Source organism: Exiguobacterium sp. QJM3NY_9 (assembly GCF_056173545.1).
The window spans coordinates 1130980-1245883 of record NZ_CM149679.1 but is presented as its reverse complement, the minus strand read 5'-3'; the positions used below and the strand labels follow the sequence as shown (position 1 = coordinate 1245883).

At 46.8% G+C, this 114904-nt stretch carries 114 protein-coding genes and 1 other annotated feature (1 of these 115 cut by a window edge); of the genes, 37 read left to right on the top strand and 77 right to left on the bottom strand.

The annotated features are described in order from the left end of the window. Positions 1–148: 148 nt before the first annotated feature. Both AC0VYQ_RS06185 and AC0VYQ_RS06180 read right to left on the bottom strand, forming a co-directional pair. Positions 149–856 (bottom strand): AAA family ATPase, encoded by a 708-nt coding sequence (locus AC0VYQ_RS06185; RefSeq protein ID WP_475404474.1) that lies wholly within the window; start codon positions 854–856, stop codon positions 149–151. Positions 857–873: 17 nt separating this feature from the next. Then, positions 874–1614, bottom strand: a complete 741-nt coding sequence (locus tag AC0VYQ_RS06180; protein ID WP_214845460.1) for a hypothetical protein — start codon at positions 1612–1614, stop codon at positions 874–876. Between the two features lie 149 nt (positions 1615–1763). Here AC0VYQ_RS06180 and AC0VYQ_RS06175 point away from each other — a divergent pair, with 149 nt between their 5' ends. After that, positions 1764–2708 carry a DUF2268 domain-containing putative Zn-dependent protease gene (locus AC0VYQ_RS06175; protein WP_475404473.1) on the top strand — a complete coding sequence of 315 codons (945 nt, stop codon included), beginning with the start codon at positions 1764–1766 and terminating at the stop codon, positions 2706–2708. A 158-nt stretch (positions 2709–2866) separates the two neighbouring features. Here the strand turns inward: AC0VYQ_RS06175 and AC0VYQ_RS06170 are convergent, their stop codons facing one another. From AC0VYQ_RS06170 to AC0VYQ_RS06160, 3 genes are read right to left on the bottom strand one after another with little or no spacing between them, the layout of a single operon-like run. Beyond that, positions 2867–3682 carry a MetQ/NlpA family ABC transporter substrate-binding protein gene (locus AC0VYQ_RS06170; RefSeq protein ID WP_214767473.1) on the bottom strand — a complete coding sequence of 272 codons (816 nt, stop codon included), beginning with the start codon at positions 3680–3682 and terminating at the stop codon, positions 2867–2869. A gap of 18 nt (positions 3683–3700) precedes the next feature. After that, positions 3701–4363 (bottom strand): methionine ABC transporter permease, encoded by a 663-nt coding sequence (locus AC0VYQ_RS06165; RefSeq protein ID WP_475404472.1) that lies wholly within the window; start codon positions 4361–4363, stop codon positions 3701–3703. Then, on the bottom strand, positions 4356–5102 hold the full coding sequence (locus AC0VYQ_RS06160; protein WP_475404471.1) for a methionine ABC transporter ATP-binding protein: 747 nt from the start codon (positions 5100–5102) through the stop codon (positions 4356–4358). Before AC0VYQ_RS06160 ends, AC0VYQ_RS06165 begins: the two co-directional genes overlap by 8 nt. Before the next feature lie 287 nt (positions 5103–5389). Here AC0VYQ_RS06160 and AC0VYQ_RS06155 point away from each other — a divergent pair, with 287 nt between their 5' ends. The 3 genes from AC0VYQ_RS06155 (at position 5390) to AC0VYQ_RS06145 (ending at position 7160) form a co-directional block, all read left to right on the top strand. Then, entirely contained in the window at positions 5390–6502 is a 1113-nt protein-coding gene (locus AC0VYQ_RS06155; protein WP_475404470.1) for a GGDEF domain-containing protein, read from the top strand. A gap of 64 nt (positions 6503–6566) precedes the next feature. Next, positions 6567–6743 (top strand): hypothetical protein, encoded by a 177-nt coding sequence (locus AC0VYQ_RS06150; RefSeq protein ID WP_167331096.1) that lies wholly within the window; start codon positions 6567–6569, stop codon positions 6741–6743. A gap of 12 nt (positions 6744–6755) precedes the next feature. After that, a complete protein-coding gene (locus AC0VYQ_RS06145) occupies positions 6756–7160 on the top strand; it encodes a DUF350 domain-containing protein (protein ID WP_029333388.1) in 405 nt (134 codons plus the stop codon). Positions 7161–7202: 42 nt separating this feature from the next. On the opposite strand, the gene AC0VYQ_RS06140 is transcribed toward AC0VYQ_RS06145, so the two are convergent. From AC0VYQ_RS06140 to trhA, 3 genes are all read right to left on the bottom strand, one after another. Continuing rightward, the gene (locus tag AC0VYQ_RS06140) at positions 7203–7460 is read right to left on the bottom strand and encodes a hypothetical protein (protein ID WP_159173701.1); all 258 of its coding nucleotides are present in this window, start codon (positions 7458–7460) and stop codon (positions 7203–7205) included. A 68-nt stretch (positions 7461–7528) separates the two neighbouring features. Beyond that, on the bottom strand, positions 7529–8227 hold the full coding sequence (gene rpiA / locus AC0VYQ_RS06135; protein ID WP_475404469.1) for a ribose-5-phosphate isomerase RpiA: 699 nt from the start codon (positions 8225–8227) through the stop codon (positions 7529–7531). 109 nt (positions 8228–8336) lie between these two features. Further along, positions 8337–8984, bottom strand: a complete 648-nt coding sequence (trhA, locus tag AC0VYQ_RS06130; RefSeq protein WP_088836805.1) for a PAQR family membrane homeostasis protein TrhA — start codon at positions 8982–8984, stop codon at positions 8337–8339. Positions 8985–9099: 115 nt separating this feature from the next. Between trhA and AC0VYQ_RS06125 the strand changes: the two genes are divergently transcribed. From AC0VYQ_RS06125 to AC0VYQ_RS06115, 3 genes are read left to right on the top strand one after another with little or no spacing between them, the layout of a single operon-like run. After that, complete coding sequence (locus AC0VYQ_RS06125; protein WP_475404468.1) at positions 9100–9621, top strand: DUF1836 domain-containing protein; 522 nt, start codon at positions 9100–9102, stop codon at positions 9619–9621. A 55-nt stretch (positions 9622–9676) separates the two neighbouring features. Beyond that, the gene (locus AC0VYQ_RS06120; RefSeq protein ID WP_475404467.1) at positions 9677–10651 is read left to right on the top strand and encodes a DUF4003 family protein; all 975 of its coding nucleotides are present in this window, start codon (positions 9677–9679) and stop codon (positions 10649–10651) included. 24 nt (positions 10652–10675) lie between these two features. Beyond that, positions 10676–11029 (top strand): class I SAM-dependent methyltransferase, encoded by a 354-nt coding sequence (locus AC0VYQ_RS06115; RefSeq protein WP_475404466.1) that lies wholly within the window; start codon positions 10676–10678, stop codon positions 11027–11029. Positions 11030–12198: 1169 nt separating this feature from the next. On the opposite strand, the gene AC0VYQ_RS06110 is transcribed toward AC0VYQ_RS06115, so the two are convergent. From AC0VYQ_RS06110 to AC0VYQ_RS06095, 4 genes are all read right to left on the bottom strand, one after another. After that, positions 12199–12444, bottom strand: a complete 246-nt coding sequence (locus tag AC0VYQ_RS06110) for a hypothetical protein (protein ID WP_214845452.1) — start codon at positions 12442–12444, stop codon at positions 12199–12201. A gap of 59 nt (positions 12445–12503) precedes the next feature. Then, on the bottom strand, positions 12504–14258 hold the full coding sequence (locus AC0VYQ_RS06105; RefSeq protein WP_475404465.1) for an EAL domain-containing protein: 1755 nt from the start codon (positions 14256–14258) through the stop codon (positions 12504–12506). A gap of 19 nt (positions 14259–14277) precedes the next feature. Further along, the gene (locus AC0VYQ_RS06100) at positions 14278–15927 is read right to left on the bottom strand and encodes a sensor histidine kinase (protein ID WP_251132542.1); all 1650 of its coding nucleotides are present in this window, start codon (positions 15925–15927) and stop codon (positions 14278–14280) included. Positions 15928–15997: 70 nt separating this feature from the next. Then, positions 15998–16435, bottom strand: a complete 438-nt coding sequence (locus AC0VYQ_RS06095; protein ID WP_088836799.1) for a YaiI/YqxD family protein — start codon at positions 16433–16435, stop codon at positions 15998–16000. Positions 16436–16565: 130 nt separating this feature from the next. Between AC0VYQ_RS06095 and AC0VYQ_RS06090 the strand changes: the two genes are divergently transcribed. Then, positions 16566–18314 carry an ABC transporter ATP-binding protein gene (locus AC0VYQ_RS06090; RefSeq protein ID WP_475404464.1) on the top strand — a complete coding sequence of 583 codons (1749 nt, stop codon included), beginning with the start codon at positions 16566–16568 and terminating at the stop codon, positions 18312–18314. Continuing rightward, entirely contained in the window at positions 18311–19192 is an 882-nt protein-coding gene (locus AC0VYQ_RS06085) for an NAD(P)-dependent oxidoreductase (RefSeq protein ID WP_475404463.1), read from the top strand. Before AC0VYQ_RS06090 ends, AC0VYQ_RS06085 begins: the two co-directional genes overlap by 4 nt. Positions 19193–20624: 1432 nt before the next feature. Here AC0VYQ_RS06085 and AC0VYQ_RS06080 read toward each other — a convergent pair. The 10 genes from AC0VYQ_RS06080 to acnA form a co-directional block, all read right to left on the bottom strand. Beyond that, the gene (locus tag AC0VYQ_RS06080) at positions 20625–21257 is read right to left on the bottom strand and encodes a DUF975 family protein (protein WP_475404462.1); all 633 of its coding nucleotides are present in this window, start codon (positions 21255–21257) and stop codon (positions 20625–20627) included. 190 nt (positions 21258–21447) lie between these two features. Further along, on the bottom strand, positions 21448–22107 hold the full coding sequence (locus tag AC0VYQ_RS06075) for a copper homeostasis protein CutC (protein ID WP_088836795.1): 660 nt from the start codon (positions 22105–22107) through the stop codon (positions 21448–21450). A gap of 24 nt (positions 22108–22131) precedes the next feature. Continuing rightward, the gene (locus tag AC0VYQ_RS06070) at positions 22132–22896 is read right to left on the bottom strand and encodes a DeoR/GlpR family DNA-binding transcription regulator (RefSeq protein WP_029333368.1); all 765 of its coding nucleotides are present in this window, start codon (positions 22894–22896) and stop codon (positions 22132–22134) included. 205 nt (positions 22897–23101) lie between these two features. Next, a complete protein-coding gene (gene plsY / locus AC0VYQ_RS06065) occupies positions 23102–23713 on the bottom strand; it encodes a glycerol-3-phosphate 1-O-acyltransferase PlsY (RefSeq protein WP_214767442.1) in 612 nt (203 codons plus the stop codon). A 17-nt stretch (positions 23714–23730) separates the two neighbouring features. Then, complete coding sequence (locus AC0VYQ_RS06060) at positions 23731–24759, bottom strand: M15 family metallopeptidase (protein ID WP_475404461.1); 1029 nt, start codon at positions 24757–24759, stop codon at positions 23731–23733. Between the two features lie 95 nt (positions 24760–24854). Then, complete coding sequence (locus AC0VYQ_RS06055; protein WP_034801290.1) at positions 24855–25289, bottom strand: acyl-CoA thioesterase; 435 nt, start codon at positions 25287–25289, stop codon at positions 24855–24857. 12 nt (positions 25290–25301) lie between these two features. Continuing rightward, positions 25302–27545 (bottom strand): AAA family ATPase, encoded by a 2244-nt coding sequence (locus AC0VYQ_RS06050; protein ID WP_475404460.1) that lies wholly within the window; start codon positions 27543–27545, stop codon positions 25302–25304. Between the two features lie 76 nt (positions 27546–27621). Further along, positions 27622–28329: a hypothetical protein gene (locus AC0VYQ_RS06045; protein ID WP_475404459.1), complete on the bottom strand. Its 708-nt coding sequence runs from the start codon at positions 28327–28329 to the stop codon at positions 27622–27624. 198 nt (positions 28330–28527) lie between these two features. Next, complete coding sequence (locus AC0VYQ_RS06040) at positions 28528–28992, bottom strand: DUF3939 domain-containing protein (protein ID WP_475404458.1); 465 nt, start codon at positions 28990–28992, stop codon at positions 28528–28530. Between the two features lie 65 nt (positions 28993–29057). Then, entirely contained in the window at positions 29058–31781 is a 2724-nt protein-coding gene (acnA, locus tag AC0VYQ_RS06035) for an aconitate hydratase AcnA (RefSeq protein ID WP_475404457.1), read from the bottom strand. Between the two features lie 255 nt (positions 31782–32036). On the opposite strand from acnA, the gene AC0VYQ_RS06030 reads away from it, so the two are divergent. Beyond that, positions 32037–32531, top strand: a complete 495-nt coding sequence (locus AC0VYQ_RS06030) for a hypothetical protein (protein ID WP_159173715.1) — start codon at positions 32037–32039, stop codon at positions 32529–32531. Between the two features lie 481 nt (positions 32532–33012). Here AC0VYQ_RS06030 and AC0VYQ_RS06025 read toward each other — a convergent pair whose 3' ends face one another. The 6 genes from AC0VYQ_RS06025 to AC0VYQ_RS06000 form a co-directional block, all read right to left on the bottom strand. Beyond that, entirely contained in the window at positions 33013–33672 is a 660-nt protein-coding gene (locus tag AC0VYQ_RS06025; protein WP_475404456.1) for a hypothetical protein, read from the bottom strand. A 1135-nt stretch (positions 33673–34807) separates the two neighbouring features. Continuing rightward, the gene (locus AC0VYQ_RS06020) at positions 34808–34999 is read right to left on the bottom strand and encodes a DUF4304 domain-containing protein (protein WP_353048423.1); all 192 of its coding nucleotides are present in this window, start codon (positions 34997–34999) and stop codon (positions 34808–34810) included. A 94-nt stretch (positions 35000–35093) separates the two neighbouring features. Continuing rightward, positions 35094–35417 (bottom strand): type II toxin-antitoxin system HicB family antitoxin, encoded by a 324-nt coding sequence (locus tag AC0VYQ_RS06015; protein ID WP_475404455.1) that lies wholly within the window; start codon positions 35415–35417, stop codon positions 35094–35096. 535 nt (positions 35418–35952) lie between these two features. Further along, complete coding sequence (locus AC0VYQ_RS06010; protein WP_475404454.1) at positions 35953–36435, bottom strand: hypothetical protein; 483 nt, start codon at positions 36433–36435, stop codon at positions 35953–35955. Beyond that, positions 36432–37193, bottom strand: coding sequence for a hypothetical protein (locus AC0VYQ_RS06005; protein ID WP_475404453.1), 762 nt, complete (start codon positions 37191–37193; stop codon positions 36432–36434). The genes AC0VYQ_RS06010 and AC0VYQ_RS06005 overlap by 4 nt, the downstream gene beginning before the upstream one ends. Positions 37194–37216: 23 nt before the next feature. Next, entirely contained in the window at positions 37217–37714 is a 498-nt protein-coding gene (locus AC0VYQ_RS06000) for a cysteine hydrolase family protein (protein WP_475404452.1), read from the bottom strand. A gap of 113 nt (positions 37715–37827) precedes the next feature. Here AC0VYQ_RS06000 and AC0VYQ_RS05995 point away from each other — a divergent pair, with 113 nt between their 5' ends. Together AC0VYQ_RS05995 and AC0VYQ_RS05990 are read left to right on the top strand one after the other, a co-directional pair. Beyond that, positions 37828–38319 carry a GNAT family N-acetyltransferase gene (locus AC0VYQ_RS05995; RefSeq protein WP_475404451.1) on the top strand — a complete coding sequence of 164 codons (492 nt, stop codon included), beginning with the start codon at positions 37828–37830 and terminating at the stop codon, positions 38317–38319. 101 nt (positions 38320–38420) lie between these two features. Continuing rightward, the gene (locus AC0VYQ_RS05990) at positions 38421–38954 is read left to right on the top strand and encodes a DM13 domain-containing protein (protein ID WP_475404450.1); all 534 of its coding nucleotides are present in this window, start codon (positions 38421–38423) and stop codon (positions 38952–38954) included. A 91-nt stretch (positions 38955–39045) separates the two neighbouring features. Here the strand turns inward: AC0VYQ_RS05990 and AC0VYQ_RS05985 are convergent, their stop codons facing one another. Both AC0VYQ_RS05985 and AC0VYQ_RS05980 read right to left on the bottom strand, forming a co-directional pair. Then, a complete protein-coding gene (locus tag AC0VYQ_RS05985) occupies positions 39046–40236 on the bottom strand; it encodes an RtcB family protein (RefSeq protein ID WP_475404449.1) in 1191 nt (396 codons plus the stop codon). Positions 40237–40307: 71 nt separating this feature from the next. After that, positions 40308–41120: a LysR family transcriptional regulator gene (locus tag AC0VYQ_RS05980; RefSeq protein ID WP_475404448.1), complete on the bottom strand. Its 813-nt coding sequence runs from the start codon at positions 41118–41120 to the stop codon at positions 40308–40310. Positions 41121–41226: 106 nt separating this feature from the next. Between AC0VYQ_RS05980 and AC0VYQ_RS05975 the strand changes: the two genes are divergently transcribed. After that, positions 41227–42465: a purine/pyrimidine permease gene (locus AC0VYQ_RS05975; RefSeq protein ID WP_475404447.1), complete on the top strand. Its 1239-nt coding sequence runs from the start codon at positions 41227–41229 to the stop codon at positions 42463–42465. A gap of 237 nt (positions 42466–42702) precedes the next feature. Here the strand turns inward: AC0VYQ_RS05975 and AC0VYQ_RS05970 are convergent, their stop codons facing one another. The 3 genes from AC0VYQ_RS05970 to AC0VYQ_RS05960 form a co-directional block, all read right to left on the bottom strand. Next, positions 42703–43794, bottom strand: a complete 1092-nt coding sequence (locus AC0VYQ_RS05970; RefSeq protein WP_475404446.1) for an MBL fold metallo-hydrolase — start codon at positions 43792–43794, stop codon at positions 42703–42705. Positions 43795–43914: 120 nt separating this feature from the next. After that, positions 43915–44382 carry a hypothetical protein gene (locus AC0VYQ_RS05965; protein WP_475404445.1) on the bottom strand — a complete coding sequence of 156 codons (468 nt, stop codon included), beginning with the start codon at positions 44380–44382 and terminating at the stop codon, positions 43915–43917. A 134-nt stretch (positions 44383–44516) separates the two neighbouring features. Next, positions 44517–46100, bottom strand: a complete 1584-nt coding sequence (locus AC0VYQ_RS05960) for a peptide chain release factor 3 (RefSeq protein WP_088836773.1) — start codon at positions 46098–46100, stop codon at positions 44517–44519. A 410-nt stretch (positions 46101–46510) separates the two neighbouring features. Here AC0VYQ_RS05960 and AC0VYQ_RS05955 point away from each other — a divergent pair, with 410 nt between their 5' ends. Then, positions 46511–47758, top strand: coding sequence for an MDR family MFS transporter (locus AC0VYQ_RS05955; protein ID WP_029333326.1), 1248 nt, complete (start codon positions 46511–46513; stop codon positions 47756–47758). Between the two features lie 230 nt (positions 47759–47988). On the opposite strand, the gene AC0VYQ_RS05950 is transcribed toward AC0VYQ_RS05955, so the two are convergent. Both AC0VYQ_RS05950 and AC0VYQ_RS05945 read right to left on the bottom strand, forming a co-directional pair. Continuing rightward, a complete protein-coding gene (locus AC0VYQ_RS05950; RefSeq protein ID WP_475404444.1) occupies positions 47989–48795 on the bottom strand; it encodes an ABC transporter permease subunit in 807 nt (268 codons plus the stop codon). Then, positions 48792–49679 carry an ABC transporter ATP-binding protein gene (locus tag AC0VYQ_RS05945; protein ID WP_475404443.1) on the bottom strand — a complete coding sequence of 296 codons (888 nt, stop codon included), beginning with the start codon at positions 49677–49679 and terminating at the stop codon, positions 48792–48794. Before AC0VYQ_RS05945 ends, AC0VYQ_RS05950 begins: the two co-directional genes overlap by 4 nt. 140 nt (positions 49680–49819) lie before the next feature. Between AC0VYQ_RS05945 and AC0VYQ_RS05940 the strand changes: the two genes are divergently transcribed. Then, positions 49820–50416, top strand: a complete 597-nt coding sequence (locus tag AC0VYQ_RS05940) for a TetR/AcrR family transcriptional regulator (RefSeq protein ID WP_475404442.1) — start codon at positions 49820–49822, stop codon at positions 50414–50416. 86 nt (positions 50417–50502) lie between these two features. On the opposite strand, the gene AC0VYQ_RS05935 is transcribed toward AC0VYQ_RS05940, so the two are convergent. Further along, positions 50503–51303, bottom strand: a complete 801-nt coding sequence (locus AC0VYQ_RS05935) for a hypothetical protein (protein WP_475404441.1) — start codon at positions 51301–51303, stop codon at positions 50503–50505. Positions 51304–51454: 151 nt separating this feature from the next. Between AC0VYQ_RS05935 and AC0VYQ_RS05930 the strand changes: the two genes are divergently transcribed. From AC0VYQ_RS05930 to AC0VYQ_RS05920, 3 genes are all read left to right on the top strand, one after another. Beyond that, positions 51455–51895 (top strand): RrF2 family transcriptional regulator, encoded by a 441-nt coding sequence (locus tag AC0VYQ_RS05930; RefSeq protein ID WP_159173733.1) that lies wholly within the window; start codon positions 51455–51457, stop codon positions 51893–51895. 91 nt (positions 51896–51986) lie between these two features. Then, positions 51987–53000 carry a hypothetical protein gene (locus AC0VYQ_RS05925; RefSeq protein ID WP_029333318.1) on the top strand — a complete coding sequence of 338 codons (1014 nt, stop codon included), beginning with the start codon at positions 51987–51989 and terminating at the stop codon, positions 52998–53000. A gap of 24 nt (positions 53001–53024) precedes the next feature. After that, entirely contained in the window at positions 53025–54329 is a 1305-nt protein-coding gene (locus AC0VYQ_RS05920) for a VOC family protein (RefSeq protein WP_475404440.1), read from the top strand. A gap of 38 nt (positions 54330–54367) precedes the next feature. Here AC0VYQ_RS05920 and AC0VYQ_RS05915 read toward each other — a convergent pair whose 3' ends face one another. Then, positions 54368–54691 carry a hypothetical protein gene (locus AC0VYQ_RS05915; RefSeq protein WP_029333315.1) on the bottom strand — a complete coding sequence of 108 codons (324 nt, stop codon included), beginning with the start codon at positions 54689–54691 and terminating at the stop codon, positions 54368–54370. A 92-nt stretch (positions 54692–54783) separates the two neighbouring features. On the opposite strand from AC0VYQ_RS05915, the gene AC0VYQ_RS05910 reads away from it, so the two are divergent. Then, positions 54784–55209, top strand: coding sequence for a DUF2621 family protein (locus tag AC0VYQ_RS05910; RefSeq protein WP_214893682.1), 426 nt, complete (start codon positions 54784–54786; stop codon positions 55207–55209). Positions 55210–55307: 98 nt separating this feature from the next. Here the strand turns inward: AC0VYQ_RS05910 and AC0VYQ_RS05905 are convergent, their stop codons facing one another. Both AC0VYQ_RS05905 and AC0VYQ_RS05900 read right to left on the bottom strand, forming a co-directional pair. After that, a complete protein-coding gene (locus tag AC0VYQ_RS05905) occupies positions 55308–55790 on the bottom strand; it encodes a CcdC family protein (RefSeq protein WP_029333313.1) in 483 nt (160 codons plus the stop codon). 16 nt (positions 55791–55806) lie between these two features. Next, positions 55807–56505 carry a cytochrome c biogenesis CcdA family protein gene (locus tag AC0VYQ_RS05900; protein ID WP_214801146.1) on the bottom strand — a complete coding sequence of 233 codons (699 nt, stop codon included), beginning with the start codon at positions 56503–56505 and terminating at the stop codon, positions 55807–55809. 211 nt (positions 56506–56716) lie between these two features. On the opposite strand from AC0VYQ_RS05900, the gene AC0VYQ_RS05895 reads away from it, so the two are divergent. Together AC0VYQ_RS05895 and AC0VYQ_RS05890 are read left to right on the top strand one after the other, a co-directional pair. Continuing rightward, positions 56717–56911, top strand: coding sequence for an aspartyl-phosphate phosphatase Spo0E family protein (locus AC0VYQ_RS05895; protein ID WP_029333310.1), 195 nt, complete (start codon positions 56717–56719; stop codon positions 56909–56911). Positions 56912–57359: 448 nt separating this feature from the next. After that, positions 57360–58262, top strand: coding sequence for an SH3 domain-containing protein (locus AC0VYQ_RS05890; protein ID WP_088836764.1), 903 nt, complete (start codon positions 57360–57362; stop codon positions 58260–58262). A gap of 62 nt (positions 58263–58324) precedes the next feature. Here the strand turns inward: AC0VYQ_RS05890 and AC0VYQ_RS05885 are convergent, their stop codons facing one another. The 7 genes from AC0VYQ_RS05885 to yneA form a co-directional block, all read right to left on the bottom strand. Further along, complete coding sequence (locus AC0VYQ_RS05885) at positions 58325–60091, bottom strand: ABC transporter ATP-binding protein (RefSeq protein ID WP_475404439.1); 1767 nt, start codon at positions 60089–60091, stop codon at positions 58325–58327. Beyond that, positions 60081–61838 carry an ABC transporter transmembrane domain-containing protein gene (locus AC0VYQ_RS05880; protein WP_029333305.1) on the bottom strand — a complete coding sequence of 586 codons (1758 nt, stop codon included), beginning with the start codon at positions 61836–61838 and terminating at the stop codon, positions 60081–60083. Before AC0VYQ_RS05880 ends, AC0VYQ_RS05885 begins: the two co-directional genes overlap by 11 nt. A 123-nt stretch (positions 61839–61961) precedes the next feature. Then, positions 61962–62192, bottom strand: a complete 231-nt coding sequence (locus AC0VYQ_RS05875; protein ID WP_012370001.1) for a YneF family protein — start codon at positions 62190–62192, stop codon at positions 61962–61964. 108 nt (positions 62193–62300) lie between these two features. Beyond that, positions 62301–64289 (bottom strand): transketolase, encoded by a 1989-nt coding sequence (gene tkt, locus AC0VYQ_RS05870; RefSeq protein ID WP_475404438.1) that lies wholly within the window; start codon positions 64287–64289, stop codon positions 62301–62303. Positions 64290–64496: 207 nt separating this feature from the next. Then, positions 64497–64733, bottom strand: coding sequence for a DUF896 domain-containing protein (locus tag AC0VYQ_RS05865; RefSeq protein ID WP_029333302.1), 237 nt, complete (start codon positions 64731–64733; stop codon positions 64497–64499). 113 nt (positions 64734–64846) lie between these two features. Beyond that, on the bottom strand, positions 64847–65500 hold the full coding sequence (locus AC0VYQ_RS05860) for a YneB family resolvase-like protein (RefSeq protein WP_214807759.1): 654 nt from the start codon (positions 65498–65500) through the stop codon (positions 64847–64849). A 46-nt stretch (positions 65501–65546) separates the two neighbouring features. Continuing rightward, positions 65547–65834 carry a cell division suppressor protein YneA gene (gene yneA / locus AC0VYQ_RS05855; protein ID WP_029333299.1) on the bottom strand — a complete coding sequence of 96 codons (288 nt, stop codon included), beginning with the start codon at positions 65832–65834 and terminating at the stop codon, positions 65547–65549. 206 nt (positions 65835–66040) lie between these two features. Here yneA and lexA point away from each other — a divergent pair, with 206 nt between their 5' ends. From lexA to glpK, 4 genes are all read left to right on the top strand, one after another. After that, positions 66041–66655, top strand: a complete 615-nt coding sequence (lexA, locus tag AC0VYQ_RS05850; RefSeq protein ID WP_029333297.1) for a transcriptional repressor LexA — start codon at positions 66041–66043, stop codon at positions 66653–66655. A 30-nt stretch (positions 66656–66685) separates the two neighbouring features. Further along, complete coding sequence (locus AC0VYQ_RS05845) at positions 66686–67159, top strand: metal-binding protein (protein WP_088836760.1); 474 nt, start codon at positions 66686–66688, stop codon at positions 67157–67159. 178 nt (positions 67160–67337) lie between these two features. Beyond that, the gene (locus AC0VYQ_RS05840; RefSeq protein WP_088836759.1) at positions 67338–68039 is read left to right on the top strand and encodes an MIP/aquaporin family protein; all 702 of its coding nucleotides are present in this window, start codon (positions 67338–67340) and stop codon (positions 68037–68039) included. Between the two features lie 41 nt (positions 68040–68080). Next, entirely contained in the window at positions 68081–69604 is a 1524-nt protein-coding gene (glpK, locus tag AC0VYQ_RS05835) for a glycerol kinase GlpK (protein ID WP_088836758.1), read from the top strand. Between the two features lie 186 nt (positions 69605–69790). Here the strand turns inward: glpK and dhaM are convergent, their stop codons facing one another. From dhaM to dhaK, 3 genes are read right to left on the bottom strand one after another with little or no spacing between them, the layout of a single operon-like run. Continuing rightward, on the bottom strand, positions 69791–70156 hold the full coding sequence (gene dhaM / locus AC0VYQ_RS05830) for a dihydroxyacetone kinase phosphoryl donor subunit DhaM (protein ID WP_475404437.1): 366 nt from the start codon (positions 70154–70156) through the stop codon (positions 69791–69793). Next, on the bottom strand, positions 70149–70751 hold the full coding sequence (gene dhaL, locus AC0VYQ_RS05825) for a dihydroxyacetone kinase subunit DhaL (RefSeq protein WP_475404436.1): 603 nt from the start codon (positions 70749–70751) through the stop codon (positions 70149–70151). The genes dhaM and dhaL overlap by 8 nt, the downstream gene beginning before the upstream one ends. Positions 70752–70794: 43 nt before the next feature. After that, positions 70795–71763: a dihydroxyacetone kinase subunit DhaK gene (gene dhaK, locus AC0VYQ_RS05820; RefSeq protein WP_029333284.1), complete on the bottom strand. Its 969-nt coding sequence runs from the start codon at positions 71761–71763 to the stop codon at positions 70795–70797. Between the two features lie 167 nt (positions 71764–71930). On the opposite strand from dhaK, the gene AC0VYQ_RS05815 reads away from it, so the two are divergent. Next, entirely contained in the window at positions 71931–72632 is a 702-nt protein-coding gene (locus tag AC0VYQ_RS05815; protein WP_475404435.1) for an AzlC family ABC transporter permease, read from the top strand. Further along, the gene (locus AC0VYQ_RS05810; protein WP_088836755.1) at positions 72611–72937 is read left to right on the top strand and encodes an AzlD domain-containing protein; all 327 of its coding nucleotides are present in this window, start codon (positions 72611–72613) and stop codon (positions 72935–72937) included. Before AC0VYQ_RS05815 ends, AC0VYQ_RS05810 begins: the two co-directional genes overlap by 22 nt. 313 nt (positions 72938–73250) lie before the next feature. Here AC0VYQ_RS05810 and AC0VYQ_RS05805 read toward each other — a convergent pair whose 3' ends face one another. From AC0VYQ_RS05805 to hflX, 8 genes are all read right to left on the bottom strand, one after another. After that, positions 73251–73526, bottom strand: a complete 276-nt coding sequence (locus AC0VYQ_RS05805) for a GNAT family N-acetyltransferase (protein WP_475404434.1) — start codon at positions 73524–73526, stop codon at positions 73251–73253. Then, positions 73501–73737 (bottom strand): (4Fe-4S)-binding protein, encoded by a 237-nt coding sequence (locus AC0VYQ_RS05800; protein ID WP_475404433.1) that lies wholly within the window; start codon positions 73735–73737, stop codon positions 73501–73503. The genes AC0VYQ_RS05805 and AC0VYQ_RS05800 overlap by 26 nt, the downstream gene beginning before the upstream one ends. A 105-nt stretch (positions 73738–73842) precedes the next feature. Next, positions 73843–75642 (bottom strand): nuclease domain-containing protein, encoded by a 1800-nt coding sequence (locus AC0VYQ_RS05795; RefSeq protein WP_475404432.1) that lies wholly within the window; start codon positions 75640–75642, stop codon positions 73843–73845. Beyond that, positions 75626–77527, bottom strand: coding sequence for an McrB family protein (locus AC0VYQ_RS05790; protein ID WP_475404431.1), 1902 nt, complete (start codon positions 77525–77527; stop codon positions 75626–75628). Before AC0VYQ_RS05790 ends, AC0VYQ_RS05795 begins: the two co-directional genes overlap by 17 nt. Before the next feature lie 128 nt (positions 77528–77655). Beyond that, a complete protein-coding gene (gene glnA / locus AC0VYQ_RS05785) occupies positions 77656–79002 on the bottom strand; it encodes a type I glutamate--ammonia ligase (RefSeq protein WP_088836751.1) in 1347 nt (448 codons plus the stop codon). A gap of 49 nt (positions 79003–79051) precedes the next feature. Then, positions 79052–79450: a MerR family transcriptional regulator gene (locus tag AC0VYQ_RS05780; RefSeq protein ID WP_029333272.1), complete on the bottom strand. Its 399-nt coding sequence runs from the start codon at positions 79448–79450 to the stop codon at positions 79052–79054. Positions 79451–79589: 139 nt separating this feature from the next. Beyond that, positions 79590–80867 carry a methionine gamma-lyase family protein gene (locus AC0VYQ_RS05775; protein WP_475404430.1) on the bottom strand — a complete coding sequence of 426 codons (1278 nt, stop codon included), beginning with the start codon at positions 80865–80867 and terminating at the stop codon, positions 79590–79592. Between the two features lie 2 nt (positions 80868–80869). After that, the gene (gene hflX, locus AC0VYQ_RS05770; RefSeq protein ID WP_214767374.1) at positions 80870–82111 is read right to left on the bottom strand and encodes a GTPase HflX; all 1242 of its coding nucleotides are present in this window, start codon (positions 82109–82111) and stop codon (positions 80870–80872) included. Between the two features lie 134 nt (positions 82112–82245). Between hflX and AC0VYQ_RS05765 the strand changes: the two genes are divergently transcribed. Further along, positions 82246–83220 carry a tyrosine-type recombinase/integrase gene (locus AC0VYQ_RS05765; RefSeq protein WP_475404429.1) on the top strand — a complete coding sequence of 325 codons (975 nt, stop codon included), beginning with the start codon at positions 82246–82248 and terminating at the stop codon, positions 83218–83220. 157 nt (positions 83221–83377) lie between these two features. On the opposite strand, the gene hfq is transcribed toward AC0VYQ_RS05765, so the two are convergent. From hfq to AC0VYQ_RS05745, 4 genes are all read right to left on the bottom strand, one after another. After that, positions 83378–83626, bottom strand: a complete 249-nt coding sequence (gene hfq / locus AC0VYQ_RS05760; RefSeq protein ID WP_029333264.1) for an RNA chaperone Hfq — start codon at positions 83624–83626, stop codon at positions 83378–83380. A 22-nt stretch (positions 83627–83648) separates the two neighbouring features. Next, positions 83649–84602 carry a tRNA (adenosine(37)-N6)-dimethylallyltransferase MiaA gene (gene miaA / locus AC0VYQ_RS05755; RefSeq protein WP_214771797.1) on the bottom strand — a complete coding sequence of 318 codons (954 nt, stop codon included), beginning with the start codon at positions 84600–84602 and terminating at the stop codon, positions 83649–83651. Positions 84603–85071: 469 nt separating this feature from the next. After that, positions 85072–86070 (bottom strand): ABC transporter permease, encoded by a 999-nt coding sequence (locus AC0VYQ_RS05750; RefSeq protein ID WP_034801277.1) that lies wholly within the window; start codon positions 86068–86070, stop codon positions 85072–85074. After that, positions 86063–86983: an ABC transporter ATP-binding protein gene (locus tag AC0VYQ_RS05745; protein WP_029333260.1), complete on the bottom strand. Its 921-nt coding sequence runs from the start codon at positions 86981–86983 to the stop codon at positions 86063–86065. The genes AC0VYQ_RS05750 and AC0VYQ_RS05745 overlap by 8 nt, the downstream gene beginning before the upstream one ends. Positions 86984–87109: 126 nt before the next feature. Here AC0VYQ_RS05745 and AC0VYQ_RS05740 point away from each other — a divergent pair, with 126 nt between their 5' ends. After that, a complete protein-coding gene (locus tag AC0VYQ_RS05740) occupies positions 87110–87874 on the top strand; it encodes an SGNH/GDSL hydrolase family protein (RefSeq protein ID WP_088836746.1) in 765 nt (254 codons plus the stop codon). Between the two features lie 43 nt (positions 87875–87917). On the opposite strand, the gene AC0VYQ_RS05735 is transcribed toward AC0VYQ_RS05740, so the two are convergent. Further along, positions 87918–88274: a DoxX family protein gene (locus tag AC0VYQ_RS05735; RefSeq protein ID WP_214801127.1), complete on the bottom strand. Its 357-nt coding sequence runs from the start codon at positions 88272–88274 to the stop codon at positions 87918–87920. Between the two features lie 102 nt (positions 88275–88376). Between AC0VYQ_RS05735 and AC0VYQ_RS05730 the strand changes: the two genes are divergently transcribed. Beyond that, positions 88377–89600: a S1C family serine protease gene (locus AC0VYQ_RS05730; RefSeq protein WP_235195225.1), complete on the top strand. Its 1224-nt coding sequence runs from the start codon at positions 88377–88379 to the stop codon at positions 89598–89600. 77 nt (positions 89601–89677) lie between these two features. Next, complete coding sequence (locus AC0VYQ_RS05725) at positions 89678–90925, top strand: lysine N(6)-hydroxylase/L-ornithine N(5)-oxygenase family protein (RefSeq protein ID WP_475404428.1); 1248 nt, start codon at positions 89678–89680, stop codon at positions 90923–90925. 38 nt (positions 90926–90963) lie between these two features. Here AC0VYQ_RS05725 and AC0VYQ_RS05720 read toward each other — a convergent pair whose 3' ends face one another. Together AC0VYQ_RS05720 and AC0VYQ_RS05715 are read right to left on the bottom strand one after the other, a co-directional pair. After that, positions 90964–91824: a DUF4003 family protein gene (locus AC0VYQ_RS05720; RefSeq protein ID WP_475404427.1), complete on the bottom strand. Its 861-nt coding sequence runs from the start codon at positions 91822–91824 to the stop codon at positions 90964–90966. A gap of 152 nt (positions 91825–91976) precedes the next feature. After that, positions 91977–93689, bottom strand: a complete 1713-nt coding sequence (locus tag AC0VYQ_RS05715; protein WP_475404426.1) for an ABC transporter ATP-binding protein — start codon at positions 93687–93689, stop codon at positions 91977–91979. A 202-nt stretch (positions 93690–93891) separates the two neighbouring features. On the opposite strand from AC0VYQ_RS05715, the gene AC0VYQ_RS05710 reads away from it, so the two are divergent. Then, positions 93892–95328, top strand: a complete 1437-nt coding sequence (locus AC0VYQ_RS05710) for a C40 family peptidase (RefSeq protein ID WP_088836741.1) — start codon at positions 93892–93894, stop codon at positions 95326–95328. A gap of 323 nt (positions 95329–95651) precedes the next feature. On the opposite strand, the gene AC0VYQ_RS05705 is transcribed toward AC0VYQ_RS05710, so the two are convergent. Then, positions 95652–96839, bottom strand: coding sequence for a helix-turn-helix domain-containing protein (locus AC0VYQ_RS05705; protein ID WP_475404425.1), 1188 nt, complete (start codon positions 96837–96839; stop codon positions 95652–95654). A 121-nt stretch (positions 96840–96960) separates the two neighbouring features. Here AC0VYQ_RS05705 and AC0VYQ_RS05700 point away from each other — a divergent pair, with 121 nt between their 5' ends. Next, a complete protein-coding gene (locus AC0VYQ_RS05700; RefSeq protein WP_475404424.1) occupies positions 96961–98232 on the top strand; it encodes an MFS transporter in 1272 nt (423 codons plus the stop codon). Positions 98233–98251: 19 nt separating this feature from the next. Here the strand turns inward: AC0VYQ_RS05700 and AC0VYQ_RS05695 are convergent, their stop codons facing one another. Beyond that, entirely contained in the window at positions 98252–99262 is a 1011-nt protein-coding gene (locus AC0VYQ_RS05695; RefSeq protein WP_214767356.1) for an LLM class flavin-dependent oxidoreductase, read from the bottom strand. A gap of 165 nt (positions 99263–99427) precedes the next feature. On the opposite strand from AC0VYQ_RS05695, the gene AC0VYQ_RS05690 reads away from it, so the two are divergent. The 3 genes from AC0VYQ_RS05690 to AC0VYQ_RS05680 all read left to right on the top strand — a co-directional run bounded on the left by AC0VYQ_RS05690 (position 99428) and on the right by AC0VYQ_RS05680 (position 101271). Further along, positions 99428–99904 carry a pyridoxamine 5'-phosphate oxidase family protein gene (locus tag AC0VYQ_RS05690; RefSeq protein WP_088836736.1) on the top strand — a complete coding sequence of 159 codons (477 nt, stop codon included), beginning with the start codon at positions 99428–99430 and terminating at the stop codon, positions 99902–99904. 114 nt (positions 99905–100018) lie between these two features. After that, positions 100019–100990 carry a cation diffusion facilitator family transporter gene (locus tag AC0VYQ_RS05685; RefSeq protein ID WP_214801111.1) on the top strand — a complete coding sequence of 324 codons (972 nt, stop codon included), beginning with the start codon at positions 100019–100021 and terminating at the stop codon, positions 100988–100990. Further along, the gene (locus AC0VYQ_RS05680) at positions 100987–101271 is read left to right on the top strand and encodes an MGMT family protein (protein WP_214845385.1); all 285 of its coding nucleotides are present in this window, start codon (positions 100987–100989) and stop codon (positions 101269–101271) included. The genes AC0VYQ_RS05685 and AC0VYQ_RS05680 overlap by 4 nt, the downstream gene beginning before the upstream one ends. Before the next feature lie 97 nt (positions 101272–101368). Here the strand turns inward: AC0VYQ_RS05680 and AC0VYQ_RS05675 are convergent, their stop codons facing one another. The 9 genes from AC0VYQ_RS05675 to AC0VYQ_RS05635 form a co-directional block, all read right to left on the bottom strand. Beyond that, positions 101369–101881, bottom strand: coding sequence for a pyrophosphohydrolase domain-containing protein (locus AC0VYQ_RS05675; RefSeq protein ID WP_353048375.1), 513 nt, complete (start codon positions 101879–101881; stop codon positions 101369–101371). 83 nt (positions 101882–101964) lie between these two features. Further along, on the bottom strand, positions 101965–103614 hold the full coding sequence (locus AC0VYQ_RS05670) for an aromatic amino acid hydroxylase (protein ID WP_214807743.1): 1650 nt from the start codon (positions 103612–103614) through the stop codon (positions 101965–101967). Positions 103615–103673: 59 nt separating this feature from the next. Then, positions 103674–103877: a binding site (T-box leader), on the bottom strand. Between the two features lie 63 nt (positions 103878–103940). After that, the gene (locus AC0VYQ_RS05665) at positions 103941–105086 is read right to left on the bottom strand and encodes an FUSC family protein (RefSeq protein ID WP_088836731.1); all 1146 of its coding nucleotides are present in this window, start codon (positions 105084–105086) and stop codon (positions 103941–103943) included. Positions 105087–105194: 108 nt separating this feature from the next. After that, entirely contained in the window at positions 105195–107129 is a 1935-nt protein-coding gene (locus tag AC0VYQ_RS05660) for a PTS fructose transporter subunit IIABC (protein WP_214767344.1), read from the bottom strand. 19 nt (positions 107130–107148) lie between these two features. Then, positions 107149–108069, bottom strand: coding sequence for a 1-phosphofructokinase (pfkB, locus tag AC0VYQ_RS05655; RefSeq protein WP_475404423.1), 921 nt, complete (start codon positions 108067–108069; stop codon positions 107149–107151). Beyond that, on the bottom strand, positions 108066–108812 hold the full coding sequence (locus tag AC0VYQ_RS05650) for a DeoR/GlpR family DNA-binding transcription regulator (protein ID WP_029333224.1): 747 nt from the start codon (positions 108810–108812) through the stop codon (positions 108066–108068). The genes pfkB and AC0VYQ_RS05650 overlap by 4 nt, the downstream gene beginning before the upstream one ends. Positions 108813–109059: 247 nt before the next feature. After that, the gene (locus AC0VYQ_RS05645; protein WP_088836728.1) at positions 109060–109887 is read right to left on the bottom strand and encodes a fumarylacetoacetate hydrolase family protein; all 828 of its coding nucleotides are present in this window, start codon (positions 109885–109887) and stop codon (positions 109060–109062) included. A gap of 87 nt (positions 109888–109974) precedes the next feature. Beyond that, a complete protein-coding gene (locus AC0VYQ_RS05640) occupies positions 109975–111420 on the bottom strand; it encodes a SulP family inorganic anion transporter (protein ID WP_029333221.1) in 1446 nt (481 codons plus the stop codon). Between the two features lie 71 nt (positions 111421–111491). Then, positions 111492–112394, bottom strand: a complete 903-nt coding sequence (locus AC0VYQ_RS05635) for a TetR/AcrR family transcriptional regulator (protein ID WP_475404422.1) — start codon at positions 112392–112394, stop codon at positions 111492–111494. A gap of 179 nt (positions 112395–112573) precedes the next feature. Between AC0VYQ_RS05635 and AC0VYQ_RS05630 the strand changes: the two genes are divergently transcribed. Then, a complete protein-coding gene (locus tag AC0VYQ_RS05630; protein ID WP_475404421.1) occupies positions 112574–114046 on the top strand; it encodes an MDR family MFS transporter in 1473 nt (490 codons plus the stop codon). Between the two features lie 112 nt (positions 114047–114158). Here the strand turns inward: AC0VYQ_RS05630 and nrdG are convergent, their stop codons facing one another. Beyond that, positions 114159–114629 (bottom strand): anaerobic ribonucleoside-triphosphate reductase activating protein, encoded by a 471-nt coding sequence (gene nrdG, locus AC0VYQ_RS05625; protein ID WP_475404420.1) that lies wholly within the window; start codon positions 114627–114629, stop codon positions 114159–114161. Next, positions 114601–114904, bottom strand: the 3' end of a protein-coding gene (locus tag AC0VYQ_RS05620) for an anaerobic ribonucleoside triphosphate reductase (RefSeq protein ID WP_475404419.1). 1532 nt of this gene lie beyond the right edge of the window; only the last 304 of its 1836 coding nucleotides appear in the window; the start codon falls outside the window, past its right edge — the gene reads right to left on this strand; it ends in the stop codon at positions 114601–114603. The genes nrdG and AC0VYQ_RS05620 overlap by 29 nt, the downstream gene beginning before the upstream one ends.

Here is a 114904-nt window from a genome sequence, read left to right as displayed (position 1 = left end):
ATGAATCTCATTTTCATTATCAATATAGCATTATACTCCTTAAAATTGTCAATCCCGTACTAAAATTTATTTCATTTTTTTGAAATTCGAGTAATTCAACGCAAAAAAAAGATACACTCGCGTTCGAATGCATCTTGAACAGGTTAGTTTAGGCGGTTGGTTGCTCCGACAAGAAACGCTCAAACGCGATGTCCGGATTATCGGTTTCATAACGCGCGACGAAGGCATGATAGGAGCCGCTATAGACGATTTTTCCGTGATGGAGAAAATGCATCTTGCACGGCAGGTGGGCGACTTCATGCAATATGTGCGTCGACAATAATACGATTTTTTGACGGTCGAGTAACGCACCGATCGCCTCGACGACGAAACGCCGTGACTCCGGGTCAAGCCCGACCGTCGGCTCGTCAAAGATGTAGAGTGTACGATCGAGATGACAGACCGTCCGGATGACCAGCCACCGTTTTTCACCGGCTGACATCTGACCGAGCCGTAAGTCTTGCAGACGCTCTAACCGGCTTCGCTCCTGTTCGCGTAACGAGGCGACATATGTATCCCATAACGTACGGAACGGCTCCGTCCGGTCACTTTTCAAAATCAACCGGACCAAATCTTTTCCTTTCAGCATCGGCGGAAGCGGTGCCTGCTGCAATTGATAAAGAATCTCCGCCCGTTCAAACGGTGGTTGAAATCCGTCAGCCGGGAGCGCCCCGGCGACGACGTCAAACAACGTCGATTTACCTGAACCGTTTAAACCAATCACGACGTTCAACCGTTCCGGATCGAGCTCAAGATCCGCTTTATCTAAAATCATCCGTTTTTCATCATAGCTGTACTCGATTGTCCCGAGTTGCATTTGTCCGTCCCCTTCCGTTAACGATTTGTTTTTGACGTAATCGACAACCGCTGATAGGCAACGTAGCCGACTACTAAATAAACCATGATACCTGTCAGAATCGACAAGCCCATCATCCCGTCACTGACACTGCCTGTCAGGAAGCGGGCTTCATTCAAGATTAAATTCGCCGGATTCAGGAATGAAAAATACGCAAGCAATCGATTATCCGTCAGTTCAAATACATCGATGAAAATGAAGACGGCAAAAATTAAAATCGTCCCGAGCGGTGTCATCGTCTCCGGCTTCAATGGGAGCGCTGCAATCAGCAGGCTACAGGCAAAGACCGGCAGTGGGACAATCAGCGCAAGCAATCCGGTCATCAGCACGGTCTTCAGCAACGGTTGATGAAACAAAACCGCCATCATCAGGCTGGCAGCGAACATGTTCAACGTGAGGAAAAACCATTGCGATATGAGACGTCCGAAGATGACCGGGAATTTTTGCCCGGACAAAAACGTATACATCTTCAAAAAGCCGCTCTCCCGTTGGTTGAGTAATGATATGCCAATTCCATTGATTGCAGTCAACACAATCATGATTGCAAAGAATTGAATCATCGCCGACTGAAAGACCGTCCACGTCGGGGAATCCTTGAACCAGTCGAAGTGATTGAGGAGAATGATGACGAGGGGTACGGCGAGCGTATAGAGGTAAGCAAACTTATTGAAGAACATTTCTTTGTTGTAAAGCAAAAAGAATTCATAACTTTTCCGCACGCGGTTCCCTCCTAGTGTGTAATCCAATAAAATCCATAATCAAATTGATTCTTACATTATCTTACTATACGCTAACAAAAGAAGAAATGTTTCAAAAAATGGTTTATTCGAACGTTCTCCCACAGACCAAAAGAAAGGATGTGATCGGAATGAAACGATTGATCGTGAGTGCCGTCTTGGCCAGCTTACTCGCCGGGTGCTCCGAGGAACCGGAAGCACAAAAAACCAAGCCGACGGGTATTACCTTCACGCAAGATGATAAAACAATTAAGATCATCCCACTGTATGATGCCTATCAGTCATATGTCGACGCAGCACTGAAAGCTCCGACGGAAAATGGAGCGCTGTTCGAAAGCTATGTATTAAAAGAAAATCACCGGATACGTGAGCAGGAGCAGGTTTCGGAACAGCTTGGCGTCTATAATCCGCTCGACCGACCGATGAACGACCTCAAACACTTAAAAGAAAACGTCACCTACTTACAGCAACATCAAACCGAGATACAGCAACAAATCAAACAATCGTTACAAAAAGCATTGAAACAGTTACCCCGCCAAAACGATTTAGTCGTACTAGTCGCTCCGATCAACGCGGATAATCCCGTGAATAATAAACGAATGGGTGGTGTGACAGGAATTGCACTCGCTAAAAATCTGTTAGTGCTTTATATCGATCGTGATGTCGATCAATCGATGCTTGCCTATACAGTTGCCCATGAATACCATCACACCGTTTTACTCGAAAAGCTTGGAATTTCATCGATTGCCGATAATATCATTTCGGAAGGAAAAGCGGACTTATTTGCGAAAGGTCTTTATCCAGATGTCAATCCACCTTGGACAGAACCGCTGCTCGACCATTCCTTTAAGCATGTTCTGCATGAAATAAATTCGTATCACGCCAAATTCTCAGACTTACAGAACGGCAATTCTGATTTGCAGATCCCCGGTTGGTCGAATTATGCAATCGGAAATACGATTATGACCGACTTCATTCAGAAAAATCCCGACACTTCCGTTGAAAAATGGACGCATCTACCGACAGGCGATATTTTAGAGCAAAGCGGTTATGCAAAACAATTGACGGCACAATAAAGCGGTTTTGAGTTGATCAGGCAGACCGTCCACTTTGCTTTAATCAACAATCGTTTAAAAAAATCACCCGCTTTACACGACGCCAAGCGGACGTGTGAAGCGGGTGATTTTTTAAACTGAGTTCTAGCGATTGTCGACAAGTCACTTTTGTTTGAGTATCAGTTGAAAGCCGGTATCGCCGTTTCATCATAATTTTCTTCTAAGAACTTTTTGACTTCCGGACTCGTCATCGCTTTCGCAAGCTTCTGAATCGCTTCCGCATCCTGATTGTCCTTCCGGGCAACGAGGGTAATCGCAAAGTCATTCTCGATGCCTTCCGTGACGAGTGCATCCTGTTTCGGCGTCAGACCGAGCGGTGCTGCATAAGCCGGTGTCATGACGACCGCGTCAGCATCATCATAAAGACGCGCGAGCATCAATAAGTCCACTTCCTTGAATTTGTAATCTTGTTTATTCTCAACGATGTCCTTCATCGTATAGTAAGATCCTGTCTTCTTTTTCAATTTAATCGCGTCATGCTGGGCGAGTAACGACAGCGAACGGTCGATGTTCGAGACGTCGTTCGCCATCGCGATGACGGCCCCCTTCGGTAGTTGATCGATTGATTTATATTCTTTCGAGTAGACACCGTAATTGGCAAAATAGATTGGTTCGATCGGAACGAGGTTCGCATCGTTATTCCGATTGAATTCCTCCATATACGGAACGTGTTGGAAGAAGTTTGCATCGACCTCTTTCGCTGCCAGCGCACTGTTTGGCTGAACGTTATCGCTCAGAACGACGACTTCCAGGTTGATCCCGTCTTCCTTTAACTGTGGTTTCACGAGATCAAGAATTTCCGTCATCGGTTTAATCAGTGACGCGACCTTCAAAGTTTTTGTCTCTTCCGTAGAACCGGTATCGCTGTCATCACTATTTCCGCAACCTGCTAAGGCCAGGACAACTATTGTCAACATCATCATCAGTTTTTTCATTTCATTTCCTACTTTCTTTTAACGTTTGTCAATCAATCGTGCTACTGTCGTACCTATGAATTGAATCAATTGAACGAGGATGACCATAATCAGGATCATGTACATCATCAACTCAGTCTGGAATTGCTGATACCCGTACCGTACGGCAAAATCTCCGATGCCCCCTCCACCGACCACTCCCATGATCGTCGAGTAGGAGATAAAACTGACGATCGATGTCGTCAGACCGAGAACGAGTCCGGACCGGGCCTCAACGAATAAAAATTTCACGACAACTTCTCGTGTCGACGCGCCCATTGAGATCGCTGCTTCGATGACGCCTTTTGGTACATCAAGTAACGATTGTTCGACGAGCCGGGAATAATGGGCGATCGCGATAATCGCAAGTGGAACGGTCGCTGCTGCCGTCCCGATGGCTGTACCGATAATCAACCGTGTAAACGGAATCAAAAAGACGACAAGTAACAAAAACGGAAAGGAGCGGACCGTGTTGACTAGCAGATTCAAACCGGAGAACAGGAAGCGATTTTCGAGTAACTGATTTTTCCGCGATAAAAACAGCAACGTTCCGACCGGCAGTCCGATCAGCACTGCAGCAAGAATCGAGACCCCTACCATCACGAACGTTTGTCCGATGGCAAGTCTGACTTCCCCTGCGTACTCGATTAATATGTCAGGCATCCGCGTTCCCCCGTTCGGTCAGCTGCGTTAAGAACCAACCCGCATCACTCGTGATTTCGGCAACACCTGTAGGTTCAGTCGCGACCGTATCACGAATCTGACCGTTCTCCATAATCGTGACGCGATTGCAAATACTCTGAATCACGTTCATTTCGTGGCTGACGAGCACGATGGTGACACCAAGCGTCCGATTAATGTTTTGAAGAACCCGTAAGATCTCCGACGTCGTGCTTGGGTCGAGGGAAGACGTTGGTTCGTCACATAAGAGTACACGTGGCCGATTGGCAAGCGCACGGGCAATTGCAACACGTTGCATCTGACCGCCACTCAGTTCGGCTGGGTACTTGTCAGAAAAGGATTCCAATCCGACGAACCGGAGGCAGTCCTGAACCCGCGCGGAACGCTCCTGCTTCTGCACGCGCGCGAGTTCGAGGGATACCAAAATATTCTGTTCGACCGTCTTATTCGCGACCAGATTAAAGTTTTGAAAAATCATCCCGATGTCTTGGCGAACACCCCGCAATTTATGGTGCGGTAAAGCAAGCAAATCGATGCCATCAAACTCAATGTCGCCTTCATCCGGTCGTTCGAGCAGGTTCATCAGCCGAAGCAGTGTCGATTTACCTGCTCCGCTCGCACCGATGATGCCATGTATCTCACCCTGTTCAATCATTAAGGATACTGATTGAATAACGGGTTGTTTGGAAAATGCTTTACTGACCGTATGTAATGTAATCATGTGCCCTCCCCCTTTACCATTTTCCATTCTATCGTAAGCTCCCATTCCTTGTCATGCTGAATGCTTTTTTTCTTTCCCGCGTTATCTCGCTAATTAAATAAACCGTCCAATCTAATAAACACACACATCTCATGTTTATCGTTGAGGTCACCTGTATTTTTTTGAAGTCATGAGAGAATATGCCCACTTCTCAACGATCAGACGAAGCACTAATGATATTTTTTTGAAAATCGATGTCGGCATTATAGTACAATAGACATAATCGGTTTAAAAGGAGTCCGCGACATATGAAAGCAATCATCTATGATGTTCTTCACAATATCACTTTTTTGATGAGTGGATTTTACTTACTCGGAAAATTATCTTCTCAACCGATTACACAGGATTCTAAACAGTCACTGCGTATTTTGTATGGTCTATGTTTGAGTGTCCTCGCGATTGTGTTGATGCAGATGACGATTGAACCGGCCCCTGGAATTTTAGTCGACTTACGGCATATCCCGGTCATTGTCGCCGCCTATTTCGCTGGCCCATTGCCGACGTTCATCGTGACTGTCGCCATCATCGTTTACCGCTTTACCATCAGTACGAATTTTGCAGCTTATGCGGCATGTTTTTTCATCATCAGTCTCGCTGTCGGCATCTCCCTGATTGTCAAACTGATGCCTTTGTATTCAAAAAAGACCTTCATGACGGTGACGCTTTATGCGACGCTTCTGCACGCTGTCATTTTAGGCATCGTCTTACGCGATACCGGTCAAATCGTCGAAATCCTGTCAGTCATCACCCCTGCGTCTTTCGTCAGTAGCTGGTTGACTTTGCTCATCATCCAAGACATCCGGATGACGAAGCTTGCGTTACGGACGTTTCAACATAAAGCGCAAATCGACTTTTTGACGGGTCTTCACAACTCGCGTGCTTTTTCAGATTACTTAACGGACATTAAACGGCAAAGTATCTTCAATGAGCAGCAGGTCGCCCTCGTCATGATTGACATCGATCACTTTAAGTCGGTCAATGATACGTACGGGCATGAGGCTGGTGACGACGTGTTACGTCAATTCTCAAAACGGTTACGTGATGGAGTCGGAGATACTGGCTACCTGTCACGAAATGGCGGTGAAGAATTTTCACTCATCATCACAAATCTTGCGTTAACGCGCGTCTTGGCCCTCGCTGAAGAATTGCGTGAGCGCATTGAAACTGCCCCTTTCACGACGCAGACCGGGCAAACACTCCGCGTGACGGCATCCTTTGGTGTCGCAAGCTTTGAAGAGACGACTGCAAATATTGATCATTTAGTCCGCCATGCCGATCAAGCACTGTATGCTTCTAAACAATCCGGTCGAAACCAAGTCACGCTCCATTCCGTACAAGAAGAGATCGCGACGACGACGTGATTCAATTAAGGATGGACGTAATCAAAAAAATCAGCTACGTTTGATAGTAAGGCAGGTGAAGAATATGAAGTTAACAAAAGGACCGTACATTTTCATTGGTCTTCTCCTCGGTTTATTGTTTGGATTTATCGGAGATAATTTTTATCTGTATGTATCCGCCGGGATTTTAGTAGGTGCCTTACTTGAGCTCTATGTCGCGATTCAGCAAAAAAAAGACCGCAACAACAAGAAACGTTCTTAAGGGGGAAATGGTATGGCATTCAGTGACTTGTTTTTATCAACACTCGCCTATATCGGTGTAGCGACGCTCTTGCTCGCAATCGGTGTTGTCCTGTTTGAAGTGACGACAAAATCAAAGGAAATGGAATTGATTCGTCAAGGTAAAAAAGCAGCCGTTTATGCATTCGGCGGACGGATTCTCGGACTTGCGATCGTGCTCTATTCAAGTATCGCAAACTCTGTCAGTATCCTCGACATGGTTTTGTGGGGGGCTCTCGCAATCGTTTTCCAAATCGTCCTGTTTTATCTTGCCGATCTGCTCATTCCGCGTCTCAGCATGACGAAGGAAATCGATGCCAACAACGAAGCCGTTGGTTTATTGTTATTGTTCCTCTCGTTATCAATCGGCTTAATCATCGCCGGGTCTCTTACATACTAAAAAAAATGACAGAAATCCGGGAAGCGGACTTCTGTCATCTTTTTATTTATCTAATTCATCGAGTTCTTGTTGCGAACGCGGGAATCCGTTCGCTTGCCACTCTGACCGGTACATCGAATCAAGCTTCGTCAATCCTACTTCATCCTCGTCTTTATCCGCATCTTGACTCTCATCTTGATCGAGGTGGTCCAAATACTCCTTCAAATGACTCGGGGGGCGACGTGATTTCATTTTTTTCATGACAAGTCCTGTACCTGCCAATACACCGGCTCCAAATAAAAATCGCTTCCGTAGCTTCATGACTGTTCCTCCTTAAAAAAACGAGTAATGATGCACTACTTATCTATCCCGACTACGTTGAGTCAAGTTCAAACGATTCCGCCACCGCTGCGCAGCGTCGGGTGGGCAAGCAGTTTGATATTTCCGTGTTCTAGAGTCAACACATGATCCGGTTGCCGCTCAAAATAACCGGTTTCGATGACACCACTCCATGACTTCAATTCCCTTACGAAATGGGCGACGTCCGGGACACGATTTAGGGCGACATCCAAAATCAAATGGCCTCCATCCGTCACGAATGCTTGTCCCGCCGTTTGGCGGTGTGTATAGGAAATTCCTTTGTCCGCAAGAAGTCGTTCGACGTGTGTCTGTCCGAACGGTTCGACTTCGACCGGTAAAGGTCCCGTCAACTGGCGGACGAACTTCGAGCTGTCTGCGAGATACAACACTTCGCGTGCTTGCAGCGCGACGAGCTTTTCCCGGAACAATGCGCCGCCGCCACCTTTGATGACTTGGAACTGTTCATCAATCTGGTCAATCCCGTCGATGACGAGATCAAGCTGTTCGACATCACGTAACTGACGCATCGGTATTCCGAGCCGCTTGCCCTGTTCTTCCGTCTCAATCGACGTCGCGATCGCTTCGATTTTTAATCCTTCGTCCACTGCTTTTCCTACAGCATCAATAAAATAGCGTGTCGTCGAACCCGTACCGAGACCTAGTGTCATGCCGGGTTTTACATATGCGAGTGCAGCTTGCGCAATCAATGCTTTATCCTGTTCTTGCATCGTTCACCCTCCATTCTCTAATTCCAGTTCACTGATAGTTTTCCCGAATCCTGCGCCTTTTAATCAAAAAACCGGGTGCGACGTCTCCGTCGTACCCGGTTCATGAACGTTAAATGACGAAGAAATAGACGCAACAGAAGTGCGCGAGACTTCCAAGTAAGACAAAGACGTGGAAAATTTCGTGGAAACCAAGGTGCTTGAACGATAATGCGCTTGGCTTCAACCCGTAAATGACTCCACCAACAGTATAAAAGATTCCGCCGAGGAACAGTAAGCCGATTCCGACTGGCGACAGAACTGCGGCAAGCGGCGTGATCGCGAAGACCATGATCCAGCCCATTCCGATATAAAGCGTCGTCGATAACCAACGCGGACTGTTGAACCAGACTAACTTAAATGTGATTCCGAAGACGGCAATCAACATGACGATCGAGAACAATACCCAACCGGTCGGTCCGTTCAAACTGATGAGACAAAACGGTGCGTAGGATCCGGCAATCAATAAATAAATCATCGAGTGATCAAGGCGGCGCCAAATCGCGATCGCCCGGTCACTTGCAAGTACCATATGATAAGTTGCCGAGACGGAATACAGGGCGATCATACTGACTCCGAAAATGATGGCCGCGACAATGGCGATGGCCGCGCCCCGTTCAAGTGAGGCCTTGATGACTAGAGCAAGAAGACCGACAAAGGCAAAGACGGCTCCCCCGAGATGAGTCAATCCATTAATCGGTTCGCGCATATACGTTTTCATAAGTTACCCTCCAAAAGTTATGTAGTTTTCAATACTACATGGCGTTATATAGATATCTTATCATATAGTAGAGAAATAGAAAGCATTACCTGTAAATTTCATGGAGGTTTTTTTAATGACACACGATGACGACAAATCGCGACCGCTCGATCGCCAACTCCAGTTAGACGATATTCCGAACATCGACTTATATATGGATCAAGTCATTCAACTGTTCGAACGTACATTTGAAGCAACGACGCGGACAGAAGGCGAAACGATTTTGACGAAGACGATGATTAACAATTACGCGAAAAAGAAACTCTTTTTCCCCGTCACGAATAAAAAGTATACGAAGAATCATCTCATTCTAATCAGCTTGATTTATCAACTGAAAGGAACCGTCTCAATCAATGACATCAAAGCAACATTGACTGAATTGAATCAAGGTGTCGCAAACGAGACGCTCAATCTGGAAGCCTTCTATGCAAGCTACCTGGAAAACACGGTACGGAATCTCGAGACATTCGAAGCCGAGCAAGCGTCGGCTGATGAAAACGAACCAATCGATCAGCTGCAACAAATCCTTTCACTTGCACATATGAGCAATCTCTATCGACGTGCCGCCGAACGGATGATTGATCAACTCGACGGTTAACTTCTACCGGGTGCTCATGGTAAAATAGGGAAAATGAAGATGGGGGTGGGCTGTGATGGAGGAAAGCACACGCTTTTTGCATCAGCTCGAAGACGTAGGACAGTATTTTGTTAGCTACCAAGACAATATCTTGATCGAACTTGCTTTTGATCAAACGATTGGCCATTATGCGACAGAATTTTCGACGCTCGAACAGACTGCTGATTACATCGAACTTCACTTACATTCGCACCAGACCCAGGCACTGCTCCTCGCATCGAAAATCCACGCTTTTGATGCGTCTCCGTTTGAGCGCATCACGGAAATGATGTCGATTCAAAGTTTTTTTGCGACGCATCGCATGACGCATCCTGCAAATGCCTTCTCGACCGCTCTGCTGATCAGCCGGCTTAATCCATCAGATGCTCACTTACATCGGACGTTATCCCTTTACCGACTCGCCAAAAAACAACACCGTTTCATCGTCTCCCCTTTACTCGGCTCACTCTTCTTTTTCCAATGTTACAAGCGCGGTGAAGTCGAGCATCTTCTTGCACGAGTGGAAGATGCTTACGATCTGTTGAAGAAACGGTTTGGTCGCGCCCAACAGACCTATATCGTCGCTCTTCTATTTTCACTTTTACCTGAAGACGATTTCGAGGCGTATGTCGACCAATTACGGGCGTCGCGCGCACGTTATCGTAAATCTCACATCCCACTTGCATTCCACGGTCTGCTCGCCTTACTCGGTGATCCTGCCGAACATGCTTCAAAACTCGACCAAATCGTCGAGCAACTCCGCTCGGATGTCCACTTCAAGCATCGAAAGGACTTACTTTTTTTAACGGCTGTCCGGCTCTATCTCGCGAATCATCCGACACTGCAACAACTGTTTGCTCAACTCGCTCCGACGATCGACGACATTGCGACGGAAACAGTCCCCTTTTTACTGTTTCCAATCGATATTACTGACACGTCGCATGCGACAGATGGCGGAATGGTCGACGGCGGATTTGACGGCGATGCGGGGAGTAGCAGTAGCGATGCTTGACGATGATCCTACAGGAGGTTTCCTATGAAAAAAGTTGCGTACGATACGTATTATTTAGATGAAAATTATTTTGGGCAGCCTTATCCGGGACTCGTCTCTTTTTTCAGTGAATATCAACCGAAGGGACACGTGCTCGATTTAGGATGTGGTCAAGGACGGGACGCCTTGTTACTCGGACAGTTAGGTTATACCGTGACGGGTGTCGATCATTCCGTAGTCGGTATCACCCAGCTCAACCAACACGCTTCAGTAAAGGGCTATGCTGTCGAAGGCATTGTCGGCAACGCTTATGCCTTTCCGATTTCCGAACAGATTGATGTCGTATTGTTAGACTCGATGCTGCACTTCATTGAACTACCTCCACCTACGCTTTGCTAAGAGGTGGAGGATTCCTGAGTTATTCGATCTAATGCTCGAAACTTTATCAGGCTAACCCCGTCGTCCCGACGGTTGAACGTTAATCTTGTCCGTTTCTTTTACGCGGATACCTACTCTGCTTGGTTTTCGCTACTTCGGTCATCCGCAAGGTGAACGTTGAAGATTTTACGTGACAGACGAACTTCCTGTCACAACCCTATATCTTCAGTTTCCAAAGAACATGACATTGATTTTATTCCTGATTTTGAGTGTTTTTAAACCAAGAATGTCGTGCAATTGACGTGTCTCAAGACACGTCTTGCCCGAAGGCGATTCATCTCCCACCTACGCTGGGCTTCGCCCCAATACGCTTAGAGGTGGGCGTATTCTCGCCTGATTTTTGATAAAATTGATTTAAAGAACGAAACGACGTTCGTAAACAACATCTTGAACCAGTTGCGCGAAGGCGCAGTCTTCGTCAATTGTATGTTGCAAGGGACAAACCGCGAACAGACATTAAAAAATATTCTTTCTGATTCCCCTTATGAATGGGAAACGCTCGCTGACACATATACCGAATATGCAGAAGCAAATGCAACATTCCATCTGCTCGCCGTAAAAAGGTGAGGTCCCGTTCAGCCCGATTGAACGAAAAAGAAGTGTTTGCCAGACAACCTCTTTATTTGCATTCAAAAAGGCATCGACTCATCTGAAAGAGTCGATGCCTCAGGCTGTAGACAACGTGCTATCGAGAAATCAAGCGTCTTTTTTCGTTGCATTCCTCGGGCGAGGCGCAAGCCGTTGCTCCTTGGATCCTAGCGGACAACGAGCAGGGTCTTGCCTGCCTCTAAAAGTGCATTGAAAACGCACTTTCCCCCGTAGGAGTCAATGAAACGTGACGCTTTTTAGGTAATGCCGTGACAGAATTTCAGTCATGCAGACGGTTTAGAGCGCAATCCGTCTTGAATCGCTTGTAAAGCGAAAAGCAATCGGTCGCGACCCTGCAGCTTTGCTGTAGCGGCGCGGAAGATTGCCGCTTTGAAGACGAGGCAAGATAGGGAAGCGCGAACAGATGGCCTCTCGTTATAACATGTTCACGCTTTATAAGCGTTTGTCTACACGCTAAGACATCGACTCATCTGAAAGAGTCGATGCCTTTTAAGTGCGTGGAACGAATACGATTCGCTCACTTAGTTATCTTGATTCGTTTCCTCGTTCGCTTCGACGTCAGAGTCATCGTCTGCTTCATGCGAAAGATCCGGTTGTTCATCGGACGCATCGTCTGATTTCTCAGCATCCGCTTTTTGGTTTTTTGCTTGATCGTGCTTATCGCGAGTATCCGGTGCCGCGTCTTTATCACGTCCCGCAATTTCATCATTCGTCATCTGATTACCTGATGTAATCGGATCTGTTTCTTTATCGTGTTGTTCATTCATGAGAAATCCCCCTTAACTGAATTAAGCTACAGTTAAGAGTATTCCCTGAACGATTTCCGTTAAACATCAAGAGGTTGAATTTTCTTCGCAAAGTCCGTAATCAACTTATCGAGCGGTTGCGGATGATGCAGATAGTGCCCCTGGACATATAAACGTTCGCCTAGCATTTCTACCTGCTTGTATTGCGATAATGTCTCGACCTCTTGAATGACGAGCGAAACACCGAGCGCCTCCGTCAAGGCATAGACCGACCGGATCATCGACTGTTCGAGCTGATTTTGAGCCAAACGTCGGGTGAAGATGGGATCGAGTTTGACCGCCTGGACCGGTAGATGAAGCAATGAATTGAGCGATGCATAATGGCTACCGAAATGATCGACCGTCAAGCGGTATCCCGCGCTTCGTAACAGTTCAAGGCGCTCAATTGCTTTTTTCCGTCCTGTCTGCAATACTTCTTCCCGAATCTCGAGGACGACACGATCTTGTTTAAAGTTTGCTTGCTTCGAAAAAGACAAGAGTTCTTCTAACAGTTGATTCGACTGAAATTGACTCGCGGAAAGATTGACCGCAACCGAAACGGGTAAGTCGAATTCTGCTTCGAACCGTTCGCGATCGGCAATCGCTTGGCGAATCGTAAATCGACCGATGTCGCCAAAGACCCCCATACGTTCTGCAATTGGAATGAAGTCAGTCGGGCTGACGAATCCGAGCACCGGATGGTTCCAGCGTAATAAGGCTTCGACCGCAACGGTCATCCCTCGCTTCATATCAAGAATCCGCTGGTAATACAGTTCGAATTGCCCGCGTTCTAACGCATGCGTCAACTCTTCTTCAAGAACGGAAGCGAACGGATGCTGTTCGAACTCCCGCTGTTGATTGACGAACAGCATCCCATTTTTCCCATCGAGCTTCACTTGTTGCATCAAGGCCTCTGCCGCATAGACTTGCGTCTGTCGGTTCGTATAATCCCCCGTCAACAAACTGACACCGGACGACGCCGTCAAATGAATCGGTTCAAATCCGATGTCCGCAATCGGCGCCTCGATTGCTGCCATGATGTAATCGGCATACATCGCACCCGTTTGTTCAAACTCTCGTTCATCAAGCGGCGCAAGAATGATGAATTCATTGCCGTCCTTCCGTCCGACGACATGATTCGGAATCGGAACATATTTCAGCCGGTCGGCGAGGACTTGTAAAACCCGGTTGCCGACACGGTATCCGAATTTGGCATTGACAGCGTGAAAGTTATCCAGGTTCAAGACCATTAAAAATGCCGGATGAATCGTCACACTTGAAATCAAACGGTTCATGTACCGTTCATTGTACACATCCGTCAAGGCATCTTTAATGACGTATGTTTCGACACTGATCGATTTGCTGATGATATCAGCGTAATGTTCAATCAATGCTAAATCGCTCGCCGAGAAGTCATATGGTCGATCGTCAAAGGCACAAAGCGTCCCGATTTTCTCATTGTCGGCGTTTTTGATCGCGACGCCAAGAAAGCTCCCGTTTCCTAATGCCTTCGTGACGGGATGGTCGACCGTCAACGGACTCGTCAACAACTCATTGATTTGAAGTTTCCCTGCATTTTCATCGATGACCAGTTTACAAAGGACGTGGTTGAACACATGCGTCGATCCTTCTTCAATCAATTCTTGATTTTGATTGATTGCTTTGACGATGAAGTTGCTACTTGAATCATTCAGTGCGAAAAATAACGAATTGACGCCAATTTTTTCACTGAGTTTCCCTAAAATCTCTTCGACGAGCGGATGTAAGGCTTCGTAGCGGCTTTGAGCATTTTTCATCTTGCTGCCTCCTTTCGTATCATGACATCGGATGAATTGGGAACTCGACGATGAAGCGACTTCCGACACCAACTTCTGACTGAACAGAAATCGAACCCCCATGGTCCATGACGATCATTTTACAAATCGCAAGTCCGAGACCTGTTCCGCCAATTTTCCGGGTATCCGAGTTATCGGCCCGGTAGAATTTATCAAAAATGAACGGTAACGCCTTATCCGGAATTCCAATTCCTTCATCTTCGACTTCAATTCGGACGTCCTGCGCTGTCACTTCAGTACGTATCTCGATGTTTCCACCATTCGGTGAGTATTTGATTGCATTCATGATTAAGTTCGTAAACAATTGCTTCATTTTTTCTTCGCTTGCCATCAAGAGATGCGCCCCTGAACCGAACGCCATTCGAACTGTATGTTCACTGCTCGCTAACTCGAACATCGTTTTCATTTCAATCAGCAGTTTCTTTAAATCAATCGTTCTTTTCGTTGCCCCTTGCGTCAAATCTTCACCCTTTTGAATTTCGAGGATGTCGTGGATCAGCTCAGACAAACGGACGGTCTCGGAATAAATCGTCTCGAGGTATTTCTTTTGACGGGGCCCGTCGAGGGAACGCTTCATCAACAATTCTGTGAATCCCATGATTGAAGAGAGCGGCGTCCGCAGTTCGTGAGAGACGATGGACACGAATTCAGCTTGCTTCAAGTCGAGTTCTTTATCTTTCGTCACATCGCGCAAGACGAGCATCATGCCCCACTCGACGTTCGCAATCGCAATCCGCTCCGCATAGGCACTGAGCAAGAGATTGCCTCGAAATGCTGACAGTTCAATCGTTTCACCCGGTATATCACCGTTCATCAGCTGACCAATATAATCGTGCAACGCATCCGGTTGGTCGACGTGCTCAAACAGCGATGTCGCCCGCTCGTAGGCATGCCGAAATCCTTGTGCTTGATTCAACAGTTTTGGCGGGAACATATCGAGCAACGCTTGGTTGGCATAGATTTGTTCGCCACTACTCTCGATGTAGAGGACTGCTTCGCGAATCGAATCGAGTAACTGGTACGTCTTGATTTTTTCATGCTCCATCTGATGGAACAAGAGGTGTCGCTCTAACGTCATCCCGAGCTTGCGTGACAAGTCTAAGATGTCTCCGACTTGTTCTAAATTAAATTGCTCGAACTCATGCTTTAAATAAATCAACCCGACGACATTGTTGTTACTCGGTGACTGGATTGGAATCGCGGACTCATATCCTCCTGTTTCAATCGGCAGTTGGACGGACTTTCGCATCACGAATGCACGGCGCAAAACGGAATATTGATCTAAGTCCTTTTCAATCAATTCCATCTCTTCCACCGCCTCTGTCACGACATGACTGAGTTGTTCGCGCCGGTAGAGAATGATTGCACCACGCGTCAATCCGATGAGCGGAAGCAGCTTCAACAGAAGCGTCTCGCACGCAGATTCGACGTTTTGTGTCGCGAGTGTTTCCATGATTTCATTTCGGTGTTTTAATTTATCTTCGGCTGCGAGCAAGTCGTGTTTCAGCTGACCGATTTGTTGCTGATCCGTCGTGACGTCCGCACTTTGCTCGATCGAAGGAAACGATCCACTCTTCAAACGATATGGTCGTGTTTTTTTAGTTGGACGGTACCGCATGACTTTTTTCAATGAATTTCTTCCTCCTAGCTGAAAAATCGTTTCTAAAATTATACCACGCGTATGAGAAGGCGGGCATACATCATTTGAATTCTTCTTGCTTCAGTAAGGAGCGGAAGGACACTTCAAATTGCTCGTTTTCTAGGCGCGTCCGCTTTTTCGGTCCCTTCGTCCGTCCGCCGGCCCGACGAATTTGTTGGCCGACATGCCGCGTATGCAAGAGAAAATCAATATTGTCATCTGTAAAGATTCGTCCATTTTGGTCAATCGGCCGTCCTTTACGCGCTAAGGCAAGTGCCGCCAGTCCATAATCTTGTGTGACGATGATATCACCCGGTGAAATCCGGTTGACGATTGCATAATCGACCGCATCCGGACCTTGTCCAATTGTAATCGTCGTCGCCCCCGCCCGGTTAAATTCATGCGCTGTATCACAGACTAAAAACACGTCCACTCCGGCGCTTAACCGGATTGTCAAATCAACGACCGGACACCCATCGGCATCGACTAATACTTTCATTTCCCTCTTCCTCTCTGTTTACCTATCTGTCCTAAGTGTCCGCGAGAAACAGAAACACTGTCAAGCGAATCGCTATAAGTTGACCCGAGTCCGATTTCGCAAGACAATAGATAGGAAAGGAAGTGCCCGTATGGAGCAAGCTACATTCAAATCATTTTTACATCTTCTCAAAAAAAGTAATCCCCCGGTCGGTCTGCTATCAGCAGCCGTCGCCGTCTCGGTCATCCAGGCATTAGCGGCACTGATGATTCCGTGGTTTTTGAAATCACTGATTGATAATTTCTCGGTCGATCGGCTGACACCCGGACTGATTTCCTTATTCATCGTCGTTTTTCTCGTCCAACTCGTCAGTAACGCCTTTTCGATTTACTGGCTCCAGATTGCCGGGCAACGCATCGTCGCCAACTTGCGGACATTACTGTGGAAACATCTCCTCGGTCTACCGGTTCCGTTTTACGATGAAACAAAATCAGGGGAGCTCGTCTCCCGTCTCAACAATGACGCGACGACGTTACAACAGTTGTTGTCGGAGCAGCTCGTCCGCCTGTTGACATCCGTCGTTTCCATCATCGGGGCCATCACGATTTTATTTTTCCTCGATTGGCAGATGACGCTTGTCATGGTGATTGCCGTTCCGTTGACGTTACTGATCATCATCCCGCTCGTCCGGAAACTGCATGAGATTTCCCGGGCGACACAAAAAGAACTCGCCGGATTATCCGGCTTCTTCGCCGAGATGTTGAGCGAAGTCCGGCTCATCAAATCGCAAGCAACCGAGTCTTACGAAATGGACCGTGGAAACGAAAAGATTGAGAATCTCTTCGGCTTCGGCGTCAAAGAAGGTCGGATTCAAGCGATTCTGTTACCGCTGTTCAACGTGACGCTGACATCGATGCTGATCATCATCATCGGCTTCGGTGCTTACCGGGTCTCGACGAACCAAATTTCTGCCGGTGAGCTCGTCGCCTTTTCACTCTACTTGTTCCAAATCATGACCCCGCTCGTGACGATGACGGAATTCATTTCGAAGCTCCAGAAAGCACGCGGAGCGACAGAACGAATTTCCGAACTGCTCGAAGAACAGCCGGAGCAACAAGGAACGCGTGACGTCACCCGTCCGTTCGGAGCGGTTCAATTCAATCAGCTCTCGTTCGGCTATGATGAGACGACGTTACTGCATGACGTGTCCTTTTCTTTGCCGCACGGCCAGACGACGGCGATCGTCGGACCAAGCGGTTCTGGAAAATCGACGTTGTTTGCGTTACTCGAACGGTTTTATCAACCGACGTCAGGTGATATTTCACTCGGACCGGACGGCATCGATACGTTCCGACTTGAAAGCTGGCGCCGGGCAATCGGCTACGTCGCGCAGGATTCACCCGTCTTGTCGGGAACGATTCGTGATAATTTACTGTACGGACTCGTCCGTGACGTGACGGAACAGGAAATCCGCGATGCTGCAGAAATGGCGAATGCCGATGCCTTCATCGAGTCGTTCCCGCACGGCTACATGACGGAAATCGGCGAACGCGGGGTCAAACTGTCGGGTGGACAACGGCAACGAATTGCAATCGCCCGTGCCTTGCTGCGTGATCCCGAACTCTTACTGCTCGACGAAGCGACGTCAAGCCTTGACTCAGAATCGGAACGTGTCGTCCAGGAAGCACTCGAACGTCTGATGCGCGGACGGACGACGTTCGTCATCGCTCACCGCCTGGCGACAGTCCGTCACGCGGATCAAATTATCGTTCTCGAAGACGGACGGGTTTCCGGAATCGGAACACATGACTCCCTCGTCGAGACGAATGTTTTGTATAATAAGCTCGTAACGCAACAATTCATCGGTCAGACCGATACAATCAGGGGGAATCGTGGATGACGAAAACAATAGGATTTATTGGACTCGGTGTCATGGGGCAAGGAATGGTGCGAAACTTACTGAAAGCCGGTTTTGCCGTCAAAGGCTATAACCGGACAAAAGAAAAAGGCTTACCGCTCGAACAGGACGGGGCGACGATCGTCGACACGATTAAAGAAGCCGTCACCGGCGCAGACGTCGTCATTTCAATCGTCGGATACCCGGAAGACGTCGAACAGATTTACTTCAGTGAAGACGGAATTTTAGCGAATGCTGCGCCCGGGACGATCGTCATTGACATGACGACATCAAGCCCGGCGCTCGCCGTCAAAATCGCGGAGCAGGCACAAGCAAACGGGCTCGTTTCACTCGATGCACCTGTCACAGGTGGTGACCTTGGTGCGAAAAACGGGACACTCGCGATTCTTGTCGGTGGTCAAGAACAGGCTTTCGCTGACGTCAAACCATTGTTTGAGGCGATGGGACGCTCGATTTCCTTATTCGGCGGTCCCGGAAAAGGACAATCGGCGAAACTCGCAAACCAGATTGCAATTGCCGGTTCGATGATCGGGACAGCTGAGATGTTATTGTTCGTCACGCGCTCCGGCATCGACCCGACCCAGTTCGTCGAGACGATTAAAAGTGGTTCTGCCGGCAGCTGGTCACTCGAGAACTTGATTCCGCGTGTCATCGCGGAGAATTATTCACCAGGATTTTTCGTCAAACATTTCATCAAAGACATGCGCCTCGCACTTGAACGGGCGGATGAGATGGGAATTTCGACACCGGGTCTCGCGCTCGTCAAATCACTGTATGACGAGCTCGCAGCGATGGGGCACGGTGAGTCTGGTACACAAGCACTCTATTTATTACTCGCTGAAAAGTCACCGCAACAATAACCGTAACAAAAAGGTCCGCCCGATTCATTTGGGTGGACCTTTTTTGATTACTTGATATCGGTTAATGAGAAATCGTATGTGGCAACCGCTTCTTGCTTCTCGTGCTTTTCATGCAGGAATCATAAGAAGAGAGTGCCTTCGTTGTGGCAATTACTTCTTGTTTCCCGTGCTTTCCACGTAGAAATCATAAAGGGCAAAGTCCGTTTGTTGCGGCAATCGCTTCTTGCTTCTCGTGCTTTCCTCGGGCGAGCCGCAAGCCGTTGCTCCTTGCTTCTGACGAACAAGGAGCAGGGTCTCGCCTGGCTCTGCCAGCGCAAGGTGACCTTGCGCTTTTTCCCGTAGGAGTCACGAAAAGCGAAGCGATTCTGAACATATTATCTTTGGCTTCTTGAAAATAGAACAATTCAACCGAGCCGTCCGTCTTGAATCGCTCCCTAGCGAATAGCAGTGCATTTGTGACCCTGCAGCGCAGCGAAGCGGCACAAATCACTGCCGCTTGGGAGACGAGGCAAGGCAGGAAGGCACGAACGGTCGGTTTACTCCGAATTTACCATTACATGACTCACAAACAACATACCTCTGAGCATATTATCTTTGGCTTCTTGAAAACAAAATGATTCGACCGAGCCGTCCGTCTTGAATCGCTCCCTGGCGAATGGCAGTGCATTTGTGACCCTGCAGCGCAGCGAAGCGGCACAAATCACTGCCGCTTGGGAGACGAGGCAAGACCGGAAGGCGCGAACGGTCGGTTTACTCCGAATTTACCATTACATGACCCACAAACAGCATACCTCTGAGCATATTATCTTTGGCTTCTTGAAAACAAAATGATTCGACCGAGCCGTCCGTCTTGAATCGCTCCCTAGCGAATAGCAGTGCATTTGTGACCCTGCAACGCAACGAAGCGGCACAAATCACTGCCGCTCGGGAGACGAGGCAAGACCGGAAGGCGCGAACGGTCGGTTTACTCCGAATTTACCATTACATGACTCACAAACAGCATACCTCTGAGCATATTATCTTTGCCTTCTTGAAAAACAGAACGATTCAACCGAGCCGTCCGTCTTGAATCGCTCCCTAGCGAATAGCAGTGCATTTGTGACCCTGCAGCGCAGCGAAGCGGCACAAATCACTGCCGCTTGGGAGACGAGACAAGGGAGGGGGGCGCGAACGGTCGGTTTACTCCGAATTTAAGCCTATTTCCACACATGACTCGTAAACCATACTCCTCTGAGCATACTATTCTTCAGCTTCTTGAAAACAAAACGATTCAACCGAGCCGTCCGTCTTGAATCGCTCCCTGGCGAATAGCAGTACATTTGTACCACTTTGGGAGACGAGGCAAGGCAGGAAGGCACGACCGGTCGGTTTACTCCGAATCCAGTCCAACTCAAAAGGTCCTCCGATTTCTCAGAGGACCCATCCGTGCCAATCATTCGACCGCTGTCGGCCGTTCTGCTTTTAATTTCTCATAAAAATGTGCCATCGTCGTATCGAAATACGGCGTCAGGAAGATGACACCGACCGTACTCAACAAGGCGAGAATTCCCCAACCGATGAAGCTGATGTAGAGTTTGATTAAACGTCGTTTCTGTCCACGCATCATCCGTCGGCTCTCTCCTAATACTTGAATAAACGACAGTTCCGGACGATCGACGAGAATATACGGGACGAGTCGGTAAACAAGATAGAAATAGATCGCCGGTAAAATCAAAAATGATCCTGCATAGACGAGCAGTGTTACGACCGTGTACGAAAGAATCGTCCGGACATATGATTTCAACGAAGCGAATCCTTCGAACAACGTTCCGATGCCGGCTTTTTCACCTCGAACGAACCGTAAGTAGGAAATCGTCCGTCCGACCGTGACCGGTGCCAAAATAATCGTGACGACGATGTTCAAGCCAACGAACTTCATCATACTTCCGATGTCTTCTTGATCAAACGACATTCGACTGGCCGCTAAGGCAAAAATCGCAAAATAGACGATTGAAATGCTTAGCCCAACAAACCAGTTGCCTTTTAATGTCGCGAGTGCTGTTTTTTTGTACGCTGAATTTGTCATCATAAACCCCTTCTCACTTCACTTTCCCATTTGATTTTAACGTAGTCCCGCTTGAAAAAATAGGGACGTGCTTCGATTTCAGAGAAAGTTGTGACAAACTACTGAAAGATGGACGGACGACAGCAGCAAACAAAAGGAGAGGCCCACCCTCCCACTCAGGGAAGATGCACCTCTCGTTACCGATGCTTTTTTAAAGAAGTGATTTCAAGGCCGATACTCTTGATGCATCGACTTTTCCGTTAACGAGAACTGCTGAACCGACGTGGAGTTCAGTCGCTTTCGTCGTTTCCAACAACTCTTTTGCTGCTTCGACGGTAATGCCGGAGCCCGGTAAAATCGTCAATTCCTCGTGTCGTTCGACGAGTTCCGCGATGACCGCTTGTCCTTCGAGCGCCGTTGCTTTGGCACCCGACGTCAAAATGCGGTCGACTTCCGGGAAGTCGGCTAAGACCTCTGCTGCTTCGTGGATATCACGGCTGCTGTCGATTGCCCGGTGGAACGTCAGCGACAGCTCCCCTTTGTGTTTGATGACGCGACCGAGGAATCCTTCATCAATCCGTCCATCCGCTGTCAACGAACCGACGACGATGCCGGCAGCCCCTAATTCACGAATCAAGTCGATATCGGTGATGATCGTTTCCTGATCCGCTTCTGAATAGACAAAGGACTTACTATGTGGCCGGACAAGGACATGGACCGGGATTTCGACCGCCGAAAGAACTTGACGAATCAATCCGTAACTTGGTGTCAGTCCACCTTCCGATAAGGCAGATACGAGCTCGAGTCGATCTGCGCCTGCTTGTTCTGCAGCCGTCGCCTCTTCGACGGTTGCTGCGATTACTTCTAACATGTACATCCCTCCCGCATCAGTGTATCACGAGACGACGGTCCAGTTCACCCGTTCGTTAAACAACTTCATCTCCCATGATGGTGGATAGGTCGAAGGACTGAGGACGATTTTAGCCCGTCGGAACTCGGCGACTTTATACTTGCGGTTCCCCTCAAACTCGTCACATGCTAAAAAGGCATAGACGTCTTTCGTACAACCGATGACGGCTTTTTGAATCAAGGATGACTCGATGTCGTCACTAACGAAGCCTCGTTCGATTTCTGCGCCGTCAAATGCAAGGAAACAGGCATCAAACGCATAGGAATCAAGTGCTTGCAACACTTCGACACCGACCGTTTGACCATAGGTGTCGACAGTTCCGCCAAGTAAGCGGATTTCACCGCTGAACGGTCCATTCTTACGACATTGTTCCAGATGGTTTGCGATCGACAGCGAGTTCGTCACAATCGTCGCCGTTCCCGTTAAGTACGGCAATAAGTGCTCGACGGGTTCCCCTTTCCCTAAAAAAATACAGGAGTATTCACTGAGCCAGCCTTTCGCGTAACGCGCAAGACGACGTGACAATTGATCCGTCCGACGAGAAATCGGCGATTCCGGTTTCCCGCCTTGATAGATCGCCCCCCCATAAACACGTTTGAGTTGGCGGTCCCGCTCGAGTTCCTCCAGGTAGCGACGGACGGTCTCCCCTGAAACATCCAATCGATCAATTAAATCTTTCGTCATGACTTTCCCTTCTTCTTCAAGCCATTTCATGATTTGTCCTTTTCGTTCTTCTCCGAGTAACGACACACGACCTTCCCCCTTCATTAACGAGTACTAGTTCTAGTGTACCGAACGTCTGTAAAGGTCTTGTAAATCCGGTGTAAAAAAACGTGTGCTTCCTATGAATTGTTGTTGAATTCCTCATTTTTTCAGAATTAACACGTCCCTCATACAAAAAAAGTCCACCTTTATTCACGGATGACATGAATAAAGGTGGACTAAAGTCAGACTGTTATTGCTTTTCTTTATCGAACAACGGAATCTTCGACTCTGTCCCTTGACGAATCCGACCGATGTTATCGCGGTGTTTGAAGATGACGAACAAAGCAAGTACGGTAAAGAACGTCGGAACGATCCAGTCGTGTTGTACGATGCCGATCGACACGGCAGCAACGATTCCGATGCTTGCCGCGACAATCGAGCTGAGCGACACCATTCGACTAAAACGAAGCGTCGTTAAGAACGAGACGAGCAAAATCAAGAATAAGAGTGGACTCGTCACGAGCAACATCCCACCTGATGTCGCGACAGCTTTTCCACCTTTGAACTTTGCGAAGATCGGATAAATATGTCCGATGACTGCCGCAATACCGGCAAAGAGTGGATGGAGTTCTGACGCGAGCAGAATTGGGACGAGACTCGCGACCGCCCCCTTACCGAGATCCCCAATCAAGACGATGATCCCGGCTTTTTTACCTAAGACACGAAACGTATTCGTCGTTCCTAAGTTACCGCTCCCGTGCTGGCGGATATCTATCCCGTGTCCCCATTTTCCGACAAGTAACGCAAATGGTATCGATCCAAGCAGATAGCCGAGAATCAAAATCCCAATGATTTCAATCATGGTCAACCTCCAAAGTATTAATGACCGACCTTCATATATTCTTCGAGAGTCTGTCCATTATTTTTGATTTGTGTTGCAGGACCGACACCGACGTAACGAATATGCCATGGTTCATACGTATACCCTGTCCGCGCTTGGAACCCTTTATCATAACGAACGATGAAACCATACTTCGCCGCATTGTTCGCAATCCACTTACCTTCTTTTGTGTTGCCGAGTTCAGCTGTCAAGCCGTTTCCGACGCTCGGTGCTGAAATATCGAAGACGAGCCCTGTCTGGTGTTCACTGTGACCAGGACGTGCCGAATATTGATCGGCTGCTGCTTTCCCGTCTCGTGCGACATAGTTATTGTAGAGGACCGTCTGGCGTTGACCGGACCGGAAACCACTGACCGCATTCAATGTCACGCCGTCTTTTTTAGCGGCTGCGAACATCTTCTCAATTTGTTTTGCGGCAGGTGCGCGCATGTAACTTTGTTCGAGCACACCCGAATAAGAGAAGCTGATGTCTGGAACGACGAGATCAGACGGTTTGTAGTCGATTGGCAGACTGTATTTCTTGTTGACGACGACGAGTTCATTGAGTCCTAAATCGGCTTTCGTATCCGATTTATCGACGTCCGGTGTCTCTGATTCCGGTTCAGACTTTTTATCCGGCTCAGGATCTTGCGACGATGTTGTTTTACCATCATCCTTTTTATCCTCAGTTGCTTTATCTTCCGTCGCTTTATCGTCTGCGGCTTTTTTATCAGCAGCGGCTTTCTCTTCTGCTGCCTTCTTGTCTGCTGCTGCCTTATCTTCTGCTGCTTTCTCTTCCGCAGCCTTCTTGTCAGCAGCTGCTTTCGCGTCCGCTTCTTTTTTTGCTTCTTCTGCTTCTTTTTCTTTCGCTACTTCTGCGTCTGTCTTCTTATCTTCCTTGGCGACGGTATCATCCGTTTTTTCTTTTGTCGTATCTTCTGTTTTAGTGGCATCTTCTGCGCCTTGATCCCCAGGATTACATCCTGCAAGGAGGAGCGCTAACGTACTGACTGCTACGATTTTCTTCATCGTGTATTCCCCTCTTCCTTCGTGCTATTCTATGTTACCTCTAATTGACACAATAGAAAAGCCCTCCAGCAAGAAATCCTGCTGAGGGCTTAGGCTTAGTTCGAGACGAGTCGTGCATCCTCAGCACTCATCTGTTCATAGATGGCATGCCAGTTCGGAAAGACCTTTGGTAAACGAATCGGTCGGAAATTCTCTTTTTTGACGACGACATGGGTCGTTTTTCCGGCGACGGCAAGTTGACCATCCGCATTTTTGACTTCATAGCCGTAAATCGTCCGCAGTCCGTCGTAATGGCTGATCCAGACCGAGACTGTCGCCGTATCGCCATACGTCAATGACCGTTTGTAGTCGAGATTGACGTTCGTAACCGGTGAGACGTAGCCTGCCTCTTCCATTTCCTTATAATCAAGACCGAGCGACTTAATCAGCTCCGTCCGGGCGATTTCAAGATAAACGAGATAGTTCGAGTGATAAACGATCCCCATCATGTCCGTTTCCGCATAGCGAACCGGTATTTCAATCGTGTGCATGTAACTTCCCCCTTAAAAATCCTCTTTTTCAAGATAGGACCATTCTGAACCGCTGACACTCGCTTTGTCAATCAATCGGACGGACTGTTTCGCAATTGCCCGCTCGACGATCGTAATCGCGGCACGGGCGTTTCCGTTCGGTACGACTTGAATTTGATCCTCTAACGCAAGACGCGCTTCTTCCGTCAAGACATACCCGTAGCGTTCCGCGTAATTGACGATAATTTCAATCAACTCGTCTTTCGCGTAGTTCGGGAAGTGAAGTTCCCGCTTAAAGCGTGACTTCAGACCGGGATTGCTTGCAAGCAGTGCCTGCATCGGTTGCTCGTAACCGGCGAGAACGACGACGAGATTATCGCTATGTTTCGTCATTTCGTCGACGAGCGTATCGATCGCTTCCTTGCCGAAATCATTCGCCCCGCCGTTCAACGAATAGGCTTCATCGATGAAGAGGACACCACCGAGTGCGTCACGGATGACGTCCCGTGTCTGTTGCGCCGTCTGTCCGACATAACCGGAGACGAGGTCGGCGCGGCTGACGACTTTCAAATGTCCACGTTTCAAATATCCCGCTTGACGCAAGACGTCGGCATAGAGGGCAGCGACCGTCGTCTTGCCCGTTCCACTGTTGCCGCTAAAGACGGCATGCAGTTCGACCGGTAAGACTTTAAAGCCTGCTTCCTGGCGACGCTGTTGCATCGAGAGCAGTGCCTGGATTTGTTTGAGCTCTGCTTTTAGCTCCGTCAGACCGACGAGTGACGCTAACATTGCATCAATCGACTCGTCTTCCGGTGCCGCAAGTTCGAAATCCGCTTGTTCGAGCAGGGCAAAGTCTTCATGACTCGCACTCTCGCCGAGGCTTGCACCCTTCTTAAAGATTGCATCGAGGACGATGTTACGGACGGCACGCCCGTTTCCGAAACTCGAGTCGACCCGTTCGCGCTCGAGTCGCGCAAGTAGCGTCCGCTCCGCTTGATCCGTCAAGACATAATCGTTAGACGTCGCAATCGACCGACCGATTTCAAGCAATTCCTGATCCGTATAGTCGGCGAGCAGATAATGGTTCGATTCCGGAAAACGGCTCCGGAGTCCCGGATTCGCTTTTAGGAAGTCACGCATCTCTTCCGGATAACCGGCGAGGACAACGGCGAAACGTCCCGCGTATTCCCCGCTCGTCATCGCCGCGACGAGCGTATCGATTGCCGCTTGTCCGTAATCATTCCCACTTTGACCCGACCGTTTCAAGGCATAGGCCTCATCGATGAAGAGGACACCACCGACCGCCTCGCGGACTTTACTCATGACTTGCTCTTCTGTCTGACCGACGAATGCACCGACGAGCGACGACCGGTCCGTCTCGACGACTTCCGCCCGTTCGAGCAATCCGAGTTCATGATAGATTTTCGCCATCAGACGAGCGAGCGTCGTTTTGCCGGTCCCGGGGTTGCCCATGAAAATCATGTGCAGTGACGGCTGGTCACTCGACCGGTAACCGTCTTCCGTCCGTTTTTGCTGGTACTTCAAGAACCGGTACATTTGATGGACTCGGAGCTTGATGTCTTCGAGGCCGATCATCGCATCGAGTTCCTCGAGTGCCGAGCGTTCGACTTGTTTGATCTCAATCGGGAGCAATGAGACGACACGGCGTAACTCTTCCGTCGCCGTCACCTTCAGCTCCGTCATCTCGCGGAAGGCTTCGCGTGAGTAAAACCGTTCCTGTAAGCTGTTGACGAACTCCGTCGCCGTCTGTTCGAGTCGGGCGCTCGACAGGAGCAGCGCTTTTGCTGCCTCGAACAATTCCGTCCAGCGCGTCGCATCGATCCGTCGCAGGCGTTCCGTCAATTCGACGACTTGTTCCGTTTCTTGTACGATTTGACTCGCCTGCTGAATCATATCTTTTGTCGCCGAGCGTTTTGCGTTGGCGTTATCCGTTTCACGAATCGTCGGGAACGTGTTCGCGACGAGCAGTTGATAACTGCCTTGTAATTGTTGTTCAATCATCAATTGCTCCAAGCGTTCCGGTAAGCGACCGTGTTGTTTGATTTCTTGAATCCAGCTTTCTGCCAGCGCATCAATCCGTCCCGTCATGATGTACCGGTGTTCGACGAGTAGCGCGAGAATCCGGACGAGTGCTTCCGTCTCGTGTATCAGCCGACTACTTTGTGCGTAGCGTAAGGCGCGGACCTCCTCGACTTTTTCACCCTGTTCCCAGGCTTCAATTTGTTTGAACATCTCCTCTTTCGAGAATGCTTCCATCGCTTTAGTCCCTCCTATTTCTCGAAAAAACCGACCTTTGTCGCCACGAGGTGCGACGTTCAAGTCGGTTTTTCGATTACTTCATTTTTAACCAAGCTGGATCAAATTCATCCAACGACTCGATTTTTTTCATTTTGACGGAATAGAATAACTTGCCGTTATTCCGTGACTCCGCCCCTAACACTTTCGAACGGTCGGATGCGACATAATATGTCGCTTCTTCTTGATTGTCTTCTTTATCGAAGAACGATGGATATTGTTTAATCCACTCATCCGGAACCGTGCTGGCCGGTTCTTTTTTGACGTAGACGTCTGCTGCATTACCAGCGATGTCCGCCTCGCCCTCGATTTGACCAAAGTCACCTTTATCGATGAAGTCAAGAATTTGTTCATTGAAGCCACGCGATAAGAATGGACGCGGCGCACTGACACTTTTCGACGCTTCCGTTTCATTGACTAGCTTGCCGTCGGCGTCGTATTCCCGGAACATTTCACCGTCCCAAATCGCCGTCGTGCCTGTCGAAGGTCCTTCGATGACCTCCGTTCGGAAATGACCCTGATCGTCAAATACGACTTCGTACGTCCGTGCTTCCAGCGCATCCTCCTTCGTCGATAATTTCTTTTCGACATACTGGATGCGGGACATCGTATAGAACGGTTTGACGGGAGTCGCTTCATCATCTTTAGAGGTCTGTGTCGTATTCAGTAAATAAAAATTATAGGCAAGGAGTATCGCCATTGCCACGATTGCTACAGCAATCCATGTACTCGTTCGTTTCGTCATGCCATGTACACCATCCTAATCAGTCTCGATTCATAGTTAATGGTATCGGTTTTACGCCTAGAATACAAAGGGTTTGTCTAAGTTCAACTGATTTCTGAGGAAATACGGCAGACTTTTGAACGATTCCGTTCATCGAACATACAAATCGACAAAAAAAGACGAAATGAATCACGTGCGCGCGATTCATCCCGTCTTCGGTTAATTTTCTTTTGGTTCACGTGCGATGATCATCGATTCGTCGACGAGATAATACGAATGCTGTGGCAATTCGCGTAAAAAGCCTGTCGCAAATAACATCGCACAATCGACTTGAAACGTTTTCGAATACTTCTTTAATGGTAACTTATCCTCTTTATCAAAATAGCGATCGACGGCGAGCTGGACGTGATCCATCTCATAGACGATGTCCCGGTCTTTTGCTTCCATGATCGCAAATGTTTCCCGCGACATGTAAAAGCTTTGCGTCGACCGGACACCGAGGTGGACAGCCAGGCGGTCTAAATCAATTTTTTGTGCTTCGTCGAGTAAGACCGTCCGGTTCGTCCCTTTCGGTAACGTTAACTCAAATTCGTGGGTCGCCTGTTTGACTTCATCAAGCGTGACATCACGAATCGGTAACGGTTCTTCCTCTTTCGGCTGAAACCACTTTTTGAACCGACTCATCGGCTGGCCTCCCTCCTATAGAAAAAGGCGGGGTTCCCCCCACCTTTTCAATCAACGACAATCCATTATTTTTGCAGACGTTCGCGAAGGACCATCGGCAAGATTCCACCGTGGCGGTAGTAATCGATGTCGACTTCCGAGTCAAAGCGAGCAATCGCTTCGAACTTCGTGACTTTTCCGTCAGCAGCTGTCGCTGTAACTTGGATGATGTCACGCGGACGGACAGATTCGTCAATCGCGATACTGATTGCTTCCTCACCTGTTAAACCAAGTGACTCAGCAGACGTACCTGCGACGTATTGCAGTGGCAAGACACCCATCATGACAAGGTTTGAACGGTGAATCCGCTCGAAGCTCTCGGCGATGACGGCTTTGACGCCGAGCAAGTTCGTTCCTTTTGCAGCCCAGTCACGTGACGAGCCCATACCGTAGTCTTTACCGGCGAGGATGACGAGACCTGTACCATCTTCTTTATACTTCATCGCAGCATCGTACATCGCCATTGTTTCACCAGTTGGCCAGTACGTTGTGAATCCACCTTCTGTTCCCGGTGCGACTTGGTTACGGATCCGGATGTTCGCGAATGTACCGCGCATCATGATTTCGTGGTTACCACGACGTGAGCCATACGAGTTGAAGTCTTTTGGTGCAACGCCTTTATTGACGAGGTATTGACCGGCTGGTGTCGTTTTCGAGAATGATCCGGCTGGTGAAATGTGGTCTGTCGTAACAGAATCCGCAAATTTACCGAACACACGGAGATCATTTAATGCTTCAACATGTCCAGCTTCCTTCGCCAAGTTCTCGAAGAACGGCGGGTTTTGGATGTATGTCGACGCTTCGTCGAAGTCATATTGATCGCCTGTCGGAACGTCGAGGTTGTTCCAACGTTCGTTTCCTGTGAAGACTGAATCATATTCAGCACGGAAGCTTTGTGGTGTGACGACGGTGTTGATGATCGTCTGAATTTCGTCACGTGACGGCCAGATGTCCGCAAAGAAGACTTCTTGTCCGTCTTTACCTGTTCCGAGTGATGCATTCATGATATCAACATCAACTGTTCCCGCGATTGCGTATGCAACGACGAGCGGTGGTGATGCCAAGTAGTTCGCTTTAACGAGCGGGTGAACCCGACCTTCAAAGTTACGGTTACCCGAGAGGACAGACGAGACGAGCAGGTCTGAACCGAGGATTGCATCTTCGACAGCACGGTCGAGTGGACCCGAGTTCCCGATACATGTCGTACAGCCGTAACCGACCGTGTTGAATCCGAGCTCATCGAGGTACGGTTGAAGTCCTGATTTCTCAAGGTAATCCGTTACGACTTTTGATCCCGGAGCAAGTGACGTCTTGACGTATTTCGGAACTGTCAAGCCGAGGTCGATTGCTTTTTTCGCAACGAGTCCGGCACCGATCATGACGTATGGGTTTGATGTATTCGTACAGCTTGTGATGGCTGCGATTGCGAGGTCCCCTGTACGCATTTCGACCGCTTCGTCTTCATACTGGACGACTGCGACTTTATCTTTTTCGTCTTCAGAAAGACCGAATCCAGCATTGCCTTGCGGCGCTGTCAACGCTTTTTCGAATGACGTGTGGACGTCTGTCAAATCAATCCGGTCTTGTGGACGTTTTGGTCCGGCAAGCGCAGGAACGATCGTCGAAAGATCAAGTTCAACTGTTTTCGTGAACGTTGGATCTTCGTTTTGTGGTGTGTAGAACAAGCCGTTTGCTTTCGAGTAGTTTTCAACTTTCTCGATCAACTCTTCTTCACGACCTGTCAAGCGAAGGTACGTCAACGTTTCTGTATCGACTGGGAAGAATCCGCATGTTGCACCGTATTCTGGTGCCATATTGGCGATCGTCGCCCGGTCAGATAATGACATCAAGTGAAGTGATGGACCGAAGAACTCAACGAATTTACCGACAACGTTTTGCTGACGCAACATTTCTGTTACGCGAAGCGCAACGTCTGTTGCTGTTGTTCCCGGGTGCATTTCACCTGTGATGCGGACACCGATAACTTCAGGAACCGGGAAGAATGAAGGTTGTCCGAGCATGCCGGCTTCCGCTTCGATCCCACCGACGCCCCATCCGAGGACACCAAGACCGTTGATCATCGTCGTATGTGAGTCTGTTCCGACGAGTGTATCCGGATAGACGTCGACTGTGCCGTCTGCCGTTTCTTTTTCAAGGACGACCGATGCCAAGTACTCGAGGTTAACTTGGTGGACGATTCCTGTTGCCGGTGGAACGGCACGGTAGTTGTCGAATGCCGTCGTTGCCCAGCGTAATAATTTGTAACGCTCTTCGTTGCGTTCGAACTCAAGATCCATGTTTTCAGCGAGTGCGCCAGCGAAACCGTAGGCATCGACTTGAACCGAGTGGTCGACGACGAGATCAACTGGAACTTCCGGGTTGATAACTGATGGATCTCCACCGAGGTCCTGCATCGCTTTACGGAGTGACGCGAGATCGACGACAGTCGGAACACCTGTGAAATCTTGCAAGATGACGCGTGACGGTTTGAACGGGACGTCGATATCGTTCGAAACTTGGGCAGTTCCCCATTTCGCCAAGTTTTCGACGTGTTCTTTCGTGATTGAGCGACCATCTTGTTGACGAAGAACCGATTCAAGCAGGACACGGATTGAATATGGAAGACGTTTGACTTCCGTTAGTCCGAGTTCTTCTAATTTTTCCAGGCTGTAATAGTTGTAATTTTTACCGTTCGCTTCAAACGAACGGCGTGCACCAAACACGTCTTGCGTTGATTGCGTTTGTTTCATGCTGATTCCCCCTTTAAGTGTTGACGACATCAAGCCCCTGATACCGCTTACTTGTACAGCTCTATCATAGTATAATATGGGTCTCGTTACAATTTGAAAGAACAAAAGACTTGTGATAAGTTTTCCTTATCGCCTAATTGAGAAGTTATATCAATCATATGCTTAGGCGGAGTTCACGTTTCTAGTTTTCGATACTTCCGTTCCGGGTACTACTAAACTGTAGAACGACATCAGAACTTTCTGGAGGCGGAAATTATGGCAGAATATAAAAATGATGCAACCCACGTCGTTACGACGATTATTTTCAACGATTTAGAAAAAGCCAAAACTGGCTTTGAGATGATCAAGGACCTCGAAGCGATTAAAGAAATCGAGATGGAGCAGATGGTTTTAGCGAAACGCGATGAGACGGACGGGTTTTCGTTCATCGATGCAATTGACTTTACGCAGCAGGATCAATCGTTCAAAGGTTCAATGATCGGGATGGCAGTCGGTGTCGTCGGTGGACCATTCGGGATGCTCGTCGGTTCTGTTGCCGGATACTTGATCGGCGCAAACCGGGACGAAAAAAACGAACGCGATTCGTTTGATTTATTTAACCGGACGCTGAACCAAATCAGTGCCGATCACTATGGCGTCATCATCATCAGTGAGGTAAATGAAGATTCAGAAGCGATCAATGCGATTGCGGCTGAACTCGGAGCGACCGTGCGCCGGACGGGTGAAACGTTTACGGATGAGACGGTGTGATTTAAAAATTTAAGATGTTTGCTTCGTCCCCGCTTTTTCGGGGGCGTTTTTGATGTAGATAGTTGATGAAAAATTGTATGTCGCTCATCCAAATGGCTTGGTCTAAAACAAAATATGAAAAGAATCTCGAATCTCCAAACGATAAGTCCGTCTTCAGCAAGCGGAAAATCGAAGTCGAGTCTGTGTTTGGGTCCATCAAACAGAACTGGAATTCGGGTTGGTAGCTATCGCTCATAATCTCCGAAAACTGGTCAAAAAACCGTTTCTAATCTAATACATCAATTGAAAAAGAAAGAAAAGGGAGGCAGATAATCGGATTTAATCCAATCATCTGCCTCCCTTCGTTCAGTTTAATCAAAAGATGCACTCTCTTTTGAGTCAGTCCCCTTGTTTAAAATCTGAATTGACTGAGAGATTAGCATTTAAAATGTTATTTATTCTTCTTTAAAAACAATATAATTATTTGGCTTATATGTCTTTCTTATTGAGAAAACATGCCAGTATAAATTACGTTAGCTGGTAAAATCCCAGTAAATCTTAAATAGATACCTTTACCTTTATTTGTTTTATAAAACATCGCAGAGGAACCACCCAAAACAACTACCGCACTTGTAGCTACAGCTTTCACAATAGCCGTAGGAGCTGAGAACCAAGGCGCCCAAATAGCTACAAGTGCAGCAGTACCAGATCCACCCGCCAAAGCCTGAGCTGTAGTATTTGTTAAATTGTCATTTAAAAATACCTTATAACCCCACCAGTGAACTTCAAGAGCATTTTTACCTTTACTGCTAGCTCTTGCCGATACATTTTGATCTAAAAACTGAACATGATTATCAACTACAGCTATGCTGTCAAGTTCTTCTGTTGTAAGTCCACTTAACAAGGCATTTTTATCAGCAATCTCTGCATTAACTTTAGCAAACTCTTCTTCACCAATTTTAGTGGTTAGAATCTCAGTATTTTCAATCACAAAATTATTATCTTTAAAAACTATAAAATTATCCACTAAATCAATCGTTTTTTGATTTAGTTCATTTGTATTTGATGGTGAATCATCTGCACTTACGTAGTTTCCACCTGCAGCAAAACTACTGAAAACTAACAAGATAGACAACAACAGGAAAAATCCTTTAAATTTCAATAAAAAAACCTCCTATTAAAATTTGGGATATGATTCTACTAATAGTAGTGTTAGAAACAATAAGTTGATAATTATTCTGTAAAACCTATTTACTTACAGTTTTTTTACCATATCTGTTTTCCATAACAAAAAATACAAAAAGTGTTATAAGAATAACAAATGGAACTGTACTGTACTTCATTATCTCAAAGTATGGTAAAATTAGAGATAGAAGTATCAGAAATGTCGCTACCAATCGAATGGTAATAAGATTTTTATAATATTTCTTATTTTCCAATTTAAACCCTCCTTTTCTTTATATAACCATAACATAGCGTTTAATCTAATGAAACCGGTGTGCTATTAATCACATGATTTCTTCATCCAACACGTTATGTCATCTGCAATAATAAAATTTTTTTTCTTCTGACTACTCGTTTAGTCTTTATTAGTTCAATCGTTTAACTAGGTGATTTGAATGTCAGATGATTAAGAATATAAAAAGAGGATGGTTAGACTTAACTGCTCCTCGTCAAATAGATAGGGAAAATAACATAAATCTCTTTATCGGCTTAACTCTGTATTTTAACTGAGCTAAGCCGTTTAATCGTTGTTGATATCGTTCTTCATTGTAAACGTACTTTGGTCGTAAGCTGGGGTTCGTCGAACTCCACAAATTTATGTAGATAATAATTTTCACATTTCAACGCTCGCTAAAGGGATTCAATCGGACCTTTATCAATCCCATATCTTCTAGAGAGACAACTTGCTTATCATAATCGAGTGCTTTATGAACTTCGATATGTTCATCACGAGGTGGAACGAAATCTTGGCAGACTATCGACCGAGAAAATAACGACTCCCGTATCATTCATGGTGACGTGAACGATACGTCATGTACGTGATCCTATCACATCGCGAGGACGGAAGTACCTTACTTGAATACTACGTTCTTCTGTTTCTTCTTTTGATCTCGCGATTTACTCTTCCATTCAGACTGTCCTAACCCTAGATGATTTAACGCCTCTCTAGCTAACTCTTCATGTTCGGATAGAGTTCGAAGATCAGCGAAGTGAAAAAAGAAATTCCCTACATGCACTCTCTCATCAGGATGCATGTAATCGACCGTAGCTTTATCTGGAGGGATATGTTCCCCTCAATACGTCGTACATCCCTCCAAAGGACAACTAGAAGTCTCGATGTAAAAAGCATCACCAAGCTTAACGATATATAAACAAAGAAGTTCACAGTGATCTCCTTGCAAACGTCTGAAATGAGGATAGCGTCCCCTGAAACCATGCGAACGTAATACAGGGACGATTGTATTTTTAAGCGCGTCTCGTATCATCGATCTGTCGTTCACTTATTTTCTCCCCTTTTCATATTCATTGGTTCGCACCCTCTGAACTTTATCGATAGAGCCGTTCAGGAAGCACTGGCGCTCAATCCTCATCGGCATAGATATCATCGATGAGTTCCTGCTTGAAATCGCCATCCGTTCCCTTAGGTGTAACGTGTACCTCAACAGCGATCAGACTCTCCCCTTCCTCAATCTTGAGATCGGAGACGGGGCTAGGTGGATTGAACTTCGTATTGTAATCGATCATGACTTCTAACATTCCCTCGAGCACCTCTTCGGCGTGTTTCACGGTTTCCAAGAGTGTCTCGCCATCAGTGAAAACATTCTTTAGGTCTGGAAATCGAACGAGATAGCAATCATCCTCCAAATCTGGGGTGACGACAGCATAGTATTTAAATGTTTGCATGGATGTACCTCCTTGATGAAATCTTATGTGCATCGTCAAGTATCATGAAATACGGACATTCGAACTGATAATAGCTATATCCCTATAAAAAAACTAACATACGGACTATATAATAAGCAAAAAAACCAATTTTTAGGATTAAATTTCAAATAAAATACACTATTCTTTCAGGATGGCGTATTTTACAGTTTGAATACATATAAAATCCATATTCTAACTATCAAAAGGAAGACATTGTCATACTGTGGTTCTCGAAGGAAAGGAACATGTACCATGTACCGATTCGGAGAGTAGTTACGACTTAAACGTCTAGAGCATTGATGGAGTCATGTGCAATTGCGCGTCTAGTGATGCTGAAGAATGTTTCAATATAGATAAAAAACGACAGAACTCATACATTCGTGAGTTCTCTCGTTTTAGTAAGAATTTACTTCATGTGTTCTAATTCGTTGATAATCCGCTTTACTGCAAGTTTTGTCGTTCCCAGGTCTACTCTACTTAGTTTGTTTTGTTGGACGGAAATCACTAAATTCTTTTAGCTGATAAGTATTAAATCAGATTGATTCGCGAGTTGTTGATTCAATTTGTCATAGCCCGAGCTGCTGGGATACTGGATCATATCTTCGCCTATGTAGTGGTCGGTGTAGGCAAAGTGGACCGACAACTGCGTCGTCTGTTTTTTATCTTCGAAATATAAGCTTTCTTGTGTTGAGGCACTATCACTACTTCCATCAACGGTTAACCACTTTCTTTTACCAAAGCTTAATTCCTTGTCGATGATTGTGAAATCTGAACCCCGCGTACTTGCTTTTAGCTGAAATTGATCAATCTTCAAGTGTTCGTTCATGTGTGTAAACAACTGTTCATGATTCATGATTTGATTTTCATCTGTTTTTTGATTCGAAACCGTGACTTTTTTGTTTTCTAATTTAGTCTTAGACGTTACAGCATCGTCCGTGCATCCCGCAATCAAAAAAACACTGGATAACAAAATCAAGTATTTTTTTCTCCATTTCATTTAATGTTCTCCCTCCAGGACTCCACATACGAAACCACGTACTCTTTTTTCGTTCGACTGTACTTCGTTTCGAAGTAATAGAGGACATTCTCTTTCTGATTCAAAACGGAATACGAATACGTCTTGTACGCCTTTGGAAAAACAGGCTGTTGTTTACCGGCTTGCTTCCCGACTTTTGAATAGTCAATATACGCGACGGCCTCATGTTTCCCGATTCCTGTTCCCGTCATCACCGCATCGACTTGTTTTTTCGTCATGCCTTTTTTAATTTTTTGATTATTGTAGACACGTTTTGAATTTTTGACGGATACGTCAAACCAATGTTTTTCGACAAGCTTTAACTGCTTGCTGTGTTCTTTTGATTTAAATACGAGCAACATCCGGACGGTTTGGAACGTCACTTCATCCGGATTGTCCGATTCATTCGGCACCTTTGAATCTGGGTACAGATAAAACTCATACTTCAAATATTTTAGCTTCCCGCTTTTATCGTATGTATTGGAATCGTTCAATTCACTACTGCATAAAAGATTAACTTTCACTTCATCTTCTGAGCGGTCACACAGATGTTTTTTATAGTTCTTGCCATACATGACTTCCGCAACGCTGGTCATCGACGTATTCAGTTTCAGCTTTTTAAAAGTGTCATGTTGTGTTTCTTTTTTGTTTTTCGCCACGGCTTCGTTTGACGGAAAACCTGTCAACATCAGACCTATTGAGACGGACAAAACAATCAGTACTTTAATTACATTTTTCATGTTACCCCCCTCCTTCAACAGCGTTAATCAACCGAAAGTAAATCATTGAACTGGATGATGCTGCCACCTTTTTTCTCATAGTATTCAATCATTTCCGGCAGTTTCTTTTTATCGTAACTTGTGATCCCGTCCGTAATCACCGTCACGTCGTAATCCAGTTTACGTAAGTTAAAGCACGTTGATTTGACACAAGCCGTCGCATCGCCGCCGGTCAGATAAAAGTCGGTGATCTCATGCTGCTCAATAAATGATGCAAATGCTTCACTTGTTAAAGCATTCCCCTTATATTTTGTGAATACATGATCTGAAACGATATTCAAATCAGGTGCCAACTCGGCACCACGTGTCCCGGTTTTAAACGTTCTTGTCCCGGCCGATAAATTTTCGTGTCGGATATAGACCACATGCATGTCCTGTTCAACTGCCCAATCGATTGACTGATTGATCGTACCGATGACTTCTTTGTAGTTTTTTGTCATGTCATTTTGAATATCAATAACGACTAACGCTTTCTTTTGCATGTAAATTCCTCCTGATCAATGAACGGATTTTTAGTTTTGATGATGTTATGCTTCCGATTCGGATCGGATAACGTACACTTGAGGTAAGAAGCAAATTCAAGGAGGCATGCCCCATGAAAGAAAAATACTATTTTGACGTCTTTCCTGAACTGACGAGCGAACGGCTGTTATTAAAAGAAATTCGATTAAGTGAAGCGAATCAAATGATTGAGATTACGGTCTATGATGGGCAACAGGCAAAAAACAGCCTTGACGTAGTCAACATCTTGAGTCAGATTGCCCGCGATTATTTCAATGGGGACGGGATTACGTGGGGACTGTACTTAAAGTCGACCGGCGAATTCATCGGGAACTGCTGTTTTTGCCGCGGCTACCAAAACAACATTGCTGAGATCGGCTATGTCCTGAAACCGGACTTCCGCGGCCACGGTTATATGACGGAAGCCGTCAAGACCGTTACCCAGTTTGGTCTGCAGGAAATGAAAGTTTTACAGGTCTGTGCCTATACAGAACATGAAAATCGTGCCTCCCAATCCGTACTTGTAAAAGCAGGTTTTCTCCGCAGCGCTGATGAGGGGGAGACTTACAAATATCTAAGTAACTAGCGTCTTCGGATGAACGGATATCTTCCACATATGATAAAATTTAACCAAGACGCAGATGTCCGAACGCTGCACTGAAAAACCTCTGAAGTGGAGTGATGCACATGAAAACAATCACGAAGATTCTCCTTGGTGTCGTCATCGTCGGTATCCTAGCAATCAGTTGGTGGTTAGTCTCGCCGCTTCTTTTTGATAAAGCAGTTGACGAAGGACTTCCCCCGACTTCATCTGACGTCAAAACGGAAGAACAGACACCGGATACTGAAGATGAAACAGAAGCTACGACACCTGGTACGCAGGATCAGGACGGCCCTACGTTCTCCGGGATGTTCGTCGATGGAGAAAAAAACTACAAAACCTCAGGAACACTCAAAACGATTCAAGCAGAGGACGGTCAGTATCTCCGGTTTGAGGATTTCAAGACGACGAATGGTCCAGATTTATTCGTCTATCTCATTCAACCGGGTATGGAGCCAAAAGAAGGCATCAACTTAGGGGCATTAAAAGGCAATACCGGCAATCAAAATTATGCTGTCCCTCCAGATGTCGATTTCACGAAGTACAATACCGTCGTGATTTGGTGCCGTGCCTTCAACGCCGACTTTGGTACGGCAGTAGTAAAGACTGACAACGAGTAAATATTATGTAACCGATCCCCTCACCACTGATTCATTTCCAATCAGAAGGTCGGGGGTTTTGTCTGTCTCAAAGTCGCAGACACCTGCCGGCTCACTTCGCCTTAAAGTTATAGAGCGGCTTGATGACTTTAAGTAACTCGACCGTATCCATCGTGTTCCGGATGATTTCTTCCATCGGCTTGTAGACGAAGGGTGACTCATCACGTGTCGATTCGACGACCGAACTCGACCAGACGTCCTGCATCGTCGCTTCAAATTCTCTCAGATCAACGGATTTAAAGGCTTTCGAACGGGACATGATCCGTCCTGCTCCGTGTGGCGCCGAATAGTTCCAGTCCGGATTGCCTTTTCCTTTGACAATCAGTGAACCGTCACGCATGTTCATCGGAATGATGGCGACTTCACCGGCTTGCGCCGAAATCGCACCTTTGCGGAGAATCATCCGCTCGAGATCGATGTAGTTATGAATCGTATCGAACTGTTCCGTGACCGACCAGCCCATCGCTTCAACAATGACGTCGGTCATTGCTTGACGGTTCAGTGACGCGTACTTTTGAGCGATTTTTAAGTCATGTAAGTAGTTGTCCATATCGGAACCGGACACGTACGCTAAATCTTTATTCGTTTCATTGAACTGACTCTTCAGCTCGACCAACGTCGATTGGATGTCCTGCTCCCGTCCCTGATCTTTCAGTGAGGCGACGACCGATGCCGTATCGACGGTGAATTGTGAGCTTTCCGCCAGCTTTTGGTAATGTTCAGCAATCGTCTTCCCGAGGTTCCGGCTGCCGGAATGAATCACGAGATAGAGATTGTCCTCGTCGTCCGCGTTCAGCTCGATAAAGTGATTCCCGCCGCCTAACGTGCCAATCGACAACCGGGCCCGTGTTTCGTTGAACGGTGCCAACACCTGCTCAAACGGAATCTGTTCCGATAAGCGGTGCGGCTGATTGCGAACCGACATGCCGCTCGGAACCAGTGCCTGAATCGCAGCATCCAACTTCTCATAATCGACGCCGGCTGTTCCTTCACGGTTGATTTGTGTACATAACATGCCGCAGCCAATATCGACACCGACGAGATTCGGAACGACCTTATCGTGAATCCGCATCGTCGTTCCGATGACCGAGCCTTTGCCGGCATGACAATCGGGCATGATTCGGACATTGCCGTCGACGGCAATGTTTTCGTTCAGCATCCCCGTCACTTGCTCAATCGTGATGTCATCGACATTGTGTGTAAAAATCTTCGCTTCGCCGTATTTTCCGCGAATCGTCTTCATTTCATCCTCCCCCTTACCTTCCTGTCACTTGTTCAATTATCCTATAAAATCCCTTTTTTAACAATTCGTTCTTACTCGTGGACAATCGAGACCCATTGTTGGGTCAACGCCGATTGACCGTCTTCCGTTAACCAGACAAGAGCTGTCGTACTCGTCGCGTCCGGTAACCGTTTCTGCACCAGTCCCGTCATGTCGAGCTCGCGAAGCGTACTTTCCGGTAACAGCGTCACCGCTTGTCCACACCGGACGAGTCCAATCAAGGTCAAGACGTCGGAACACGTTTCCTGCGAGACGACCCCGAACTGTTGACTGAGCGTCTGAAAGACACCCAGTCCTTCCTGACTCGGAATGATCATATCGGCATCCGGAAAATCAGGATGATGGATCTGATAAAACGGTTCCTCTTCCATCCACTCGATCGTGACGCCTTGCGCCTCAATCGGCAGCCGGACGAGTGCCACGTCGATCGCATGATCCTTCAAACGATCAATCAAAGCAGCAGACTCGCCCTGATGAATCTGTAACGTAATCCGCGGATGCCGTCGTTTCATTTCTCTGACCCAGCCTGTCAAGCGGCCGGCGGACAACGTATTGACGCCGATCCGTAAAATGCCGGTCCGCCCTTCCTTGATGTCACTGACTTCGATCCGCGTTTCCGCTTCATAGCGCAACAGTGAGACGGCCCGTTCATAGAGCCGCTCACCGCTCGCTGTAATCCGGATGCCGCGTCCCGCCCGTTCAATCAGCCGTACGCCAAGCAACTCTTCCATCTTCCGAATTTGTTGCGTCAAGGCAGGCTGAGCCATCCGCAGGCGTTCTGCTGCCCGCGTGACCGATTGTTCTTCGACGACTGCACAAAAATAGCGATATTGCCGTAAATCCATATTCATCATCTCTTTCATATGTTTTCAGTCATAAATATGTATGAATCATAACATCAATCATATGATACGATGCTAAAATCAGCGATTTTTAAAGGAGACGATTTTTGTGAAACGTACGACGTCCACAGTTCAGTGGATTATTTTCTTATTAGCCAATACGATTGCCTTGCCGATCGTCGTTGCCAGTCTGTTCGACCTCTCGAATGTCGAGACGGCCGCTCTTGTTCAACGTTCTTTCTTCGTCGGCGGGATTGCCTGTTTTCTCCATGGTGTGTTCGGTCACCGGTTACCGATCGTATCCGGTCCGGCCGGCTCATGGGTCAGTATCTTTGTTGTCATCGCCGCTCTGCCGGTCGATTCAAAAACGGCCTTCACGATTGCGATGGCCGCTGTCGTCATCGCCGGTGTTGTCTTGATTTTCCTCGGGTTGACCGGATGGACGCGCTTTTTATTACCGGTCTTTACCCCGCTCGTCAGCGGCACGTTTTTGCTTTTATTATGTATTCAACTGACCGGCGTCATGCTGGGTGCCGTTCTCGCCGTCGAAGCGACACGTCTTGCCGGTGTTCTGACATTCCTGCTTGTCCTCGGACTGAGCCAGTTTGGTCCGGCACGGCTCCGTCCGTTCGCTTTGATGATCGGCATTGTCGTCGGCTGGTTGGTCAGTCGCCCGTCACTACCGGAAGCATCCGGTGTCTTTTCCGTCCCGACCGCTTTACCGTTCGGGATGCCGCAATTTGACGGCAGTGCGTTTCTCGTCGCGATTCCGTTTGCAATTCTTTTAATCGTCAACTTGATTGCTGCGCTCAGCGCCGTCGAAGCGACGATTCAGAAACAAGGCGCCTTGCATCAAGGACTGACGATCGAAGGGATCATTCACTTGATCGCGGCGACGTTCTCGACGCTCGTTCCGGTTCCCTTGCCGATCACGAGTGGCTTTATCGCCCAGACAGGCAGTAAGGACCGCCGACCGTTTTTGATTGCCTCACTCGTCATTGCCTTGGTCGGTTTTTTCCCGAGCATTATCGGCATCATCGCGACACTACCGCGCAGTGTCGCCAGTGCAGCGTTACTCGCGACGTTACCGCACATGTTCCTGATTGCCTGGCAGTCGGCTGAAAGCAGCATGAAGACCAGTCGCCGGAAACATGCCTTTGCGATTTGTGCTGTCATCGGGATCAGCATTCTGTTGCAATCGACGGTCCTGGCAGAAATCCTGCCACTGACGTTACGTCCGTTCTTCAGTAACGGCTTATTAATCGGGACGATGCTCGTGCTTGGTTTTGAAGTCATCGAGCGCTTGCGTTCGCGACGTGACGCTCAATCAGAACGGCTGGCCGGTTAATCTGTATGTCAACGTAAAATCCCCACCCTGTCGTAAAACACGACAGCATGGGGATTTTGTGTTTGAAATCACATGAAGTCCATTCAACTCGGCTTCTTCCCGTGACTCCTACAGGAAAAAGCGCGTGCTTTTCGCGCTGTCAGAGACAAACGAGACCCGGCTCCTCGTCCGAAAGGAACAGAAGCCGCGGCTCGTGTCTCGCCTGAGGAAAGCACGGGAAAGGACGACGAGTTTCACTTAACTTAACCTAACTTCACGCCACCATTTACGGGTCTGACTTGCAACCGTCACGCTCTCACCGATCATCGGTGTCACGACCGGTACGCCATGTTTCGCTGCTTCCTTCAACAGCCGTTCGACCGGTTCGTACCACGGATGAAACGCCAGTGTAAACGCCGACCAGTGGACAGGAATCATCACGTCCCCTTTGACGTCGAGATGTGCCGCGAGTGTCTGCTCCGGTAACATGTGTGAACTGGACCAACGGGTATCGTATTGCCCGCACTCCATGATCGTCAAGTCAAACGGACCGTATTGTTCTCCAATCGTCTTGAAGTGCGGACCGTAGCCGCTGTCGCCGCTGAAAAAGACTTTCTTCGACCCTTCAATCACCCATGACGCCCAAAGCGTCGAAAATTGATCAAGCCCGTTTCGTCCCGAATAATGCCGGGCCGGTGTTGCCGTCAGGCGAAGACCATTCGTCTCAACCGATTCGTGCCAATCGAGTTCCGTAATCCGACTTGCGTCGACGCCCCAGCCCTTTAGGCGGCTGCCGACACCAAGCGGGACGATGAACCGGCCGACCCGGTCTTTTAATGCCAAGACTGAATGGTAATCAAGGTGGTCATAATGGTCGTGGGAATAAATGACGAGATCGATCGGCGGCAAGGCATCGAGGTCAACCGGTGCCGTCGTCTGGAAACGTCCGCCTCCAAGTTTCGGGAACGGAGACGGCGCACGACCGAGCATCGGATCAAAGAAAATCGTCTGGTGATCGAGTTCAAGCAAGAACGCCGAATGCCCGAACCAGGTCACACGCGGTTCTGTCCCGTCCGTCCGCTGTTCAAACGGTTTGACCGGTAACGGTTTGACCGGTTTTAAAGACGGCAATTTCCGTCCATAATCTTTTAAGATACTTTTTGTCGTCTCCCATTCCATCTTCAGTTGGAACGGCAGTTCATTTTGAAACTTTCCATTTTTGAACTGGGCGGATCGTCTGTAATCCTGTTGTTCGGCTTTAGACGGTCGGCGACCGAATAACGGATAACGCGTCATGAAGACCGTTCCGAGTAAACCGAGCCCTACAAGTGTTGCGACTGTTTTTTTCATGTTTTCACCTCTTCAATAAGTGCTTCCAGTATAGCACTCGCCTTTTTCCTGGCGGTAGCGAAGACACTTCTCCAACAAAAAACACGGATTACTTTAAAAAAAGCAAGCCGTGTTCGTCCCTTATTTATTTAAATCGTCCGCGTCCCATTTCGTCCGCGTACTTTTTTCGTGATCGGATTCATGATTCGACTCATAGTCATTGACGCCGGGATTTTCGACTTTCCCTCCGTGACGATCTTCCGTGTGGTCATGACGATGCCCGTGTTCGTGGTCATGATCGTGGTCGTGATCATGGTGTTCTCGTTCCTTGACGAACAAAGCAATCCCACCACGCTCGACTTCTTCATAATGTTTCGCCGCTTCGTCGTCCGAATGCCCGACGCGTTTCAGTGTCTCGCGTAACGGCGGTTCCTTGCTGAACTTCGCTTTCATTTCATCGACCCAAGACGCACCCGATGTCTCTTCGGCCGCTTCATCCCGTCCGACGACTGAAAAATCTGAGTCCTTATGTCCGTGTTCTTTTAAAGCATGCATCTTTTGTTCCAAGCTGGATTGATCATGAAAAACGCCTACGAATTTTTTCGCCATCGTTGCCACCATCCCTCTCACAAAATGTATGAATCGAACCACTTCCCTTTTTTACCCATGTTCTTCTGAAGCAAAACAGCGAAGCACAAAAAAAAGAGCTGATCCGCTGATGCGAATACGCTCTTTTCCTTCAATCAGTCATTCAATTGTTGCGGTGAATCGACTAACGTGATTGTACCTTCATTTTTTTGGACGAAGCGTTCGTAGACGAAATCGTTCGCAAAGAGGAGAACCGGGTTTTCCCAACGGTCATAAACGAGGACCGTCCGTGAATCCGTCAATTTCTTCACTTCATTGATTTCTGTCACCTTGACCCACTTCGCGACCTGGAAGTTCGCCGCATCTTTTAAGATATCGACGCCGTACTCGCCTTTAAGGCGGTGTTCGAAGACTTCGAACTGAAGTTGACCGATCGCACCGAGGATGACCTCGTTGTATTCCGTCTTATAGACTTGGATTGCTCCTTCTTGCGCCAATTGTTCAATCCCTTTTTGGAATTGTTTGGACTTCAGGGCATTTTTCGTAAAGACCTTCAAGAACAACTCCGGTGCGAACGTCGGCAAGGCTTCGTATTGGAGTGACGGATCACCATTTGTGATCGTATCGCCAATTTGATAGTTGCCCGAGTCGTAGAGACCGATGACGTCTCCGGCAAAGGCTTCGTTGACCGTTTCCCGCTCATCTGCCATGAACTGCGTCGATTGCGACAATTTCATTTTCTTACCTGTCCGCGTCAGGACGACATCCATCCCACGGTCGAATTTGCCGGTACAGATGCGGATGAACGCAATCCGGTCCCGGTGATTCGGGTTCATGTTCGCCTGGATTTTAAAGACGAATCCGCTGAAGAATTCTTGTGCCGGTTCGATTTTCCCTTTGTTCGATTCCCGTGGTGTCGGTGACGGGGACAAGTTGAGATAGTGTTCGAGCAGTGGTGTGACACCAAAGTCGACGAGAGCTGAACCGAAGAAGACCGGTGTCAGTTCACCTTTTGCAATCAATTCCTCGTCATAGGCATTGCCGGCACCGTCGAGTAAATCAACTTCATCGACGAGCGTATCGTACATTTCGTTGTTGATTGAGTTAGCGAGTTCGTCGTTTGCGAGCCCTTCTTCCCCCAGCTCAATCGTCTTCCGGTCCTGTTTGAAGCAGTGGAACTTCTCGTTTACCCGGTCGTAGACCCCTTCGAACTGTTGTCCTGATCCTGCCGGCCACGTGACGGCAACAGACGGGATACCGAGGACTTCTTCAAGCTCCTCCATCAATTCGAGTGGATCACGTGCTTGACGGTCCATCTTGTTGATGAATGTAAAAATTGGAATACCGCGCATCCGGCAGACTTGGAAAAGTTTTTTTGTCTGTGACTCGATCCCTTTCGCCGCATCGATGACCATGATTGCCGAGTCGACGGCCGTCAAGATCCGGTACGTATCTTCCCCGAAGTCCGAGTGACCCGGTGTATCCATGATAGAGACGATTTTTTTATCGTATTCGAATTGCATGACCGATGACGTGACCGAGATTCCGCGTTGTTTCTCGATTTCCATCCAGTCGGATTTGGCAAATTTCGAATTTTTTCGGGCTTTGACCGACCCTGCTTCCCGGATTGCCCCTCCGTGGAGTAAGAATTTTTCTGTTAATGTCGTTTTCCCGGCATCCGGGTGGGAGATGATACCGAAAATCCGGCGTTTCTCGACTTCAGTTTGTAATTTTGTCATGTATGATTAAGTCCCTTCACGATAAATTCAATACTTGTAACCAGCTCATTTTTCGCAACTAGTCTATCATACCGAATTTTCAGCTGTTCGTCTATTTCACATGATTGACTTAATTTTCAGATTTTTAGTTGACAACTCGTCCTGATGTTCTATACGATGACGAGGAAGTTAACTAACTAGAAGGAGGAGACGTACACATGAAACAGCCACAAGCACAGCGACAGATTCAGGTATCAAACTCATCTGCGATCATTGTACGTCACCCAATCGTTTAATTTTTTAAAAATTAAGCAGGGTGTGCGTATGCGTATACGTACATGCTGCCCCCTTATATCAGGACGGGTATGCCCATATTTGTGCGTATCCGTCTTTTCTATTGTCTAAAAACGGAATAATAAGGGGTTTTATTTATGTTCAACTCATTAAAACTGCTCGACCGTAACATCTGGATCCGGTTCGTCGGGGAAACGTTAACCGGTATCATGATGTTCATGATTGCACCATTTCTCGTACTCTATTACGCCGACCAACTCGATTCATACCTCCTCGTCGGTGTCATCATGGCGATCGGTCCGATTTCCGCGTTGTTCGGATCCTTCCTCGGCGGGCACCTCGCCGACATTTACGGCCGCAAACCACTGATGGTCATCGCCATCGTCGGGGATGCGCTCGCCTTGATCGGATTTACGTTTGCCGATACATTTTGGCCGTTGCTTATCTTAAATGCGACGCTCGGCCTGACAAATTCTCTGTTCCACCCGGCAGCGAGCGCGATGGTCGCTGATGTCACACCACCGGAACGGTTGAATGAATCGTTTGGTCTCTTACGGATGGGACATAACATCGGGGCCGCGTTCGGTCCATTGATCGGCAGTGCCGTCCTCTTCATCGATCGGTCCTTAATTTTCTATGGAGCAGCTATTGTTTATGTACTTTATGCCCTCGTCCTCCTGCTGTTCATCGGTGAGACGAAACCTGAAAAAATCGAGCATCCGGTGGATACGCCACAACTTTCTTCACTGACTGTCTTACGAAAGGACCATGTCTTTTTAATCTTCATTGCGGCTGGTGTCTTCATCTCGATGGGCTTCACGCTCGTCGAAAACATGTTACCCGTCTTCTTAAAAGAAGCCTTACCGGGATTACCGGACGAAAAAAATCCTTTCCCGTACTTGATGGGACTGAACGGCATCATGGTCGTCTTGTTCCAATTTCCGATTGCTGCGAAGCTATCCGGGAAATCGTTCGGGAAAGTCATGTTACTCGGCGCAAGCGTCTTCGGACTCGGCATGATTTTACTCGCCTTCGTCCCGTCCTACTTCTTCTCGCTCGGAACGGATTATATCGTCATCGTCATTCTCTTACTCGTCATATACGCCCTTTATACGGTCGGTGAAATGATCATGTCACCGGTCCAAATGACGTTCATCGCTTTAATCGCGCCGGTTCACTTACGGGGAACGTATAATGGTGCCGCGAGCGTGCAGTGGTTGATTGGTGGCGTAACGGCACCGCTCCTCGGGTCGTTGTTCCTCGAATCCGGTCACGGCGACTATGCGCTTGGCGCCATCGGGGTCGCGTGTTGTTTATCTGGACTTGTCTACTTGGCACTCGATCGTTCGATTCGCCGTGCGAAACGATTGTCCGAGTCGGCGTAAGTTAACGTTTATTTTAAAAAGGCGCATCTGACGAAAAGTCGAATGCGCCTTTTACTGTTTTAGAAAGAAGAGGTCTTGGTTTCTTATGTTTAGGGCGGAACGCTCTTCCTCGACTCGTCTTCAAAGCTTCCCATTTTCGTTAGTTTCATCGGGAAAAAGCGACTAAACGCACGCTGCTCAAGAGACAGGCAAGCCGAAGGTGATTTTCGTCTCTCCTTTCGATTCATTCCTCACAACGGCAAGTTTCGTTTCCGGAAAATGACGATGGCAAGACCATAGCTCAGCAGACCAATCAAGATTAAAATGATTACTGAGACGAGGACCTCTCCTTCCCCACTGGCGATTTTTCCAGGTTCATAAAGCGAAAACGGCGTAAAATGCCGAATCCAGTCGATTTTCGTGACGATTTTCCCCATCATGTTCATCCCGTAAAATAGAAAAGTTACACCACCGGCGACCGCAAAAGCATTTTTTTCATCGTTGAACAAACAGGAAATCAAGAACGAATAACCGCTGACGGCTAAGAACAAGCAAAACCCGACGTAGTTGATTTGGAAAAACTCAGTGAGTGCGATTCGGTCCGTATCGATTAAGAATCGTGCTGCGAGCGCCCCGCCTGCGAATGTCAAAACATGAATCACAATTAAACCACTGATTAAGACGAGCATTTGTGTGACGATGACTTTCGTTCGTGAAACCTGCGTCGATAAAAGATAGGCCATCGAGCCGCGATCGACGAGCCGTGCGACAAGTTGAATCGCGACCATCACGCTAAAGACACCCAGGATTAAAAGATAAAACAGACCATAGTATTCGGCCGAGATGAATTGACCGTAGTTGCTGATAGACTCCATTCCAAATGCCCGCATCATTCCTTCCGGTAAGATCTGCATCATGTCGTCAATCTGTTCCATGTTGTCGTCGAGCAACGGATAAAGGGAGGTAATCAACGTGACATACATGGCTGAGCCGACCCCGAAACCAAAAAACATCTTCAGATGGAGCTGCATCATATGACGATAAAGGGCGAGATTCATTTCCCCAACTCCTTTTGATTATAATAATCCATAAAAATTTGTTCCAAGCTTTGGTCATCGGCACTGATGTTCTTGACGTGATACGGGGCGAGCGTTTGGATGAGTAAATCATAATTCCCACGGAGTTCGACCCGGACCGTCCGCACGTCGATTCGCTCCGTCGTCAAGGCGGAAGCAAGCAGAGCGGCTACAGCCACTTCTTCATGGAGCGTGACGTTAAATGATTTTCGTTGCATCGTCTGCAACTCATGAATATTTTTTGTCGCGACGATTTTTCCGTCACGAATAATCGCTGCCCGGTCGCATGTCCGCTCGATTTCAGCAAAACTATGAGACGACATCAAGAAGGTCTTGCCACGTGCTTTTTCTTCAAGGACGAGTTCGATGAACAAGTTCTGCATCAATGGATCGAGTCCCGACGTCGGCTCGTCGAGGATATAGATTTCCGGGTCATGCATGAATGTCGCGACGATCCCAATCTTTTGCTTCATTCCTTTTGACATCTTGCGAATCGGTGTGTTCGGGTTGAATTGGAGCTTTTTAATCAACTCGTCACGTCTGTCCGGATTGTCTGATCCTTGCATACCAGCCATCATGTTGAGGAACGCAAGCCCCGTCATTCCGTCGAGGAACGCCATTTCGCCGGGTAAATAACCGACGTGACTTCGCGCTTGCGCCTGATTTGCCCACGTATCGAGCCCCTTTATCGTCGCCCGTCCGCGTTGCGGCTTCATATATCCCATCAAATGACGAATCGTCGTTGATTTTCCGCTACCGTTCGGTCCGAGAAAACCAAATACTTCGCCTTTCTCCACATTGATCGTGACATCAAAAATTCCTTTTCCGTTTGAAAACTGTTGCGTCAGATTCTCGATGTTAATCATGTCATCACTCCCGAATTATGAAATATGAATCGTTGTTTATTACATTAATTTTATACTGCTAGTTTTTTGAAGTCAATGATATAATGAAATATAGAGGATGATATATTTCATTATATCGTGATAACAGGAGGTTTCTTTTTATGAATGGATTTGAAAAACGAACGGCAGAAATCAAACAGCGTATCCGTCAAGCGACACTCGCCTTATTGATGACATCAGAACCAAAACACCTGCGGATTGCAGATATCGTCGATCGTGCCAATGTTTCACAAGTGACAATCTATAAGCATTTTGAAAACAAAGAGAATCTCATCCGTGAGACGATTCAAGAGTGGTACACGAAGATGATGGAGCAAATGGAAACATACCTAACAGGTGGCTACTCCTTTCAAGAAAAATTATCGTTTATCCTGCTTCAAAAAAAGCAGTCCTTTGAACAATTCCCGATGGAACACCTGAACACCCTTCTTTTACAAGATACGACGATGAGAGCATTTACAGAAAAAATGAATCAGGAATTCACCCTCCCGCTGATGCTCGCTTTGATTGACCAAGGAAAAAAAGAAGGCGTAATCCATCATACTTTCTCACCACCTCTCATCATGTTTTACATGAATCTCTTCATGGAACAGGCTGACGCATTCACGGGACTCGCTGATAACTACGCTGACAAAGATCATTTCATCAATGAGATAATGCAACTCTTTTTTTATGGGGTTGCTGGAAAACCACATTAATCCATGATAAAAAGCGAGTTCTCCCTTTAATGATCGGGAAAACTCGCTTTTGTCTATAAAAACAACGCATCTCAGGTAACTTACGCTTAAGACGGCAACGCATTATCTGCGACAAATGGACCAAAGATAACCGGTAGCGGTTCCAGCGTTCTTTGCACATCCGCGATGAACCGACTCGATCCACTGACGAATACGATCGGGTCGTCGCTTGCAATCATCTCTAAAAATTCAACCGCCCCTTCATCCGTACTATTTTGGTGCATAGTATGGAAAACAAGTCCCTTTTGAATAAGTCCTTCGAGTGTCATCATCAACTTAGCCGAGAGCACCTTCATGTCGTTAAAATGGACGAGCGTCGTTTTCCGTTGATTCGTCAAAGCATACCTTGCTTCGTCAATGACAGCACCTAAATGATGTGTTTCTGCAATCAACAACACTTCGAGTTGTCTCCAGTCTGCGTTTGATGAATATTTGCAAAAGTGACGACACGTATCGACGAGTTGGTGATGGACGACAGACCATGCCTCGAGCAATGGGTCTGTCGCTTCAAGCTCAAATTCCCATTGCACGGCGAGCAGGATTTCCTGACTGACGATTTCTGGGTAAGACAGAATGAACGATTTCGTTTGATTGATTTCTTCGAGTAAAATGAGTTTAAACAACTCACTCGGTTCTTGTTGGTTCGTCACGTGATGCAACAGGCGACTGAGGCGTAAAATCCGAAGTTCACGATTTTGTAAACGCATGTCCTGCTGTCCCATTTGTTCAAGCTGTCGGCTATGATTTTTTTCTAACTGATCATAAAACCGGCTCGCGATGCGGAAACCGCGTTTGTCCACTTCCGGACCCATCTTTTGTAAGAGGTGTAATGCTTGATCAAAATGCATACCATGACCTACCTTTCCCCCTCATTATGCCCGAACCCCTAAGTAAAAACAATCTTCAAAAAAGTATAGTAAATACTTGTTTCATCCAACACATTTAAACTTGTTCTTCTCTCCTGTCCATTTTAAAATCTAGGGTAAGTAGGTGATATATATGCGCATGACACGTTATACGGACTATGCGATCCGGTCGCTTTTATTTGCAGGCGCACATGCGGATCGACTTGTCCGAATCCAGGAAGTAGCGGACTGTTACGACATTTCTAAAAATCATCTGATGAAAGTCGTCTATCGTTTAGGACAAAATGGTCTGATTCATTCTGTCCGTGGTCGTGGTGGCGGATTTCGCTTAGCAAGTCCTCCGGATGAAATTTATCTCGGTGACGTCGTGCAGTTGTTCGAACCAACGACTCATTTTTTGGACCCGCAAGAGGGAATGGTGGAACATCCATCTCTTGACCCTGCACGAACTGCCTTTGATGAAGCGATTGAAGCGTTCCATCAGGTACTTAATAGTTATACGATCCAGGATTTACTGCATCCGGCAAATGAACTGCATCCACAAATTCTTGAAATGATTCCGACGCGCAATTGATGCGTAGCGGAATCATTTTTTGTTGCGCCCGCATCATCAACGATTTCTCATCCGCTGCGTGGTATACTCATATAAGAAAGGAGGGGTACAGATGAACCCTCATGAAGAACTCAATAGCCTATATCTTCGATTGAAAGAGGAAAATCCGTCACTCGAACGTGGCGAATCACTTTGGACGATTTTTGAAGATACGACCGACGATTCACTTCGCCCCTTAGCATTATGGACCTTTTCTCAAAACCAGTTTGATCTCGGACATTTCCGCTCGTTCCTCGTCTCGTTTTCATTATTGATGGACTGGATTCGTAAGGACGAACTGACACTGACACATAAACAGGAGCTTGACCTGTACTGGAACTATAAATCGTATTTGATTTATGCCGCTGAACAAGAAGACGTCTCGATCGCTTTGTTAGAGGCGGATTATGAACGTTTTAGCGACTTTTGTGACGCCAACGGATTTGCGCGGACCCGTGATTATATCGGTTTCATGATTTACAGTAAACTTGGTGACGAAGAACAAGCGGATCAATACTTGGAAGAATGGATTGATGCCCCTTCCGATGAACTGAGTGACTGTCCGTCGTGTGAAGGATTCAGCCGGATGACGTATGCGATTGAACGTGGTTTCGAAGACCGGGCACTTCTATTGTATGCAGCAATCCGACACGAGCGCGGTTGTTCACGGATGCCGGACCAGGCACATCCGTACATCTTGCCATTGTTCATCAGTCGTAAACAGGACCGATTCGATTGGATGGAGAAACTCACACAAGAAGTACGCCGCGTCAAGCCGCTCTTCACAGGTGGCGACGAACCGTATCACCTTTATGCCGAAATGTATTACAACCCGAATTACGTCTGGTCGATGGAAGAGAAAAAACAATTGATTCCGCTTTTGACAGATCGCGGCTACCTTCAGTTCTTACTCGCTCATTACGCAGCCTCTTACCGATCAGCCCGTAAAGAAGAAGCCGGCTACCTCGGATTGCTCCGTTCGAATATTTATGAAATTGCCCAAAGTCTTGACCACCGCATTGACGGTTCCTTCTATCTAGACTTTGTCGAACGTGAACTTAAACGGGTCACACAATTTGTCGGTTGATGCACCACGAAAGGAAGTGTCGTCATGCTTGATCATGTTCAGTTAGCTGCGCCACCTGCTTCAGAAGATGCGACCCGGGCTTTTTATGCCGGGCTACTACATATGAAAGAAGTCGAAAAGCCCATCGGTGTCCGTGCGACGGGTGGCGTTTGGTTTACAAGTCACGCTGCAGCGATTCACGTTGGCATCGAACAAAATTTTCAGCCGGCTAAAAAAGCACATCCCGGCCTCACGTTTCCCGACTTGGATGGTGTCGCCGAGCGCTTGAATAAAGCCGGTCACCCGGTCACGTTTGACGATCGGCTTGCACCGCGCCGGCGATTGTTTACGGAGGATCCGTTCGGAAACCGGATCGAGTGTATCGAAAGCCAGTTGACGCCGATTACTCCGGATAAACTAAAGGCAGGTTCGCATGTCCGTCTCCTTGCGCCTGCTTCGAGCTTAGCGAGTGTCGATGAAAAAATCATCAATGACGCCATCGAACTGTTAGAAACGCTCGGACTCCGCGTCTCAATCAGTCAACATGCCCGCGCCGTCAATCCGTTCGGTTCGAGCGACCCGGCTTGCCGAATCGACGATTTACATGCCGCTTTCGCCGACAGCGACGTCAACGCGATTCTTTGCGTACGCGGTGGCTTCAGTTCAAACGAATTGCTTGCGGGACTCGACTACGATTTAATTCGGACCCACCCGAAGATTCTTTGCGGGTTCTCTGACATTACGGCGCTCAGTAATGCGATTTTCACAAAAACAGGTCTCATCACCTACTCAGGACCGATGCTACGCGCACTCAGTTCGCGTGACGCCTATACGCTAGACTACTTCAAAAAAATGTTCTTCGACGTCCAAGTGATCTCCGTTCGTCCGAGCGTCAACTGGCATGACTCGTTTGACGGCCGGACCGTCACGTCGTTGAACGACGGGCACCTCGTTTTAGCGAGTGGAAAAGCGAGTGGTCGGATTCTCGGGGGGAACCTTTGTACGTTGAACTTAATACAAGGAACGCCGTTTTTCCCCGATTTACGTCAAGCCGTCCTCTTCTTAGAAGACGACTACGAAGTCCATCCGGCGACGTTTGCCCGTGATTTTGCTTCGTTACTGGCACAACCGGGCGCTGACGAAATCCGCGGGATCGTCTTCGGCCGGTTCCAACTGACAACGAAGATGACGGAAGAACATTTACGTTATCTCGTCAGTCTCTACCCGCAACTTAAAACCATCCCCGTCATCGCGAATGCGGATTTCGGTCACACGGAACCTTTATTTACGTTCCCGATTGGCGGGATCGCCGAGCTTGACCATGATCAAATCACGCTAAACGCGAAATAAAAAGAAGGAGTCGCGGCAATCCGCGTCTCCTTCTTTTTTTAATAGTCGAGCAATCTCGAAGCGTCGATTTGGCGCTTCGATCCATCGGCGAACATTTCAAGTGTCGCGAGGATCTGATGATCTATAAGGTCATATTTCACTAATGTAAAATCTTCAAGAGTCGAGATCGTCTTAAACGTCTTCCCGACGGTAAATGCCCGCTTGCGACTGGCATCAAAAGCAGGAATTGTCACGAATACGACCGTGATTTCCGTTCCACTCGTATCATAATAAAATTCGACGACGCGACCGTCTGCTGTCTCGGGTAAGTTCCCCTTTTGCGGTCGTCCGGATTCATCTAATTGTACATATGGCTGTAACATCTCTTCTCCTCACTTTCTCCGTCATTCATCATAGCATGAGAAAACCATTTATGCTAATCTATAAATGATGTTGAAAGGGGGATGAGTCACGGATGGCATGGTTCATGAACGGAATTTTGCTCTGGGGCTTTATCATGATTACACTAATGGCGATTGGCGGCTTCTTCATGTTCCGGAAGTTCTTAAAAAAACTCCCGAAAGAAGACGGCAAATCGATGATGGATTGGGAAGATGAGTACATCGACCAAACACGACACTTGTGGACGGACGAGACAATGGAGTTATTGAATGCCCTCGTCATGCCTGTTCCGGCGGCGTTTCGTGACGTCGCACGGCGGAAAATTGCCGGGCGGATCGGTCAGTTCGCACTTGAAGAACGTGCATCGGTCATGACGTCAGAGCTTGTCGTCAAAGGATATATTTCAGCGACTCCAAAACGTGATCATAATTTTTTGAAAAAAGCCTTAAAAGAACACGCAATCGATTGGCGTGAATACGAACTCTACTTCCAAAGTTAATGATGGCAGAATCAATCCACTTTGAGTGAACGAGATTCTATGTGATGTATTCAAAAAATGACCGCCTTGTCCATTAAATCGGACAAGACGGTCATTTTTCATGATTGTGGTAAATGTTCGACGGGAACAATCCCCGACTTAACTTGTTTGTACTTCAGATACATGGCGATCCGCCACGGGACGATCATTCCGAACGCGACGAGATAGAAAATTCCACCTGTCTCAAAAATATCGATTTGACCCCCGATCACAAATTTTGCGACCGTCCGTACGAGTAAGATTCCGAATAAGACGATAAAAAATGCTTTTGAACGTTGCAAATAAATTTGACCTTCTGCTTCATAAAAATTTGACGTCTTAATCAAGAAGACACTGAAAATCATCCCGACAATCAATGCTTCCGCGACCTCCGTCCATGTCAGACGAGATGCCGGGTATAAAAATTGCAACATCCCGGTCGACATCGCGAACGGAGGGATTAAAATCTTTTTGGCATTTGTCGGTTTCGCCGACGCCTTCACCCGTATGAAGCTGATGAGTAACCCCATCACGAGCGCAACCCCTGTTGATATCCAAATCATCTCATCACTTCCTCGATTAAAATCCTGTAAATCCAACGATATCACTCATCCAGGCCGCAAATTTACTCAAGCCATTGAAATACAACATGACTCCGAAGACCATCATCAAGGCGCCACCGAATTTCGTCATTTTGAGACTGTACTGGACAAGGAGTTTCGAACGTCCAACAAAAAAGGCCATTAATAAGAAGGGAATCGAAAATCCAAGGACATAAAACAGCATGTAGAGCATACCTTGGCTCGGATTCGTCGCCGCTAGACCGATGACACCAGCAAGGATTGGACCTGTACATGGTGTCCAGCCTGCCGCAAATCCGATTCCAACGAGGACTGTACCGATGTAACCGCCCTTGCGTTCACCAAGATTCAATTTTTTTTCACGCATCAAGAACGTCGGCTGCCATAAACCGACTAAGACGATCCCGAAGACGAAAATCACGAGGGCCCCAACCATCCGTAATGTATCGCGATACGTGATGAAGACGTCCGCAAAGAGTGACGTCGATAATCCAAGGACGACGAATACGAGTGCGAACCCGACTAAAAAGGCGAGTGTATGGAAAAGTGAACGTCTTTCCCGGACACCTTTTTCTTTTAAATCCGTTACAGATACTCCGGTAATGTACGAAAGAAATACCGGATACAACGGTAGCGTACAGGGAGACACGAATGACAGTAACCCTGCCCCAAATGCTAACCACAACGAGAGCTCCATTTCAGCAGCTCCTTTCTATAAGAAGAAGTTCTTCTCTATTTTGCCAAACTCCGCATCATTTAGCACCTATTATCTCACAAAAGATAAGAAAGATTCGTGACTTCTCAAATTACAAAAAAATTACATTTACTTTATCTTACTAAAATTTCGTTGCACTCCGAATAATCACTTGCTAGAATATGGATACGACACCAATGTAAGGGAGACTGCTATGACAAGCCAACAATTACTGACCTTAGCAATTGAAGCAAAACGAAGCGAACTGTATCTTCAAGCAGATCGGTCTAGTTTCACCTCCCCACATGTATTGAAGCTCAGTCACGAACTCGATCTGTTATTAGTCGAGTACACACGGATTATGCAAACTTATGCCGTTGGCTCTTCAAATGAGCGGCTCCTCACATAAAACGAAAATTCAATGCAGTCATTTCGTGGCACCTTCCATTAAGTGTACTTGTTTGATCACTAATCCTTTTTAAGCAAACCCTCTTTCCATTCAGAGGGTTTGTTTTTGTTCAATCGCTTTTTCATTGTCATGCCCTCCTTCTTCTCTCAAACTTCGCCTCCGGTCTGATTAGAAGATGGTTCAACTTATTTTTAGACAAGGGATTGATTCATGACTTTTGTACATTACAATTGCTTCCGTTCATTCTTTATATAGGCATAAAGACTTACGAACCGACTTAAAAACCATGCTTTATGACCTACTAATGACAAAAACACGCTTTTTGCAATCTGTTTGTCACACTGACCTCTTTTGTAACTTTAATGACATTGACCTGTAAACGCACTACCCGGTTTCGGGGTGTAGAGTAGGAACAGTAAACACAGCATATGTCAGGAGGACATCAATAATGAAAAAAGCAGTTTTCGCTGCAGGACTTGCAGCAACGGCTCTATCAGTAGGATTCGCCCAAGAGACAGAGGCTGCCTCAGAGACGGTAAAAGTAGACACAGCAGTACTCAACGTTCGCACAGCACCTACAACAGCATCAGCAGACGTAGGTAACGTATATAAAGGGCAAACATTAAATGTCGAAGGACGTTCTGGTGCATGGATCAAAACAAGCATCAATGGCCAAAAACGTTATGTACATGGCGCATATACTACTGCTGCCTCATCATTCGACTTTAAAAAAGCTACAGTCACTACGGCAGTATTAAACGTTCGGACACAACCTACTACGAACTCGAAAGATGTAGGTAACTTGTATAAAGGTGAAACAGTAAACGTAGAAAGTAAAGTCGGTTCTTGGATTAAAACAACAATCGATGGTAAAACGCGCTATGTGCATAGTGCTTACACTACACTTTCTGGTTCTACTGCTTCGACTTCAGCAGCTCCAGCTCCTAAAGCAGAAGCAAAACCAGCAGCTAAGCCAGCACCAAAACCAGCGGCTAAACCGGCTACTGCAACTAAACAAACGACTTCAGCGAAGTCTGGTACTAAAGTGACGATGAACGTAAGTGCATACACGAACGATCCATCAAGCAACGGTAGCCAGCTTTACAACGGTCGTGCATTGACTGCTAGCGGTTATGATGTAACAAACACGATCACGTACAATGGTATGCGTATCGTAGCAGCTTCTTCACAATACCCGATTGGCACACGGATGCACATTTCAGGTATCGGTGAAGCAATTGTTCTCGACCGTGGTGGCGCAATTCAAGGTAACAAACTTGACCTTCTCGTTGGTTCACAACAAGAAGCCATCAACTGGGGACGCCAAAACGTCACAGTAACTGTCTACTAATTAAAAAAAGTAACAGCAAAACCTGCCGGGCGAGATCGCCTGGCAGGCCTTTTTGTGTGCATTTACGTAATCGAAGTCACATGACCCGACTGTAATTGATACATTTTTTTATAGAGTCCGTCTTTCGCAATCAACGTTTGGTGATTTCCTTGTTCGACGACTTCCCCTTGATGTAACACAAGAATCAAGTCGGCGTCCTGAATCGTCGATAATCGGTGAGCGATTGCAATCGTCGTCCGCCCTTCCCGCATTCGTTTCAATGCCGTCTGGACTTTCTCTTCCGTCTCCGTATCGATTGAACTTGTCGCTTCATCCAAGATTAAGATTTTTGGATCACGCGCCATCGTTCGTGCAAATGAAATCAATTGCCGTTCTCCGGCTGAGAACGTTGCCCCGCGCTCGGCGACCGGGCTATCGTATCCCTCGTCAAGTTGGTGAATGAAACCATCCGCCTGAACGAAACGGGCCGCCTCTTCAACGGTTCCAAACGAAATCCGATCGTCAAACAACCGAATGTTATCAGCGACACTTCCCGTAAAGAGGAACGAATCCTGCAGGACAAGTCCAACGTGACGCCGTAATTCATCTTCCGGTAACTGTTCGAGCGGTTTTCCATCAATCAAAATTCGTCCCGACTGATAGGCATAAAACCGCATCAAGATGTTGATGATTGAACTTTTCCCGCTTCCCGTCTGACCGACAAGGGCAATCGTCTGTCCTTTTTTCGCTTCAAAGGTAATCCCTTTCAAGACTTCCGTCTCTCCATCATAACTGAACCGCACGTCTTCAAAGACGATATGTCCATCCGTGACGCTCGCTGCACCAGGCAACCCTTTCGTCGGTTCCGGCTCATCCGTATCGAGAACCTTAAACACACGGTCGGCCGAAACAATCGCCTGTTGGAATTCAGACAACCGTTGCATGATTTGTTGAACGGGTTGGAAAATGCGTTCAAGATAACTAATGAAGGCATAGACGACACCGACTTGAACCGTCTCCGTAAATGATAAGAATCCAAAGTACGTGACGAGTGTCGCGATTGAAATCGCCAGCATCAGTTCAATGATTGGACGAAGTAACCAACTGTCGAGCTTTAAGTTTTTATAACGACCATTTTGGTGGGCGACGTTCGTCTCTTCAAATTCCGCCATTAATCGTTTTTCTTGGCGGAATTGCTGAATGATCGCCATCCCGTTGATTGATTCATTTAACTGCGCATTGATTTTCGATAACAAATCGCGGACTTCTGCATAATATTTCGTCGAGTACTTGCGGTAGATCCAGATGACGAAATAAAATACAGGCAGTAAGACAAGTGCGATTGTCGCAAGCGTCGGGTCCAAGAAATAGAGGAAGATATAAGTTCCGATCAATTGGACACCACTTTGGACAAACGTCGAGAGGACGCCGATGTAGAGTTCCTTGATCGCTTCCGTATCATTCGTGATCCGCGAGACTAAAACCCCAGCCGGTGTCCGGTCAAAGTAAGCGAGTCGCAGGTGCATGACGTGACGAAACACATCAATCCGTAAGCGCTGAATGACTTTTAACGCGATTTTTTGAAATTCAAATGCTTGCAAATAATCGACGATAATCCCTGTCGTATGCAAGATGAGGTAGGCACTAAATAATAAGGCGACTTCCTGGACTGGATAATTACCAGTCGTGACATAGTTGTCAATGAAGATTTTAACTAAATAAGGTCCTCCGAGTTTCGCACCCGTCGTGACCAATAAGAGAAGGAACGCCACAAAGACTTGTTTCTTAAAGGGACCGACAAACCGAAGCAGACGCTTCAAGACGTCTTTTTCATTGATATCATGATTCAAACGGTCCACCCCCTTGTTCAACTAATGATTCGAGTTGTTGATGGTCATACGTTTCTTTATACCAGCCTTTTCGCCGCAACAACTGCTCATGTGTCCCCCGTTCGATGATCCGTCCCGCGTCGAGAACGATGATTTCGTCCGTATGGGAAACGGCCGACAAACGATGGGCGACGATGATTTGCGACTGTTCGTTATCAGCCGTGCGGAAATGATCGATGATCGCCTCTTCTGTCTTCGCATCGACGGCCGATAACGCGTCATCGAGCACTAAAATCGGACAGTCGGCGAGTAACGCCCGGGCAATCGAAATCCGTTGTTTTTGTCCACCGGATAACGTCACGCCGCGTTCTCCAACCATCGTCGCGTAACCTTCTTTAAAACCAAGAATATCGTCATGGACAGCAGCAACACGAGCTGCTTCCATGATTTGTTCCATCGAAGCGTCCGGTTTCGCAAAAGCGATATTGTCCGCAATCGATGCTGAGAACAAGAAATGGTCTTGCGGGACGACGGCGATCTGCTTCCGGACCGTTTCGCGGAGGAGTTGTTTAATATCTTGCCCTCCCATTCGAATAGCCCCTTGTTTGACATCATATTCGCGGGTTAATAACCGGACAAACGTCGACTTCCCAGCACCTGTCCGCCCGACGATTCCGAGCGACTTTCCAGGCTCGAGTGTGACATCAATCTGTTCGAGAACCGGCTGTGTGTCATAGATAAAACGGTCAATCGCGATATCGAGTCGTGGTGAATCGACGGTCGTCACCGCTTCCTTCGCATCTTTAATTTCCGGCTCCACGGCAAGCATCCGTTCGATTCGGTCATACGAAGCACGTCCTCGTTCGACGATATTGAATAACCAGCCGAATGCCAGCATCGGCCACGTCAAGAGACCTAAGTATGTAGTGAAAGCGACGATGTCACCGATCCGGATTTCCCCTTGTTGTAACAAATATGCTCCGTACCCGACGGCGATGATATACGATAAACCGACGAGTCCAAAGATCGTTGGATCAAACAACGCATCAATTTTCGCGACACGACGGTTTTTTTGAACGACATCGTCCGATAACGACGTGAATGTCGTCACGTCTGACTCGACTTCACCCGTTGCTTTTAAAACACGGACGCCACTGATACTTTCTGCTACTTTGTCATTCAAGTCAGAAAAGGCTTCCTGTGCATCATGAAAACGGGAATGCAGCATCTTTCCGTAACGCGATGTCAAGTAGACCATCAACGGCATCGGCAGAAGGGAAACGAGCGTCAGTTTCCAACTGATTGTCGTCACCATCATGACAACGACAAAACTTCCCATTGTCACAGAATCGACGAGCGTCAAAATCCCTGCCCCTGCCGTCATTGAAACCGCTTGGACATCATTCGTCGCATGCGCCATTAAGTCTCCACTTCGATATTTCTTATAAAACGATTGGTCTAAATCTGAAAAGTGACCATAAAGCTGACTCCGCAACAACCGGCCCAGCCGGATCGATGCGCCGAAGATGTAAAAACGCCAAAAGTAACGGATGACGTAGGTCGAGACTCCGATCAACACGAGCACCCCGGCGAGTGTAAACAATCTCTCTTTCGTCAATGTACCGTCACTTAATCCATTGACCGTCGTCCCGATGACTTTTGGTGGAATCACTTCGAGACCTGCGACAAAAATCAAACAAATGATGCCGATGCTATATGCTTTCCATTCAAGTCGGAAAAACCAACTCAATTTCTTGAAGACTCCCATTCAAGTCTCCCCCCCTTTTTCAAATCAATTGAGTATTTTAAATAGTCTCACATTTTAGATTAGCCATCTTTCCAGTAAATAGCAAACAAAAAGGAGACCACAAGGGTCTCCTTTTGAAACTGCTTATTTTTTAGGTGATTTCATCGAACCACTCATTGAACGCATCACTTGGTTAACTTTCTTTTGTGATGGCTTTTGACCCATTTGCATCATCAATGTCTTAATCATATCTTCGTTGATTGGCGGGTTTTGCTCCAAATAGTTCATCATGTATCGACGAGCGATATAGAAACCAAGGGCGACACCTGCTACCAAGCAAAGAAGGGCAATTAAAATCCAAATCCATGTAGCCAAGTTGCTTCCTCCTCTAACTTAAAACGTCGCTTTTTACTATACTATAATTCTAACCGTTTGCATAGATAATGCATGAAAAAGGTGCGCATGAACGCGCACCTGTTCCACTTATCCGAGTTGCTTGACTGTTTCCAAGATATTTTCGACAGACATACCGTACTCTTTTAATAGAAGGTCTCCTGGAGCCGATGCGCCGAAACGATCGATTCCGATGACTTGTCCTTCTGTTCCCACGTACTTGTACCAACCGAGTGACGCGCCTGCTTCGATCGCAAGACGTTTCGTGATCCGTTTTGGTAAGACAAATTCTTTGTACTCAGCTGTTTGCGCTTCGAACAACTCCCATGATGGAAGTGAAACGACCGCAACCTTTTCACCCAGTTGTTTTTGTGCTTCGACGAGCAAGTGAACTTCTGAACCCGTTCCCATCAAGATTGTATCTGCTGTGTTTACGTCACCTGCGATGACATAACCACCCTTTTCAGCACCTTCGACTGTCGTGCCTTCAAGTTCAGGTAAACCTTGACGTGTCATAACGAGCAACGTCGGTTTGTTTTTCGATTGAACAGCTGTTTTCCAAGCGGCAATCGTTTCTTTTCCGTCTGCCGGACGATAGACCGTCAAGTTCGGCATCGCACGGAAACTCATCAAGTGTTCGACTGGCTCGTGTGTTGGACCATCTTCTCCCACTGCGATCGAGTCATGCGTCAAGACGAAGATTGATTGAATCCCCATCAATGCTGCAAGACGGACTGCCGGGCGCAAGTAATCTGAGAAGACGAAGAATGTCGCACCGTAAGGGATGACGCCACCGTGAAGTGCCATTCCGTTGACAGCTGCTGCCATCGCGAACTCACGGACACCGAACCAAATGTTACGGCCGCTTGGATCGATATCGAAGTCAGCTTCGCCTTTTAGCATCGTGTTGTTCGAACCAGCTAAGTCAGCTGATCCACCGAAGATTGATGGAATGTTTTTCGCAAGAGCGTTTAAGACTTCCCCACTCGTCTGACGTGTTGCTTTTTTCGATGTCAGATCATATGTCGGAAGATCTGCTTCCCAGTTGCTCGGCAATTCATTGTTGATCGCTTGAACAAGCTCAGCGTGCAATTCCGGATGTGCTACTTTGTATTGCTCCATTTTTTCCGTCCATGCTGCTTCTGTATCAGCGCCACGTTTTTCGATGCGCTCCTCGAACAAGTCTTTGACTTCTTCCGGTACATAGAATTCTTCATGATCCCAAACGTAGCTTGCTTTCGTCAACTTGATTTCCGCATCGCCGAGTGGTGCACCGTGTGAAGCCGATTTCCCTGATTTGTTCGGCGAACCGAATCCGATAACCGTTTTGACTTCGATCAATGTCGGTTTTGTTGTTTCCGCTTTCGCCGCGTCGAGTGCTTTTGAAATCGAATCGATATCCGTTCCATCTTCAACACGGATGACTTGCCAGTTGTATGCTTCAAAACGTTGTTGGACGTTTTCGGAGAATGACTTGTCCAAGTCGCCATCAAGCGAGATGTCGTTTGAATCATACAGGACGACGAGTTTACCAAGACTTAAATGTCCTGCGAGTGAAGCCGCTTCTGCAGAGACACCTTCCATTAAATCACCGTCTCCGCAAATTCCATACGTGAAGTGATCGACGACGTTTAAGTCGTCACGGTTGTATTTCGCTTCGAGGTGACGTTCTGCCATCGCCATCCCGACGGCCATCGCGATGCCTTGTCCGAGTGGACCAGTCGTCGCATCGACACCTGCTGTGTGACGGTATTCCGGGTGACCCGGTGTTTTTGAGTTCCATTGACGGAATGACTTCAAGTCATCCATCGCGAGGTCGTATCCTGATAAATGGAGGAGTGAGTAGAGAAGCATTGAACCGTGTCCTGCTGAAAGTACAAAACGGTCACGGTTAAACCATTCTGGATTTTTAGGGTTGTGGTTCATATGATCCGCCCATAATGTAAATGCCATCGGTGCTGCACCCATCGGCATTCCCGGGTGGCCCGAGTTCGCTTTTTGTACTGCATCAATTGATAAGGTACGAATCGTATTTACTGCTAATAATTCTACTGTTGTCATGTTCGTCAAAACAATCATCCTCTCTCTTTTTCACAAATTCTATATCATTTTAGCACACACAGAAATGTGATACAACTTTTCTAAATAGTATGTCACATTAAAATGAATGCGCTCTCTATTGCCCTTTTCAAGCAACTTTCATGATACACATTACTGATTTTCCCATTAAAAAAGCTACCTCGCTCACGGATTGAGCGACGCAGCTTTCGTTCATACAAAACTTGCTTACTGTTTATTGCGTTCTTCTTCTTGTGCTTGCTTCAATTTTTCAGGCGTAACATCCGTTCCTTCTTCATCAACGATTTTGATGCCCATCATTTGATTTTTGAACGAACCACGAAATGCTTCTAAATAGGCCGTTCTTAATTCTTTTTGTTCCGCCGTCTCAGCTTCCGTTAACGGTTCGACTTTTGATTTATTGGCAAGTTCATTAATTCGATCGAGTTGTTCTTGTGATAACATAGTATCCCTCTTTCTCTTTGACTCAACGCGGAGCACTTTAATAGTAACCTTACTGTAAAAGACCCGAAAAAAAAAAGCAAGTTTGTCGCGTCAAGATGACACAACACCTGCTTTCATTCATAAGACTGGACAACTTCTTTATATTCAAGATAACGCCTGTTGACCGTCGCTTTCGAAATATCATGCCCCATGCCGCGTAAGGTCGTCGCGATGTCAGCAAATGTCAAACCAAGTTCACGTAATCGAACGATTTCTTCAATCGGGACTTCCTTTCGACTGCGGCCGGCATTCTCGCCTTGCCGATTGAGATTTTGTTCGGGTCTAAAACCATTATCGACAGCCCGTCGCATGCCGCGTGCAATTTTTGCATTGTGGAGCTTACGCTGGTATTCCTCAACGAGTGAAACGATTTCGAGGACCATTGCTTCCGCATCCGCCAGTTTGTATTCACCGTCTGACTCCATCGTCATCAACTGGACATCATGTTTTTTGAACGTATGCAAAATCGCGATTTTGGCGTTTCCTCGTCCGATTCGTGTATCGTCCGTCACGAGCACCGCTTCCACCAGATGACGCGTTACATAATCAAGAACGGTTAACATCCCTTCTCGCTCTACATCATAGCCACTTTCTTTTTCGACGATGATATCTATGATTTCAAATCCTTTTGTTAAAGCGAGTCCCGACAGTTCTGCTCTTTGCCGCTCCAGTGAGCTCTCTTGTGCTTCTTTTTCCGTCGAGACGCGACAGTAGATTACTACTTTCATCGTACCTCACACCCCTGTTCGTTCATTCAACAACTTTTATATTCTGTCATTGTTGTGCGATTGGTACAACGATTTTGTCTTTCGAAATGACATGTTTTGTTTCGAGCTCATTGTTCTTGATCAGCCAGTCAATGTATTCCTGGTTCGTCATCGAACCATCATTGTAGACTTCTGCAACTTGTTCGACCGTTACGTTCTCATCGACCGTGACTGACGCCGTGAGTAATTGGTGGACCTTTTCATCCGGTCGTGGCGTTAAAAGAAAAAGAATGAAAGCAAAACTGAGCGTATAAAACAGAATTGAAAAGGCATGAGTACGAATAGAATGAATCATCATGAATCCCTCCAAATAGGTTATTAGAATAAATGTTCTCGGAACAATTGTTCGCATAATCTATAATAAACATAGAACCAGTGTTCGGTCAATACAAAAACATCGAACAATTGTTTGTACGCTCATTTGTTCTATGTTATAGTAATTCTAGAAACATATATTCCTAAATCCTAAAAAAACCAATCCGGAAAGAGGTGGCAATTCGTATGCGGAAAATGTCTAAACGTCAACAAGAAATCCTTGACTACATCATCGCTGAAGTGAAGTTAAAGGGCTATCCACCTTCAGTTCGCGAAATTGGTGAAGCTGTTGGTCTTGCTTCAAGCTCAACGGTACACGGTCATTTGGATCGTCTAGAAAAACGTGGACTGATTCGCCGTGACCCGACGAAACCACGCGCGATTGAAATATTGCTTGATAAACCTGAAGAAATCAACGAAGCGATCGTCCATGTCCCCGTTATCGGCAAGGTAACTGCCGGACTTCCGATCACTGCGATTGAAAACATAGAAGAGCATTTCCCACTCCCTGCACATTATGTAGGAAATGAAACCGTCTTTATGTTGACGATTGATGGCGAATCGATGATTAATGCAGGTATTCTTGATGGCGATCGTGTTATCGTGCGTCAACAAAACACAGCAGAAAACGGGGAGATTGTCGTTGCAATGACCGAAGATAGTGAAGCGACAGTCAAACGGTTCTTCTTAGAAGATCAACAGGTACGTCTTCAACCAGAAAATGACTCGATGGACCCGATGTATTTCGATAACGTGTCGATTCTTGGCAAGGTCATCGGCGTTTACCGGACGATTCACTAAGAGAGGGACCAGCTGAGCTGGTCTTTTTTCATGCCTTCTGGAAATGTACATGATACGGTCAACTCCGTTGCCCTCACAGGATATGTTGTTTATTCGGTCGCAACGAACCAAACGGATTGGCTCCCGACAGCTGTCGGAATCGCCGTCGGGACCTTATGGCTTTCGCCCGACTTAGACTTAAAATCGGAACCTTACTATCGTTTCGGCCCTTTGCGTGTCCTTTGGATGCCATACGTCAAAATTATGCCGCACCGCTCCATCTGGTCGCATGGCTTAATCATCGGAGATGTCATCCGCCTACTCTACAGTGCTGCTTTATTGATTCCGCTTCTTTTTTTAGCCTTCTATAGTGAAATCATTCAAGCAAGTACGGTCGACTCATTGATTGACGTCATGCCTGCTTTTATTATCGGTGTGATGACCGCAAGTACGATTCATATCATCCTTGATCATACGAGTAGCTGGTTCCGCCCTAAAAAGAAACGAAAAAAACGTCGATCCTGACTTTTTCCATTTAATCATGGAAAAAGTCTTTTTATTATCCAATTCTAATTTTTTTAAACCTAAATATTGAAAATTTCTATTCCTATATTTCAATTATTTGTATTGAAAACGTTATCAATTCGGGTTAGGTTTAAATAGAAAGGCATTATTCGCTTTAATCCAAAGGGAGGGTTTTTGCATGAGTAATTTTATTAGTGAGATGATGGGAACATTGATTCTCGTCCTACTCGGGGATGGCGTCGTCGCCGGTGTCGTTCTGAAGAAAACCAAGTCTGAAAATGGTGGCTGGATTGTCATCACGCTCGCTTGGGGTCTCGCCGTTATGACCGGTGTTTACGTCGCGGCATCCAGTGGTGCCCACTTGAACCCAGCGGTTACTTTGTCGCTCGCGCTCAATTCTGACTTACCGTGGGCAGATGTACCTATCTATATCGCTGCTCAACTTGTCGGAGCATTCCTTGGCGCAGTACTCGTTTGGCTTCATTACATGAAACATTTTGAAGCGACAGAAGATCAAGCCGCAAAACTCGGTGTCTTCGCGACAGGTCCAGCGATCCGTCATACGGGATCAAACTTAGTATCTGAGATCATCGGGACATTCGTTCTCGTCTTTGGTATCTTGGCGCTTGGAGCGAATACGTTTGCAGACGGACTCAATCCATTGATCGTCGGTCTCCTCGTAGTCGTCATCGGTCTTTCGCTCGGTGGTACGACGGGTTATGCAATCAACCCTGCCCGTGACCTTGGTCCACGTATCGCCCACGCGATCTTACCGATTCCGGGTAAGGGATCATCAGACTGGGGTTACTCATGGATTCCGATCGTCGGACCAATCATCGGAGGCGCAATCGCCGTCTTCATCTATCAACTGTTATTTTGATTGAGCATTAGGTATCTTAACTATTCAAGGGGGACTCACAGATGGAAAACAAGTATATTTTAGCACTCGACCAAGGAACGACAAGCTCACGCGCCATCATTTTCGATCATGATGGTCAAATCGTCAACTCTGCTCAACGTGAATTCAAACAATACTTCCCACAACCAGGCTGGGTCGAGCATGATGCAAATGAAATCTGGGGTTCGATTTTAGCAGTCATGGCGGATGCACTCGGAACGGCTGACATCAAACCGAGTCAAATCGCGAGCATCGGAATCACGAACCAACGTGAAACGACAGTCGTCTGGAACAAGGAAACGGGAAAACCAGTTTATCATGCCCTTGTCTGGCAATCGCGTCAAACGGCCGACATTTGTGATGAGCTAAAGGAACAAGGACTCAATCAAAAATTCCGCGATAAAACTGGCTTACTCATCGATGCCTACTTCTCAGGAACAAAAGTCAAATGGATTCTAGATAACGTCGATGGTGCACGTGAGCAAGCAGAGAACGGGGAACTGCTCTTCGGTACAATCGATACGTGGCTCGTCTGGAAGCTCTCAGGTGGAAAAACACATATCACAGACTACACGAATGCCTCACGGACACTCATGTACAACATTTACGAACAACAATGGGATGACGAGTTACTTGAAATCCTGACAGTTCCTAAATCGATGTTGCCAGAAGTCCGTCAATCAAGTGAAGTCTACGACAACACAGTCCCGTATCACTTCTTCGGCTTCGAAGTTCCAATCGCCGGCATCGCCGGTGACCAACAAGCTGCCTTGTTCGGTCAAACGTGTTTTGAACCGGGCGAAGGGAAAAACACATACGGTACAGGTTGCTTCATGTTGATGAACACGGGCGAAAAAGCCGTTTCTTCAGACCACGGACTCCTGACGACGATCGCTTGGGGCGTCGACGGCAAAGTGGAATACGCACTCGAAGGTTCCATCTTCGTTGCCGGTTCTGCAATCCAGTGGTTACGTGACGGTCTCCGGATGTTGAAAAATGCAAAAGACTCAGAAGGCTACGCTTTGAAAGTCGATTCAACAGACGGTGTCTACGTCGTTCCTGCTTTCGTTGGTCTTGGTGCACCGTACTGGGATAGCGACGTTCGCGGTGCCATCTTCGGATTGACACGCGGGACGGAAAAAGAGCACTTTGTCCGCGCAACACTCGAGTCACTCGCTTACCAAACTCGCGACGTCTTGACAGCGATGCAGCAAGATTCCGGCATCGAACTGAAAACGTTACGCGTCGACGGTGGTGCCGTTGCCAACGACTTCTTGATGCAATTCCAATCGGATATTCTCGGTGTTCCAGTTGACCGCCCGGAAATCAATGAGACGACGGCACTCGGTGCAGCCTACCTCGCTGGACTCGCTGTCGGCTATTGGAAAGATAAAGCTGAAATCAAAAAGCAGTGGAAACTCAACCATCAATTCACACCTGAAATGAAAGAAGACGATCGCGAAAAACGTTATGCCGGATGGCAAAAAGCGGTCGAAGCGACAATGGCATTCACACCGAACAAAAAAGCAGCCAACGCAAACGTCTAATCGAACAACGATGACTTTTGCACCACTCTATTAAAAAGAAGCGATTTCGATATCACTCGAAATCGCTTCTTTTTTGTCTTTGACCTTTTAATTCATACACCTTCTCAATCCCACACCAAAGAACTCCCCTCTAAATGAGCAGGCAGATACCTGACTTAGAAGGGAGATTGGTCTTACGCGAATCATTTAGGCGAATTCATTTCTCAATCCGTCAACGACTTCAGTCAGTGACTTCGATTGACCACTTAAAACAGCCGCGAGGAATGCCCCTTCGACGAGCGGTGCCTCGACAAATTGGACCGTTTTATCACCGCTATACAGTTCAAGGGCCAACTCCGCATTCATTGTTGCAGAACCGATATCCGTCAAGATGACACCGTCATCGTCGAGCGCCTTCAACGTCTCTTCAATGCGCGAAGCATCTGTACCGATGCTTCCATCCGCTAAACCGGCCGCTAGCAGGATTGGTGTATCCGGTGCCATTTCGGCAAGCAGTTCCTTTAGACCAGTCGCCAGTTTTTCACTGTGTGAAACGAGAATTACATTAACCATGTAGCACCTCCACGATTTCTTGTAACAAGAGTGCACTCGATAAAGAACCTGGATCTTGGACGCCGACTGTCGCGTCTCCAAAGTAGGAAGCCCGCCCTTTCGTCGCGACACGTTCTTTTGTATCACGGAGCGCTTGTTCGAGTGCAGCGTTTAAATCCACCTCTTTGCTCAAGGCCTCATGGAAAGGTGTCCAAATGTCGACCATTGTTTTCTGACCGAATTCAGACTTTCCACGCATCTTGATGCCTTCCGTCGCTTCAACAAAAGCTTGTGCCAGTTCTTGCCCTTCCACTTCTTTTTTCCCTTTAAAGGCTCCGGCGAACTTGACGAACGCTGTTCCATATAACGGACCAGACGCCCCACCGACCGTCTTGATTAACGTCATCCCGACTTGTTTTGACAAATCACCTAAATCTTCATACTCACCATGTGCTTCTAGTTCTTTTTGGACGGCTTGAAAACCGCGTGACATGTTAATCCCGTGATCGCCGTCGCCGATTTCACGATCAAGATCGGTCAGTTCATCTTTATGGGCTTCAATCTGTGCTGCTGCCTTCAGTAAACTTTCACGAAACTGTTCTGTCGTTAACTTCATTTCAATCCACCTCTTCTATTTCTTTTAAAAATTTTTAGTCTGATTAAAAACCGATTGCATTCGTTTTTGCGTCAAGGTAACCGACGAGCTCGTCGTCGACCGGAAGTAACGTAATCGAGAAACCGTGCATCTCAAGCGATGTCATATAGTTTCCAACGTATGGACGGACGATGTCGTAGCCTTTTGCTTGTAATTGTTCCGCGACATACTTGTAGGTGATGTAGAGTTCCGATTCCGGCGTTCCACCCATACCATTGACCATGACAGCGACTTTTTTGTCTGTTACTTCTGCTGTCAGTCGGTCGAGCAGTTCCGTGACGATTGCTTCAACGGACGCAACCGGTTTCCGGTCGATTCCTTTTTCACCATGGATTCCAATTCCGATTTCCATCTCATCTTCATGTAAGTCGAAACCAGGTTTTCCGCTTTCCGGCATGTAACACGGTGAAAGTGCCATCCCAATCGAACGCACGCTTCCGATGACTTTCTCGGCAATTGCTTTGACTTCAGCAAGCGACTTGCCTTCCGCCGCTGCCGCACCGGCAATTTTATGGACAAAGACTGTACCCGCGACACCGCGGCGATCTTCTTCTTTTTTGATGGCGATGTCATCCTTTACGACAACCGTCTCGACTTCGATATCTTCAAGTTCTGCCAGTTCCTTCGCCATATCAAAGTTCATGACGTCCCCGGAATAGTTTTTAACGACGAGAAGTACGCCTTTACCAGCGTCTGCTGCCTTGATCCCTTCAAGGACCATATCTGGTGTCGGTGAGGTGAAGACCTCTCCACAAACTGCTGCAGCTAACATCCCGTCACCAATGAAACCAGCATGGGCTGGCTCATGCCCACTGCCGCCACCCGAAACGAGGGCAACTTTTCCGTTCAGTGGTTCTTTTCGTTTTACGACATTGACGCCGTCGACTTTCGCATATAAATCCGGATGAGCTAAAACGAGACCTTCCACCATATCTGATACGAATCGGTTGGCATCTTGCATTAATTTATCCATCTTGAACGCTCCTTCGTCTAACGATTTTTTGCACTACCACTTAGTCTTTACCACAATTCAAGCAAACTTATGTCAAGAAAACATATGAAAATATTGACCACTTAGTGTCCATTTTTGAGTACGGATGCTATGCTCATCTTACATGTCAAAAAAGGAGGAATTGTGTCGTGTCTTCTTCATTCCAAGCAGGGGTCAAAGCCTGTTTACCAACTGTTCTCGGTTATCTCGGAATCGGTTTTTCAGCCGGCATCGTCGGTCGTGCCTCCGGTTTATCCCCTCTTGAAGTCGGATTCATGTCCGTCTTCATTTACGCCGGTGCCGCCCAGTTCATCATCACAAGTCTTTTATTATTAAATAGTCCCGCTTCTGCCATCATCCTGACGACGTTCATCGTCAATCTCAGGCACTTATTGATGAGTCTGACGCTTGCACCGCATGTTGAGACCCGGCATATCCGTGATCGGATCGGCGTCGGGACATTATTGACAGATGAGTCGTTCGCTGTCGCGATGAATACTGCGCAAAAAGGAACGCTTTCCCCGTCTTTCATGCACGGCTTGAACCTGACTGCGTATCTCAGCTGGATCGTCGCAACTGTTCTCGGAGCACTCGTCGGCAGTTGGTTCCCTGATCCTGAGCGCTTCGGTCTCGACTTTGCCCTGACGGCGATGTTCATCGGCTTATTGTACTTACAGTTCGAAGGAGAACGTTCCCGCATTGCCGTGAACAGTTGCCTCTTACTGATCGTCTTACTAATGCTTTACATCACCATGCGCTACTTTTCTCCAGAAATCGCCGTTCTTTGCGCGACGCTCGGTGGTGCAAGTATAGGAGTCGTGATCACACGATGGAAATCCGTCCAGAATTAATCGCTCTTTTTTTAGCTTGTGGACTCGTCACTTGGATTCCACGCGTCTTACCGTTTCTTGTCCTTCATGGACTGACGTTACCACGCCTCGTAACGGAATGGCTCTCCTTCATTCCGGTCTGCCTGCTTGGTGCCCTCTTTTTTCAAAATCTACTCATCGCGCAAGACGACGCGTTTCCGACGATTTCGACGCTTCATGTCTTCGCAGCACTACCGACGATGGCGGTGGCAATTTTCAGCAAAAGTCTATCCTGGACGGTCGTGACCGGTGTCGTCACCATGGCATTTCTACGATTGTATCTGTAAGCACTTCATTCATCTTTAACATGTTTCGATGCATCCTTTGTGTTATCTTTAAAATAGAAATTAATGGATAGTGAAGGAGGTCCTGATGTGCCGAATAAGCAGTTTGTATCCTATTTGATATTGCTGTGCGCGATTTTTCTGATCGCGAGTCAAATGGATATACCCTATATGCTAAAACAAGGACTGGTCGCGTTGTACGTCGTCGCCTATTTCGGTGCGATGGTTGTTTCTCGCAAAATGAAAGTCAGGGATCACAAACAATGACTCGAAAAAATCTCCTCTGGTCTTGAGAGACTGGAGGAGATTTTTGTGTTCACGTATTTGCTTGTACGTCCTGATAATCCGATTGATGTTCAAACTCTTTTTTCGCAAACGGACATAACGGCAGTAGCTTGACGTTAACTTCCCGTGCCCAGTTGACGATTTCGGCAACGAGTTGTTCGCCGATTTGCTGGTTCCGGTGCGCGGGATCGACATACGTATGATCGATGATCCACATGCCGTTGTTCGTGTCGCTGTAGGTGATTTCTCCAATCACTGCACCTTCCTGTTGGGCTTCGATTTTACGTTCCGCTCGTTTCAGTTCCATTTGCTTCCCTCCGTTCATAAGATAAAGCACCACTTGGACAGCCATCAATCACACGCATGACTTCTTCTGCTTCCGCACCGTCCGCTTCAATCCATGGTCGTTTTTTGACATCAAACACGCTAGGCAGGCTCTTGACGCAGTGACCGGAATGAATGCACACTTCTGAATCAAAGTAGACCGTGATCTCTTTGCCTTCATATCCCTTTTTCATTTGAAACACCTCTTTGATTCAGAAATAATTGACTGTAAATCAATAGTACTCTTAAAAAACTCTATTCATCTTGTAACATAACCTCTTTGCCAAATGAATATTCCATTAGTTTAACAAGTAGTTCAAACGATTTATAAATTCATTATTTTTTGTTCCTGGTTTCAATGTCGCTATAGTGACTAAATGATTTTGGTCAACTTCAATGTACTTATCTTTACTTATTTCTGTAGGACATAATGCAATTACTTCATCCACAACGTGTGTATTTTTTGTATCAACTTTAATTATCATATTCGCATACATTTTTAGTTGATTAACGACTTTATTATCTTGATAAGAGTTCTTGTTCCATATGTTTTTTGAAGGACTATACTTTGAATCAAGAACAATTGTTTTTTTAAACTCCCCTTGTGCATAAATGTCTATCCTAAAGTCTGGTTTATTTCTATTAGATCTAGTCCAATATGGCGAATCTTCTCTTTTCGCTTTTTCAGGAGTAGTTCCTATTGAAGAATTAAAAATAAATACTAATTTAACTTCGTTTTTAATAAATTCTATTGTTGTATTATCCGGAATAGCCGGAATATTTATCGAATTATTATTGTTAGAATTACTATAAATCCACCCATGTATTGGTTTAAAATTCAATTCTATTAAGCATTCTATGATCTTAATGAAGCACCAATACTCATATAGTTCTTCTGAAGACTTCCAACTGTACTCAAATAAATCTTTAATGCTATCGTTCAAGTTATTACCAATAATATTATATAGTTTATGAAATGTATTATAACCAGGACTTTTAATAAATTGTTGTGAAACCACCTTCTTATTACTTTTTTGAATTTTTCCTAAGAATGAATTGTTTGAAAAACCGCTTAAATTTTTTTCGAGTTGCTTTGAAGAGTGTTCTAATTCTTCTAATTTTTTTAGTTGCTTTTCTTTATGCAAAATTTTAGATTTATCACCTTGATTAGATGATTTACTATATCTCTTTAAAATCACTATTTCTGACAGTAAGTGACTTTTTAAAATATAAATATCTTGATTTGATCTTTTTAAAATTTCAATTAGCTTAGAAATAACTTTTTTTAGGTACATATTAACGTTATTAAAGTAAGAGTCTTTGTAATAGTACGAATAGACTTGGGTATCTGAGTATGACCTCAAACTAAATAAAGAAGAATTATTTTTCATTTGATTCATTTTTATTGATGTATGATCAATTTTTTCTCCTTTATTTATAGAACTTAATTTATAATTTTTTTCTAAAACAGAATATGGATTTTTAGAAATTACGCTTATCGCATTCCTAATAACTGAATTATGATTTACTAATAAAAATGCATAATCAATGTATGTAGGGTCCATACCCTCTATACCTCTAAAAAAGTCAGGAGTATTTTTTTTTCTAATCCAATCTCGCGCAAGACCATTAGCATGTTTTTCAATTTCATGAATCATTTTTTGATGTTCTTCAAAGTCTAGGTTTTTAGGTTTTACAAGAATTTGACTGTAATAATCAATACCATCAACTACAGCTTTTATTTTGTACACACCAGGAATCAATGGCACTCCTACATCATTATGAAAATGTCTATGAATAACTGCTTCATTATTTGGAATAATATACTCAAATCCATTTTCATCAGTTTCCATACTTCGATTTTCATCATTCAAAAATTCAAAACAACTCATATATAGCTTTGCATTCTCTATTTTATTTGAAGAAAAGCGTACCACTAAATTATCGTATTCACTAATATTTAAATCTTCTATAAAATTCATTTTTGGGTCATTCGAATAATTTTTAACGAAATTTTCTTTTACTATTTTGTTAGGAGTATTAGAATGATAGGTAATGAATGATACTTTAAAGGAAAGAGAGTCAGTATGTATATCCATACAAATTTAGCTCCCTAATCTTATTTTTTATATTTGAAACAGTTACTTTGAAACTGTTATTTTCATCAAATATATTCAGTAGTCCATTCTCATCATCTAATAAAATCCCTTCTAATTCTTCAGCTGTACCTCTTATTTTCGGAACAATCTTTTGAGAAATTTGTAAATCAAAAGCTTCTTCCCTACTTAAACTACTATTCGGTAAATTTAGCATGTATGAATTAATATGATCTAAAACCCTAAAACCAATTCCTTTTGAAAAGTCAGTTTTAGTTAATGTGTTATTGATTTGATTTAAAGTTTCAATTTCAAATATGTTAAGAGCTATTTCTTTATCGTTATTCGACCAATTGTCAAAATGATATAAATCTACAACCGTCTTTTCAAATCTATTATCCTTAATAGATTTTGTATCAATATTTTGTTTAATGCTATTAGCCCAATTATTTATATGATTATTGGGAGTATTGAATTCAATAAAATTACTCCGATCTAGCACTTTATCAGATAATGTTTGTGTAGTTTCATCTACATTAATGGTGCCTACAAAAAGAACATTAGAATGAATTGTTATCTCATGAGGATACTGTTCTCCATTAATTACTCTTCCCACTAATTTTTTACTATATAGAGACAACTTTCTCTCATTTCCATGCAACTCTAGTACGCTAAGGAATTGCGAGAAATAATGCTCTACCTTAGCTAAATTCATTTCATCAAAACAAACCATAAAAATTTTATCTTTATTATCCTTTGCTTCAATCAAAATATCTATTAATCCTGTTTCTGAAGGTCTATATATATTATTAATAGTATCTAAGTAACCGATTAAATCAGAATCATCTTTCCAATTAGGTTTTACTGGTACCATTTTAAATTGATTATTATCTTTATTAGTTAAGCCTAGAGATTCTGCATAGTTAAGAACTAACTGAGATTTACCGGTACCAGATGCTCCACCCAAAATTACTAATCTTCTTGTTTTTAATGCAGTATGAAAATTTATTACCTGTTTTTCTTCAAAAACAAGTTTTTTTTGCTTTAGATTTTCGAGTAATTGAAATATAAATTCACTTTCTTCAAATTCTTCATACGTTTCTTCACTAATTTCTTTTAATTTAATTGTTTTATCTAATCGAACAATTTCACCATTTTTCAAAAGACCTTCTTCTAAAATTATTTCTCTGAAAAATTCAAAGTCCATATAAATAGCGTGATCTTCTATAATGCTGTAATCCCTGTAAAATTCAAAATCTATAGCAACCTTTTTTATAACATCGTTAGGTGAAACATGCCATCCATCATTTAGCTTTTCAAAATCATTGAATTCTCCGTAAAGATACTCACCTGATACTAAACATGAAGTAGTAATTTTCTCTAAATAGTCATAGTTTCCAATGGATCTTGACTCTAATAATCTCTTTTCAAACGAATATCGATTATAATCATTATAAATTGGAATCGTAACAAGACTCCCTACACTATTATCAGATATACCTTCTGGTCTCTTTATAATTCTTAAATTACTTTTTTTGGAAATCTTTATTTGTTTATCGCCATATTTGTTTTCTTCTATATAAGGTTTAAAAATAAATAACTTATCAGCGGCGAACTCACGAAATGCAATTTCCTTGTCAGATAAAGGCGTATCCTTCATCAATGTTTCCCATTCTTCATTTTTTAATATGTCATCATATCCAGCAACAAATTTATTTTTAAATATTTTTTGATAATCATTAGGTATATCATCCTCGTTTAATACCTCAAGAAAAAACTGTAAATTAGTATAATCATTTACAGTTCTTATTACAGAAAAATTCCGATTATGTTCTTTGAATCTGGCCTCATTTGCTAGTGAACCTATTAAAAAGACATCTAATTCCATACTGTTATTCCCCTTAGAAAAATAATGTGTTTACAATAAAAAAATTAAACTTTTACAATTTTATTCTATAAGAAAAAGCAAAAAAAGTCACTTTATTGAAAAAGTGACTTTTTTTGCTTTTTCTTATATCAGAACAAGACCATGTACTGATCGCGTTCCCATTCCGTGACTTGTGTCCGGAACATATCCCACTCGATTTCTTTGAGCTCAACGAAGTGTTCCGCGATGTGATCGCCGAGTGCGTGCATGACGACGTCATCTGCTTTGAGTACTTCGAGTGCATGGCTGAGTGTTGATGGTAAATCATCGATGCCGTTCGCAACACGTTCTGGTTTGTCCATGACGTAGATGTTACGGTCGATTGGTGCAGGTGCTTGCAAGTTGTTTTTGATTCCGTCAAGACCTGACGCAAGCAATGTCGCAAGTGCAAGGTACGGGTTAGCCGCCGGGTCAACTGAACGAACTTCGATTCGAGTTGAAAGACCACGTGCAGCAGGAACTCGGACGAGCGGTGAACGGTTACGGGCTGACCATGCGACGTAGCAAGGTGCTTCATAACCAGGAACAAGACGTTTGTACGAGTTGACTGTCGGGTTACAGACAGCTGTGAAGGCACGAGCGTGTTTGAGGATACCCGCCGTGAAAGCACGTGCATCGTCAGAGAGTTGCATGTTGCTGTTCTCTTCGTCGAAGAAGACGTTTTCGTTTCCTTTGAAGAGGGACATGTTCGCATGCATACCTGAACCGTTGACACCGAAGAGCGGTTTCGGCATGAATGTCGCGTGCAAGTTATGTTTCGCAGCAATCGTCTTAACGACGAGTTTAAACGTTTGGATGTTATCGGCAGTCGTAATCGCATCCGCATATTTAAAGTCGATTTCGTGTTGACCCGGTGCGACTTCGTGGTGTGATGCTTCGATTTCAAAGCCCATGTTTTCGAGCTCGATGACGATTTCTTTACGGCAGTTCTCACCGAGATCGACAGGTGCGAGGTCGAAGTATCCACCTTGGTCGTTTAATTCAAGTGTCGGGCGACCGTTTTCATCCTTTTTGAAGAGGAAGAATTCCGGTTCTGGTCCGACGTTGAATGAAGAGAAACCAAGCTCTTCCATTTCTTTAAGTACGCGTTTCAATTGACCACGTGGATCACCTGAGAACGATGTGCCATCTGGATTGTGAATGTCACAAATGAGACGTGCGACTTTACCTGTTCCATCTTCAGTCCATGGGAAGACAACCCATGTGTTTAAGTCTGGGAAGAGATACATATCTGATTCTTCGATCCGGACGAATCCTTCAATCGACGAACCATCGAACATCATCTTATTATCAAGTGCCTTCTCCAATTGACTTACTGGAATTTCAACGTTCTTGATTGTACCGAGGATATCTGTGAATTGTAGACGAATAAACCGTACGTCCTCAGCTTTAGCGATTTTCATAATGTCTTCTCGTGTAATGTTGCGGCGTGTCATGTAACAGTTCCCCTCTCCAATTCTGTTTTTCATATATGGTAACAGGTACTTACTTGAAGAAACGCCCGAGCTCACCTTGGATGAGCGACGTTTTTCCAGGTTGACCTGCTTCCTTCAGTTGATTTTTCAGGAGTTTATACAACTCTCCATCGGATAGTTCCGGACGTGTCTTGACGACCGTCTCCGCAACGCGTTCTCGTTTGATGAGATCATTGTCAAAAATCATTTTAATCCCTGCGATATTCAGTCCCTGATCCAAATATTCCTTGATCGACAGTAAACGATCCACATCGTTGAACGAGTAGAGGCGGCGTTTCGTCTCCGTCCGTTCCGGTTTGATCAGTCCCTGTTCTTCATAGTAACGGATCTGCCGGGCAGATAACGCGGTCAACTCTTGAACGACTCCGATCGGAAACAGTGGCTTGGACTGTCGTGTTACGTCTGCCATGTCGTTCCTCCTTTTTCCTTACTCCATGAGAATAAACCTCTGTGAGGCAAGTTGTCAAGCTATGTCAGGAAAGTTAACACAACTTTCCTACAAGTCAGACAACCTGTCATCAAAGGTCTTTTCACAGTTTGTAATTATTTTAAACCCGCGTTTGCGGAAGCAATTGTTTTTCCATCAAATGGTCGACGGCAGAAATGATGGCGATTTTGACGTGACTAAATGTCAAGCCGCCTTGGACGTAAGCCGTATAGGGCGCACGAATCGGTCCGTCTGCCGACAATTCGATCGACGACCCTTGGATGAACGTCCCTGCTGCCATGATGACATCATCCGCATATCCCGGCATATAATCGGGAATCGGTAAGGCATGAGCATTGACCGGTGACGCCGCTTGAATCGCCTGACAAAAAGCAATCATCGGTTCCGGGGCATGGAACGAGACCGATTGAATCAAATCCGTACGCTCTGCTGCGTAATGCGGTGCCGTGTCGAAACCGAACTGCTCCATCATGCTCGATGTGAACATCGCCCCCATCAATGCCTGACTGACCGTGTGCGGCGCCATGTAGAAGCCTTGATACATGTCTTGGAGCGAGTAGAGCGACGGGCCCGCTTCCGCGCCGATGCCCGGAGTCGTCATCCGGAACGATGCCCGTTCGATCAAGTCTGTCCGTCCGACGAGGTAGCCGCCTGTTTTCGCGAGACCACCACCCGGATTTTTAATCAGTGAGCCTGCCATCAAGTCAGCCCCGACATGGGTCGGTTCCATCGTCTCGACGAATTCGCCGTAACAGTTGTCGACAAAGACGATGACGTCCGGATGGGCGGCTTTAATCGTCGCAATCGCGTGACCGATTTCTTCGACCGGAAGACTGCGCCGTGTCGCATAACCTTTCGACCGTTGAATCCCGATGACTTTCGTCTTGTTTGTGATCCGGCCAAGAACGGCATCGATATCAATCGTCTCCGCCTGTTTCATCTCGACGACGTCATAGGTGACACCGAGTTCTTTTAACGAGCCCCGCCCGTCACCCCGGATGCCAACGATTTCTTCGAGCGTGTCGTACGGTTTGCCTGTGATATACAGCAATTCGTCGCCCGGCAAGAGTAACCCGAACAAGGCGATTCCAATCGCATGGGTCCCACTGATGATTTGCGCACGACAAAGTCCGGCTTCTGCACCAAAGACATCGGCATAAATCCGTTCGAGCGTATCGCGCCCTTCATCGTTATAGCCGTAACCTGTCGACGGCATGAAGTGAAAATCACTGACTTTGTGTTTCCGGAACGCGTTCAAGACGCGGAACTGATTGTATTCCGCGATCTCTTGCGTTCGTTTGATACCGGGAGCGATTCGCGTCTCCGCCGTCTCGACGAAGGGGCGAATCGTTTCATAATGCGTTAACTCTGTAAACATGCTTACACCTCATATTGTTTCAATGTCGAGTAGAGACGCGTGTCTTTACGCAAGTACCCTTTAAGCGTGACCGATCCATCCTCTTCATATTGTTCTTTTAAATTCATCATGACTTCTTTTGCCGGGTTGTAGTGAGCAAACGCCTCGACCGGAATCCGGATTTCGAGATATTCCAAAATCTCACTGATCGACTTTTCGATTTCGAGCGTTAACCGTTCGATATCAGTCGGATCGAGCGCTGAGATCAGCAACTTCCCACCGGTGAACAAGTCCGTCAATTGGTCTTTTTTATTGAAGACTTCGAGTTGCGGAATTTCACCTGCTCCGAGCTCATCGAGGACATCGTTCGTCGTCTGCATCTGATTGAGATAATGTTCACTCGAGGCATCGATGACATGGATGATTAAATCGGCTTCGAGCACTTCTTCAAGCGTCGAACGGAAGGCAGCAATCAGTTTCGTCGGAAGGTCCTGGATGAAACCAACCGTATCCGTCAACAGGATTTGACCGCCTTCCGGTAAATCGAACTGACGTGTCAACGGATCGAGCGTCGCGAACAATTCATTTTTTTCATACGTGTCAGCATGCGTCAAGCGATTGAAGATCGTCGACTTCCCGGCATTCGTGTACCCGACGAGCGCGATTTGGAACGTCTGATTTTCTTTACGGCGTTCCCGGTAACGGGCCCGGTGTGCGACCGACGTCTCAAGCTGTTTCTTGATTTCATCGACACGGCGACGGATATGGCGACGGTCGGTCTCAAGTTTCGATTCACCCGGACCACGTGTTCCGATCCCACCACCAAGACGTGACAGTTGCGTTCCTTGTCCACTGAGACGCGGTAACAAATAACTCATTTGCGCGAGCTCGACTTGAAGTTTCCCTTCCCGTGACTGGGCACGTCCGGCGAAGATATCGAGAATCAATTGGGTCCGGTCAATCAGTTTGATTGATTCCGGGTCTTCAAGTGCAATCCGGATGTTCTTCATCTGACCGGGAGTGACTTCTGCATTAAAAATAATTAAATCCGGTTCGAGTTCTTCCGCTAGCGCGACCAGTTCCTCGACCTTCCCTTTTCCGATAAACGTACGCCGATCGACTGCTTGCCGTTTTTGATCGAGTCGTCCAACGACGACCCCGTGCGCAGTCGTGACGAGTGCTTCAAGCTCCGCGACCGATTCTGCATAAATATGGTCTGCCACATCGGGGAGCTGACAACCGACGACAATAACGCGTTCTGACATAAAATCATTCCTTTCAAGATAAAGACATTCTGCGTCCCTAATCATACCACACGCCGCTACACGTCTGAACTTTTTTGGACAGGAAACATTCGTTCGGTTTATGATAATAAAAACGAGGTTGAAGGAGGCGGAACATGGCACGCGAACGACTGGATTATACGTTGCCCGAGTTCATCGAACGGTATCTACTGTATTTAACGGTCAGCGGTCGACAAGACTCGACCGTCCGACGCTACCGTTATGACTTAATCGAGGTTCACCGGTACATGATGGAAGTCGACCAACCGCTCGAGACGATTGATGATTTCAAAGCAATTTCGCTTGATGCCTGGAAGACATTCATCAACGAATACTTGATCGAAGAAAAACTCTATAAACAAGCGACGGTCGCCCGGATCGTCACCGTCATCAATCAACTGAACTATCAAATCCGACAATCAAAAGCAAAACTGATTGAGTATGCCCAACCGACCCATGAGCTCGGTCCACACCATGTCGCATCGCAGGAAGAATATGACCAGTTGATCCGGACGAATCAGTCCGACCGCGGTTTGACCGATCACCAGCTCGTCGCCCGCCCGTACTTGATTGACCGCAATGAATTGATTTTACGGTTGTTCTACCGCTACGGACTACGCGTTCACCACATCATCGGGCTGAAGATGCAAGACCTCAATTTTGCCCAACAAGAGATGCTCGTCCACGACCGGCTCGGGAACACGTACAAACTGCATATCGAGCGCGAGGATCAGGACGTCATGCTCCGTTACTTGAAGACCGTTCCGGAACCCGTCCGTCCACGTTATCATACAACGGACCCGTTTTTCGTCGCCTTCGACTTCGCCCGGATGACGTTCCGCTGGCTCTACAGTAAAAATGCGCCGAAGCAACTCTCGATCGTCATGATCACGAAAATGATGCGGCAACTCAATGAACGGTCGGATAACAAACGATTGATCACCCCGTCGATGCTCCGTAACAGCTTCATCTTGAAAACGTATTTCGACGAGATGACGACAGACGACCGCCTGACGAAGACCTGTCTCTATAAAGACGTCTCGTTACGGCGGTACGCGGAAGCATTTGACGAATTAAAAGAGTTATTATGATGAATGCGCTGTGAAGGCGGATCGGTACAAGACGCCGGCATCTTTTTCTTGTACCATTCGTCATCCTCCACAAAAAAAAGATGAAACGTCACTTCGCAGTGACCTTTCATCTAAATGGATTGCATTTCTTACAAGACGGCCCCCGCGGCCGTCTTGTTTAACGCGATACTTCTTCCGTTTCCTCTTGTTCGTACAACGTCACGTTACGTGCCGGCGCGAACGTCGAGATGGCATGCTTATAAATCAGTTGTTGTTTCCCTTCTGATTCTAGGATGACCGTGAAGTTATCGAATGATTTGATTAATCCCCGTAATTGATACCCACTGATTAAGAAGACGGTTGTTGGAACCGCATCTTTTCGTAATTGATTTAAAAAATAGTCTTGAATGTTGTATGTCGCTTTCATAAGACCCCGTGCCCCCTCTATTTTATCTGTTTCTGTCTTCAGGCCAGTCCGAGTTAACCGCTTTCAGAAACCCTACTGTTCTATCATAGATAATTTTGAAGTTTTGTTCAAATGAAATCGTTCCCATTTCTACCCAAACGCCATTAAATTGATGACGGAACCACGTTAACTGCCGTTTTGCGAAGCGTCGCGTGTTACGTTTGAGCTGTTCGACCGCCGGTTCAAGTGGTGCGCCACTCAAAACAGGGACGATTTCCTTGTAGCCGATCGCTTGCATCGCTTTCGTATCGGCGAAGCCGGCGTCAACAAGCTGCCGGACCTCCTCGACGAGTCCCTGCCCCACCATCAAATCGACCCGCTCATTGATTCGGTCATATAAGCGATCCCGGTCATCCATATGTAAGACGAACAGCAAGCTCTCATATAAGCTCGGTTCACTACCGGACGTTTGTGTCTGTCCACTCTCGGCGACTTCAATCGCCCGGACGACCCGTTGCACATTGTTCGGATGAATTTCCTCTGCCCGATTCGGATCGAGTTGACGCAAGCGTTCATGGAGTGCGACTGCGCCTTGCTCCGCTGCAAATTGTTCCAGCTCCTGCCGCAATTCTTTATTTTCCGCTTGTGCTGTAAATTGATAGTCATACAAAATCGCCCGGATGTATAAGCCGGTCCCGCCGACGATGATTGGTAATTTCTCTCGACCTGCAATATCCGCAATCGCCTGACGTGCCAGCGTCTGAAAACGAGCAACGCTCATCTCATCATCCGGATTGACAAGGTCGAGCATATGATGCGCTACACCGTCCATTTCTTCTTCTGTCACTTTCGCTGAACCGATGTCCATTCCTTGATAGACTTGAACGGAGTCACCGGAGATGATTTCACCATTCAAGCGCTTCGCTAATTCTATACCTGTCTTCGTTTTTCCGACCGCAGTCGGACCGACGATGACGATGACTGGTTGTTTCACTATGCATCACCATTCCTACACTGATCATTTTTGATGTCAGTGTACCATAATTCACAATTCTGCCGTAGCCGTTTTAAGACAAAAAAAGAGCACCTATCCTGAAGAAAAAGGACATGTACCCTACTTGTTACGAAAAAAATATTAGACACGACGAATGAAGTCGTCATAAATTGCGCTGAATACACACCATCCGCAAATCACTAACCCTGTCAACATAATACCCCAATCTGCCATCATAGCCCCTCCTCTTTTATCTGTTATCTACCTTTTTACAATTTGCGACAACTGTAAACCCATTCGAGCATGTTTGACACCAATTAATGGAATCGCTATGATTAAGATACGATTGGTACGTAGCGCGGAAGTTGACCTGCATCGGCTTTCCATTAGAGGCTCTGCCTCTCGATTCCAAGTGACGGGCTTGCCCGTTGCGAAAACCCCCTGTTCCGAATTCGGGACAGGGGGTTTTTTATTAATACATATCTTTTTGCGTAAAGTTCCAAAAGGCGATCCCAAGTGTCGCGACTGTCCAACAGCCAAGGACGGCAAGCGAGAATGGCAACGTCATGCCTTCAATCGGTGGTGCTTGACCATCCAAATAATTGATTAGTCCAAAGTTGACGTTAACGAGGTATTTCGAACTTGTCCAGCTCGAACCGAGTGTCGTCAACAATGTTCCGGAAATCAAGACTGCCATCATGATGCCAATCCCGGTCGCCGTATTCTTGACGAGGACAGAGACCATCAACGCAATCGTTCCGACGACAGCTGTGACAATCCAGGCGAGACCGATTGCCATCAGGAGGTATTCCCACATCGGAATCGTGTGCACGAATTCGGTCGAGAACGTCCCGCTCGGCGATGCTTGGAACCCGGTCAAAATCGGGGCGGTCCAGCCATCATACCCGAGGACGATGCCGGAAATCGCGTAACAGACGAACGCGGTCAATGCCATCAGCATCGAGGTATAGAGTAAGACCGTGATCCATTTCGCCATCAAGATTTTCCAGCGCCGGACCGGCCGCGACAGAAGCGTCTTGATCGTCCCGTCGTTTTGCTCCCCGCTGACGATGTCCGCCATGATGACGATGATGAAGAGCGGTAAGATTAACGTTAATCCTTGTGAGAAGAAAATGCGGATGAACGTCGGCGCACCCGGATAGTTCGGATTGATATCATTATCGAGGTAGTATTGATTCTGTTTTAAATCAAATTCTAAAAACTGGCGGAACTCGTCTTGAATACTGCTCGAAGCCAGTCGATTCTGTGTATCGACGATATCTTGTTGCAGTTCGACACGCCAATCGAGCGTACCTTGTTTCTTAATTTGTTCTTGAATGTCACGATACTGTGCATACGTAAACATCGACACAAGAACGACTAAAATGATTGCGACGACGGCGAAGCGCTTTTTCGAAGCAATTTTCGTCACTTCGTTGCGGACGAGACCAAGCATGTTCGGATTACGCAATATGATCTCCCCCCGTCAATGTGATGAAGAGATCTTCGAGCGTCTGGACTTTTCGTTCAATCGTCCAGACTTCGACGCCGGCTTCAAACAGCTGTTTGTTGAGTGCCGGCGTCTTACTTGAATCCATCAATGTATGGACGGTATTCGCGTCAACGACTTCAGAGACCTGGACGTCTTCAGACGCGGATAAAATTTCATTCGCTTTGAAGGCATCATCGACCCGCCAGTCGACACCTGGAGCAAGCGACTCGACGAGTTCCTTGACCGTCCCGACTTGAACGATTTTGCCGTAACTCATGATGGCGACCCGGTCAGCGAGCATCTCAATCTCAGCCAGGATGTGGCTCGAGACTAAAACTGATAATCCTGTCTCATCAACGAGCTTCCGAATGAATTGCCGTAAATCACGAATCCCCATCGGATCGAGTCCGTTTGTTGGTTCATCGAGTATCAAAACACTTGGACGACCGAGCAAGGCTTGGGCGATTCCAAGGCGTTGACGCATCCCGAGGGAATACGTCCGGACTTGATCGTCGACCCGCGCCGTCAAGTCGACCAAGTCAATCACTTCTTGAATCCGAGCTTCATCGACATTCGGTAACATCCGGGCGAAGACACGCAAGTTTTCGCGTCCACTTAAGTATTTGTAAAGCTCTGGGTTTTCGACGATCGAACCAATTCGTTCCATCGCTTGGACAAATTGTTTGCGGACATCAAAATCACAGACCGTGATTTTACCCGACGTCGGCTTAATCAATCCGACGAGCATCCGGATCGTCGTTGTTTTCCCGGCACCATTCGGTCCAAGAAATCCGAAGACTTCTCCAGGGAAGATTTCAAACGAAATGTTATCAATAATTGTTTTCTTTCCGATCACCTTCGTGACCGATTCTAATTTTACAGTTGGATTCACGTTTCTCACCTCTTATGGTCTATTCTAGCGGAATAATGAATGATTTGACTTGTTTAAGCACTTCAAAACCGCACATTTCCTAAAGTTTTGCTACAATCATCGTAACAGTAAAAGGAGGAACGATTCATGAAACGATATGCTTGGCCTTTATTTTTAAGCGTTTCGCTCATCTTGACCGCACTTTTCGGGTACGGATTTGCAAGCGCCTATAACGACGTCGTTAATCCACCAAAACGGGCGGTCTTGACACCAACGAAAGAAGAACCCGTTGCAAAAGGCGGGACTTACGTCGCTTTAGGTGACTCGTTGACACGCGGCGTCGGTGCTTCGAACGGAAACAGTTATGCAGCAATCGTCGGTCAAGAACTTACAAAAGACAACACCGTCGAACGTTTCCAAAATCTCGCCGTCAGCGGAGCCCGGACGGAAGATCTACTGAAGCAACTTGAACAAAAAGAAGTCCTTCGCTCCCTTAGCCAGGCAAAAGTCATTTCGGTGACGATTGGCGGGAATGATTTGTTCAACCGTGGTGAAGGTGTCGCAAACTTTGATGCAAAAAAGACTGCTGATACGATTAAATCAGCTCAAACCAACTTGGAGAAGACCTTTAAAATCCTCCGAGATGAAAATCCGGATGCCGTCATCTTCTACGTCGGACTGTATAATCCTTTCCGTGCCAGTGAAAATGGGGAGGCATTTGACGCAATCGTCCAAAATTGGAATGCCGAGTCGCGTCAACTCGGACTCGAATATGATATTGAAGTCATCGATACGTTTAACCTAGTCCGTGACGTCAAACGCGATCTCTCAAGTGATCAGTTCCACCCGAATGATTCAACGTACGAACAAATTGCGAAAGCTTCCCTGCTCGCTGTAAATAAACGTTTTTAATCCAAAGAAAGCCGCCGAATCACATCGACTCGGCGGCTTCATTTCATTTCAGACGTTTGGCTAAGGCGATTAAGACCCATTGCAGCGGCAAACGTGTCCATAACGCCCAGGCCGGCAATTTTTTACCGTTGATGGGTTGTGGATTGACGGCCATGTTGACGTTCGCCGGTAAGACGGCATATAAAAAGCCAGGTAGTGTCTTGCGAACGATATCGACACCTTTACCTGTCAACAACATGAAGCCGTACAATACTTCGATGATACCCGTCACTTGAACGAAAAACCGCTTAAACGGAATAAAGGACGGCATGATGCTGACAAATCCTTTTTCGTTTCGAAAATGACCGACCCCAGCAAATAATAATCCTCCACCGTACAACAAACGTAAAACATACTTCATGACTTCCATCTCCCCGTTGATATAAGTAAGAACCAAACTCAGTGTAACGGACGAATCCTTTTCGCTCAACTATAAGAAACTGTCGATCAATTGTGGGGAATGATGAGTCATTTTGGAAAAACGTCCGCAATTTCATTTTCAGTTTGGTTATCTGATACAGTAAAAATAGAAATTGATACGGAAGGAATGGTCGATATGGCAGGAAAAACAAAACAACTTTTACCCGGACTGACAGGAGGCATCATCGGTGCCGTTTTGACGGCAACGATCGCCTTTCCACTTTTGATGGATCAAGAACAACAAGTTGCCGATACACCTCTTTCAAACGGGATGCCGAAACAAGTTTCAACGACATCAAATGACCCTGTGACGAACGCCGTCGCATCCGCCCAAAAATCGGTCGTTACCGTCACGAACTACCAAACCGGTAACAGCATGACGCAAGAAGAAGCGGCGAGCGGATCTGGTTCCGGTGTCATCTATAAAAAAGCAGACGGAAAGGCCTACATCATTACGAACCACCACGTCGTCGACGGTGCCTCGAAACTCGAAGTGACATTAAACGACGGTAACACTTTGAGTGCAAAGTTACTCGGTAGCGACGCAACATACGATCTTGCCGTCCTCGAGGTCGACGCAAAAGACGTTCCCGCTGTCATCACGGTCGGAAAATCGGCTGACTTAAAAGCCGGTCAAACCGTGCTCGCCATCGGAAACCCACTCGGTGAATTCCAAAACTCCGTCACACGTGGAATCGTCAGTTCAAATGACCGGACGGTCCCTGTCGACACGAACAGCGATGGGCAAGATGATTTCAATACGACCGTCATTCAGACCGATGCAGCCATCAACCCCGGTAACTCTGGTGGTGCCTTAATCAACGAACAAGGTCAGCTCGTCGGAATCAACTCGATGAAGATTGCTGAAACGGGTGTCGAAGGCGTTGGTTTCAGCATTCCGATCGACGATGCGCTGCCCATCTTAAAACAGCTTGAAACGACCGGTGAAGTCAAACATCCGACGCTTGGTGTCGCCTTGCAGGACGTTTCCGCCTTCCCGGCCGGTTATTTGCTTGATCAAGTCAAGTTGCCTGAATCCCAAAAAACCGGTGTCGTCATCATGTCAGTTGAACCGAACAGTCCGGCTGCCTCCGCGAAGCTGAAAACAGGTGACGTCATCACGAAAATCAACGGATCGGCGATTGAGAGTTTTGTCGACATCAAAACGGCACTGATTAAATCGGACGGTGACATCACGTTGACGATTATCCGCGATGGTAAAACATCAACCGTTAAAACAACGACGACGACAACCGATCAGTTATAATCTTCCACATCAAGACGTTTCAATTGCCTCCCATATCGGGTATTGTTTTAGAACAATATCTTTGGGGGGCTCTCTTTATGTATGATTTGATCGGCATCGGGATCGGACCGATGAATTTAGGGTTGAGCGCACTCGCTCATCCGACACCATTACGGACACTTTTTTTTGATGAAAGCGAACAATTTTCATGGCATCCCGGGATGATGATTAAAGACTCGATGATGCAAACGAGTTTCATCTCTGACTTAGTCACACTTGCTGATCCGACGTCTTCTTTTACTTATTTAAACTACTTGCGTTCCATCAATCGTTTGCATACATTTTATTTTTATGAAAAATTATTGATTTCGCGCCAAGAATACAATTCGTATTTGAAATGGGTCGCGACCCAACTCGATGACTTATGTTTTTCGACCCGCGTCATCGATGTTCAGGACACAGGTGATAGTTATGAGGTGCTTGTCGAAGACGTCAAGACGGGTGAACGGAAGACATATGAAACACGTAACGTCGTCATCGGAACAGGGTCTAAACCTTCAATTCCCGATACGTTTGATTCAAACGTCATTCACAACACGCAATATGTCATGGAAAAAGAACAGCTCCTGTCGAAAAATAAAATTTCCATCGTCGGATCGGGTCAAAGTGCAGCAGAAATTTTCCTTGATCTATTGACGAGCGACCGCTCGCCGGATCTCGAACTCGAGTGGATTTCACGTTCGACGATTTTTGAAACGCTTGAGACCGGAAAACTCGGCGAAGAAATCTTTTCACCGAGTTATGTCACGTATTTTAATCAATTACCACTTGAAACACGGCAAGAGGCCGTTTCGAAATTCACGCGGTCGCAAAACGGGATCAGTCCGGAAACCTTACAGGCCATTTACGAACACCTCTATGATTTGACGATCGATCAAAAAGACCGCGTCCAGATTCGCGCAAATCTTGAGGTCGAACAAATTACGCACGATACGTCATTTGCAATTAAAATGCGTCATACGGAACTCAACCAAGTCCGGACATCGAACACGGATGCCGTCGTCGCAGCAACCGGTTTTGTCCCGGCATTACCGCGCTTTATCGACCGATTGAACATCGAGTTCGAAGGTGAACAGGCTTGGAAAGTCGATGCGAATTACCGGATCGTTCGTTCCATCGCAACAAATCATCAGTTGTACGCGACGACGAACTTAGAGCTTTCGCACGGTCCTGCCGCCGACAATCTTGGAATGTCGGTCTCGCGAAATCAATTGATTTTAAATGATGTCGCCGGGAAAGAGTTGTATCCTGTCGAACAGCATGCAACGTTTACGACGTTCGACTGACAAAAAAGTAGCTCGCCAAATATTTGGCGAGCTACTTTTTAGCGTTTTTTCGTCAATTCAAGCGTTTCGAGTACAAGTAAGGTTGACTGCAACCGGCTATGCCCCGCTTTAGCGAGTAATAGATGAAACGCAAGCAACCAGTTGACTTCTTCGGAAAACCGATTCCGCGACCGTTCCCGGTCGACGACCCGTGTCACGTATATCAAGTCGACACGATCAGTCGAACGTAACAGGGCGAGTAGCGGGAAGAGGCGTTCAAACATGCGAACTTCCCGTTTTTCAAGCATGTCCACCCAATTTTCAATCCGTTGTTTTTGTTCTGCTTGATTGTTTGACGCAGCAAGGATTTGAGCGGCAATCAATCGTTCGCTCGACGGTCCCATCCATCTACTGAGCCATTCTTCACTCGTCTTCACATCCTCGACGAAGGATGCGAGCAATTGTTTTTGGTCCATCAATGCTGCCGTAACGACGTATTGTTTCGTCACATTCAACCCCGGGCGTTCTGCTCGAAAGTGTTCGACGACCGGCAAAGCGTCCGTACCACGCTGTCGATTCAAGAGCTCTCCAAGGGCAAAAAACGGGCGGACGGCTTTGTCTTTGATGAAGCGTCGCTTAATGTGCTTTTCAGCTTCAATCACTTGCTCGACTAACTGTTCCGGTCGGTCGCTATAAAGTTGAAGTTGCGAAATCAGCAGTGGCGTATAGCGACTTTGCAGTGCTGAAAAGCGTGTTGTCTTTCGTTTAATGGCATGCGCTAAGCGATCGTAGGCCGCCCGGTCGAACACGACGTCTTGAATCGTATACGATAAGGCAAAAAAGCGGCGGAAGTCGTGGGACGTTTCCTCGCGGAGAATGGCATAGGTCTTATTATAGTTTTCACAAAATAATCCATACATCAAAGCGCCCTCCCTTCGGTTCTGTTTTCCCCTTTTCCTGACAAATCATTCCCGAATCTGACTATACGCGTCGAAGTTCCTCAAAAGAAAAAACCGGGTTCACCTCGTCTTTCAAATGAAAAGACAGCCGGCACCCGGTTTTTAAAGGCATGTCAGACCCGTTGTTTTTCAAGTAACCGGGAGAAATAACCACCATTTTTAATCAATTCGTCATGTGTACCGTCTTCAATGATGCCATCTTTCGTGACGACGAGAATCCGGTCCGCATTTCGAATCGTCCCGAGACGATGGGCAATGATTAAAGTCGTCCGGTTTCTCGAGAGTTCCGCGAGCGATTCTTGAATAATCGCTTCCGTCTCCGTATCAAGAGCAGATGTCGCTTCATCTAAAATCAATAGCGGCGGATTCTTCAAGAACATCCGGGCAATCGCCAGCCGTTGCTTTTGTCCCCCGGATAATTTCAAGCCCCGCTCCCCTATCTGTGTATCATATCCCTCCGGTAAATCAGCGATCATCTGTCCGAGATGGGCGCGCTCGGCAGCTGCGATGACATCCGTCCGATTCGCCGTTAAATCTCCGTAAGCAATGTTCTCAGCGATCGTCCCTGAAAAGAGAAAGACGTCTTGTTGAACGATACCGATTTGTTGGCGGAGCGAAGCTTTTGTCATCTGCCGGACATCGATGCCGTCAATCGTAATCGCCCCTTCTAAAACATCGTAAAAGCGAGGGATTAAGGAACAAATCGTCGTTTTCCCGGCACCCGACGTTCCGACGAAGGCAATTGTCTGACCGGGTTCAACGGACAGGTTGATATTTTTTAAAATCAATCGATCGGCTTCGTAGCCGAAACTAACATCATCGAACTCGATTGCACCATGCAGACAATCGACCGTGATTGCGTCTGGCGCATCCTTCAGCTCATCATCCTGATCAATCATTTCAGCGAATCGCTTAAAACCTGCCATCCCTTTCGGATAAAGTTCGAGAAGTGCCGTGATTTTATCAATCGGTTTCAGCAAAATGTTCATGTAGAGAATGAACCCGACAAGTTCGCCGTAACTAAGGCGGTCGTTATAACTTAAATAGGCACCGTAGACAAGAACGGCGAGCGTCATCAGCCGCGTCGTCAAGTAAATACCGGACAGACTCGTACTCATGACTTTATAGGCATTGATCTTCGATTGACGGAACGTTGCATTGTCTTGCTCGAACCGTGCAACTTCGTGGGCTTCGTTCGTAAACGACTGGACGACACGAATGCCTGAGACGCTATCTTCTACACGGGAGTTGACTTCGGCGATATTGCCGTACATCTTGTCCCACGAACGATTCATCCGGACGTTGGCGAAACTAATCAACCAAATCAGGAACGGAACAGCAATGACGGTAACGAGCGCAAGCGGCGCATTAATCGTCAGCATGATTGAGAAGGCACCAAGTAACGTCATCACGGCAATGAAGGCATCTTCCGGTCCGTGGTGAGCCAGTTCCCCGATATCGAACAAGTCATTTGTAATCCGGCTCATGATGTGCCCTGTTTTCGTGTTATCAAAAAAGCGGAACGACTGTTTTTGAACGTGTCCGAATAATTGGCGCCGCATGTCGGTCTCGATGTTGATACCGAGCTTATGTCCGAAGTAATTGACGACGAACTGCATCATCGTACTGATGACATAAAGCAACAGTAGACCGACACTGACTAAGATGATCCAGTTCAGCTCGCCTTCTGGCAACAAAGAATCGATGAACCACTGGACGGCAAGCGGAAACGCGAGCTCGAGTATACCGACGAATAAGGCTGACGAAAAATCGAGCCAAAACAAGCGTTTATGCGGTATGTAGTATTGATAAAATCGTTTTAACATTTGTAAATTCCCCTCCTAGCTAATTCTAGTGTACAAGAAGACTCTAGATTAATCGCGCCTCAAAACACAGATCATTATTTTTGAAAATCAAAGTAAGTTTTTTCATAAAAAATATATTTTAAAAACAGGGGAATTAACATCTCATATGACAAAATGGTAACAACGATTCTATTCGAACCATTTTGGAAGGGAGTTACGCAACTTGAAAAAGACACTTCTCGCTTTGACGACGCTCGCGTTGGTCAGTTCAGCGACCGCGGTCGAAGCCGCCTCCACAAAGTTAACGTTAACCGAAAATGTCAACATCCGAACTGCTGCCACTACTTCCGCACCCATCATCACGACCTTAAAAAAAGGTACAACGGTAACCGCTGTTAAAAAGTCAGGTTCTTGGTACGAAATTCGTTATCAATCGAAAAAAGCATTCATCACTTCGAGTTATGTGAAAGCAGCTACTGCTGCAAAAACGACGACAGCTAAAACGACGACAACAACGACTTACATAACGAATACAGCTGGTGTCAATGTTCGTGAGAAAGCGAGTACGGCTTCCAAAAAAGTCGGACAACTTACTAAAAATGCAGCCGTGTCCGTCAAAAAGAAAACCGGTTCTTGGTACCAAATCGTCTACAAGAAAAAGACGGCATACGTCCATGCCAGTCTCATCACTGCGAAAAAATCAACCGTCAAAACGACATCGAAACCACCAGTGACGACACCTGTCGCAACAGCCGTTAAAGCCGTCGATACGACCAAACAATATACAGTCAACGCAAGTGGCGGACTGAATGCCCGCTTAGCAGCATCGGCGTCGGCACAAATCTACAAAACGATTCCGAATAAAACGCTCTTGACGGTCACGGGTACGATTGACGCCTGGTATCAAATTAAGCTCGACGGAAAAGTCCTCTACGTCGCCGCGAGTTATGTTGCTGCATCAGCAAAAGAAACACCGCCTGCAACGAATGGCGTCTCGATCAATCCGGTCGACCAAGCCAAAACGTATACCGTCAATGCGCCGTCAGGTTTGAATGTCCGGACGGCACCAACAACCTCCTCACAAGTCTTCACCCAAGTTGCCCACGGTTCGAGCGTTCAGGTGATGGGTGAAACGACGGGTTCCGCTGCCGGATGGTACCAAATCAAAATCGGGACAGGTTACTATTATGTCGCGAAAAGCTACATTACGACCGGGACTGTTGCGACGACTCCGCCCGTAACACCGCCTCCTGTCTCGACTGTCCCTGCTTCCGGTGTCATGGAACGGGCGATTTCAATCGGTCAACAGTATCTCGGGACACCGTACGTCTGGGGGTCGAGTAGCCCGATCAACGGCGGATTCGATTGCTCGGGTTTTATCAACTACACGTTGAATACGGCCGGTTACAAAGTCGGGCGGACGAACGTCAATGGCTACTGGAACAACGACCTGTACCTCGGTCAGAAGCTGTCGAAATTACGTCAGCCGGTCCGCGGAGATATCATCTTCTTCGAGAATACGTATGCCGCAGGTCCGACCCACATCGGAATCATGTTGAACAATGACCAATTCATCCATGCCAATACACCGTCACTCGGCATCAGTCGCCTGTCGGAAAAGTACTGGACTCAAAAATTACTGGGCTTTAAAGCCCTCTGATGCAACAGGATTGACTAAAAAAGTACTTTCTCCCCCCTTTTTTCCAGGGGAGACACAAGACCCGATTTCCTGCCCTTAGTGAACAGGAGGTCGGGTCTTTTTTGTCTCTGACAGCGTAAGTTTTGCGTTTTTTTCTGCAGGCGTCGCGTAAAGCAAACGCCTCCTTTTTTTCTTTTCGATAGGTATCTTAGATGTGCCGAGTGTTCATCCTCGACTCCTATGGGAAAAGGGAGCGCAATCCTCGCTTCCTGCCGGGTCTTCCCGCCCATCGAAAGCGCGGACTCAAAAATCGTCTGGAGCGACTTTTGCGTCAGCCCTGTTTTTTACGATAATTCCGCTAAGGTTTGTTCGATTTCTTGTTTGAATCGTCCCGGTGACAATTGTTTCGTCATTTCTTCCACTTCTGCCCGACGGTCCACCCCTACCCCGGCGCGCATCGCTAATGCGAGCGCATATAACATCATCGCGTGATCGTATTCACCGCCAACTTGCCATAAATGTGCACCGCGCCAAATGTTAGCGACACCGCTTTGGAGGTCAAACGGGAGTGTCTCTTTTGAGTCCTTCCACAAACACAGATAGATCTCGAAGTATCCGATGTAATGAATACACGCTTCAATGTTGGCTTCAACGAGTCGTTCCCGCGCATACCGGACGCCTTCATAATCCTCTCGGTGGACCGCAATCGACCCTTTCGTCAACTCGACAAGAATCCGCTCGAATGCTGTTGCTTCCGTGAATAAAAAGAAATGTTCCAGTATTTCCAGCTCATGATTTGCCGCCTCAAAGTCTCCGTCTAAACTTAAGAACAATGCCAGCAATCGGTGATAGTTACTGACGTCACTGTAGACGCCCTTCTCCCGCATATAATGGATGCCTTCCCGTAAAAAATCAATCGACCGGCTCCAGTTGTCTTCGTTCACACTGACGCGGATTGCTTGTAACATTTGATAGTCAAGAAACGTTTCATGTGCAAGTGGGACGTCCTGATGAATCATCATCGCATCCACCTTCTGGTACGCCTCTTCGTAACGGCGCAGGAAAAATAAGAAATAGACTTTCGAGATTTGTACATTAATCTGTTCATCCCGTAATTCAAGCCGCTTGTAAATTTCCTCCGCTAAATCGAAATAATGTAAGCCCTGTTCCGTGTTCGAAAAACGTAATGCGCTTCCGTACATCTCATAGATTCGACCTTGCCAGTAGGAATCAATCGCGGGTTCTAAATAGGGTGCGAGCATATTGGCAATCTGTTCTTCCCCATAATAGTCACTTGTTTGCGCACTGATTTTTTCAATCAGCTGCTTCATTTCGATCGCACGGGGGTCAATCAACAACTCATCGATTGAGACATGCAGGCGCCGCGCGATTGCTTGTAACGCCGGTAAGGACGGCGTCGCCTTACCATTTTCAATCATACTGAGCATCGATTTCGTCATGATGCCGTCTGCGACATCCGACTGCGTCATTTTTTTTGCTTTCCGTAAACCTTTAATCCGTTGTCCAAGCATGGCCGACACCTCATTCTACTGATTAAGTTAAATTAAATTTAACTTTTGTATTTACAAATATCTCCTGTTCCTCTAGTATAAAGGAAAGTTCAATTTAATTGAACAAAAAGGAGGAATCATGATGTCGAAAAATTTACAACGGCTATTGTTCGGTAAGTTTTGTTCGTTATTCGCAGCGAGTCTCTTTACGTTCGTCGCGGGTTTGACCGTATTACGGGAAACGTCATCCGGGCTGCAATTCGCGCTCGTCTTACTCGCCGGGACACTGCCACGGATTCTGTTATCGCCCGTTGCCGGAGTGCTGTCCGACCGCTGGAACCGAAAAAAAATCATCGTCACGACCGAGGCAACGAGTGCCGTCATACTCGCCGTATTTGCAGGTTTCGCTACCTTTTTCCCGGTCCATACGATTCATTACATGATCGTCAGTGCCCTTTTAACGGCTCTTTCGACATTCCTCTCCGTTACCTTGATGAGTTCCTTGCCTCGCTTGCTCGATGATGTGGAATTACAGCGTGGTAATTCCCTGATTTCAAGTATCAGTTCCCTTTCGTCAATCATTGCTCCGATGCTGGCCGGTTTCCTGCTAGCCTTTGCACCAATCCACCTTTTCACCCTCTTACCGCTCAGCTTGTTTTCTCTCGCTGCGCTGTGGAACATGCGCCTGACGTTCCGCGTCATCCCCGCTGTTCATGAAGAAAGCCCGCCTTCGATGTGGGCAGACTTTCAGTCCGGCTACCGTTATTTATTCAAACAACGGGTCCTGACGACACTCATCTTGATGGCACTTGTGTTGAATTTCTTTTTCATCGCCTTAGAAGTCATCTATCCCATCATTTTACTCGATCGTCTCAACGTTACACCATTTCAGTTCGGAACGATTGAAGCCGCTTTAGGTGTGGGTCTTTTGCTTAGTTCGCTGTTGCTTGCGCTCCCCCGCTTTACGATCAAGCGTCCATTGATGACGTTGTTCCAGTCGGTTGCTTTAGTCGGGTTTCTATTCCTTTCCCCCCTGTTACCGTTACTCGGGATTGTTCCGCCGAACTGGACATTTGCTTACTTTCTCACCTTCTCCTTCACGGTAGGGTTCATTATTCTCCGGTCAAATATTCCGATTCAACTGCTCGTGCAACGTCAAACCGATCCGGCTTACTTAGGGCGTGTCATCGGTGTCCTCGAATCACTCGCAATGGGCATTACACCAATCGGGATGCTGTTATTCGGCCTGTTAAGTGATTACGTCTCGCTCAATCTGATCCTCGCAATCAGTTCATCCGGCTTACTCGTGACGGTCGGAATCGGCTTTTTCCACTTACGCCGTGACGTCCGGGCAGAACGCCTTGCGAAGGATCAGCTCCCTGAACCTGAAAAAACGTCCACCTCAGCAAGCTGAGATGAACGTCCGGATTGATTTAAACCGTTGCTTTGACCGCGTCCATGATGAGACGGAGTGATTGTTGTTTCGCTTCTTTATCGGCAATCATCGAAGCAATCATGACTTCGTCCGTTCCATATGAATCGGCGAGGTCTTGCAATTGACGGGCGACGTCTTCCGGATTTCCGACGATCATCCGTTTCCGGTTTTCCGCAATCCGGAATTGATCCTGGAACGAATACTGGTATGCCGCTGCTTCTTCCGGTGTCGGTGTTCCGGTTGATGAAACCCCTTTTTCGAGCAAGAGCAATGACAGATCAAGACTGGATGCCAACCGTTCTGCTTCTTCCGTCGTTTCGGCACACGTCACAAAAATCGAGACGAGTGTCTGCGGTGTCGCGTTGAATGATGTCGCCATGAAGTTATGACGGTAATAATCCATCACGTCTTGTCCGCCCTGTCCGTTGATGAAGTGGGCGAAGGCAAAACCGAATCCGCGTTGTGCTGCATTTAACGCACTGCCACCGCTTGATCCGAGCAACCAGGCTTCCGGTGTCGTGTCGACTTCCGGTGTTGCGACGAGTCCTGCGAAACGGTGATCGGCCGGTGCTCCGTCTGTTAGGTAATCAACGAGATCGTCAAGCTGTGCGCCATAGTCCGCGCCGCCGAAGCGAGGCGACGAACCTTCCTGTAAGGCACGTGTCGCAAGCGGCATGCCGCCCGGTGCCCGGCCAAGCCCAAGGTCGATCCGGTTCGGGGCAAGCCCTTCGAGGACGCGGAAGTTTTCCGCAACTTTGTAAGGACTATAATGAGGTAACATGACGCCGCCTGAACCAAGACGGATTTGTTTCGTCACCGCTGCCATGTAGGCAATCAAGACTTCCGGACTCGACCCGGCCAGTGTCTTCGCGAAGTGGTGTTCCGAAACCCACAGGCGTGTGTAGCCAAGTTCATCTGCTGTTTTCGCAAGATCGACTGTTTCTTGTAATGCCTCGGATGGGGTTTGCCCTTTTGAGACAGGAGATTGATCCAATATACTTAATTTCATCGTGTAAAACGCTCCTTTGAAGTGAAATTCATACTTAGACTGTACGCCTCGGAAACGACGGAATGCAATAAAACTGCTTCTTGATTCATTGATGACGTTTTCAATTTTAAATTCAGGGAACATTCTTAAAGTGAGCAAAAAAAATGAACAGATGGGGTGTTGTACATGTCAACGAATCAAGAAGCAGTCGAAACGGTCAAAAAATTAGTCGATAAAATCGAAACGGCGATGCTGACGACAGTGTCAGATGAAGGTCTTGTCTCGCGTCCGATGCAAACACAGGATATCGAGTTCGATGGCGATCTCTGGTTCCTCACTTCTAAAGAAACCGGGAAATACAATGAAATCTTAAAAAATCCGAGTGTCAACGTCGCCTATGTCGACAAATCATACGTCTCGATCCGCGGGAAAGCAGAAATCGTCGAAGATGTCGCCCGCAAAAAAGAACTATGGAGTCCCCGTTACGAAGCGTATCTCGGGACAAGCTACGAAGATCCGAAAGTCGTCTTAATCAAGATTGATACGGAAGCTGCCGAGTACTGGGAAACGGGAAACACGACTAAGTCTGTCAAACAAGTCCTGAAGAAAGTCACAGGAAATGATGACTCGAATGAGATTAACAAAACAGTTGATTTGACGTAATAGCTCGATATCCAGCCGTTCCGCCTCGTGCGGAGCGGTTTTTTGTAGTCTCTCCTATCAATTTAGTGTAGACTACTACTATTACTATAGTTTGTTAACAAAAGGAGCACACTCATGGGAGAATTCATTACGTTATTACGACGAGGAAATCGTTCGGCATTAACAGCCGGAATCGTCAACTCCATCATTGCCATCATCAAGACCATTGCCTACACCTTAACTGGAAACGTCGCGATGTTCGCCGAAATGATGCACTCACTTGGCGACGCGGCTAACCAGTTCTTCGTCTTCATCGGTTCAGCGCTCAGTAAAAAAGCACCGACAAAACGCTTTCCGAATGGCTTCGGTCGACTCGTCAACCTCGTTCTGCTCGGCGCAATTTTATTCGTCGGCATCATGGCTTACGAAACGATTCATGAAGGGATTGGACATATTATCGACCCAACGGAGTCAACGGGCTTCTGGATCACCCTATCTGTCTTATTTGCCGGCGTCGTCCTTGAAAGTGCTGTCTTCTTTAAGGCGATGAAAGAAATTGCCCACGATGCCAAACTGACAGCAAAAGGACCACGTCTGATTCTCGAAAGTTTTCGTTCATTAAAACAAGCGAAGCCTGCGACACGACTCGTCTTCTTAGAAGATTTAGTCGCGACGGCTGGTGGCATCGTTGCGATGATCGCTGTCGTCATTTCACATGTGACGCCTTATCATCAAGCGGAAGGCATCGCCTCTGTCCTCATCGGTCTGATGATGTTTTATGTCGTCGGTAACGTTTTCTTGCAAAACGCCGCCGGAGCACTCGGTGAAGCCGATGAAACGATGGCGGCACGGCTCGGTGGTTTAATCATGCAAGATCCTGACGTCCGTGATATCAGTAAACTTGAAGTCATCAAAGAAGGCGATCACTTCCACGTCGAAGTCGAGATTGAAATCGATCCGGCGATGACCGTAGCGCAAGCGGATGATATTAAAGACCGACTCGAACTGCAGCTTCGGATCCAACAAGACATCACGGATGTCACGATCGGTTTCGATGAGGACGATCAAGTCCAGCAATACATCGTCTCGACAAACGAAGAACGATGACCCCCTTCACGCAGGACGTCGTGGCGCTCATTCGTGCGATTCCTGCAGGACGTGTCGCAACATACGGTCAGATTGCACGTCTTGCCGGAAATCCCCGGGCCGCTCGCCAAGTCGTCCGGATTCTGCATAGTATGAGTCAGGCGGAACGTTTACCATGGCATCGCGTCGTCAACGCCAAAGGTGAAATTTCGCAAGGGATTGAACAGCAATTGGCCCTCGAAGCGGAAGGAATCGTCTTTCAATCGGACGGCAAGCTCGTGCTGCCGGATTATCAAATGTAAGCTGATTGTAGAGAACGGATATTTACTCACTTTCAAAAAAATAACCACTTCCCTGACTAAGCGGAAGTGGTTCTTTTTGTTCGATCGTAGTCCATCCTTATGCTTTTTCATCCATCTGCCGTAACACTTCGGCCTCGAGTTGCGGTTCCGGTGGCAACCAACCGTCCGGTTTCATGACTTTTTGATCGGATTCTCGGAAGATCGGTTGACCGTCTGGCCCGAGTTTCGCCATGTTCGCGCGTTGAACGATTTCAAAGAGAGGTCCCGGTTCGAGCCCTGCTTCGACAAAGCTACCCATGATGAAGTAAAGTGCGTCCGTCAATGCATCACCTTGACCAACGAGGCGTTCGACGGAAGTCGTCGGATAGGTTTCTTTTAATGATTTTTCAACAGCCCGGTCAATCCCTGCTTTGAGGGAATCGATTGCTGCTAAAAATTCCGCTTCATCCCGAGACGATTGATGCAGAAACTCGACTGCTGCTTCTTCTGTCGTCCAAGTTGCCCGTTTGATGCCACGCTCGAGTTCGAGCGGGGTTGGTCGTTCCGCTCCCGGGTGATTAAATGTTTGATGGAACTGTTTCACGTCTTGAAAATAATTTGGTTGTTTCACACTGTCCACTCCCCTATGTTTACGTTTCATCCATGAACCGTATTCATTTTAACAGGTTTGGACAGATTTCTCGAACATCCACTTCATGCATGAACGAGATCAAGCATCTTGATGCCACGCGTGATTAACTCGTCGCGTTCCGGTGATGTCTGCTTCAGGCGCTCGAGGTCGTCAAGGAGACGCGGTTGGTCGACTTCATCTGCCAATTCAAGCAGTTCAAGCCGGAGTAACCAAGCATCCGGTAACTGGACAAGTGTCTGATCAATCAGCTGTGACAGACGCGACTGACTCGCCTGACCTTCACGAATGGACCGGACGGCTTCGAAAATCGGATCAGCTGCCGTCAATGGACGTTCGATCCGTTCAAATTCAACGGTTTCCGGAATCGGTTTTAAGGCTTCGACTTCTGTTCCCGGGAAAGTTGACGTAATCGCACCGATCACGAGATCCAGTTGGTCGAATTGCTCCGTCACACCGTCTTTCGTTAGTCGAACGTCTTTCAGGACAGCGATGGCACGTTTTCCATTCACTTGCTCGATTGCTGCGATATGCCCCGTCAATTGTAACGTCCCTTCCATCCACTCGAGTTGCTCGCCGACTTCGACTTGCTCGAGAACCGCGTTCAATTCTTCTCCGTGCAAGAGTGTAAATCCGTTCGGGTGCTCCGTCTGGGATTGGCCGTCTAACACTTCGCCATTCGCAGCGAGTGCCGTCGGCCCAGTAAATCGAACGAGATCAAGTGTTTCGAATGTTTCTTGTGCTGCCGGAACACCGACGAGCGAAAGACCGGATGCAAAGACGAGCGTCGACAGGTTACCGGACTCGACCGCCTTGATGAGACCGTGGCGTCCACCACGGACGTAAGACATCGTCTGTGCAAACTCTTCTAACGCGTCACGCAGTTGTTCAAAGGACTCACAGACGAACAATTCTTTTTGCATGCTCGTGACGTCATGTTTTGTTGCGAGTGCCTTTTCGAGTGAAAATGGATGTTTCTTGACGGCATCCGTCAAGCAGTGGCGGCTTTCCCCGACTGAGGACAGAAGACCTGCCCCGTAAATTTGCGGGTCGTTAAGATCACCGATTAAACCAAACTCGACCGTCCACCAAAAGAGGCGTGAAATTTCATTGGCTTCCGAAATCCCTGTGACATGGGTCCGTGTTTCCGCGAGTGCGATTTCAGCTTGCTCGATGTCTTCCGGTGTTGAAAATGGACTTTCTTTGACAATCGTTAATTTTTTCAGCGCCTTAAAGACATCATGTTCTGCTTTATGATTGAAGGCATGTGCTCCGATTTCACCGAACCGGCGGACAAATTCAGCGTACGTCGGATTCATCAAAATTGGTGCGTGTCCTGCCGCTTCATGCAGAATGTCCGGTGCCGGCGTGTAAAGAATGTTATCGACCTTCCGAATGTCGGTTGCGATCGGCAGGAGACCGTGTCCTTGGAAGTCGAAGAAGGCGACACCCGGAATCAAACCGTCGACGGCGACCGTTCCCCAACCACCGCGACTGAGGTTCGCCGTCATTTCGCGGACATCAGGAATACGTTCCGGGCTGATTCCTGAAGCAGCAAGCCCTTCGAGGTACGCCGGGTGTGCCGTATGTTGCAATGTATTTAAATTCAAGCGCATGACGTAGCGCCAGACCGCATGATCCGTTGGTGTGTAATCTTCGTAATGCTGTGGTGCGACGTGTGGTTGTAAGTGACTTGGAATGATTGGTGTAGACATATGAAGTTCCCCCTTGTATTAAATTAAACAACAAAAAGTCCCTGTCGGACATCAAGTCCGACAGGGACGACGAAAGCCGCGGTACCACCCTGATAATCCATGCTTAGCACGAATCACTTCATTACGGGATAACGGTTTTCTCCGCTTGCTTCGCAAGAGACTCAGAAACTGTAATTCGATTCAATCTGTGTACACGTTCGCAGCGCCACGTGCTCTCTGAAACAGGGAGATTGTTTCTACTTCGGTTTCGTCCTCGTCTACGTCTTTCGTTCTGTTATGCTGTTACGCTTTTAGCAACTAAAGTGCTGTTAAGAAGGACTATACGCTTACTTTTGGCTTTCGTCAATGGCTTTTTTACGTTTAAACCGATTAAATGTTTTGTCCCGGACTGATTTCTGTTCAATCGATAATGACGTCGCATGCCGTTTTAACGCGCCATGAAGGCGTTTTTCAAAAGCTTCAAGTTCTTGAATCCATTCATTCATCGCGACGACAATCGGTAAAATTTCCATGATTTCTTCTTCTTCGAGCTCATCACGATCGAGAAAAGAATGTTTAACGAAGGCGATATTTTCTTTCACTAAGTCTTCCATCGCGAGCGGTTCTTCCGTCAACAATAAATCATACGTCAACAGGACTTTCTCCTGCCGCTGGGCGATATGCATGACGTGGTAGAACAATTCACTGCGTAAGTCATCGGCGATGTTCGACAGGGCCTGTTCCCGCTCACGGAAACGTTCCGCTGTCGCGACACTCCGTTCCAAGCACGACTGCATGTGTTGTAAGATGATGATGTTACGAAGCAACGGGACATGTTTTTGGCGTGTCCCTCGTACTTCCTCCCGGTGCAAGTTAAATAATTGTTGTGTCTCGCGTAGGGATTTACTCATTTTATCGATTGCCGGGCGATACGGAGCGACCTTCCCTTCAAAAGCGATTGCCCGCGTGACGACGAGCAGCTTCTCAAATAGTTTTGAGGCTTTTTGATAATAAACGTTCCCGTACCGTGGCGGGAAAATCAATGCATTGACACCGAGGGCACACGCAATCCCGAGCATCACGAGTAAATACCGTATCAAAACGATTTGCCATAACGGCTCTGTCGCCCCTTCGACACTCTCCAAGATAACGATGATCATCAAGACGACGTGAGGAATCGTCCGACCGAATCCGAACGCCAGCAGGATGGAAATGGCTGCCATGATGACAATGCCGATCGCAAGTGGGTTCGCAGGATTCGCTCCGAGAATCCATAAGGCGAGTAACGTTAAAAAGGCACCGATCAAGTTGGCCTCCGCCTCTTCTAAAAATTGTTTCCATGTTTGATAAACAGAAGGCAACAATGTCGTTGCTGCCGAAATCCCTGGTAAAATCGGGCTTAAGTTAAAGAGATTGCTAATAACTAATGCCAAAATAACGGCTAGTCCTGTTTTGATGGTACGTGGTCCAATTTGTAAGGATTGACCCCCCATAGTTGATCCCTCCTTCATAATGTAAGTATGCCCTCTATTCTTCCTTTAATATCATGAAAACGCAATAAAAAAATCACCCCCAGCGTACTGAGGGTGATTTCATTTTGATTACGATGCTTTTGTAACTGTTCCAGATGTCATTTCTTTTTTCGCGAGTTCTTGATCGACGAGCGGTTTCTTCCAAAGTGAGAGAATTGCCGCTCCGACAAGTGCACCGATTAAGATAGCACCTGCGTAGCTGAGTGCTGCCATCAATGTGCCTGAAGGGCCGTCGAGTAACGGGAAGACGAATACGCCGCCGTGTGGTGCCGGAAGTAAGACGCCGAAGACGATTGTAAGTGCACCAGCGATTGCTGAACCGATGACACTTGACGGGATGACACGAAGTGGGTCTGCAGCCGCGAATGGAATCGCACCTTCCGTGACGAATGATGCACCCATTGCGTAAGCTGCGATACCCGCTTCACGTTCCTGCGGTGTAAATTTCTTACGTGCAAACAATGTTGATGAGAATGCGACGAGAAGTGGTGGTACCATACCGCCTGCCATGACTGCAGCCATGACTTCCGTGTTTCCTGCTGTAAGTGCTGCCGTACCGAAGACGTATGCTGTTTTGTTGATTGGACCACCCATATCGATTGCCATCATTGCTGCGACGAGCATACCGAGGAGGATCGCGTTACCGCCACTAAGTCCGTTAAGTGAATCTGTCAACCATGTCATGAACGCTGCAACCGGTTCGTTGATGACGAGCAACATGATCATACCGGTAATGAATGAACCGAACAATGGATAAAGCAAGACTGGTTTAATTCCTTCAAGAGCTTTCGGAAGACCTTTCAAAGCTTTAACAAGAACTAGAACTACGTAACCTGCAAGGAAACCGGCAATCAGACCACCGAGGAAACCTGCATTCCCTTGGCTTGCGAGGAAACCGGCAATCAAACCTGGTGCGAGACCTGGTTTATCAGCGATTGACATTGCGATGAATCCAGCAAGGACAGGAATTAAAAGACCGAATGCGGCTTGACCAATCGACATCAATTGACCTGCAAATTGGTTATACGTCGGGTCATCCGGGTTTGACGAGTTGATTCCCCAGAAGAAGCTGATTGCGATTAAGAGTCCACCTGCGACGACGAGCGGTAACATTGCTGAAACCCCACTCATTAAGTGTTTGTAGAATCCACCACGTGCTGGTGTACCGCTGTTTCCTGACCCGCTGCCTTTATAGACAGGAGCGTCCTGTTTGACGGCGCGATCAATCAGTTCCTTTGGTTTACGGATTCCTTGTGCGACTGGTACTTCAACGACGTGCTTGCCATTGAAGCGGTCCATTTCGACTGCTTTATCTGCAGCGACGATGATTGCTGTCGCTTCTTGAATGTCAGCATCCGTCAGACCGTTTTTAACACCTGTCGAACCGTTCGTTTCCACTTTAATCCGGACACCCATCTCTTCCGCTTTTTGACGGAGGGCATCTGCTGCCATGTACGTATGGGCGATTCCTGTCGGACAAGCTGTTACAGCAAGGATGTAAGGTGCGTTTTGATCGACCGTTTCCGGTGTCACATCAACAGGACCTTCTTCTTCCCGTTCCTTCGCTTCAATGGCCGCGATGACTTCATCTTCCGAACGAGCCGAGAGGATCGTGTCACGGAAGTTGTTGTCCATCAAGTAGACTGAAAGCTTCGAGAGTGTTTCAAGATGGGCGTTGTCCGCATTTTCTCCAGCTGCAATCATGAAGAACAAGCGACTTGGTTGTCCGTCCAGTGCTTCATAATCAAGTCCTGTCGAACGACCGAACGCGATTGCCGGTGATTTAACGGCAGCCGTTTTTGCGTGAGGAATCGCAATCCCTTCACCAAGCCCTGTCGTACTTTGTGCTTCACGTGCTAAAATCGCCTCACGGTAAGCATCACGGTCGTTTAGTTTACCAGCACGGTCGAGTACTTCAACAAGCTCATCGATGACGCTTGCTTTTGTATCAGAACGTAAATCCAGTTTAATCGTATCGCGTGTTAACAGATCTGTAATTTTCATGAGTAGTCACACTCCTTTATTATGATTGAATGAGTTCAACGACTTCGACATCGGTCAATAACCGTTCGATGTCTGCTTTTGTACATAATCCGAACGAATACGCGGAAGCACTTCCTGTCGTCACGGCGTACCGGAATGCTTCTTCCGGCGGACGTCCGAGTGCATGACTCGCAACGAACCCTGCGACGAGTGAATCCCCTGCTCCGACCGAGTTGACGAGTTTTCCTTTTGGCGTATTCGCCGTGTAAGCCCCTTGCTTGTTGACGAGCAATGCCCCGTCACCTGCAAAGGAAATAATGACGTTTTCCGCTCCTCGTTCGACAAGCTGTTGGGCGTACGGGACGGCCATTTCTTTTGATATGATATCGACATCAAAGATTTCTCCGAGTTCGTGATGATTCGGTTTAATCATGAATGGACCGAGCGGCAGCACTTCGAGCATTGCTTCTTTAGTTGTATCGACGGCAAATTTAACACCGCGTTCATTTAATAAGAGTGCAATTTTTTTGTATAAATCATGTGGAAGACTGCTTGGGATACTTCCGGCGAAGACGACGATGTCACCTGACTGCATTGTTTCGAATGTCGCGAGCAGCGTCTCTAGTTCTGCATCCTGAATAACTGGACCTGCTGCATTTAGTTCCGATTCTTGATCGGCACGAATTTTAACGTTAATCCGGGTTTCGTCAGCAATCGGTGTGAAAGCTGTCAATACGCCTTGTTTTTCAAGTTCACTTCGAATGAACTGTCCTGTACTTCCGCCTAAAAAACCGAGCGCTTCTGTCTCGACGTCATAATTTTTTAAGACGAGTGAGACGTTGATTCCTTTTCCACCTGCTACTTTTTCTGCTTGTTCGACACGATTGACTTGTCCTGCCTCAAATACCGGTAACGATACGTAATAATCGATTGATGGGTTGAGTGTCAGTGTATAAATCATTTCGCGTTCACCACCTCTGTATATTGACTGTATTTCGCTGTTTGTTCGTTCGATGCCATCGTGATAATCGTCGCCGCACGAAGTGGTGCAACGCGACTAAAACTGATTTCATCCAACTTGGTTTCGTCGACCAACACATACGATTTTTTCGCTAACTCAATCGCTGTCTTCTTTACGAGTGCCTCTTCCGGATCTGGTGTCGTAAACCCTTGCGTCGGATGAACGCCGTTCATCCCAAGAAATGCGACATCAAAGTGGTAAATCAACATTCCTTCACGTGCATTGTAGCCGACCAGTGCTTGCGTCGAATGCTTGAGTTGCCCTCCGACGACGAACGTCGGGATACGGTGGTAGAGTAACGTATTCGCAAGAGGAAGACTGTTCGTCACGACCGTAATCGCCTTCTGTTCGAGATAAGGAACGATAGCAAGCGTCGTCGTTCCAGCATCGAGATAGACATACATGCCGTCTTCGATTAAATCAGCCGCCGCTCGGGCAATTTGATTTTTCTCATCGACGAAACGATCTGTTTTCTCGACATAACTCGGCTCATCAATCTGCAGATGGTTTGCCGTCGCTCCCCCGTGAACACGGCGTAAGTGACCAGCAGTTTCCAGTTGTGATAAATCGCGACGGATGGTCGATTCACTAGCTCCCGTCCGTTCGACGATCGTCTGCATTTTGACGACTTCTTCTCGAGCGAGTAGCTCAAGAATCAGCTGATGGCGTTTTTTCGTTAACATTGGTTTCCCTCCGCATCTTTAATATAAAGCGTTTACATTTAAAAATCAACCAAAAACGTTCATTTTTTTATTTATTTCTCTAAAAAACATTCATTTTACGACTTTATTCGACAATAATGTCGATTTCATATCAATTATACATCAAAAACGGTCACAATATGACGGTTTACACAAAAAAACCGTTCAACGAGTGAACGGTTTATAAAGACAGGTAAATCAGCCTCTCAATTTTAGTTAGGTTTGTTCATTATGCCTTGACTTCATTGCGAAGGTGACCGATTCCTTCAATCGAAACATCGACAATATCTCCTGTCTGTAAGTATACTGGGGGTTTCATCCCATGACCGACGCCAGCTGGTGTCCCTGTCGCAATGATATCTCCTGCTTCGAGTGTCATCCCGCGCGAGACTTCCGTCAAAATCGTCACGATGTCACGAATCATCAACTTCGTCGAACCGGATTGACGCACTTGACCGTTGACACGCGTCTCGACCAGGACGTCAGTCGGATCAAACGTATCCTTCGTGACGATAACGGGACCGAATGGACAAAAACCATCAAGCGACTTCCCGCGGAAAAACTGGACGTGTTCTTTTTGAAGGTCACGCGCCGTCACATCATTGACGATGCTGTAGCCAAAAACGTGGTCCAGTGCATTTTCAGGTGTCAAATCACGCCCCGTCGTCCCGATGATGATGGCGAGTTCGCCTTCATAGTCCAGCTGATCCGTTAAATCAGCATGGCGTTCAATGGAATCGAACGGCCCGACGATTGCACTCGGCGCCTTCGTGAACAATACAAATTTCCCTGCTCCTGCCGTATCCATTTCTTTAATATGGTCGGCATAATTTTTACCGACACAAATGACGTTACGCATCGGAACGTACGGCGCGAGCAAGCGGACATCTTCTGTAATCAATGGTGCGATGTCTAAATCAACATCCATCTCAAACCCCCGTGTGATGACTTCGAGCAATGAATCCGTATAGGCTTGTGTCGTCACGTCATACCGGTGTCCGTCCGACTCCACACCAATCCGTTCCCGTCCTTCTTGTTCAAATCGAAACCATTTCATGAAAACTCCCCCTTTTTTCTTAGTATACCGTTCACCCGGTCAGGTATACAAAAAAACCGTCAAGATTTTCATCCTGACGGTCCTTCATTATGCAATCCGGTGCGCTAACCGATCGATTAATGCTTGTGATTCTTCATTTAATGCAACGAGTTCTACTTTCGTCCCTGCTGCCTGATATTTCAAGACAACCGTTTCAATTGCTTCCGTCGCGGAATCATCAAATAAATGGGCGTTCGTAAAGTCAATGACGACTTGTTTCATTTGTGCATCGGCTACGATATCAAACTGTTCAGTAAATGTCGTCGTCGAGGCAAAGAAAATCGGTCCATTGATTTGATACGTGACTTGATCGTTTTCAACACGACGTGTCATGTTGATGCGCGAAATTTTCGACGCGAAGAGAATCGCTGCAAGCAAGATTCCGACGAGTACTCCCATCGATAAATCATCCGTCAAGACCGTCACGATGACTGTCGCGAGCATGACAGCAGAGTCACTTTTCGGTGAGTTCTTCAACATTTTGAATGAACCCCAATCAAAGGTCGCATACGATACAAAGAACATGACACCGACGAGTGCCCCCATCGGAATCGTCATTAATAAGTCATTCATCGTGACCATCAGCAGCATCAAGAATGCTCCTGCTGTAAAGGTCGATAGACGACCACGTCCACCTGACGTGACATTGATCACCGATTGACCGATCATCGCACAGCCCGGCATCCCGCCAAAGAATCCAGCAACGATGTTTGCGATTCCTTGTCCACGTGATTCCGTCGCCTTGTTTGATGTCGTATCCGTCATCTCATCAACGATTCGTGCCGTCAAGAGTGACTCGATCAAACCAACGAAAGCGAGTGATAAGGCATACGGGAAAATGATTTGTAATGTCTCGAGTGAAAACGGAACGTTCGGTAAGAAAAAGCTCGGTAGTGACGCAGAAATTTGTCCCATATCACCGATGACGCGCGTATCAAGTGAAAAGACGACCGTCAAAATCGTCATGATCGTGATTGCGACGAGTGGTGCCGGCAGTACTTTTGTAAAGCGCGGGAAAATTAAGATGATGGCGAGCGACGCTGCGACCATTGCGTACATGATCCAGTTTTGTCCTTCGAACTGCGGCAGTTGTGCCGAAAAAATTAAAATCGCTAACGCGTTAACGAAACCAACCATGACGGAACGCGGAATGAAGCGAAGTAATTTCGCAACGCCTAAAAAACCGAGCACGATTTGAATGACCCCGGCGAGAATCCCGGCAGCGAGTAAATAGTCGACGCCATGATCTTTGACGAGTTGGACGACGACGAGTGCCATCGCACCTGTCGCAGCTGAAATCATTCCCGGTCGACCACCGGCGATTGAGATGATGATCGCAATAATGACGGAAGCATACAGCCCGACCATCGGGTTAACGCCAGCAATCAAGGAAAAGGCGATCGCTTCCGGAACGAGTGCCAAGGCGACGACGATTCCGGATAGAATGTCTGTTTTAGGTTGCAGCAGCCATTCCTTTCTCCATTGTGAAAACATATAATTCCTCATTTCTTTTTTTGTCTATTTCCTATCATAGTACCTTTTTGGGACGCAAACAAGACTCATTGTTATTTTGTCCGGATCATCACGATTTCATCGACCATTTCTTTATACGTCGCCATGATGTCCTGTCCACAGAAGATTGGATCCTCGTCGAGCGTATCGAGGGCACGACGGAGGAGATGAATTTTTGGTTTTTTTCGTTCGAGCAGTTCTTCATAGACAAAATCAAGCACTTCGTTATGTGCTTCCCTTGAAGCATCTGAAATCGCCGACAAGCCAATCAACCGTTTCATGTGTTCATTTGTTTTTACGAACAGTTCTTTCCGGATGACGACCTCATCTTGCGGACGATCGAGCCAAACGGAGAGGAAACGTGGTGGAATCAATTGTTCTTCCGTTCGACTGACGTCGTCGACGAAATGTGTCAACCGATTAAAGACGTAACGGACGACCCGCTCCGGTTGTGTATTTTTTTCCGATTGACGGAAAAAATACATCGCGTATTGGAGCATCCCTGTATAAAGGACGGCGAAGTCAAGCAAGTATGGTGCTTTTTCCTCGCCAAACAAATCACGCATCCGGTGATAGGTCCATTCGATTTCAAGTAATCGGTTCTTTTCCATGAACGCCTTCAGTTCTTTTTCGTTCGAAGCGACAGCTTCTTCAAACAAGGTATAGAGCTTATATTTTTGCATCAGTTCAAGGTAACAGTTACCTTGTTGGATGAATGTCTCATAATCCGACACGTCGCGTCCGACCAAAATGTCTTTTCGAACATTACGCATTTTTTCAAAGACGACGTTAAATACGTCGATGAACAATTCGTTTTTCGATGAAAAATAGTTATAGAACGTCCCTTTCGAGACATTACTGTGATCGAGAATATCTTGAATCGATGTGGACTGGTATCCCTTTTCGACGAACAGACGATACGCAGCATCCAGGAGTTGTTTCTTTTTTGGGTTCATTTTCTAATCCCTCTTCTAGTAAAAGATCTTTTTGAGTACATTCGATTTTACCTCAATCTTTTTTATTTTAGTGTATAAAGCAAATAATTTGTAATGTTTTGCTTCAGGCGGTAAGATAGCTAAGTTGTAGAATTGAAGTATAACAAATTAGACACGTAGTATAAAAGGAGCATAACGAAATGCAATCAACCAAGCAATCATCTCGACTTTATCTTATTTTAGCTGTCCTCATGGCAGGCGCGTTCGTTGCCGTCCTCAACTCGACGCTATTAAATATCGCCTTACCTTCCATTATGGTTTCGCTCGATATTCAAACCAGTACGGCCCAGTGGCTGACAACGGGCTATATGCTCGTCAACGGCATCATGATTCCGACGTCTGCCTTTCTCGTCCAAAAGTTCTCAACCCGCCAGCTGTTTCTAACGGCGATGAGCTTATTTACGATTGGAACCATCGTCGCGGGTCAAACGGAGCTCTTCCCCGTCTTACTCGGTTCACGGATGTTACAAGCATCTGGTTCTGCCATCATGATGCCATTATTAATGAACGTCTTGATCACCGGCTTCCCGATCGAGAAACGCGGACAAGCGATGGGGATTTTCGGACTCGTCATCACATTTGCACCGGCAATCGGTCCGACCCTGTCCGGTTGGGTGCTTGAGCATTACGAATGGCCGATGCTGTTCCACATCGTGACACCGATTGCTGCACTTGTTCTTGTTCTTGGTTTCTTCTTACTAAAAAAAGAAGTCGTCACAAGCAGCTTACGCATCGATCGCCTGTCACTCGTGTTGTCCAGTTTTGGATTCGGTGGGTTGTTGTATGGATTCAGTTCAGCCGGTTCAGCCAGTTGGGGATCATTCGCTGTCATCGGCTCCTTAACAGTCGGCGTCATCAGTCTCGTCTCATTCATTATACGACAATTACGTCTCGACGAACCGATGCTTGAATTCCGGATTTTTAAATATCCGATGTTTGCTTTATCACAAGGGATTTCGATGGTCCTTAACATGTCGATGTTCTCGGCGATGATCTTGATGCCGATTTATGTCCAAACGATTCGCGGGATTTCCCCGTTCCACTCTGGACTCTTGATGTTACCCGGTGCACTCGTCATGGCGTTTATGTCTCCGATCACAGGTCGTTTGTTTGACCGGTTCGGTGCCCGGGTGCTTGCCATCATCGGATTGTCGTTGACAGTCTTAACAACGTTCTTCTTCAGTCGTTTGACGGCAGATACAGCGTATTCGTTCCTCGTCATCATGTACACATTACGTTTCCTCGGAATCTCAATGGTGATGATGCCCGTCATGACGAACGGTCTCAATCATATTCCACAACATTTGACACCACATGGTACGGCACTCAACAATACGTTATCGCAAGTATCAGGAGCAATCGGTTCCGGCTTACTCATTTCCGTCATGACATCACGGACAGCGAGTTACGCAACGGATCTTGCTGCGAACGCAACACCGGCGACAGCACCGAAAACGATCATGACGCAAGCGATGGTCGAAGGAATCAATGATACGTTTTTCATCGCGACATTGCTCGCCTTGTTTGCCTTAATCCTTTCGTTCTTCATTAAAAAGCGTCCATCGGAAACATTATCGGTCGTCGAACCGGTCGCTGAAAAAAAATACGCGTAACGTTAGCTTTCGCTTCCTGCCGTTATGAATGAAAAGAATAGACATGAAAACGCCGATGACTCCGGATGAAAATGGGAGCATCGGCGTTTTTTTGTTGTCTGCAATCCGTCCGCTATCTGTTCTTGATATACTCCTCAATCTGTTTGGCGGAGAGAATCCGCTGGTTCGTACTGCCACGGATGGCAAGGCTCGTATCATGGAGCTGCTCCATGTAGGGTCCGTCAATCAGACAATCCAGTTGCCGTAAGATTCGACACGCGCGTTCATCTTTAACTAAGTCTTCAATCCGATACCCGGTGAACAAATAAATCTCATAGTCCGGTCGCAATACCAGGACGAGCTGTTCGAGTGCCTCGCGTTGCACGAATGGTTCACCCCCCGACAGCGTAATTCGTTTTGATCCGATTTCCTCGACCCGCTTGATGACGTCAGGAGTCGAGTAGGTTGTACCTGCCTCAAGCGACCACGACGATGGATTATGACAGCCTCGGCACCGATGTGGACAGCCGGCGAAAAAGATGACCGTCCGTAAGCCGGGACCATCGACGACCGAGTCAGCGACGATCGATAGCAGTCGTACCATGGTAGACCCGGTCCTGTTCTTCCGCCCGTTTCGCTTCATTCCAGCGCGCCATCGTCCCGACGAGATATCCCGTAATCCGCCGAATCCGTTCAATGTCTTCTCCGCCACAGACTGGACACGTCTGTTCGATTGTCTGTTCCGTCCGACAGGTCAAACAACGATCGATTGGATGATTGATTGAGCCATAGCCAATTCCTTCTGCCGCCATCATCCGGACGATATCCTCGACGGCTTGCGGATTTTCTGCGAGCGCTCCATCCGTCTCGACATAGGTA

Bases quoted from the DNA above. Each gene is read 5' to 3' on its own strand.
- dhaL (WP_475404436.1), bottom strand. From the start codon at position 70,751: ATGAAGTTAACGACAGAACAGTTTCGTGAAAGTTTACTGAAGGCAGCA.
- AC0VYQ_RS05670 (WP_214807743.1), bottom strand. From the start codon at position 103,614: ATGTCTACACCAATCATTCCAAGTCACTTACAACCACACGTCGCACCA.
- AC0VYQ_RS05690 (WP_088836736.1), top strand. From the start codon at position 99,428: ATGTCAACGAATCAAGAAGCAGTCGAAACGGTCAAAAAATTAGTCGAT.
- AC0VYQ_RS06185 (WP_475404474.1), bottom strand. From the start codon at position 856: ATGCAACTCGGGACAATCGAGTACAGCTATGATGAAAAACGGATGATT.
- glnA (WP_088836751.1), bottom strand. From the start codon at position 79,002: ATGACACGCCGCAACATTACACGAGAAGACATTATGAAAATCGCTAAA.
- AC0VYQ_RS05840 (WP_088836759.1), top strand. From the start codon at position 67,338: ATGAGTAATTTTATTAGTGAGATGATGGGAACATTGATTCTCGTCCTA.
- AC0VYQ_RS06120 (WP_475404467.1), top strand. From the start codon at position 9,677: ATGGAGGAAAGCACACGCTTTTTGCATCAGCTCGAAGACGTAGGACAG.
- AC0VYQ_RS05680 (WP_214845385.1), top strand. From the start codon at position 100,987: ATGACCCCCTTCACGCAGGACGTCGTGGCGCTCATTCGTGCGATTCCT.
- AC0VYQ_RS05910 (WP_214893682.1), top strand. From the start codon at position 54,784: ATGGCATGGTTCATGAACGGAATTTTGCTCTGGGGCTTTATCATGATT.
- AC0VYQ_RS06055 (WP_034801290.1), bottom strand. From the start codon at position 25,289: ATGCACACGATTGAAATACCGGTTCGCTATGCGGAAACGGACATGATG.
- AC0VYQ_RS06090 (WP_475404464.1), top strand. From the start codon at position 16,566: ATGGAGCAAGCTACATTCAAATCATTTTTACATCTTCTCAAAAAAAGT.
- AC0VYQ_RS05940 (WP_475404442.1), top strand. From the start codon at position 49,820: ATGAATGGATTTGAAAAACGAACGGCAGAAATCAAACAGCGTATCCGT.
- dhaM (WP_475404437.1), bottom strand. From the start codon at position 70,156: ATGGTTAATGTAATTCTCGTTTCACACAGTGAAAAACTGGCGACTGGT.
- AC0VYQ_RS05895 (WP_029333310.1), top strand. From the start codon at position 56,717: ATGACAAGCCAACAATTACTGACCTTAGCAATTGAAGCAAAACGAAGC.
- AC0VYQ_RS06015 (WP_475404455.1), bottom strand. From the start codon at position 35,417: ATGCAAACATTTAAATACTATGCTGTCGTCACCCCAGATTTGGAGGAT.
- AC0VYQ_RS06045 (WP_475404459.1), bottom strand. From the start codon at position 28,329: ATGACGAAACGAACGAGTACATGGATTGCTGTAGCAATCGTGGCAATG.
- AC0VYQ_RS06110 (WP_214845452.1), bottom strand. From the start codon at position 12,444: ATGAATGAACAACACGATAAAGAAACAGATCCGATTACATCAGGTAAT.
- pfkB (WP_475404423.1), bottom strand. From the start codon at position 108,069: ATGATTTATACACTGACACTCAACCCATCAATCGATTATTACGTATCG.
- AC0VYQ_RS05640 (WP_029333221.1), bottom strand. From the start codon at position 111,420: ATGTTTTCACAATGGAGAAAGGAATGGCTGCTGCAACCTAAAACAGAC.
- AC0VYQ_RS06005 (WP_475404453.1), bottom strand. From the start codon at position 37,193: ATGAAAAATGTAATTAAAGTACTGATTGTTTTGTCCGTCTCAATAGGT.
- AC0VYQ_RS05930 (WP_159173733.1), top strand. From the start codon at position 51,455: ATGCGCATGACACGTTATACGGACTATGCGATCCGGTCGCTTTTATTT.
- AC0VYQ_RS05705 (WP_475404425.1), bottom strand. From the start codon at position 96,839: ATGCTTGGACAACGGATTAAAGGTTTACGGAAAGCAAAAAAAATGACG.
- AC0VYQ_RS06040 (WP_475404458.1), bottom strand. From the start codon at position 28,992: ATGAGTCGGTTCAAAAAGTGGTTTCAGCCGAAAGAGGAAGAACCGTTA.
- AC0VYQ_RS05915 (WP_029333315.1), bottom strand. From the start codon at position 54,691: ATGTTACAGCCATATGTACAATTAGATGAATCCGGACGACCGCAAAAG.
- AC0VYQ_RS06125 (WP_475404468.1), top strand. From the start codon at position 9,100: ATGACACACGATGACGACAAATCGCGACCGCTCGATCGCCAACTCCAG.
- AC0VYQ_RS05805 (WP_475404434.1), bottom strand. From the start codon at position 73,526: ATGGAACTGAAACGAGCGGAACGTAAAATCGAAGCCCAACAGGAAGGT.
- AC0VYQ_RS05790 (WP_475404431.1), bottom strand. From the start codon at position 77,527: ATGGAATTAGATGTCTTTTTAATAGGTTCACTAGCAAATGAGGCCAGA.
- AC0VYQ_RS05660 (WP_214767344.1), bottom strand. From the start codon at position 107,129: ATGAAAATTACAGATCTGTTAACACGCGATACGATTAAACTGGATTTA.
- plsY (WP_214767442.1), bottom strand. From the start codon at position 23,713: ATGATTGAAATCATTGGGATTTTGATTCTCGGCTATCTGCTTGGATCG.
- AC0VYQ_RS05950 (WP_475404444.1), bottom strand. From the start codon at position 48,795: ATGAATCTCGCCCTTTATCGTCATATGATGCAGCTCCATCTGAAGATG.
- AC0VYQ_RS06085 (WP_475404463.1), top strand. From the start codon at position 18,311: ATGACGAAAACAATAGGATTTATTGGACTCGGTGTCATGGGGCAAGGA.
- AC0VYQ_RS05970 (WP_475404446.1), bottom strand. From the start codon at position 43,794: ATGAAAAAAACAGTCGCAACACTTGTAGGGCTCGGTTTACTCGGAACG.
- AC0VYQ_RS05645 (WP_088836728.1), bottom strand. From the start codon at position 109,887: ATGAAATGGTTTCGATTTGAACAAGAAGGACGGGAACGGATTGGTGTG.
- AC0VYQ_RS06145 (WP_029333388.1), top strand. From the start codon at position 6,756: ATGGCATTCAGTGACTTGTTTTTATCAACACTCGCCTATATCGGTGTA.
- AC0VYQ_RS05795 (WP_475404432.1), bottom strand. From the start codon at position 75,642: ATGGATATACATACTGACTCTCTTTCCTTTAAAGTATCATTCATTACC.
- AC0VYQ_RS05800 (WP_475404433.1), bottom strand. From the start codon at position 73,737: ATGAAAAAGGGATATGAAGGCAAAGAGATCACGGTCTACTTTGATTCA.
- AC0VYQ_RS05945 (WP_475404443.1), bottom strand. From the start codon at position 49,679: ATGATTAACATCGAGAATCTGACGCAACAGTTTTCAAACGGAAAAGGA.
- AC0VYQ_RS05865 (WP_029333302.1), bottom strand. From the start codon at position 64,733: ATGTTATCACAAGAACAACTCGATCGAATTAATGAACTTGCCAATAAA.
- AC0VYQ_RS06155 (WP_475404470.1), top strand. From the start codon at position 5,390: ATGAAAGCAATCATCTATGATGTTCTTCACAATATCACTTTTTTGATG.
- AC0VYQ_RS06105 (WP_475404465.1), bottom strand. From the start codon at position 14,258: ATGAAAAATGCTCAAAGCCGCTACGAAGCCTTACATCCGCTCGTCGAA.
- AC0VYQ_RS05730 (WP_235195225.1), top strand. From the start codon at position 88,377: ATGAGTCATTTTGGAAAAACGTCCGCAATTTCATTTTCAGTTTGGTTA.
- hfq (WP_029333264.1), bottom strand. From the start codon at position 83,626: ATGAAAGCGACATACAACATTCAAGACTATTTTTTAAATCAATTACGA.
- AC0VYQ_RS06075 (WP_088836795.1), bottom strand. From the start codon at position 22,107: ATGTTAGAAGTAATCGCAGCAACCGTCGAAGAGGCGACGGCTGCAGAA.
- AC0VYQ_RS06165 (WP_475404472.1), bottom strand. From the start codon at position 4,363: ATGCCTGACATATTAATCGAGTACGCAGGGGAAGTCAGACTTGCCATC.
- AC0VYQ_RS05715 (WP_475404426.1), bottom strand. From the start codon at position 93,689: ATGTTAAAACGATTTTATCAATACTACATACCGCATAAACGCTTGTTT.
- AC0VYQ_RS05905 (WP_029333313.1), bottom strand. From the start codon at position 55,790: ATGATTTGGATATCAACAGGGGTTGCGCTCGTGATGGGGTTACTCATC.
- AC0VYQ_RS06170 (WP_214767473.1), bottom strand. From the start codon at position 3,682: ATGAAAAAACTGATGATGATGTTGACAATAGTTGTCCTGGCCTTAGCA.
- AC0VYQ_RS05720 (WP_475404427.1), bottom strand. From the start codon at position 91,824: ATGTATGGATTATTTTGTGAAAACTATAATAAGACCTATGCCATTCTC.
- AC0VYQ_RS06095 (WP_088836799.1), bottom strand. From the start codon at position 16,435: ATGAAAGTATTAGTCGATGCCGATGGGTGTCCGGTCGTTGATTTGACA.
- rpiA (WP_475404469.1), bottom strand. From the start codon at position 8,227: ATGCAAGAACAGGATAAAGCATTGATTGCGCAAGCTGCACTCGCATAT.
- AC0VYQ_RS05980 (WP_475404448.1), bottom strand. From the start codon at position 41,120: ATGGATTTACGGCAATATCGCTATTTTTGTGCAGTCGTCGAAGAACAA.
- AC0VYQ_RS05880 (WP_029333305.1), bottom strand. From the start codon at position 61,838: ATGGGAGTCTTCAAGAAATTGAGTTGGTTTTTCCGACTTGAATGGAAA.
- AC0VYQ_RS05985 (WP_475404449.1), bottom strand. From the start codon at position 40,236: ATGAAGACGATTCGCGGAAAATACGGCGAAGCGAAGATTTTTACACAC.
- AC0VYQ_RS06115 (WP_475404466.1), top strand. From the start codon at position 10,676: ATGAAAAAAGTTGCGTACGATACGTATTATTTAGATGAAAATTATTTT.
- AC0VYQ_RS05700 (WP_475404424.1), top strand. From the start codon at position 96,961: ATGTCGAAAAATTTACAACGGCTATTGTTCGGTAAGTTTTGTTCGTTA.
- AC0VYQ_RS05775 (WP_475404430.1), bottom strand. From the start codon at position 80,867: ATGTTTACAGAGTTAACGCATTATGAAACGATTCGCCCCTTCGTCGAG.
- AC0VYQ_RS06160 (WP_475404471.1), bottom strand. From the start codon at position 5,102: ATGATTACATTACATACGGTCAGTAAAGCATTTTCCAAACAACCCGTT.
- AC0VYQ_RS05740 (WP_088836746.1), top strand. From the start codon at position 87,110: ATGAAACGATATGCTTGGCCTTTATTTTTAAGCGTTTCGCTCATCTTG.
- AC0VYQ_RS05860 (WP_214807759.1), bottom strand. From the start codon at position 65,500: ATGAAAGTAGTAATCTACTGTCGCGTCTCGACGGAAAAAGAAGCACAA.
- glpK (WP_088836758.1), top strand. From the start codon at position 68,081: ATGGAAAACAAGTATATTTTAGCACTCGACCAAGGAACGACAAGCTCA.
- AC0VYQ_RS06010 (WP_475404454.1), bottom strand. From the start codon at position 36,435: ATGAAATGGAGAAAAAAATACTTGATTTTGTTATCCAGTGTTTTTTTG.
- AC0VYQ_RS05735 (WP_214801127.1), bottom strand. From the start codon at position 88,274: ATGAAGTATGTTTTACGTTTGTTGTACGGTGGAGGATTATTATTTGCT.
- AC0VYQ_RS05685 (WP_214801111.1), top strand. From the start codon at position 100,019: ATGGGAGAATTCATTACGTTATTACGACGAGGAAATCGTTCGGCATTA.
- AC0VYQ_RS05665 (WP_088836731.1), bottom strand. From the start codon at position 105,086: ATGGGGGGTCAATCCTTACAAATTGGACCACGTACCATCAAAACAGGA.
- AC0VYQ_RS06140 (WP_159173701.1), bottom strand. From the start codon at position 7,460: ATGAAGCTACGGAAGCGATTTTTATTTGGAGCCGGTGTATTGGCAGGT.
- hflX (WP_214767374.1), bottom strand. From the start codon at position 82,111: ATGTCAGAACGCGTTATTGTCGTCGGTTGTCAGCTCCCCGATGTGGCA.
- AC0VYQ_RS05920 (WP_475404440.1), top strand. From the start codon at position 53,025: ATGCTTGATCATGTTCAGTTAGCTGCGCCACCTGCTTCAGAAGATGCG.
- AC0VYQ_RS05725 (WP_475404428.1), top strand. From the start codon at position 89,678: ATGTATGATTTGATCGGCATCGGGATCGGACCGATGAATTTAGGGTTG.
- AC0VYQ_RS05635 (WP_475404422.1), bottom strand. From the start codon at position 112,394: ATGAACCCAAAAAAGAAACAACTCCTGGATGCTGCGTATCGTCTGTTC.
- AC0VYQ_RS06050 (WP_475404460.1), bottom strand. From the start codon at position 27,545: ATGGAAGCATTCTCGAAAGAGGAGATGTTCAAACAAATTGAAGCCTGG.
- AC0VYQ_RS06000 (WP_475404452.1), bottom strand. From the start codon at position 37,714: ATGCAAAAGAAAGCGTTAGTCGTTATTGATATTCAAAATGACATGACA.
- AC0VYQ_RS06030 (WP_159173715.1), top strand. From the start codon at position 32,037: ATGGCAGAATATAAAAATGATGCAACCCACGTCGTTACGACGATTATT.
- AC0VYQ_RS05630 (WP_475404421.1), top strand. From the start codon at position 112,574: ATGCAATCAACCAAGCAATCATCTCGACTTTATCTTATTTTAGCTGTC.
- AC0VYQ_RS05960 (WP_088836773.1), bottom strand. From the start codon at position 46,100: ATGACAAAATTACAAACTGAAGTCGAGAAACGCCGGATTTTCGGTATC.
- AC0VYQ_RS06175 (WP_475404473.1), top strand. From the start codon at position 1,764: ATGAAACGATTGATCGTGAGTGCCGTCTTGGCCAGCTTACTCGCCGGG.
- AC0VYQ_RS06150 (WP_167331096.1), top strand. From the start codon at position 6,567: ATGAAGTTAACAAAAGGACCGTACATTTTCATTGGTCTTCTCCTCGGT.
- AC0VYQ_RS05695 (WP_214767356.1), bottom strand. From the start codon at position 99,262: ATGAAATTAAGTATATTGGATCAATCTCCTGTCTCAAAAGGGCAAACC.
- AC0VYQ_RS06060 (WP_475404461.1), bottom strand. From the start codon at position 24,759: ATGAAGAAAATCGTAGCAGTCAGTACGTTAGCGCTCCTCCTTGCAGGA.
- AC0VYQ_RS05925 (WP_029333318.1), top strand. From the start codon at position 51,987: ATGAACCCTCATGAAGAACTCAATAGCCTATATCTTCGATTGAAAGAG.
- AC0VYQ_RS05965 (WP_475404445.1), bottom strand. From the start codon at position 44,382: ATGGCGAAAAAATTCGTAGGCGTTTTTCATGATCAATCCAGCTTGGAA.
- nrdG (WP_475404420.1), bottom strand. From the start codon at position 114,629: ATGGTACGACTGCTATCGATCGTCGCTGACTCGGTCGTCGATGGTCCC.
- AC0VYQ_RS05845 (WP_088836760.1), top strand. From the start codon at position 66,686: ATGCCTTCTGGAAATGTACATGATACGGTCAACTCCGTTGCCCTCACA.
- AC0VYQ_RS06080 (WP_475404462.1), bottom strand. From the start codon at position 21,257: ATGACAAATTCAGCGTACAAAAAAACAGCACTCGCGACATTAAAAGGC.
- AC0VYQ_RS05780 (WP_029333272.1), bottom strand. From the start codon at position 79,450: ATGGCAGACGTAACACGACAGTCCAAGCCACTGTTTCCGATCGGAGTC.
- trhA (WP_088836805.1), bottom strand. From the start codon at position 8,984: ATGAAAACGTATATGCGCGAACCGATTAATGGATTGACTCATCTCGGG.
- acnA (WP_475404457.1), bottom strand. From the start codon at position 31,781: ATGAAACAAACGCAATCAACGCAAGACGTGTTTGGTGCACGCCGTTCG.
- AC0VYQ_RS05650 (WP_029333224.1), bottom strand. From the start codon at position 108,812: ATGTTAACGAAAAAACGCCATCAGCTGATTCTTGAGCTACTCGCTCGA.
- AC0VYQ_RS05935 (WP_475404441.1), bottom strand. From the start codon at position 51,303: ATGCATTTTGATCAAGCATTACACCTCTTACAAAAGATGGGTCCGGAA.
- AC0VYQ_RS05810 (WP_088836755.1), top strand. From the start codon at position 72,611: ATGGAAATCCGTCCAGAATTAATCGCTCTTTTTTTAGCTTGTGGACTC.
- dhaK (WP_029333284.1), bottom strand. From the start codon at position 71,763: ATGGATAAATTAATGCAAGATGCCAACCGATTCGTATCAGATATGGTG.
- AC0VYQ_RS05765 (WP_475404429.1), top strand. From the start codon at position 82,246: ATGGCACGCGAACGACTGGATTATACGTTGCCCGAGTTCATCGAACGG.
- AC0VYQ_RS05900 (WP_214801146.1), bottom strand. From the start codon at position 56,505: ATGGAGCTCTCGTTGTGGTTAGCATTTGGGGCAGGGTTACTGTCATTC.
- AC0VYQ_RS05955 (WP_029333326.1), top strand. From the start codon at position 46,511: ATGTTCAACTCATTAAAACTGCTCGACCGTAACATCTGGATCCGGTTC.
- tkt (WP_475404438.1), bottom strand. From the start codon at position 64,289: ATGATTGTTTTGACGAACATGACAACAGTAGAATTATTAGCAGTAAAT.
- AC0VYQ_RS05990 (WP_475404450.1), top strand. From the start codon at position 38,421: ATGAAAACAATCACGAAGATTCTCCTTGGTGTCGTCATCGTCGGTATC.
- AC0VYQ_RS06020 (WP_353048423.1), bottom strand. From the start codon at position 34,999: ATGATACGAGACGCGCTTAAAAATACAATCGTCCCTGTATTACGTTCG.
- lexA (WP_029333297.1), top strand. From the start codon at position 66,041: ATGCGGAAAATGTCTAAACGTCAACAAGAAATCCTTGACTACATCATC.
- AC0VYQ_RS05995 (WP_475404451.1), top strand. From the start codon at position 37,828: ATGAAAGAAAAATACTATTTTGACGTCTTTCCTGAACTGACGAGCGAA.
- yneA (WP_029333299.1), bottom strand. From the start codon at position 65,834: ATGATTCATTCTATTCGTACTCATGCCTTTTCAATTCTGTTTTATACG.
- AC0VYQ_RS05890 (WP_088836764.1), top strand. From the start codon at position 57,360: ATGAAAAAAGCAGTTTTCGCTGCAGGACTTGCAGCAACGGCTCTATCA.